General features: G+C 61.9%; 99 protein-coding genes, 5 tRNA genes, 1 pseudogene and 1 riboswitch (2 of these 106 cut by a window edge). Of the genes and pseudogenes, 36 read left to right on the top strand and 69 right to left on the bottom strand.

The genetic code is table 11. The annotated features are described in order from the left end of the window. Positions 1 to 992: the 3' portion of a GmrSD restriction endonuclease domain-containing protein gene (locus ABIE18_RS10395; RefSeq protein ID WP_499722612.1), read on the top strand. It extends 586 nt beyond the left edge of the window; only the last 992 of its 1,578 coding nucleotides appear in the window; the start codon falls outside the window, past its left edge; the stop codon is at positions 990 to 992. Positions 993 to 1,039: 47 nt separating this feature from the next. Here the strand turns inward: ABIE18_RS10395 and ABIE18_RS10390 are convergent. From ABIE18_RS10390 to ABIE18_RS10320, 15 genes and pseudogenes are all read right to left on the bottom strand, one after another. Further along, positions 1,040 to 1,738 (bottom strand): annotated as a pseudogene (locus ABIE18_RS10390) (DNA-processing protein DprA); the annotation flags it as partial. 104 nt (positions 1,739 to 1,842) lie between these two features. After that, positions 1,843 to 3,384: a YifB family Mg chelatase-like AAA ATPase gene (locus tag ABIE18_RS10385; protein WP_477515166.1), complete on the bottom strand. Its 1,542-nt coding sequence runs from the start codon at positions 3,382 to 3,384 to the stop codon at positions 1,843 to 1,845. Continuing rightward, positions 3,384 to 3,749, bottom strand: coding sequence for a YraN family protein (locus ABIE18_RS10380; protein ID WP_477515165.1), 366 nt, complete (start codon positions 3,747 to 3,749; stop codon positions 3,384 to 3,386). The genes ABIE18_RS10385 and ABIE18_RS10380 overlap by 1 nt, the downstream gene beginning before the upstream one ends. Before the next feature lie 116 nt (positions 3,750 to 3,865). Beyond that, the gene (locus tag ABIE18_RS10375) at positions 3,866 to 4,210 is read right to left on the bottom strand and encodes a DUF2469 domain-containing protein (RefSeq protein WP_216923842.1); all 345 of its coding nucleotides are present in this window, start codon (positions 4,208 to 4,210) and stop codon (positions 3,866 to 3,868) included. A 68-nt stretch (positions 4,211 to 4,278) separates the two neighbouring features. Beyond that, complete coding sequence (gene rnhB / locus ABIE18_RS10370) at positions 4,279 to 4,989, bottom strand: ribonuclease HII (protein WP_499722611.1); 711 nt, start codon at positions 4,987 to 4,989, stop codon at positions 4,279 to 4,281. 5 nt (positions 4,990 to 4,994) lie between these two features. After that, on the bottom strand, positions 4,995 to 5,828 hold the full coding sequence (gene lepB, locus ABIE18_RS10365; RefSeq protein WP_499722610.1) for a signal peptidase I: 834 nt from the start codon (positions 5,826 to 5,828) through the stop codon (positions 4,995 to 4,997). Continuing rightward, entirely contained in the window at positions 5,829 to 6,503 is a 675-nt protein-coding gene (gene lepB, locus ABIE18_RS10360; protein ID WP_499722609.1) for a signal peptidase I, read from the bottom strand. 81 nt (positions 6,504 to 6,584) lie between these two features. Continuing rightward, positions 6,585 to 6,938 carry a 50S ribosomal protein L19 gene (rplS, locus tag ABIE18_RS10355; protein WP_014922079.1) on the bottom strand — a complete coding sequence of 118 codons (354 nt, stop codon included), beginning with the start codon at positions 6,936 to 6,938 and terminating at the stop codon, positions 6,585 to 6,587. A gap of 276 nt (positions 6,939 to 7,214) precedes the next feature. After that, positions 7,215 to 8,012 (bottom strand): tRNA (guanosine(37)-N1)-methyltransferase TrmD, encoded by a 798-nt coding sequence (gene trmD / locus ABIE18_RS10350; RefSeq protein WP_499722608.1) that lies wholly within the window; start codon positions 8,010 to 8,012, stop codon positions 7,215 to 7,217. Then, complete coding sequence (rimM, locus tag ABIE18_RS10345; RefSeq protein WP_499722607.1) at positions 8,013 to 8,564, bottom strand: ribosome maturation factor RimM; 552 nt, start codon at positions 8,562 to 8,564, stop codon at positions 8,013 to 8,015. A 131-nt stretch (positions 8,565 to 8,695) separates the two neighbouring features. Beyond that, a complete protein-coding gene (locus ABIE18_RS10340; RefSeq protein WP_144659985.1) occupies positions 8,696 to 8,938 on the bottom strand; it encodes an RNA-binding protein in 243 nt (80 codons plus the stop codon). A gap of 1 nt (position 8,939) precedes the next feature. Beyond that, positions 8,940 to 9,359 carry a 30S ribosomal protein S16 gene (gene rpsP / locus ABIE18_RS10335; protein WP_017199647.1) on the bottom strand — a complete coding sequence of 140 codons (420 nt, stop codon included), beginning with the start codon at positions 9,357 to 9,359 and terminating at the stop codon, positions 8,940 to 8,942. Between the two features lie 188 nt (positions 9,360 to 9,547). Further along, complete coding sequence (locus tag ABIE18_RS10330) at positions 9,548 to 9,985, bottom strand: hypothetical protein (protein ID WP_216924134.1); 438 nt, start codon at positions 9,983 to 9,985, stop codon at positions 9,548 to 9,550. Positions 9,986 to 10,121: 136 nt separating this feature from the next. Next, complete coding sequence (locus ABIE18_RS10325; protein ID WP_499722605.1) at positions 10,122 to 10,994, bottom strand: VOC family protein; 873 nt, start codon at positions 10,992 to 10,994, stop codon at positions 10,122 to 10,124. 77 nt (positions 10,995 to 11,071) lie between these two features. Continuing rightward, positions 11,072 to 12,154: an amidohydrolase family protein gene (locus ABIE18_RS10320; protein WP_499722604.1), complete on the bottom strand. Its 1,083-nt coding sequence runs from the start codon at positions 12,152 to 12,154 to the stop codon at positions 11,072 to 11,074. A gap of 85 nt (positions 12,155 to 12,239) precedes the next feature. Then, positions 12,240 to 12,347, top strand: a riboswitch (TPP riboswitch). Between ABIE18_RS10320 and thiC the strand changes: the two genes are divergently transcribed. Continuing rightward, on the top strand, positions 12,343 to 14,205 hold the full coding sequence (gene thiC / locus ABIE18_RS10315; protein ID WP_499722603.1) for a phosphomethylpyrimidine synthase ThiC: 1,863 nt from the start codon (positions 12,343 to 12,345) through the stop codon (positions 14,203 to 14,205). It overlaps the preceding riboswitch by 5 nt. Here thiC and ABIE18_RS10310 read toward each other — a convergent pair. Both ABIE18_RS10310 and ffh read right to left on the bottom strand, forming a co-directional pair. Beyond that, positions 14,188 to 14,910: an alpha/beta fold hydrolase gene (locus ABIE18_RS10310; protein WP_499722602.1), complete on the bottom strand. Its 723-nt coding sequence runs from the start codon at positions 14,908 to 14,910 to the stop codon at positions 14,188 to 14,190. The two genes, thiC and ABIE18_RS10310, sit on opposite strands and share 18 nt — an antisense overlap. 110 nt (positions 14,911 to 15,020) lie before the next feature. After that, positions 15,021 to 16,589 carry a signal recognition particle protein gene (gene ffh / locus ABIE18_RS10305; protein WP_499722601.1) on the bottom strand — a complete coding sequence of 523 codons (1,569 nt, stop codon included), beginning with the start codon at positions 16,587 to 16,589 and terminating at the stop codon, positions 15,021 to 15,023. A gap of 171 nt (positions 16,590 to 16,760) precedes the next feature. On the opposite strand from ffh, the gene ABIE18_RS10300 reads away from it, so the two are divergent. After that, positions 16,761 to 18,161 carry a glucose-6-phosphate dehydrogenase gene (locus tag ABIE18_RS10300; RefSeq protein WP_499722599.1) on the top strand — a complete coding sequence of 467 codons (1,401 nt, stop codon included), beginning with the start codon at positions 16,761 to 16,763 and terminating at the stop codon, positions 18,159 to 18,161. A 125-nt stretch (positions 18,162 to 18,286) separates the two neighbouring features. On the opposite strand, the gene ABIE18_RS10295 is transcribed toward ABIE18_RS10300, so the two are convergent. Together ABIE18_RS10295 and ABIE18_RS10290 are read right to left on the bottom strand one after the other, a co-directional pair. Next, positions 18,287 to 18,625: a P-II family nitrogen regulator gene (locus ABIE18_RS10295; RefSeq protein WP_017199639.1), complete on the bottom strand. Its 339-nt coding sequence runs from the start codon at positions 18,623 to 18,625 to the stop codon at positions 18,287 to 18,289. Then, a complete protein-coding gene (locus tag ABIE18_RS10290) occupies positions 18,622 to 19,953 on the bottom strand; it encodes an ammonium transporter (RefSeq protein ID WP_431115534.1) in 1,332 nt (443 codons plus the stop codon). The genes ABIE18_RS10295 and ABIE18_RS10290 overlap by 4 nt, the downstream gene beginning before the upstream one ends. A 226-nt stretch (positions 19,954 to 20,179) precedes the next feature. Here ABIE18_RS10290 and ABIE18_RS10285 point away from each other — a divergent pair, with 226 nt between their 5' ends. Then, positions 20,180 to 21,400 carry an MFS transporter gene (locus ABIE18_RS10285; protein WP_499722598.1) on the top strand — a complete coding sequence of 407 codons (1,221 nt, stop codon included), beginning with the start codon at positions 20,180 to 20,182 and terminating at the stop codon, positions 21,398 to 21,400. A gap of 83 nt (positions 21,401 to 21,483) precedes the next feature. Here the strand turns inward: ABIE18_RS10285 and ftsY are convergent, their stop codons facing one another. Both ftsY and smc read right to left on the bottom strand, forming a co-directional pair. Continuing rightward, positions 21,484 to 22,692 (bottom strand): signal recognition particle-docking protein FtsY, encoded by a 1,209-nt coding sequence (gene ftsY, locus ABIE18_RS10280; RefSeq protein WP_499722597.1) that lies wholly within the window; start codon positions 22,690 to 22,692, stop codon positions 21,484 to 21,486. 20 nt (positions 22,693 to 22,712) lie between these two features. Continuing rightward, complete coding sequence (smc, locus tag ABIE18_RS10275; RefSeq protein WP_499722596.1) at positions 22,713 to 26,297, bottom strand: chromosome segregation protein SMC; 3,585 nt, start codon at positions 26,295 to 26,297, stop codon at positions 22,713 to 22,715. A 367-nt stretch (positions 26,298 to 26,664) separates the two neighbouring features. On the opposite strand from smc, the gene ABIE18_RS10270 reads away from it, so the two are divergent. Further along, a complete protein-coding gene (locus tag ABIE18_RS10270; RefSeq protein ID WP_499722595.1) occupies positions 26,665 to 31,560 on the top strand; it encodes a DUF4082 domain-containing protein in 4,896 nt (1,631 codons plus the stop codon). A gap of 102 nt (positions 31,561 to 31,662) precedes the next feature. On the opposite strand, the gene ABIE18_RS10265 is transcribed toward ABIE18_RS10270, so the two are convergent. From ABIE18_RS10265 to coaD, 9 genes are all read right to left on the bottom strand, one after another. Next, positions 31,663 to 32,700: a hypothetical protein gene (locus tag ABIE18_RS10265; RefSeq protein ID WP_499722593.1), complete on the bottom strand. Its 1,038-nt coding sequence runs from the start codon at positions 32,698 to 32,700 to the stop codon at positions 31,663 to 31,665. Beyond that, entirely contained in the window at positions 32,697 to 33,938 is a 1,242-nt protein-coding gene (locus tag ABIE18_RS10260) for an MFS transporter (RefSeq protein ID WP_499722653.1), read from the bottom strand. Before ABIE18_RS10260 ends, ABIE18_RS10265 begins: the two co-directional genes overlap by 4 nt. A gap of 86 nt (positions 33,939 to 34,024) precedes the next feature. Then, the gene (locus tag ABIE18_RS10255) at positions 34,025 to 34,726 is read right to left on the bottom strand and encodes a hypothetical protein (protein ID WP_499722592.1); all 702 of its coding nucleotides are present in this window, start codon (positions 34,724 to 34,726) and stop codon (positions 34,025 to 34,027) included. Further along, positions 34,726 to 35,160: a hypothetical protein gene (locus ABIE18_RS10250; protein ID WP_499722591.1), complete on the bottom strand. Its 435-nt coding sequence runs from the start codon at positions 35,158 to 35,160 to the stop codon at positions 34,726 to 34,728. The genes ABIE18_RS10255 and ABIE18_RS10250 overlap by 1 nt, the downstream gene beginning before the upstream one ends. A 46-nt stretch (positions 35,161 to 35,206) precedes the next feature. Continuing rightward, positions 35,207 to 36,163, bottom strand: coding sequence for a bifunctional DNA-formamidopyrimidine glycosylase/DNA-(apurinic or apyrimidinic site) lyase (gene mutM, locus ABIE18_RS10245; protein ID WP_499722590.1), 957 nt, complete (start codon positions 36,161 to 36,163; stop codon positions 35,207 to 35,209). A gap of 19 nt (positions 36,164 to 36,182) precedes the next feature. Next, complete coding sequence (gene rnc, locus ABIE18_RS10240; RefSeq protein WP_216923862.1) at positions 36,183 to 36,893, bottom strand: ribonuclease III; 711 nt, start codon at positions 36,891 to 36,893, stop codon at positions 36,183 to 36,185. A 23-nt stretch (positions 36,894 to 36,916) separates the two neighbouring features. Then, on the bottom strand, positions 36,917 to 37,120 hold the full coding sequence (rpmF, locus tag ABIE18_RS10235) for a 50S ribosomal protein L32 (protein WP_011775139.1): 204 nt from the start codon (positions 37,118 to 37,120) through the stop codon (positions 36,917 to 36,919). A gap of 33 nt (positions 37,121 to 37,153) precedes the next feature. Beyond that, positions 37,154 to 37,681 carry a YceD family protein gene (locus ABIE18_RS10230; protein ID WP_224090813.1) on the bottom strand — a complete coding sequence of 176 codons (528 nt, stop codon included), beginning with the start codon at positions 37,679 to 37,681 and terminating at the stop codon, positions 37,154 to 37,156. Positions 37,682 to 37,864: 183 nt separating this feature from the next. Beyond that, on the bottom strand, positions 37,865 to 38,347 hold the full coding sequence (gene coaD / locus ABIE18_RS10225; RefSeq protein WP_431115543.1) for a pantetheine-phosphate adenylyltransferase: 483 nt from the start codon (positions 38,345 to 38,347) through the stop codon (positions 37,865 to 37,867). Positions 38,348 to 38,382: 35 nt separating this feature from the next. On the opposite strand from coaD, the gene ABIE18_RS10220 reads away from it, so the two are divergent. Beyond that, a complete protein-coding gene (locus tag ABIE18_RS10220) occupies positions 38,383 to 39,633 on the top strand; it encodes an aminotransferase class I/II-fold pyridoxal phosphate-dependent enzyme (protein WP_499722589.1) in 1,251 nt (416 codons plus the stop codon). Continuing rightward, the gene (locus ABIE18_RS10215; protein WP_499722651.1) at positions 39,630 to 40,439 is read left to right on the top strand and encodes a spermidine synthase; all 810 of its coding nucleotides are present in this window, start codon (positions 39,630 to 39,632) and stop codon (positions 40,437 to 40,439) included. The genes ABIE18_RS10220 and ABIE18_RS10215 overlap by 4 nt, the downstream gene beginning before the upstream one ends. On the opposite strand, the gene rsmD is transcribed toward ABIE18_RS10215, so the two are convergent. The 4 genes from rsmD to thiL are packed head-to-tail and all read right to left on the bottom strand — an operon-like array spanning position 40,436 to position 45,477. After that, positions 40,436 to 41,002: a 16S rRNA (guanine(966)-N(2))-methyltransferase RsmD gene (gene rsmD / locus ABIE18_RS10210; protein WP_499722587.1), complete on the bottom strand. Its 567-nt coding sequence runs from the start codon at positions 41,000 to 41,002 to the stop codon at positions 40,436 to 40,438. The two genes, ABIE18_RS10215 and rsmD, sit on opposite strands and share 4 nt — an antisense overlap. Positions 41,003 to 41,059: 57 nt before the next feature. Further along, a complete protein-coding gene (locus ABIE18_RS10205) occupies positions 41,060 to 43,315 on the bottom strand; it encodes an ATP-dependent DNA helicase RecG (protein ID WP_499722585.1) in 2,256 nt (751 codons plus the stop codon). Further along, entirely contained in the window at positions 43,305 to 44,426 is a 1,122-nt protein-coding gene (locus ABIE18_RS10200) for a DAK2 domain-containing protein (protein WP_499722584.1), read from the bottom strand. Before ABIE18_RS10200 ends, ABIE18_RS10205 begins: the two co-directional genes overlap by 11 nt. A 22-nt stretch (positions 44,427 to 44,448) precedes the next feature. Further along, positions 44,449 to 45,477, bottom strand: a complete 1,029-nt coding sequence (gene thiL / locus ABIE18_RS10195) for a thiamine-phosphate kinase (RefSeq protein ID WP_499722582.1) — start codon at positions 45,475 to 45,477, stop codon at positions 44,449 to 44,451. Between the two features lie 134 nt (positions 45,478 to 45,611). On the opposite strand from thiL, the gene ABIE18_RS10190 reads away from it, so the two are divergent. Then, the gene (locus ABIE18_RS10190) at positions 45,612 to 46,121 is read left to right on the top strand and encodes a DUF3515 domain-containing protein (RefSeq protein WP_499722580.1); all 510 of its coding nucleotides are present in this window, start codon (positions 45,612 to 45,614) and stop codon (positions 46,119 to 46,121) included. Positions 46,122 to 46,196: 75 nt separating this feature from the next. On the opposite strand, the gene ABIE18_RS10185 is transcribed toward ABIE18_RS10190, so the two are convergent. The 6 genes from ABIE18_RS10185 to leuC all read right to left on the bottom strand — a co-directional run bounded on the left by ABIE18_RS10185 (position 46,197) and on the right by leuC (position 52,823). After that, the gene (locus ABIE18_RS10185; RefSeq protein ID WP_477515188.1) at positions 46,197 to 47,336 is read right to left on the bottom strand and encodes a D-alanine--D-alanine ligase family protein; all 1,140 of its coding nucleotides are present in this window, start codon (positions 47,334 to 47,336) and stop codon (positions 46,197 to 46,199) included. Continuing rightward, complete coding sequence (locus tag ABIE18_RS10180) at positions 47,336 to 48,388, bottom strand: NAD(P)H-dependent glycerol-3-phosphate dehydrogenase (RefSeq protein ID WP_499722578.1); 1,053 nt, start codon at positions 48,386 to 48,388, stop codon at positions 47,336 to 47,338. Before ABIE18_RS10180 ends, ABIE18_RS10185 begins: the two co-directional genes overlap by 1 nt. After that, complete coding sequence (locus tag ABIE18_RS10175) at positions 48,385 to 49,218, bottom strand: lysophospholipid acyltransferase family protein (RefSeq protein WP_499722576.1); 834 nt, start codon at positions 49,216 to 49,218, stop codon at positions 48,385 to 48,387. The genes ABIE18_RS10180 and ABIE18_RS10175 overlap by 4 nt, the downstream gene beginning before the upstream one ends. An 11-nt stretch (positions 49,219 to 49,229) precedes the next feature. Continuing rightward, positions 49,230 to 50,555, bottom strand: a complete 1,326-nt coding sequence (gene murA / locus ABIE18_RS10170) for a UDP-N-acetylglucosamine 1-carboxyvinyltransferase (RefSeq protein ID WP_499722574.1) — start codon at positions 50,553 to 50,555, stop codon at positions 49,230 to 49,232. A gap of 207 nt (positions 50,556 to 50,762) precedes the next feature. Continuing rightward, complete coding sequence (gene leuD, locus ABIE18_RS10165) at positions 50,763 to 51,362, bottom strand: 3-isopropylmalate dehydratase small subunit (protein ID WP_499722573.1); 600 nt, start codon at positions 51,360 to 51,362, stop codon at positions 50,763 to 50,765. A 9-nt stretch (positions 51,363 to 51,371) separates the two neighbouring features. Next, positions 51,372 to 52,823 (bottom strand): 3-isopropylmalate dehydratase large subunit, encoded by a 1,452-nt coding sequence (leuC, locus tag ABIE18_RS10160; RefSeq protein ID WP_499722571.1) that lies wholly within the window; start codon positions 52,821 to 52,823, stop codon positions 51,372 to 51,374. A 151-nt stretch (positions 52,824 to 52,974) separates the two neighbouring features. On the opposite strand from leuC, the gene ABIE18_RS10155 reads away from it, so the two are divergent. After that, entirely contained in the window at positions 52,975 to 53,694 is a 720-nt protein-coding gene (locus ABIE18_RS10155) for an IclR family transcriptional regulator (RefSeq protein WP_014922101.1), read from the top strand. Positions 53,695 to 53,719: 25 nt separating this feature from the next. Next, complete coding sequence (locus ABIE18_RS10150; RefSeq protein WP_499722569.1) at positions 53,720 to 54,256, top strand: DUF1697 domain-containing protein; 537 nt, start codon at positions 53,720 to 53,722, stop codon at positions 54,254 to 54,256. Here the strand turns inward: ABIE18_RS10150 and ABIE18_RS10145 are convergent. The 10 genes from ABIE18_RS10145 to ABIE18_RS10100 form a co-directional block, all read right to left on the bottom strand. Beyond that, positions 54,231 to 55,883 (bottom strand): GTPase, encoded by a 1,653-nt coding sequence (locus ABIE18_RS10145; RefSeq protein ID WP_499722567.1) that lies wholly within the window; start codon positions 55,881 to 55,883, stop codon positions 54,231 to 54,233. The genes ABIE18_RS10150 and ABIE18_RS10145 overlap by 26 nt on opposite strands. Continuing rightward, positions 55,880 to 57,718 (bottom strand): dynamin family protein, encoded by a 1,839-nt coding sequence (locus tag ABIE18_RS10140; protein ID WP_499722565.1) that lies wholly within the window; start codon positions 57,716 to 57,718, stop codon positions 55,880 to 55,882. The genes ABIE18_RS10145 and ABIE18_RS10140 overlap by 4 nt, the downstream gene beginning before the upstream one ends. Before the next feature lie 134 nt (positions 57,719 to 57,852). Then, positions 57,853 to 57,925, bottom strand: a tRNA-Glu gene (locus tag ABIE18_RS10135). Between the two features lie 126 nt (positions 57,926 to 58,051). Next, positions 58,052 to 58,123: transfer RNA gene (locus tag ABIE18_RS10130), tRNA-Gln, on the bottom strand. Between the two features lie 137 nt (positions 58,124 to 58,260). Continuing rightward, positions 58,261 to 58,989 carry an HAD family hydrolase gene (locus ABIE18_RS10125; protein ID WP_431115557.1) on the bottom strand — a complete coding sequence of 243 codons (729 nt, stop codon included), beginning with the start codon at positions 58,987 to 58,989 and terminating at the stop codon, positions 58,261 to 58,263. 12 nt (positions 58,990 to 59,001) lie between these two features. Continuing rightward, a complete protein-coding gene (gene gltX, locus ABIE18_RS10120) occupies positions 59,002 to 60,522 on the bottom strand; it encodes a glutamate--tRNA ligase (protein ID WP_499722564.1) in 1,521 nt (506 codons plus the stop codon). Between the two features lie 121 nt (positions 60,523 to 60,643). Next, positions 60,644 to 61,420, bottom strand: a complete 777-nt coding sequence (locus tag ABIE18_RS10115; RefSeq protein WP_431115559.1) for a fumarylacetoacetate hydrolase family protein — start codon at positions 61,418 to 61,420, stop codon at positions 60,644 to 60,646. 39 nt (positions 61,421 to 61,459) lie between these two features. Continuing rightward, a complete protein-coding gene (locus ABIE18_RS10110; RefSeq protein WP_499722563.1) occupies positions 61,460 to 62,260 on the bottom strand; it encodes an MBL fold metallo-hydrolase in 801 nt (266 codons plus the stop codon). Between the two features lie 296 nt (positions 62,261 to 62,556). Beyond that, positions 62,557 to 63,669 carry a branched-chain amino acid aminotransferase gene (locus tag ABIE18_RS10105; RefSeq protein ID WP_499722562.1) on the bottom strand — a complete coding sequence of 371 codons (1,113 nt, stop codon included), beginning with the start codon at positions 63,667 to 63,669 and terminating at the stop codon, positions 62,557 to 62,559. A gap of 117 nt (positions 63,670 to 63,786) precedes the next feature. Beyond that, entirely contained in the window at positions 63,787 to 64,839 is a 1,053-nt protein-coding gene (locus ABIE18_RS10100) for a 3-isopropylmalate dehydrogenase (protein ID WP_499722561.1), read from the bottom strand. A 123-nt stretch (positions 64,840 to 64,962) separates the two neighbouring features. Here ABIE18_RS10100 and ABIE18_RS10095 point away from each other — a divergent pair, with 123 nt between their 5' ends. The 4 genes from ABIE18_RS10095 to ABIE18_RS10080 all read left to right on the top strand — a co-directional run bounded on the left by ABIE18_RS10095 (position 64,963) and on the right by ABIE18_RS10080 (position 70,234). Further along, positions 64,963 to 66,147, top strand: coding sequence for a sensor histidine kinase (locus ABIE18_RS10095; protein ID WP_499722560.1), 1,185 nt, complete (start codon positions 64,963 to 64,965; stop codon positions 66,145 to 66,147). 3 nt (positions 66,148 to 66,150) lie between these two features. Then, positions 66,151 to 66,864, top strand: coding sequence for a response regulator (locus ABIE18_RS10090; protein WP_499722559.1), 714 nt, complete (start codon positions 66,151 to 66,153; stop codon positions 66,862 to 66,864). Between the two features lie 106 nt (positions 66,865 to 66,970). After that, complete coding sequence (locus tag ABIE18_RS10085) at positions 66,971 to 67,765, top strand: ABC transporter ATP-binding protein (RefSeq protein WP_499722558.1); 795 nt, start codon at positions 66,971 to 66,973, stop codon at positions 67,763 to 67,765. 3 nt (positions 67,766 to 67,768) lie between these two features. Continuing rightward, complete coding sequence (locus tag ABIE18_RS10080) at positions 67,769 to 70,234, top strand: ABC transporter permease (RefSeq protein WP_499722557.1); 2,466 nt, start codon at positions 67,769 to 67,771, stop codon at positions 70,232 to 70,234. 118 nt (positions 70,235 to 70,352) lie between these two features. Here ABIE18_RS10080 and metG read toward each other — a convergent pair whose 3' ends face one another. The 8 genes from metG to ilvD form a co-directional block, all read right to left on the bottom strand. Beyond that, positions 70,353 to 71,912: a methionine--tRNA ligase gene (gene metG, locus ABIE18_RS10075; RefSeq protein ID WP_499722555.1), complete on the bottom strand. Its 1,560-nt coding sequence runs from the start codon at positions 71,910 to 71,912 to the stop codon at positions 70,353 to 70,355. Between the two features lie 103 nt (positions 71,913 to 72,015). After that, entirely contained in the window at positions 72,016 to 72,771 is a 756-nt protein-coding gene (locus ABIE18_RS10070) for an ABC transporter ATP-binding protein (RefSeq protein ID WP_499722554.1), read from the bottom strand. Beyond that, entirely contained in the window at positions 72,768 to 75,578 is a 2,811-nt protein-coding gene (locus ABIE18_RS10065) for an FtsX-like permease family protein (protein ID WP_499722553.1), read from the bottom strand. The genes ABIE18_RS10070 and ABIE18_RS10065 overlap by 4 nt, the downstream gene beginning before the upstream one ends. Before the next feature lie 210 nt (positions 75,579 to 75,788). Beyond that, complete coding sequence (gene serA, locus ABIE18_RS10060; protein WP_216923891.1) at positions 75,789 to 77,384, bottom strand: phosphoglycerate dehydrogenase; 1,596 nt, start codon at positions 77,382 to 77,384, stop codon at positions 75,789 to 75,791. Positions 77,385 to 77,654: 270 nt separating this feature from the next. Continuing rightward, complete coding sequence (gene ilvC / locus ABIE18_RS10055) at positions 77,655 to 78,680, bottom strand: ketol-acid reductoisomerase (protein ID WP_263422329.1); 1,026 nt, start codon at positions 78,678 to 78,680, stop codon at positions 77,655 to 77,657. Between the two features lie 100 nt (positions 78,681 to 78,780). After that, entirely contained in the window at positions 78,781 to 79,293 is a 513-nt protein-coding gene (gene ilvN / locus ABIE18_RS10050; protein WP_216923893.1) for an acetolactate synthase small subunit, read from the bottom strand. A gap of 2 nt (positions 79,294 to 79,295) precedes the next feature. Further along, on the bottom strand, positions 79,296 to 81,200 hold the full coding sequence (locus ABIE18_RS10045; RefSeq protein ID WP_499722550.1) for an acetolactate synthase large subunit: 1,905 nt from the start codon (positions 81,198 to 81,200) through the stop codon (positions 79,296 to 79,298). Between the two features lie 290 nt (positions 81,201 to 81,490). Beyond that, a complete protein-coding gene (gene ilvD / locus ABIE18_RS10040) occupies positions 81,491 to 83,212 on the bottom strand; it encodes a dihydroxy-acid dehydratase (protein WP_477520101.1) in 1,722 nt (573 codons plus the stop codon). 230 nt (positions 83,213 to 83,442) lie between these two features. Between ilvD and ABIE18_RS10035 the strand changes: the two genes are divergently transcribed. The 4 genes from ABIE18_RS10035 (at position 83,443) to ABIE18_RS10020 (ending at position 86,080) form a co-directional block, all read left to right on the top strand. Next, positions 83,443 to 84,456 carry a sunset domain-containing protein gene (locus ABIE18_RS10035; RefSeq protein ID WP_499722548.1) on the top strand — a complete coding sequence of 338 codons (1,014 nt, stop codon included), beginning with the start codon at positions 83,443 to 83,445 and terminating at the stop codon, positions 84,454 to 84,456. Between the two features lie 17 nt (positions 84,457 to 84,473). After that, positions 84,474 to 85,619, top strand: coding sequence for a PQQ-dependent sugar dehydrogenase (locus ABIE18_RS10030; protein ID WP_499722546.1), 1,146 nt, complete (start codon positions 84,474 to 84,476; stop codon positions 85,617 to 85,619). Positions 85,620 to 85,737: 118 nt separating this feature from the next. Then, positions 85,738 to 85,813: transfer RNA gene (locus ABIE18_RS10025), tRNA-Lys, on the top strand. A gap of 194 nt (positions 85,814 to 86,007) precedes the next feature. Beyond that, positions 86,008 to 86,080: transfer RNA gene (locus tag ABIE18_RS10020), tRNA-Lys, on the top strand. Between the two features lie 151 nt (positions 86,081 to 86,231). Here the strand turns inward: ABIE18_RS10020 and ABIE18_RS10015 are convergent. Beyond that, positions 86,232 to 86,690 carry a MarR family winged helix-turn-helix transcriptional regulator gene (locus tag ABIE18_RS10015; RefSeq protein ID WP_499722545.1) on the bottom strand — a complete coding sequence of 153 codons (459 nt, stop codon included), beginning with the start codon at positions 86,688 to 86,690 and terminating at the stop codon, positions 86,232 to 86,234. An 85-nt stretch (positions 86,691 to 86,775) separates the two neighbouring features. On the opposite strand from ABIE18_RS10015, the gene bcp reads away from it, so the two are divergent. From bcp to ABIE18_RS09980, 7 genes are all read left to right on the top strand, one after another. Further along, on the top strand, positions 86,776 to 87,249 hold the full coding sequence (gene bcp, locus ABIE18_RS10010) for a thioredoxin-dependent thiol peroxidase (RefSeq protein WP_499722543.1): 474 nt from the start codon (positions 86,776 to 86,778) through the stop codon (positions 87,247 to 87,249). A gap of 63 nt (positions 87,250 to 87,312) precedes the next feature. Beyond that, positions 87,313 to 87,394 (top strand) — tRNA-Leu (locus tag ABIE18_RS10005). Positions 87,395 to 87,639: 245 nt separating this feature from the next. Next, positions 87,640 to 89,307 carry an ABC transporter substrate-binding protein gene (locus ABIE18_RS10000; RefSeq protein ID WP_499722541.1) on the top strand — a complete coding sequence of 556 codons (1,668 nt, stop codon included), beginning with the start codon at positions 87,640 to 87,642 and terminating at the stop codon, positions 89,305 to 89,307. A 79-nt stretch (positions 89,308 to 89,386) separates the two neighbouring features. Continuing rightward, positions 89,387 to 90,892: a malate:quinone oxidoreductase gene (locus ABIE18_RS09995; RefSeq protein WP_499722539.1), complete on the top strand. Its 1,506-nt coding sequence runs from the start codon at positions 89,387 to 89,389 to the stop codon at positions 90,890 to 90,892. Between the two features lie 66 nt (positions 90,893 to 90,958). After that, positions 90,959 to 94,174 carry an efflux RND transporter permease subunit gene (locus ABIE18_RS09990; RefSeq protein ID WP_499722537.1) on the top strand — a complete coding sequence of 1,072 codons (3,216 nt, stop codon included), beginning with the start codon at positions 90,959 to 90,961 and terminating at the stop codon, positions 94,172 to 94,174. Positions 94,175 to 94,311: 137 nt separating this feature from the next. Next, positions 94,312 to 95,436: an LLM class flavin-dependent oxidoreductase gene (locus ABIE18_RS09985; protein ID WP_224164618.1), complete on the top strand. Its 1,125-nt coding sequence runs from the start codon at positions 94,312 to 94,314 to the stop codon at positions 95,434 to 95,436. After that, entirely contained in the window at positions 95,436 to 95,912 is a 477-nt protein-coding gene (locus ABIE18_RS09980) for a MarR family winged helix-turn-helix transcriptional regulator (RefSeq protein ID WP_499722536.1), read from the top strand. The genes ABIE18_RS09985 and ABIE18_RS09980 overlap by 1 nt, the downstream gene beginning before the upstream one ends. Positions 95,913 to 95,944: 32 nt before the next feature. On the opposite strand, the gene ABIE18_RS09975 is transcribed toward ABIE18_RS09980, so the two are convergent. Together ABIE18_RS09975 and ABIE18_RS09970 are read right to left on the bottom strand one after the other, a co-directional pair. Beyond that, positions 95,945 to 96,751 carry a transglutaminase domain-containing protein gene (locus tag ABIE18_RS09975; protein WP_431115580.1) on the bottom strand — a complete coding sequence of 269 codons (807 nt, stop codon included), beginning with the start codon at positions 96,749 to 96,751 and terminating at the stop codon, positions 95,945 to 95,947. Between the two features lie 70 nt (positions 96,752 to 96,821). Beyond that, on the bottom strand, positions 96,822 to 97,688 hold the full coding sequence (locus tag ABIE18_RS09970) for a hypothetical protein (protein WP_499722535.1): 867 nt from the start codon (positions 97,686 to 97,688) through the stop codon (positions 96,822 to 96,824). A gap of 63 nt (positions 97,689 to 97,751) precedes the next feature. Between ABIE18_RS09970 and ABIE18_RS09965 the strand changes: the two genes are divergently transcribed. The 4 genes from ABIE18_RS09965 to ABIE18_RS09950 all read left to right on the top strand — a co-directional run bounded on the left by ABIE18_RS09965 (position 97,752) and on the right by ABIE18_RS09950 (position 100,597). After that, positions 97,752 to 98,426, top strand: coding sequence for a DUF1684 domain-containing protein (locus ABIE18_RS09965; protein ID WP_499722533.1), 675 nt, complete (start codon positions 97,752 to 97,754; stop codon positions 98,424 to 98,426). A 127-nt stretch (positions 98,427 to 98,553) separates the two neighbouring features. Continuing rightward, on the top strand, positions 98,554 to 99,156 hold the full coding sequence (locus ABIE18_RS09960) for a DM13 domain-containing protein (protein WP_499722532.1): 603 nt from the start codon (positions 98,554 to 98,556) through the stop codon (positions 99,154 to 99,156). A gap of 89 nt (positions 99,157 to 99,245) precedes the next feature. Continuing rightward, positions 99,246 to 100,094 carry a fumarylacetoacetate hydrolase family protein gene (locus ABIE18_RS09955; protein WP_499722531.1) on the top strand — a complete coding sequence of 283 codons (849 nt, stop codon included), beginning with the start codon at positions 99,246 to 99,248 and terminating at the stop codon, positions 100,092 to 100,094. 17 nt (positions 100,095 to 100,111) lie between these two features. Beyond that, on the top strand, positions 100,112 to 100,597 hold the full coding sequence (locus tag ABIE18_RS09950; RefSeq protein ID WP_499722529.1) for a GtrA family protein: 486 nt from the start codon (positions 100,112 to 100,114) through the stop codon (positions 100,595 to 100,597). A gap of 18 nt (positions 100,598 to 100,615) precedes the next feature. On the opposite strand, the gene ABIE18_RS09945 is transcribed toward ABIE18_RS09950, so the two are convergent. The 6 genes from ABIE18_RS09945 to ABIE18_RS09920 form a co-directional block, all read right to left on the bottom strand. Further along, positions 100,616 to 101,782, bottom strand: a complete 1,167-nt coding sequence (locus tag ABIE18_RS09945) for a cysteine desulfurase family protein (RefSeq protein ID WP_499722528.1) — start codon at positions 101,780 to 101,782, stop codon at positions 100,616 to 100,618. Positions 101,783 to 101,787: 5 nt separating this feature from the next. After that, on the bottom strand, positions 101,788 to 102,696 hold the full coding sequence (nadC, locus tag ABIE18_RS09940; RefSeq protein WP_499722527.1) for a carboxylating nicotinate-nucleotide diphosphorylase: 909 nt from the start codon (positions 102,694 to 102,696) through the stop codon (positions 101,788 to 101,790). Further along, entirely contained in the window at positions 102,689 to 104,428 is a 1,740-nt protein-coding gene (gene nadB, locus ABIE18_RS09935; protein WP_499722525.1) for an L-aspartate oxidase, read from the bottom strand. Before nadB ends, nadC begins: the two co-directional genes overlap by 8 nt. Before the next feature lie 45 nt (positions 104,429 to 104,473). After that, on the bottom strand, positions 104,474 to 105,781 hold the full coding sequence (nadA, locus tag ABIE18_RS09930) for a quinolinate synthase NadA (RefSeq protein ID WP_499722524.1): 1,308 nt from the start codon (positions 105,779 to 105,781) through the stop codon (positions 104,474 to 104,476). After that, positions 105,778 to 106,497: an NUDIX hydrolase gene (locus tag ABIE18_RS09925; RefSeq protein WP_431115590.1), complete on the bottom strand. Its 720-nt coding sequence runs from the start codon at positions 106,495 to 106,497 to the stop codon at positions 105,778 to 105,780. Before ABIE18_RS09925 ends, nadA begins: the two co-directional genes overlap by 4 nt. Before the next feature lie 112 nt (positions 106,498 to 106,609). Continuing rightward, complete coding sequence (locus tag ABIE18_RS09920; RefSeq protein WP_216923913.1) at positions 106,610 to 107,083, bottom strand: Lrp/AsnC family transcriptional regulator; 474 nt, start codon at positions 107,081 to 107,083, stop codon at positions 106,610 to 106,612. Positions 107,084 to 107,259: 176 nt separating this feature from the next. Here ABIE18_RS09920 and ABIE18_RS09915 point away from each other — a divergent pair, with 176 nt between their 5' ends. From ABIE18_RS09915 to ABIE18_RS09895, 5 genes are all read left to right on the top strand, one after another. Beyond that, positions 107,260 to 108,645, top strand: a complete 1,386-nt coding sequence (locus ABIE18_RS09915) for an amino acid permease (RefSeq protein ID WP_499722522.1) — start codon at positions 107,260 to 107,262, stop codon at positions 108,643 to 108,645. 138 nt (positions 108,646 to 108,783) lie between these two features. Next, a complete protein-coding gene (locus ABIE18_RS09910) occupies positions 108,784 to 109,836 on the top strand; it encodes a thiamine pyrophosphate-dependent enzyme (RefSeq protein WP_499722520.1) in 1,053 nt (350 codons plus the stop codon). Then, on the top strand, positions 109,829 to 110,914 hold the full coding sequence (locus ABIE18_RS09905) for an alpha-ketoacid dehydrogenase subunit beta (RefSeq protein ID WP_499722518.1): 1,086 nt from the start codon (positions 109,829 to 109,831) through the stop codon (positions 110,912 to 110,914). The genes ABIE18_RS09910 and ABIE18_RS09905 overlap by 8 nt, the downstream gene beginning before the upstream one ends. Continuing rightward, positions 110,907 to 111,236 carry a biotin/lipoyl-containing protein gene (locus tag ABIE18_RS09900; RefSeq protein ID WP_442017109.1) on the top strand — a complete coding sequence of 110 codons (330 nt, stop codon included), beginning with the start codon at positions 110,907 to 110,909 and terminating at the stop codon, positions 111,234 to 111,236. Before ABIE18_RS09905 ends, ABIE18_RS09900 begins: the two co-directional genes overlap by 8 nt. Position 111,237: 1 nt before the next feature. Then, the gene (locus ABIE18_RS09895) at positions 111,238 to 112,068 is read left to right on the top strand and encodes an alpha/beta fold hydrolase (RefSeq protein ID WP_499722516.1); all 831 of its coding nucleotides are present in this window, start codon (positions 111,238 to 111,240) and stop codon (positions 112,066 to 112,068) included. A gap of 18 nt (positions 112,069 to 112,086) precedes the next feature. Here the strand turns inward: ABIE18_RS09895 and ABIE18_RS09890 are convergent, their stop codons facing one another. After that, entirely contained in the window at positions 112,087 to 112,500 is a 414-nt protein-coding gene (locus ABIE18_RS09890) for a winged helix DNA-binding protein (protein WP_499722514.1), read from the bottom strand. Positions 112,501 to 112,569: 69 nt separating this feature from the next. Between ABIE18_RS09890 and ABIE18_RS09885 the strand changes: the two genes are divergently transcribed. Further along, the gene (locus ABIE18_RS09885) at positions 112,570 to 113,253 is read left to right on the top strand and encodes a phosphoribosyltransferase (protein WP_499722513.1); all 684 of its coding nucleotides are present in this window, start codon (positions 112,570 to 112,572) and stop codon (positions 113,251 to 113,253) included. A gap of 85 nt (positions 113,254 to 113,338) precedes the next feature. Here the strand turns inward: ABIE18_RS09885 and ABIE18_RS09880 are convergent, their stop codons facing one another. After that, entirely contained in the window at positions 113,339 to 114,673 is a 1,335-nt protein-coding gene (locus tag ABIE18_RS09880; protein ID WP_431115599.1) for an MFS transporter, read from the bottom strand. A gap of 248 nt (positions 114,674 to 114,921) precedes the next feature. On the opposite strand from ABIE18_RS09880, the gene ABIE18_RS09875 reads away from it, so the two are divergent. Next, positions 114,922 to 115,343, top strand: partial view of an IclR family transcriptional regulator gene (locus ABIE18_RS09875; RefSeq protein WP_499722511.1) — the 5' portion only. Its footprint extends 325 nt past the window's final position; the window shows 422 of its 747 coding nt (coding positions 1-422); its start codon is at positions 114,922 to 114,924; the stop codon falls past the right edge of the window.

Here is a 115,343-nt window from a genome sequence, read left to right as displayed (position 1 = left end):
TCGTCTTCGAACGAGTCAACCGCCTGGGCGTCGAACTCAACATGTTCCAGCTGCTAACAGCTTGGACTTGGAGCGAAGATTTTGACTTGCAACAGCAGTTCGATACTTTGTCGGAAACCTTCGACGACTTCGGATTCGGGGAGGTTGGCTCCGATAATGACCTGATGCTGCGATGCTGCTCGGCGATCCTAGTAGGCGATCCTTCGCCGACTGCGCTCATCAATGTCAATGGTGCAACAGTTCGAGCTCAGTTCGCGACCGTGGCCAAAGCCCTCGAACTGTCTGTCGATTTTCTACGGCGAAACCTTTTGGTGCGACACCTGAAGTTCCTGCCGTACCAAGCCCTCTTGATCCCTTTGGCTGCGTACTTTTCGCAGAAACAGTCCAGCCCCATGCCAGATGGGGATCGCCAAGTGATACTACGCTGGTTCTGGCGAACTTCGTTTGCGCACAGGTACAGCGGGAACCCACTGCGCAACGTGCGCTCGGACGTCGAGGAGGCTATTAAACTCCGGAACGGCGACTCGTCCTCACTCGACCAGATCAAGGTCACCGTGGGACCAGAGTTCTTTATGGATCACGCCTTCCGGGCGGCAAATGTGGCTTCGAAATGCCTCATCCTGCTTCTCGCATCGGAACGCCCCAAGACTTTCCTTAGTGGCGAGGAGGTCGACCTTGACAAGGTTCTCTCGGAACCGAATCGCAAGGAGTACCATCACTGCTTCCCGAGGCAGTATCTGATCGACTCGGGGACTACCAACGAGGCTTCACAGATCAACCGGCTTGCCAACTTGGCGTTCATTAGTCGTGTGGATAATCGCACGATATTGGCTAAGGCGCCGTCGGATTACCGCAAATTGATGCCTACTGACGTCAGCGAAATCCAGAAGCACGCCTTGCTTCCAGATTCTCTCTTCACGGACGACTGGGACCAGTTCTGCCAAGACCGCGCTGAACTACTCAGCGCGGCGGCTAGCAAGCGCCTCTCGTAGTCCGAAAAAGGCCCCTGGCTCCTGCTGGGGGCCTTTTGCGTTAATCCCAGCACATATATTTTACAATTCTGCTGCAGGAATCGGTACCTTGTAGGAGCGGATCCGGGTGGAACCTCGGAAATCACGGCTCCTTGGTTGGCCACAGCACGAAGAAGGTCCTCGTTCCCGGAGGGATAGAAGCGGTCCACTCCCCCAGCCATGACTGCAATGGTCGGTACGTTTGCCATCCCACCTCGGAGGGCACCACGATGGGCGTGGGCGTCAATGCCATAGGCTCCCCCGGAAACAACGCAGTACCCACGTTGGGCCAAACCGTAGGCAAGGTCCCCGGTCACAGATGCTCCGTAGCTCGTGCTGTCCCTGGACCCCACCAGCGCGATGGTCTGGCGCGTTGAGGGAAGGGGCTGCTCGTGTCCCCGCCACCACAGGCACAAAGGCTCCTGGAGGCCGAGGTCCGACAACTGCTCAGGCCATAGCTCGTCGCCGGGAACGATCAGGCGGCCACCGAGCCTCTTCATCGTCTCCAGGTCACGGTCCGGCGCGAGGTCCGGAACACGTGGGGCCCAGCGTCGCTTGCTGGCCGTGAGCCCCGGCCAGGAAGCCGGGCCTCCGCTTTCGGTCAGTAAGCTGGAAATCTCCTGTTCCAGGCGTGGGCCGGCAGCGAGTTCTCCCGTCGCGATACCCAGCGCGTCAACGGCTCCAACAGCATGAACCAAGGCGAGCCCCACGGAATCCTGTGGTTCCATCAGACGCGCCAATGCTGCCCGTGCAAGCCTTTCCTTTTCCTGTTTTCCCAACACGGCTGCGCTTGTGCGTTCCGTTGTCACTTCGTCCTTTGTCACGTTGTCCTTCATGCCGTCGCCGTTGCTTGCCGGAGGCCGAGCGCTTGTCCGATGTGATCTGCAGTGGGAATCTTGCTATGGTCCAGGTCTGCCAGTGTCCACGCCAAGCGAAGGACGCGGTCGTAGCCTCGGGCAGTGAGAATGCCTCGTTCCAGGGCCGTGTCCAGGATGCGGGTGGTGTCCGGTGCCAGCCTCAGTTCCCCGCGCAGGGTGCGTCCCGGCACCTGGGAATTGGTCTCAATGCCGAACGCCCCCAGGCGCTCGGCTTGCCTCTGCCTCGCAGCCAGCACCCGTCCTGCGACGGCGACCGTTCCCTCTTCCGTACCGGCTTGTCCAAAATCGGCAAGGGAGACGCGTTCCACCTGGAGTTGTATGTCGACGCGATCCAGGAGAGGACCGGATATTCGGCCGAAGTACCGCCTGCGCATTATTGCGGTGCAGGTACAGTCCATCCCCTTGCCCGAGGCTTTGCCGCATGGGCAAGGATTGGCTGCCAGGACCAGTTGAAACCGAGCGGGGTAAGCTGCTGTCCCTGCCGAACGGTGAATGACCAGTTCGCCGCTCTCCAAGGGTTGCCGGAGGGCATCCAGGACGCGTCGTTCATACTCGGGAGCCTCGTCAAGGAAGAGGACCCCACGGTGTGCCCGGGAGGCAGCACCCGGACGGGGAAGCCCCGAGCCTCCGCCGATGATGGCAGCTGCAGTAGCACTGTGGTGGGGATTCTCGAACGGGGGTCTCCGGAGCAACGTGCCGGTTGATGAACGGACCGCCGCCAGGGAGTGAATGGCAGTAACCTCCATTGCTGCCTTGTCTCCCAGGTCCGGCAAGAGCCCCGGCAAACGCTCTGCGAGCATTGTCTTACCGGCACCCGGTGGACCGGTCAGGAGCATATGGTGGCTGCCTGCAGCTGCGACTTCCAGCGCGCGCCGGGCCTCTGATTGCCCCGAAACATCGGAAAGATCAGGCACGATGCCCGCTGCATCATCGTTTTCATCACCGGGATCAGCGCCGGGTGGATCATAGTCCAGGGCGAGTTCCTTGGGGTCCGCACCGAAGTCGTAGGCGAGCCGGGCGAGAGTCCGGTATCCCCTGACGTGAGCCCCCGGAACCAACGTTGCCTCGGCGACGTTTGCTTCGGCTACGACGATCTCCGGATACCCCGCCTGGACGGCAGCCATCACTGCCGGGAGGATGCCCCTCACCGGCCGAAGCCGGCCGTCCAAACCAAGCTCGGCAATGAAGACTGTTCCATCGATCGAACGAATGTCCTCGGCAGCACGGAGAACAGCCATGGTGATGGCCAGGTCAAAGCCCGAACCACGTTTGGGCAAGGATGCTGGAATGAGATTTGCGGTGATCTTCCTCCGGCTCAGAGGAATTCCCGAGTTTTGTGCCGCGGAGCGTATTCGTTCTTTGGCCTCGTTAAGGGCGGCATCGGGTAGTCCCAGGATCACGAATGCTGGGAGCGTCTGGCCAATGTCGGCTTCTACCTCCACGATGTAACCGTTGAGTCCAACCAGGGCAATGCAGTAGCTGCGCCCGACCCCCATCAGCCAACACCCCTCAGGTGTTCCAGTTGGGGATCCCCGATGCCGTCGTGGATGACCGACACCACATCAATGCGCTTTCGTGGAGCATTCACTTCATGCTCCCGGCACCACGACGAAGCGAGTCGGTGCAGGCGTGCCAGCTTGGCCGGACCTACGGCCTCAAAGGGATGTCCATAATCCAGGCTGCTGCGGGTCTTTACTTCCGCGACCACCAGGGTGTCACCCTCCAGTGCGACGATGTCGATTTCACCATCGGCGCACCGCCAATTGCGATCGACGATCCGCATGCCCTGGTGTTCCAGGAATCCTGCCGCCAACGCCTCGCCATTACGGCCAAGTATGTCTTTTGCTCTCATGAGCATCACCTCCGCTATCCAGCTTTGACGCTGGCAGCGGCTAGTGACAGACAGCCCTGATGCTATGTGGGTAAACCCGTCACATCATTCGCTTGTTGAGGGAGAGTACCCGCAGGCTGCAGGTGCTAGTTACCGAGGTCTCCCAGATCCCCGAGGCCACCATCCTTGGGCAACGCAAGATCTTCATTGCGTGGAAGTTCCTCGACGTTGACGTCCTTGAACGTTATGACCCGGACATTTTTCACGAAGCGGGCTGAACGATAAACATCCCAAACCCAGGCATCCTGCAGGGTCAGATCGAAATAGACTTCGCCGTCTGCGCTGCGGGCTTGTAAATCAACATGGTTGGCCAGGTAGAAACGCCGCTCAGTTTCGACAACGTAGCTGAACAAACCGACAACGTCCCGGTATTCACGGTAGAGCTGAAGCTCCATGTCGGTTTCATAGTTCTCAAGGTCCTCGGCGCTCATAGTTCCATCTTGCACCATCTGCCGCGCACCGGACGCCATCCGCAGGACAGACGCTGCCCAGCAGGCTGTTAGTCCACGTCCGGCCCGGTCAGGTTCCAGCTTGTCCGGTGATAGGCACTGGGACCCTGCAGCCTGATCACCTCGCGATGCGCTGCTGTGGCATAACCCTTGTTTTCGTTCCAGCCGTAGGCCGGTACTTCAGCGTGGAGATCAACCATGATTCGATCGCGGGCTACTTTTGCCAAAACACTCGCAGCCGCAACGCTGAGGCAGCTCATATCTGCTTTTACCTTTGTGTGGACTGGAGCTTCACACCAGGGTCCTGCGGATGCGGTATCGAACAGTGAAGCTTGAACTTCCGGAGAAAGCCAGTTGTGGCTGCCGTCCAACAACACCACGTCAGGTGTGATGCCACCGGCCAGAATCTCAAACCAGGCACGCGTTCCCGCCAGGCGCAGTGCGGCAATGATGCCGACGTCATCGATTTCCCGGGCGGACGCATGTCCAACTGCGGATGCTACAGCCCAGTCACGGACCAAAGGCTCCAACCTGTCGCGGTCCTCGGGCTTGAGCAACTTGCTGTCCCGGACGTCCGCCAGCAGGGCATGATCCTCGAGATTGACCACGGCGATTCCCACACTGACAGGGCCGGCCAGCGCGCCCCTGCCGACCTCGTCCACGCCGGCAAGCAAACGCACCCGGGGAGACAGGAAGGAACGCTCGACGTCCAGGGTCGGAACTTCGGTTGGTGTCTTGGTTTTCAGCCGGGTGCTTGCCATGGCCGTTACTTTCCTGACGTGCCCGCAGGAACGTTCTTGAAGACACCTTGGTAATTGTCCAGCACCGTCCACCGGTTGACGGGCCAGGCTATGACCGTGGCCTTGCCTTCAACGTCCTCGATATTAATGAAACCACCATTGACTTCCTGGTGCGCACGGGAATCAGCCGAGTGGTTGCGGTTGTCTCCCATGACCCAGACCTTGCCCTCTGGAACGATGATGTCGAACGGGTTGGGCTGGGGCACTTCCGCGGGGTTGATGTACGTTTCGTCCACCGGTGTGCCATTGATGCTGACCCGCCCCTGCGTGTCACAACAGGAAATGTGATCACCCGGAAGCCCAATCACGCGCTTGACCAAGTGCTGCTCATTGTCGTCAGCGGCCAACCCCACGAATTCCAAAGTGTCGCCTACCCAATCAAGGGGGCCTGCCGGTTTTTTCAGAACTGCCGGCAGCCAACCTTGCGAATCCTTGAAGACCACCACGTCGCCCCGTTCCAAGGCGAAAGGCTCCGGCACCAGCAGATTGATGAAGATGCGGTCATTCACGTCCAAGGTGCTTTCCATGGATTCAGAAGGAATGTAGAACGCCCGGAAAAGGAACGTCTTGATAAGGAAGGAGAGCACTACGGCAATGGCCACGACCGTGACGATTTCCTTCAGCCATCCAAGGGCAGGATTCCTGCGGGGCTTTTCGGCCTCGTCGGTTTTGTTGCCGGTATCGACAGCAGCGTCAGCGACCGGGCTGGGCTCAGCCACTCCGGCGACGCCACCCGTTCCGTCCGAGAGCCGCGCGTCGTCGTCGTGCCGCTCGGGATTCTCGGGAACTTTGTCCGGCATTTATTGTCCGTTCTTCGATGGTTCGGCCTGCGCGGAGCGAGGCACCTCTGCAAATCTATCAAGGGGCCAGATAATCTGGACGGGTCTGCCGATCACCCGGTCAACCGGGACCATTCCCCCACCGGGTGCTCCCAGCAATCCGCGGGAATCAGCAGAGCGGGATCGGTGGTCGCCCATCAGCCAGAGCCGGCCCTGGGGAACCACGACGTCGAACTTCTGTTTACTGGGTTCGTCCCCGGGGTACACATAGGCTTCCTCAAGTACCTGACCGTTCACTGTGAGGCGCCCTTCGGAGGAGCAGCACTGAACGTGGTCACCCGGAACCCCAATCACCCGCTTCACATATGTGGTGTCGCTTCCCGTGAGCCCGAACCACTGACTCGCTGCAGCAGCCGCGTCAACAAGGGGACCCTTACCACTGCTGAGCGGGGCGAACGATCCGCGCCCATCAAAGACAACGACGTCTCCACGCTGGATGGGCTCGGCGGTGAATGCCGTGCGCGAAACCAGGATCCTGTCCCCGGTGCCCAGCAGCGGCTCCATGGACTCGGAAGGAATGTAGTAGACGTCGATCCACAAGGAGCGGACCAGGCCGCTGATTGCGATGGCAAGGACCAATGCCAGCAAAACAAAACGCCAGCCCTGTTTCCGGGGCTGGCGTTCTGATGTGTCCATGACTCGTATCCCTGTTGCGTTGCGGATTGCTCCGGAACGAACCGGGCACGAATCCTGGACCCGTTGCGTAAGTCGCTGGACTTACTTGGCGAAGTCGCGCTTTTCCTTGATCTTCGCAGCCTTACCGCGCAGTGCGCGCATGTAGTAAAGCTTGGCACGACGGACGTCACCCTTGGTGACGACCTCGATCTTGTCGATGATCGGGGAGTGTACCGGGAAGGTACGCTCTACGCCGACGCCGAAGGAAACCTTACGCACGGTGAAGGTTTCGCGAACGCCGTCACCCTGGCGGCCCAGGACGAAGCCCTGGAATACCTGGACACGGGAGTTCTTGCCTTCGATGATGTTGACGTGAACCTTGAGGGTGTCACCCGCGCGGAACTCGGGAACATCGTTACGCAGCGAGGCTGCATCTACGCTATCGAGGATATGCATTAATCCACTCCTGGTGAACGCCACAGGTCATCCACTTTGGGTTACGGCAGACAAGCCCGCGGCACAAAGCCAACCGGAAATCTCCGCCGAAGTTTCTTGGTGTCCGGTTCCGCCACTGATTGGCGGCACCGGGTTGTCCGGCTGTTGGCTTCACTCCCCCTGTGGCAGGTGCTAGCCCAGCAGACACAAGGGTTAATTCTGCCACATGCCGCAGCATCCGGCCAACTAAGCGGACTCGCAATGCCCGACGGCGGATAGCGGGTACTACAGTCGCGTTTATGAGGTGTTGCTTTCCGTACGGCGGCGCAGGCGACCATCCACGACGTCGTAACCCAGGTCCGCGAGTGCGTTGCGGTCCGCTCGACTCAGCTGACCGGCGTCGAAGTGTTCAAGGAGATCCGGACGGCGCTCGGCAGTGCGCCGGAACTGTTCGTGACGCCGCCACTGCGCGATCTTCCCGTGATTGCCGCTGAGCAGGACCGGAGGCACTTCGTTCTCCCGCCATGAGGATGGCTTGGTATAAACCGGATACTCCAGGAGTCCGTCTGAGTGGGATTCTTCAACGAGCGATTCGGGGTTGCCCACCACGCCTGGAAGCAAACGGCCGATTGCTTCAACCATGGCCAGGACAGCAACTTCGCCGCCATTGAGAACGTAGTCGCCAAGGCTGACCGGCCGTACCGTGAAGTGCTCCTGAGCCCAGTCGATGACGCGCTCGTCAATTCCCTCGTACCGACCGCAGGCAAAGACCAGCTGTTCCTCTTCGGCGAGCTCGTAGGCAAGGGCCTGGGTAAATCTCTCCCCTGCCGGCGAAGGCACGATCAGGACAGGTTTGGTGCCCTCACGAACCCCGGCAACCGATTCCAGCGCCTGTGCCCACGGCTCGGGTTTCATCACCATTCCGGCGCCGCCCCCATAAGGAGTGTCGTCCACGGTCCGGTGCTTGTCAGTGGTGAACGTACGGAGGTCGTGGACGTTAAGTTCCAGGAGCCCATCCTGGCGGGCCTTGCCTATCAGCGAAAGTTCAAGTGGGGCAAGGTACTCAGGGAAGATGCTGACGACATCGATCCTCATTCAGGCATCATCCCCGGCGCCGTCCTTGGACTCCTCGGCCGTGTCATCGTTGATTTCGAAGAGACCAGCAGGCGGTGTGATGAGAATGAACCCGTCCTCGATGTTGACCTCAGGCACGATTTCATCGACGAAGGGAACCAAAATTTCCTTCCCTTCCTCGGTCTTGACCGTCAACAAGTCCTGAACCGGCAGTGTGGTCAGCGCGGCAACTTTGCCCACAACCTGTGAGCCAACCCGCGCCTCCAGCCCAACGAGTTCGTGCTCATACCAGCCTTCGTCGTCTTCGTCATCGAGTTCTTCGGTTTCGACGAAGAGCTTCGCACCACGGATTGCCTCGGCGGCGTTGCGATCTGCAATCTCTTCAAAGCCGAGCAGGAGGATGTCTTTGTTCCATCTGGCGCTGCGGATGGTCAGCGGGCCCGCAGAGGCCGGCTCCACGACGAATTCGGTTCCAGCGACGAAGCGCTCGGAGGGGGCGTCGGTGAGCACTTGCACCGTCACCTCGCCGCGTATGCCATGGGGTTTGCCGATCCGGGCCACCTGGAGCTGCATGGGTTCCTCTGAATTCTCGTTGTGCCCGCGCTGCCGGGCAGCGGCGGAAGTGAAATGATCGATAAAGCAATCCGGCCCCTCCACCATATTCGGTGAAGGGGCCGGATCTAAGACAAGTATTGCTGAGCGCGTTACCGGCGACGATCGGTGTCGACGACGTCGACCCTGACCTGCTCGCCACCTGCCAAGGCTGCAACCACAGTGCGCAATGCGCGTGCGGTACGTCCCTGACGGCCGATCACCCGTCCGAGGTCCTCCTGGTGAACGCGCACCTCAAGGGATTCCCCGCGGCGGTTGTTCCTGGCACTGACCTTGACATCCTCAGGGCTGTCAACGATCCCACGGACCAAGTGCTCGAGCGCTTCTGCCAGCAATTTACTCAGCCTCGGTGGTCTCTGCTTCAGCCTCGGCCGGAGCTTCGGCTTCGTCCTTCTTGGCCTTCTTGGTGATGGCTTCCGGAATGATGACGGAACCCTTCTCCGGGGCTACGAAGGCTTCCTTCGGAGCTTTGGTCTTCAGGGTGCCTTCCTGGCCCGGCAGGCCCTTGAACTTCTGCCAGTCACCGGTGATCTTGAGGATCGCGGCAACCTGCTCGGTCGGCTGGGCGCCAACGGAAAGCCAGTACTGGGCGCGCTCGGAAGCGACCTCGATGTACGACGGCTCTTCGGTGGGGTGGTACTTGCCGATTTCTTCAATGGCACGGCCATCGCGCTTGGCGCGGGCATCCATGACGACAATGCGGTAGTACGGTGCGCGCATCTTACCGAAGCGCTTAAGGCGAATCTTTACGGCCACTTTTGTGGTCACTCCTGTTTCTGAAACGGGGTTGAACCCAACGTTCTGCACCCGTGGGGCGGGCCATACTTGGGGGTTCCATAGGACAAGATTTGGGCACGGAGAGAGGGGCCGCGCCAATCAAGTACCTGACCATTGTGCCAGATGCCGGAAGTAATTACGACTTTCGCCACTCCCGGCCCCAACGGTCAGACAGACCAGACGTAGAGTCCTGACCGCTCCGCCTTTTCCACGTCAGTGGCCAAGGCGGCCAACTGCTGCACGTACTGACGTGATTCGTCCGCACCAAAAGGCATGTCGTCCTGCGCTGCCCACGCCGCGGCGACGTCGTCAAGAACGTTCCCGTCACCTTCGCTTTCATACGTCAGCAGCTCGGCGAGTGCCCTCACCATCGCTTCCGGAACGCCAAGGAGTGCGTCGCTGGTGACGTCCACCAGCGCCAGCTCGTAGTCTGCACCGGCAGCGTGGACGGCTTTGCCGGCAAGGTCCCCCAGTTGCTCGACCTCAAAGTCGGTGATGCCATCAATCCTGACGGCGGGGCCGGTAACGTCGGCGCCCCGATCCAAGGCAGCCGCCCTCTTGAGTGCTTCATCGTGGGTGGCTACAAAAATTTCGGCAAAGCCCATGGAGAGTACTCTCATTCCTTCGTGCTGACGGGGCGGCGGCAAGGGCCCAAGGGGCAAATACCGTCAATGCCCAGCCTAGTGCAGTCCCGACCCCTGCATTCGGAAGCCAGTGCGACGGCGCTTCCCGCCAGGGCGCTTAGCGCACTGCCACGCGCAGCTTGTTGCGCCAGGGGTCTTCGAACTGCAGTTCCAGGCCCGTATGGTGGTTCGCCACGGACGCAACTTTCAGCCGGTCAGCCAGTGCGGCGACGTCATCGGCAGATGGAACCTCGATCAGGACTTCGCCCAGGCCCAGGGTATCCCGGCGAGGCCCGGCCCCGCGGCTGTTCCACACGTTCATCGCCATATGGTGGTGGTAGCCGCCCGCGGAAACAAACAACGCCTGCCCATGCCAGCCCGCTGTCCTCTCAAAACCCAGCGTGTCCACATAAAAATCCTGGGCGGTCTGCACGTCACCTACTTGGAGGTGCACGTGCCCGACGCCGGCAGCGGCTTCCCGCTGGCCAGTCACGGCAGCCTCACTCAAGTGTTGCTGGAGGAAGCGCTGGGGCGGCAAAGCAACGTTGTCCATAACCACATTCTTGCCATCCCACTGCCAGACATCGCGCGGCTTGTCGTAATAGAGCTCAATCCCATTGCCTTCGGGATCAGTGAAATAGAACGCTTCACTCACCAGATGGTCGGCACTGCCCACAAATGCGCGTGGTTCATATTCGGCGGCCGTGGCGATCGTGGCCGCAAGGGACGGCTGGTCCTGGAAAAGGATGGCCGTATGGAAAAGTCCCGCTTCGCCGCGACCCGGAATCTGCAGGCCGGCGGCGGGTGCGAGGTGAACCACCGGCTTCCCCAGCCGCCCCAAGTAAAGTCCGCCGTCCTGCTCGGCAACAACCTCAAGGCCCAGAGCCCTTAGGTAGTAGTCACTCATGAGCTTCATGTCGCCAACCTTGAGCATGACGGTGCCCATGGTGAGTTCGGCAGGAAGGAGGTCCTGGCTTGATGCTGTGGTCATGTGAAGCTCCCGGTTCATAGGTGGCCGCCCTTCGGCACGTTCTACCTATCTAAATTACTTGAAGCTTCAATTTATTCCTAGCGGACTACGTTTCCTCGCAGGACAACATGGTTCAGGCTCCCGACGGTACGGATCCTCTGGCGAGGATCCTCACGGCAGACCACGACGTCGGCACTGGCACCTTCGCTGATTCCTTCGGCTCCCAGCCACTTTCGGGCCCGCCAGCAGGCGGCGTCGAGGACGGCGGCAGGCGGCAGGCCGGCGTCGTGCAGTTCCTGCATCTCATCCGCTATCCGGCCGTGCTTGATCACGCTGCCGGCATCCGTTCCCGCAAAGATCGTCACGCCGGCTTCAAAAGCCTCCAACACCCGCTCACGGCGTCGCTCCCAAAGACGCGTCATATGGTCGGCGTACCCAGGAAACTTCGGGGCAGCCTGGGCGGCGATATCCGGAAAAGTCGCGATGTTTACCAACGTAGGAACAATCGGGACGGACTGCTCAACGAGACGGGGAATGTGCCGCGGCAAGAGGCCGGTGGCGTGTTCAATGCAATCAATTCCGGCGTCGAGCATGTCGTCGATGGTGTCTTCAGCGAAGCAGTGGGCCGTCACCCGGGCCCCTTCGTCATGGGCGGCCGCTATGGCATCCCGGACCACGTCCGCGGGAAAGGAAGCTGCAAGGTCACCGGCGTCGCGGTCGATCCAGTCTCCGACGATCTTGACCCAACCGTCCCCGTCCCGGGCTTCCTTGCGGACCGTCTCCACCAGTTCGTCCGGCTCCACTTCGTGGCCTAAGCCACGCAGGTAACGCCGGCTCCGGGCGATGTGGCGGCCTGCCCTGATGAGTCGGGGCAGGTCTCGGCGCTGCTGCACCCACCGCGTGTCGCTGGGCGACCCAGCATCGCGGATCAGCAACGTACCGGCCTGAAGGTCCGCTTGCGCCTGGGCAAGAGTCGTCTGCTCATCAACCGCCCCGCCAACGCCAAGTCCAATATGGCAATGGGCGTCAACAAAACCGGGAAGGACCCATCCATCCAGCACGGAATCGGGTGGCGTCACGGGACGTTCGAACGTCAGTTTGCCATCGACGGACCACAGCCCGTGCCGTTGGTCGTCTCCTGCCACAAGCACAGGACCAGTGAATTCGATGATGTTGGCCATGGCAAAAGCCTAGTGCGCACCGTGGTTCAGGCTCGACGTGTTCGGATATGACTGGGGCTCAGGCCGCGGGCTGTGGTAGCTTCGTCTACGACCACACGGGGGCCCCTGCAGGGGCTGAGATCGGACTGAGGCAGTCTGCGACCGTTGAACCTGTCCGGGTAATGCCGGCGAAGGAAGTGAGTAATCCTTTGAGCACCACCGAAACACAGCACAGCCCTGCCCAAAGCCAGGCCAATACCAGCGAAAATACGGCGGGAAGCGTCACACAGTCGCTGAAATCCCATTCGCTGGCGTGGCTGGAAGACCCCGCGAACGGCATCCGGGTCCCCGTCACGGAGATCGCTCTTGAACCGTCCCCCAACGGCGAAGCAAACGCTCCACTGCAGGTGTACCGAACCGCGGGGCCGGGCAGCGATCCCGTAGTGGGCCTGGAGCCCTTCCGGGCCGCTTGGATTGAGGGCCGCGGCGACACGGAAGCGTACTCCGGCCGCGAACGGAACCTGCTCGACGACGGCAAGTCGGCCGTCCGCCGCGGAGCAGCGTCAGCAGAGTGGAAGGGCGCGCAGCCGGTGCCCCGCCGCGCCGTCGAGGGCAAGACCGTCACCCAGATGCACTACGCCAGGCAGGGCGTCATCACGCCTGAAATGCAGTTCGTGGCGTTGCGTGAGAACTGCGATGTTGAACTCGTCAGGAGTGAAGTCGCCGCAGGCCGGGCAATCATTCCCAACAACATCAACCACCCGGAATCCGAGCCGATGATCATCGGCAAGGCATTCCTGGTCAAGATCAATGCCAACATCGGCAACTCCGCCGTCACGAGCTCCATTGCCGAAGAAGTAGACAAGCTGCAGTGGGCGACGCAATGGGGTGCCGACACCGTTATGGACCTGTCCACCGGAGATGACATCCACACCACCCGTGAGTGGATCATCCGCAACTCCCCCGTCCCCATCGGAACTGTCCCGATCTACCAGGCCCTTGAAAAGGTCAACGGCGAAGCCAACAAACTCACGTGGGAGATCTTCCGCGACACCGTCATCGAGCAGTGCGAGCAGGGTGTTGACTACATGACCATCCATGCAGGCGTGCTGCTTCGTTACGTGCCGCTGACAGCCAACCGCGTCACCGGCATCGTTTCCCGTGGCGGCTCGATCATGGCTGGTTGGTGCCTGGCGCACCACCAGGAAAACTTCCTCTACACGCACTTCGATGAGCTGTGCGAAATTTTCGCCAAGTACGATGTCGCGTTCTCCCTGGGCGACGGGCTGCGCCCGGGCGCCACGGCAGATGCCAACGACGCTGCCCAGTTCGCCGAGCTGGACACCCTCGCCGAACTGACGCAGCGGGCCTGGGAGTTCGACGTCCAGGTGATGGTCGAAGGACCCGGCCACGTGCCGTTCCACCTGGTCCGGGAGAACGTAGAGCGCCAACAGGAACTCTGCAAGGGCGCACCGTTCTACACACTGGGTCCCCTGGTCACTGATGTTGCCCCCGGCTACGACCACATCACTTCAGCCATCGGCGCCACGGAGATCGCCCGCTACGGCACCGCCATGCTCTGCTACGTGACGCCGAAGGAGCACCTCGGGCTGCCGAACAAAGACGACGTCAAGACCGGCGTCATCACGTACAAGATCGCGGCGCACGCCGCTGACCTCGCCAAGGGCCACCCTGGCGCGAACGAACGCGACGATGCCCTGTCCAAGGCCCGCTTCGAATTCCGTTGGCGCGACCAGTTCGCACTTTCCCTGGACCCTGTCACGGCAGAGGCATTCCACGACGAAACACTTCCAGCGGAACCGGCGAAGACAGCCCACTTCTGCTCGATGTGCGGACCCAAATTCTGTTCCATGCGCATCAGCCAGGACATCCGCGACGAATACGGATCAGCGGAGTCGCAGGCAGCCATTGCGGAAATGTACAGCGGGATGCGGGAGAAGAGCGAAGAGTTCCTGGCATCAGGCGGCAAGGTCTACCTCCCGGAGCTGCAGGTTCCCTCTACCCAGGCGCCCTCCACCCAAGCGGCGGGCGCGTCAGGAAACCTTAACTGACCTCGTCCGGACGACGTCAGCTACAAAAGAGCGAATAATCCGGTCTCCATCCCCCGAGTCCTGAGGCCGGTGCCCTCCCGCTGCTATGCGTCGGAGGGCGCCGGTTTCCTCCAGGTACCTGGCAATTTCTTCATACAATGGCTCCCACCCGCCCGTAAGGACAAGGGTCGGTACGCCAGGGACGATGTGCAAGGGCGCCTCCCAAGGGGGCGCCTGGAGCCGAAGGCGACGTGCGGAACGGCGCGCTTCCGGACTGTCCAGCCCGCCCGCTTCGGCTGAAAACGCGCGCCTGAAGTACTCACGTTCGTAGTCGGCGTCGTTGACTTGGTTCCGCACGTCAAACAGCGGCTCCATCAGCGAACGATGGAATGCCGTAGCGGGCAGCTCGGCCGTCAAGGATAAACAGGCCGGCTCAACGAGTGTCAGGGAGTGCACCAGGTCCGGCCGTTCAACCGCTGCGAGCATTGCAGAGATTGCGCCCTGCTCATGAGCCACGATATGGCCGCCACCTGAATCCGCCAGCGAAGACAGGACGATGCCGATGTCAGCAGCGACATCGGATTCCAAGGGTTCGGCCACGGGATCAAAGCCGTGCCGGCGGAGGAAAAGCGCGTCATAGGACAGGGCCATGCCGTGCTGCTTGGGCCATGCCGATGCGCCAAAGCTCCCCAGTCCGTGGACGAAGACTACGCGCTGCTTGTGCATGGATTCACCCTAGTCCAGAGCCCTGACATCCCCGCCAAAAGAGCAGTTGGCGCCGTTATGGGCTTTCACAACGGCGTCAACTGTCATTTTGGCTGGGATGGAAAATCGGGTTACTTACCCAGGAATTTCTCGAAGCCCTTGGGGAGGTTCAGCGTGGACGGATCGAAGTCCGCAGCGCCCTGGCCGAATGCTGCTCCCGTAGGCGCTGCCGAAGCCGCGTTGGCCCGCTTGGCCTCGGCGTCGCGCAGTTCCTGGGCTGCCTTTGCGGGGTTACCGGAGCGCGCCTTCTTCTTGGGAGCGTTCTTGCCACCCTTGCGGCCGCCGCCGGGACCACCCATTCCAGGCATGCCCGGCATGCCACCCTGGGCCATCTTCTTCATCATTTTCTGGGCCTGGGCGAAGCGCTCCAGAAGGCCGTTGACCTCCGAGACGTGCACACCTGAACCCTTTGCGATGCGGGCACGGCGAGAGCCGTTGATGATTTTGGGAGCAACGCGCTCGTGCGGCGTCATGGACCTGACGATTGCCTCAACACGATCAATTTCGCGTTCGTCGAAGTTCTCCAGTTGCTGGCGGATGTTTTGGGCACCCGGCATCATCATGAGCATCTTCTTCATGGAACCCATGTTGCGGATCTGCTGCATCTGGGCGAGGAAGTCATCCAGGGTGAAGTCTTCCTGGTCGGCGAACTTCTTCGCCATCCGGGCTGCTTCGTCCTTGTCCCAAGCCTTCTCAGCCTGTTCGATCAAGGTGAGGACGTCACCCATGTCCAGGATGCGCGAAGCCATACGGTCCGGGTGGAAGAGCTCGAAGTCGTCCAGTCCTTCACCGGTCGACGCGAACATGACCGGCTTACCCGTGACGGACGCAACCGAAAGTGCGGCACCACCGCGGGCATCGCCGTCGAGCTTGGACAGCACGATGCCGGTGAAGTTCACGCCTTCATCGAAGGCCATGGCCGTGTTAACGGCGTCCTGGCCGATCATGGAGTCAATCACGAAGAGGACTTCGTTCGGGATAATCGCTTGGCGGATCCGGCGTGCCTGGTCCATCATCTCGGCGTCCACGCCGAGGCGTCCGGCGGTGTCAACGATCACGACGTCGTGCAGCTTCTGGCGCGCTTCCGCCACACCGGCGCTGGCGACCGCCACCGGGTCACCGGCCGGGTGCTCCAACTCCGAGGTTGCTCCCGGGTGCGGCGCGAAGACAGGAACGCCTGCCCGCTGGCCTACAACCTGGAGCTGCGTCACGGCGTTGGGCCGCTGGAGGTCGCAAGCTACGAGGATGGGGCTGTGGCCTTGGGCCTTCAGCCACTTGGCGAGCTTGCCGGCAAGGGTGGTCTTACCGGCACCCTGAAGGCCGGCGAGCATGATGATGGTGGGGCCGGTCTTGGCCATGCGGATGCGCCGTGTTTCACCGCCGAGGATCTCCACGAGTTCCTCGTTGACAATCTTGACGATCTGCTGGCTCGGATTCAGCGCACCCGACACCTCAGCACCCAGAGCCCGCTCGCGAATGCGCGACGTGAATTCGCGGACCACCGAAACGGCAACATCCGCGTCCAACAGGGCACGGCGGATCTCCCGGACGGTGGCATCGACATCAGCCTCGGAGAGGCGGCCCTTGCCACGGAGGTTCTTGAAGGTTGCTGTCAACCGGTCAGAGAGTGAATTGAACACGCGCCGTGCACTTCTTTCGATGGTCTGCGATTGGCGGCCAATGCGGCACGCCAGAGTCTTGACTTATTCTTGCCCCAGCAAATTTGTCTCAACCCCAACAAATCTGCGTCAACCAAGGGACTCGACTATCTAGGGTACCAAGTCGCACCTGCAAGATGGCATGCTGGCACAGTGACCAGCAAAACAACTGTGAAAACGTTGCTCATCCTCGGCGCGTCCGGGGACCTTACAGGCAGGCTGCTCCTCCCGGGACTTGCGGGGCTCTTAGCCACGGGCCGGGTACCGGAATTGCGTTTGGCCGGTGCAGGATCTGACCCTTGGACACAGGAACAATGGCGTGAACGGGTCAATGGCACTTTCGCGGCCTCGTCCAAGGCCGCGGACGCCAGAGGTCGGCAGGCTTTGGACGCTGTTGCGGAATCCACCAAATACCACCAAGTGGACGTAACGGCCGACGGGCCGCTGGCAGACCTCCTGGCAGATCTGGAAGGGCCGATCGCCATCTTTTTCGCCCTGCCGCCCCATGTTAGCCAGAAGGCCTGTGAAATCCTTCGACGCGAGCAGTTGCCGCCCGGCACGCGGCTGGTGATGGAGAAACCCTTTGGTTCCAGCCTTGAATCTGCACGTGAGCTTAATGCGACACTGGCCACGCTGGTGCCTGAGGACCACATCCATCGCGTGGACCACTTCCTGGGCAAGGCCACTGTCCTGAATATCCTTGGCTTACGGTTCGCCAATCGGTTCCTTGAGCCTGTGTGGAACCGCGACCACATCGAAAAGGTGGAAATCGTCTTCGACGAGGACCTCGCTCTTGAAGGACGGGCCCGCTATTACGACAGCGCCGGCGCGTTGCGTGACATGATCCAAAGCCATCTCCTGCACATCATGGCTTTCCTGGCCATCGATGCCCCTGCCACGATCGAGGAACGCGACCTCCGCGACGCCGTAGCCACCGTGTTGCGTGCCAGCAGCGTCAAGGCGCCTTACCGGGACACGACGCGGCGCGCCCGCTATACAACAGGAACTCTCGGGGATCGGACCATACAGGACTACACCGCTGAGCAAGGAGTTGACCCGGACCGCAATACCGAGACTCTTGCCGAGGTTCGGGTGGACATTGATAACTGGCGGTGGGAGGGCGTTCCCTTCCTCCTGCGCTCCGGCAAAGCCCTGGGACGCCGGAGGAAGGAAGCCGTGATCACCTTCCGGCCAGTGCCGCACCTGCCCAACGGATTCTCCGGCGTGGACTCCCCCAACCAGCTGCGGATTGGATTCGGGCCGGACGTCCTCCAACTCGACATCGATGTGAACGGGCCGGGCGACATCTTCACCCTTGACCGCGCCAGTCTCATGGCAGAACTCAGCTCGGCCGGCATGCTGCCCTACGGTGAAGTGCTCGAAGGCGTTATAGCCGGCGACCCCCTGCTTTCCGTCCGGGGAGACACGGCTGAGGACTGCTGGCGGATCGTTGAGCCCGTCCTTCGGGCCTGGGAACGGGGTACCGTCCCCTTGGACGAGTACGACGCCGGTAGCGCCGGGCCGGCGGACTGGCCCACCGCCGTCGTGAAATAAGACAGCTGAGTCAAATAAGACGGCTGAACTGACACACCCGCACGCAGAAAGCGGGCCGGGTACCTTTGCTGGTACCCGGCCCGCTTTGCGTCAGGACTGTGATGTCAGGACTGTGCCGTCAGGACTTAGATGGCGGCAGCGCCGCGCTCCCCGGTCCTCACTCGAACTGCTTCGTAGACATCCACGGTCCAGACTTTGCCATCTCCGGCCCGGCCGGTATTCGAGCTTGCGATCAGGACATCAAGGATGTCATCTGCTTGCTCGTCCGTGGCAAGAACCTCAATGCGAATCTTTGGCAGCAGGTCCACGTTGTATTCGGCTCCGCGGTACACCTCGGTGTAGCCACGCTGCCGGCCGTAGCCGCTTGCTGCGCTGACCGTCAAGCCTTGGACGCCGTACGCTTCCAGGCCTTCCCGGACTGCTTCAAGCTTTTCCGGGCGGACAATCGCTGTGATGAGCTTCATGCCTGGACACTCTCCTTGCCTTCTGCGGGCGTCTTGGCTGCTGCGGACTCGGACTTTCCGATCATGGCCTCGTGCAGCGGCTGGAAGCTGCCACCGTGACCGTTGACACCGAACTCGTAGGCCGTCTCAGCGTGCAGGCTGAGGTCAACACCCACGTTCTCCTGCTCAGTGGAGACCCGGAAGCCCATGGTCTTGTGAATGGCGAAGGCGATGATGGCCGTCATGATTGCCGAGAAGGCAATTGCGACTCCTGCAGCTGCGAGCTGGGCCCACATCTGGGTCATGCCGCCACCGTAGAAGAGGCCGCCGGCGGTGACGCCTTCGCTTGGGGTGGCGATGAAGCCCAGTGCCACGGTGCCGATGATGCCCGACACGAGGTGGACGCCGACAACATCCAGGGAGTCATCGAAGCCCCAGCGGAACTTCAGGCCGACTGCCAGGGCTGAAGCGACACCGGCTACAACACCGAGTCCAAGGGCGCCCACTGGGCTGACATTGGCGCAAGCGGGAGTGATGGCAACCAGGCCTGCAACTACACCGGAAGCTGCACCCAATGAAGTCGGGTGCCCATCGCGGATGCGTTCGGTGACGAGCCAGGCGATCATGGCTGCAGCGGGGGCCGCCAGCGTGTTGATCCAGATGAGGCCGGCCTGTTCAGCAGTGGCTGCTGCACCGCCGTTGAAGCCGAACCAACCGAACCAGAGGATGGCTGCACCGAGCATGACGAACGGAATGTTGTGCGGGCGGTGGTTCGGGTCCTTGCCGAAGCCGCGGCGGTTACCAATGATCAGAACGAGGACCAGTGCTGCAACACCTGCGTTGATGTGCACCACGGTGCCGCCTGCGAAGTCAATGGCCGGGCCGAGGGCCTTGCCGATGGCTCCTTCAGGGCCGAACAAGCCGCCACCCCACACCATGTACGCCAGCGGCGCGTAGACCAGGGTGACCCACACTGGAACGAAGAGGCTCCAGGCGCCAAACTTGGCGCGGTCTGCGATGGCACCGCTGATAAGGGCTACCGTGATGATGGCGAAGGTGGCTGCATAGCCGACCTTGATCAAACCATCGGGAGTGCTGATGCCTTCAAGGCCGAAGGTGGCAAACGGATTGCCCACGATCTCCATGAAGCCTTCACCTGAGCTCATCGACGAACCCCACAGCACCCAGACAACACCCACGATACCGATGGAGATGAAGCTCATCATCATCATGTTCAATGCTGCCTTGGCGCGGGTCATGCCGCCGTAGAAGAATGCCAAACCGGGAGTCATGAACAGCACGAGTGCCGCCGCCACCATGACCCATACGTGACCTGCGGTAAGTTCCATGGTGCACGTTCCTCTCTTGCTAGATCTGCGGTTCAACCGCGGTCTGACGCCGTTTTGCGTCCTGCTTAAGATTTTTGTGCCGCCGTGTTTCGCCTGCGCAGGTTTTACATTGCGGGCTCGTTACAACAACCTCCCCAACGTAAATGGTGCATATCACCGTTGTTACGGATATGTTTCATGCGTCACACTTCCCCGCAAATACCCAGAATTGAAGGACCCGCACCGCATGACTGAGTCGCCCAGATCCGTTGAAGACCCAAGGATCCGGCCGCAGAAGGAACCGCTGCCCCGCGACATCAAGGTGATGTTGGCGGCAGCGTTCTTGATTGCGCTGGGCTTCGGGCTTGTAGCGCCGGTGCTCCCCCAGTTCGCCACCACCTTCGACGTCGGCGCCACCGCCGCCGCCGTCATTGTCAGCATCTTCGCTTTCATGCGATTGGTTTTCGCCCCGGCAGGGGGCTCACTCATCGGACGCTTCGGTGAGCGGAACGTGTACGTATCCGGCCTGCTGATCGTTGCCGTTTCCACTGCCGCCTGTGCTTTCGCCCAGAATTATTGGCAGCTGCTGATTTTCCGGGGCCTCGGCGGAGCGGGTTCCGTAATGTTCACAGTCGCCGCCATGGGGCTGCTCATCCGTTTGGCGCCGCCGGAACGCAGAGGACGCGTATCAGGTGCGTACGCATCGGCCTTTCTGATCGGCAGCGTCCTGGGGCCGGTTGTTGGCGGCCTCCTGGCAGGCTTCGGCCTTCGGGTACCGTTCCTTGCCTATGCGGCAGCTTTGCTCCTTGCGGCGCTGGTGGTCCGCACAATGCTCAGCGGCGAGGGTACCCCCGGTCAGGATGCCAGCCCCGCTCCGCCCATGACGTTGAAGGAGGCGCTGGCCGATTCAGCGTACCGGGCCGCTGTGTTTTCCAGCTTCGGTAATGGCTGGGTGACTTTTGGTGTGCGGATGGCCACCATTCCGCTCTTTGCCGTCGCAGCACTTCAGTCGCGGCCGGAGACAGCTGCGTGGGCGTTGGCCGTTTTTGCCGTAGGCAATGCTGTCGCTTTGACATTCTCCGGGCGCCTCGCCGATGCCTGGGGAAGGAAGCCCCTGCTCATTCCGGGTCTTGTCATCACTGGCCTCGCCACCGGTGTCATCGGGTTAACCACGGACCTTCCGGCATTCTTCGCTGCTTCCGCTGTGGCAGGCTTCGGTTCCGGCTTGCTGGGCCCGGCGCAGCAGGCTGCTGTCGCCGATGTCATTGGCCGGGGGCGTTCCGGTGGCAAGGTGCTGGCGGTCTTCCAGATGGCCGCAGACACCGGGGCCATCATCGGCCCCGTCGTGGCTGGAATCCTCGCCGATCGCTTCGGCTACGGGCTTGCATTTGCTGTCACCGGCGGAGTGCTGCTGCTCACCGCCGCCGGCTGGCTGTTGGCGCGCGAACCCCTTAAAACCAAAAACTGACTGGCAATAGTGGTTGATTAGAGTGCTGAAAACAACCACTATTGCCAGTCAGTTGGGCGACTGTGCTAATTAAGGCGACTGCGCTAGTTAAGCAGGGCGTCCACAAAGCCCTCGGCGTCGAACGGTGCGAGGTCGTCCGGACCTTCGCCGAGACCGATGAGCTTGACGGGCACGCCCAGCGACTTCTGGATAGCGACCACAATGCCGCCCTTTGCTGTTCCATCCAATTTGGTCAGCACAATACCTGTGATGTTGACCACCTCGGCAAAGACGCGGGCCTGGTTCAGGCCGTTCTGACCCGTGGTGGCGTCAAGCACCAGCAGGACCTCGTCCACTTCAGCCAGTTTCTCGATGACACGCTTGACCTTTCCGAGTTCGTCCATCAGGCCGGTCTTGTTCTGCAGGCGCCCAGCGGTATCCACCATCACGACGTCGACCTCCTGGTCGATGCCCGCTTTGACGGCTTCGTAGGCAACGGAGGCGGGGTCGGCGCCATCGATGTCGGACTTGACGGTGGGTACGCCGACACGCTGGCCCCATGTGGCCAACTGCTCAGCAGCTGCGGCGCGGAAAGTGTCCGCAGCACCGAGCAGCACGTCCTTGTCCTCGGCCACGAACACGCGCGCCAGTTTACCGACGGTTGTGGTCTTACCCACGCCGTTGACACCGACAACAAGCACGACGGCGGGTCGGTCACCCTTGCGCTCGACGTTGAGGGAACGGTCCATGGTGGGATCCACGAGCTTGATGAGTTCTTCACGGAGCATGGCTTTGACATGCTCGGGGCTTCGGGTGCCCAGCACCTTGACGCGTTCCCGGAGGGCATCGACCAACTGCATGGTGGGCTCGGTGCCGAGATCGGCAAGAAGCAGTGTCTCCTCAACCTCGTCCCACACGTTCTCGTCGATTTTGTCCCCGGACAGCAGAGCCAGCAGACCCTTGCCCAGAATGTTGTTCGATTTCACCAAACGGGCGCGGAGGCGGGTCAGGCGGCCTTCCACAGGCGCCGGCGTCTCTACAGCGATGGTCTCCAACCCGGCGGCATCATCCGGAACATCAGCACCTTCGACTCTTCCGTCGAAGGTTGGGGCAGGAGGTGCAGTTACGGCATCCGGCCGGTCCTCCACAAGGGTTCCGCTGCCTGCAGCCGATGACTGAACGGGGTCATTTGCGTCCCGCGTTCCAGGGTATTTGGCGCCGGACTTCCGGGCCTTCATCAGTACCGGCACCAGCCCGCCGACCACGACGAGCGCAGCGACAATGGACAGAATTATGGGTAGGAAATCGTTCACTCCCCTACCTTCTCACAAAGCTATGCTCCGACACCGAGCCGTTGGCTGATGACGGTGGACACCCCGTCGCCACGCATCGTGACGCCGTAGAGGGCATCGGCCACTTCCATGGTGCGCTTCTGGTGCGTGATGACGATCAACTGGCTGGACTCCCGAAGCTCTTCGAAGATCGTGATGAGCCGGCCCAGGTTGGTGTCGTCCAAGGCCGCTTCCACTTCGTCCATGACGTAAAACGGCGACGGCCTGGCTTTGAAGATCGCCACCAGCAGTGCCACAGCGGTGAGTGACCGTTCGCCGCCGGAGAGCAGGGACAACCTCTTGATCTTCTTACCAGCCGGCCTGGCTTCCACCTCGATGCCAGTGGTCAGCATGTCGTTTGGATCCGTCAGGACCAGCCTGCCCTCGCCTCCTGGGAAGAGCCGTGCGAAGACGCGGTCAAACTGCGCTGAAGTATCGGCGAAGGCTTCGGTGAAGACCTGCTGGACGCGGTTATCCACTTCTTTGATGATGTCCAGCAAGTCCTTCCGGCTGGACTTGAGGTCCTCCAGTTGCGAGCTGAGGAACTGGTGGCGCTCCTCAAGGGCGGCAAACTCTTCCAGGGCCAGCGGGTTGACCTTTCCCAGTGCCGCCAGTTCCCGCTCAGCCTTTTTGAGCCTTTTCTCCTGCTCCGCCCGGTCGAAGGGAATTCCTTCAACGAGCGGTGCACCCGTTTCGTCCACCGGCGCACGGAGTTCCGCCCATTTGTCCGTGGTTGCGCCAGCCGGTTGTGGGACAGGTTGATCGGGGCCGTAATCTGCAACGAGCTGTTCGGCCGATAGTCCGAGTTCCTCGATGGAACGGGCCTCCAACGCCTCGATTCGAAGACGCTGTTGGGTCCTGGCCATCTCGTCCTTGTGCACAGAGTCGGTAAGTTCGGCGAGTTCCTTTGCCAGCGAATCGTTTCCGGAACGCACGCCGGACAGTTCCTTCTCCAGTTGCTCACGCGCATGCTCGGCAAGGTCGCGTTCATGGCCGGCGACATCCACGGAAATATCGATGAAGCGAAGCGCCTGCTCAATGGCAGACACCACTGCACCGGCACGCTGGGCTTGGGCGCGCCGCCTCTGCGCCCGGCGGGCGGCCTCTTCACGGGCCCGCCGCTCCGTAGCTGCTGCGCGTTCAAGGGAGGCCGCCCGGCCAGAGATGGCCCCCAATTGTTCTTCGGCCGTGCGCAGGGCGAGCCGGGCTTCCATTTCGTTCGAACGTGCCAACCTCGCCTGCGCCGCGAGCTCATCCCGATGATCCGTGGATGGTTCCTCGTCCGGAGCTTCCTGGGCGGCGGCGAGCCGCTCGGCCGCGACTTCAAGGTCCAACCGGGCTTCTGCAATGTTCGCTTCCGCACGCGCCAGCGAAGCCTCCAGGCGTTCGCTTTCACCCACCGCACTGCGAAGAAGTGAGTTCAAATGCCCCAAGCGCTCTGCCACGGCAGCAAGGCGGGCATCTGATTCATGCAGTCTTTCCAATGCTGCATCGGCCCGGTCCTGGGCTTCGGCGCGACGAGCTTCGGCGCCAGCCAGGGCGAACCGTCCCCGCTCCAAGCGTGCCGTAACCTCCTGAAGCCCGGCTACGGCGTCGTCCACTGCTGCCTGGATCTCCAACAGTGAAGGGGCCGTGGCTGAACCGCCCTGGGCCGTTAGCGACGTGAAGACGTCGCCTGCGAGGGTGACCACTTTAAGTTTGGGTTGGTCACCAATCAGCGCTGCCGCCGCTGCCGGATCATCGACGACGGCGATCCCGGCCAGGAGGGCCAGGGCACCTTGGGCAGATGGTTCCGTGACCTTGAGGACGTCCACCGCCCATCTGCAGCCAGCCGGGAGCTGTGAGGAGGATGCTACTTCAGTAGCCCCAGGCACAACGTCAGCCAAGAGCAGCGCGGCCCTGCCGGCGTCGTCCTCTTTCAACAGTTTGATCGCGGCGACGGCGACAGCGGAGTCCCCGACCACGAGCGCATCCGATACAGAGCCCAGCGCCGCTGCTATCGCGGCCTCATAACCGGGCTCAATGGCCAGCATCCCGGCGAGCGGCCCCAGAATGCCCTGGACACCGCCGGAGAGCAGGCGTTCCGAGCCGTCCTTGCGGTTCAGCCCCAAAAGGAGTGCATCGCGGCGGGCGATCAGGGCATCCCGTTGGCGAAGTGCTTCCCGTTCTGCGGACTTCAGCTCTTCGATCTCTGCCAGCACGGCGTCCAGGGCCTCAGTGGCATTCTCGTACTCGGCGTCAAGGCTCTCTTCGCCGTCTTCAACCCCTGCAACCTGGGATTCGAGTGCTGCGAATTCGCTCTGGGCGTGCCGCCGTCGCTCGTTGCCCGCGGCCAGTGATTCGCGGAGCCGACCGCGCTCGGCCTCCGCCGCTTCAGCCCGGGAGCGTGCGGCCGCGACCTGACCTGCGAGCCTGGCGAGTCCCTCACGACGGTCAGCAGCGGCCCTTAACATGGCCGTCAGCCGTTTGTCCTCGGCGGCTGCGAGCGCCTCCGCAGAATCCTTCGCAACTGTTGCTTCCAGGAGGGCAGCCTGCTTGGCCAGGATGTCGTGTTCCAGAACGGCTTGTTCTCCGCGGACCTTCGCCGCCTGGCGCTCCAACTGTTCGGGGTCGCGACCGGAGTCCGGCACCGCTTCTGAGGAGCCCAGAAGCCGACGACGCTCGGCTGCCAGGGAACCCAGCGAGCGGAGCCGCTCACGACTTGCCGACAGCTGGTACCAGTTCTCCCGTGCTGCGTTGAGCCGGGGGGTTGCTTCCGCTGCTTGCTGTTCCAATGCGGCTTGGCGTCGCCGGCCGTGGCCCAGTTCTGCCTCGACCACTTGGCGGCGTTCCTTGAGGGCGGCTTCGTCTGCGACGTCCTGTTCAAGGCTCGATATCAGTGCAACGAGGTCGTCGGCGAGGAGCCGGGCGCGGGCATCCCTGACATCGAACTGGACTGTTTGGGCGCGCCGGGCGATTTCTGCCTGCTTGCCCAAGGGTGTTAGTTGGCGCCGGATCTCTGCGGTGAGGTCGCCAAGACGGGCAAGGTTGGCCTGCATGGCTTCGAGCTTACGGACGGTTTTTTCCTTGCGGCGCCGGTGCTTGAGGATACCTGCGGCTTCCTCAATGAAACCGCGGCGGTCTTCAGGTGTCGCGTGCAGTACGCGGTCCAGCTGGCCTTGGCCCACTATCACGTGCATCTCGCGTCCCAGTCCGGAATCGGACAAAAGCTCCTGGATGTCCAGGAGCCGGCAAGGCGCACCGTTGATGGCGTATTCGGAGCCTCCCGTCCGGAACAGTGTCCGGGAAATCGTGACTTCGCTGTACTCAATGGGAAGCGCGTTGTCCGCGTTGTCGATGGTCAGGGAAACGTGGGCGCGTCCCAAAGGAGGCCTGCCGGACGTGCCGGCAAAGATGACATCTTCCATCTTTCCACCGCGCAGCGTCTTGGCGCCTTGCTCCCCCATGACCCACGCCAAGGCATCCACGACGTTGGACTTACCCGAGCCGTTCGGACCGACCACTGCGGTGACGCCGGGCTCGAAGTCGAACGTCGTGGCCGACGCAAACGACTTGAATCCGCGGACAGTCAGACTTTTCAAATGCAAGGCGGTTCGGTTCTCCTGGGTGGCCTGTTGTCAGCCCTTGGGGGCGGCTTTATCTCCCTAAATCTACTGCCGTTTGGCCGAAATCCATGGATCTGCAACGGGAAAGCCTTGCGGCAGGGATGCCGCGCCCCTACACTCCTGCCAAGGGTTACTTGGCGGATTCGCTCCGGTGATCCGGCTTCGACCTGAAGGTCCCTCGGGTAAAGGCTGGATACGGTTCAGATATTCGGAAACGATCATCCAAGTGCAGAACCCGTATTCCATAACTGAAGATCTTGGTTTGACCCTGGCTGGGGAGCGGCAAGCAGGGACCGTGCGCTAGACGCGGACCCATATTCGCAATTGGCGTACCACTCCAGGAGTTCTGATGACCGGTCCTTCAGCTACCCGACCACAGCGGCTGTTCAAGGGCTTCTTCGTGCCCTTGCTCGTCGCGATGGTTGCATCCTTGCTGCCTTTCACGGCACCCGCGGCCACGGCGGCCGATCCCTGCAACCCGGTGGTGAATCCGATAGCTTGCGAAAATTCGAAACCGGGGAGCCCGCCTTCTGAATGGGACATCGTTGGTGCCGGTGACAGCAGCATCCAAGGGTTCGCCACCGCCATCAGCGTCAATGCCGGACAGCCCATCCAGTTCAAGGTCGATACATCAGCCCCCACCTATACGATTGCCATTTACCGCACAGGTTGGTATGGCGGCAACGGCGCCCGGAAGGTCGCCAATGTGACTCCGTCGGCCTTCCGACAAAACCAGCCCGCCTGCCGGACCGACGTCACAACTGAACTGTACGACTGCGGCACCTGGGCCGTATCGGCAACCTGGCAGGTCCCGGCAACCGCTGTATCAGGCGTCTACTTTGCGTTGCTGACGAGGCCGGACACAGACGATCAAAGCCACATTACGTTCATTGTCCGCAACGACGGCAACCACTCGAACGTTGTCTTCCAAACCTCGGATACCACGTGGCAGGCCTACAACAGCTACGGCGGAGCAGACTTCTATGAAGGGGCAGTCAACGGACGGGCCTACAAGATCAGTTACAACCGGCCAATGGCCAGCCGTAGCGGCCCGGACGGCCGGGACTTCTACTTCGCCAACGAGTACCCCATGGTGCGGTTCCTTGAACAGAACGGCTACGACGTCAGCTACATCAGCGGCCTCGATACGGACACCCGGGGCGCAGAGCTACTGAACCATAAAGTGTTCCTGTCTGTTGGCCACGACGAGTATTGGTCCGGCAACCAACGGGCCAACGTGACGGCCGCGCGTGACGCCGGCGTGAACCTGCAATTCCTTTCCGGAAACGAAATGTATTGGCGAACGCGCTTCGAACCATCCAGCGTGGACGGGGCCGCGGGTCGAACCCTGACCAGTTACAAGGAAACGTGGGCCAACGCAAAAATCGATCCGAGCCCCCAATGGACCGGTACGTGGCGTGATCCTCGTTTTGCATCCCAGGCCAACGGTGGAGGACTGCCGGAGAACGGGCTGACCGGCACCCTGTACATGTCTAATTTCACCGACCTGCCAGTGACGGTCTCCGCGCAGGAAGGCAAGACGCGGCTCTGGCGCAATACCTCGCTGGCTTCGCTCCCTGCCGGATCTTCCGCAGCCCTGGCTGCCCACACGGTGGGCTATGAATCGGACGAGGACCTCGACAACGGATTCCGTCCCGCCGGCCTGGTTCAACTTTCCACGACTGTTGGGAGCGTGTCGCAATACCTGCAGGACTTCGGCTCTACAGTAATGCCGGGCACAACAACACACCACGTGACGCTGTACAAGGCGGCCAGCGGAGCGCTGGTCTTTTCGGCCGGCAGCGTCCAATGGACGTGGGGCCTGGACCAGGAACACGACGGCAACGGCGCTCCAGCAGATGTCCGTATGCGGCAAGCACAAGTCAACCTGCTCGCCGACATGGGCGCACAGCCGGCAACGCTCGCAGCGGGTTTGGTGACCACCACAGCCAGCACCGACAAGACCGGCCCCACGGTCACCATTAACGCGCCCGCCAACGGCGCCACCATAGCCCAAGGCGCAAGTGTCACCGTCAACGGAACCGCTGCTGACGCAGGCGGCGTGGTTGCCGGCGTCGAGGTTTCAACCGACGGCGGAGCCACCTGGCACCCGGCCACCGGCAAGGCGACCTGGACCTATACCTACATCCAAAAAGGATTCGCAACGTCAACCATCCAAGTGCGGGCTGTCGACGACAGCGCCAACATCGGCTCCGTTGCCACCCGTAACCTCACCTTGAATGGCCCATACACGGTCTTCGGCCAGACTGTGCCGTCAGTTGTGGATTCGGGTGACGGCGGCGCTTACGAGATGGGACTGCGTTTCACGCCATCCGTGGACGGCTTCATCACCGGCGCAAGGTTCTACAAGAGCACGGCAAACACGGGCACACATACCGGTTCGCTGTGGAATTCTGCAGGTGCCCGCCTGGCCACGGCAACCTTCGCCAACGAGTCGGCCTCGGGATGGCAGACTGTGCTCTTCAGCCAGCCTGTGGCCGTAACTGCCGGGCAGAAATATACCGTCTCCTACTCGACTCCGAAGGGACACTACTCGACGAAGGACTACCAGTGGGCGTATTCCGGGTTCAACGATGCGCCTATGAAGGTGGCTGGCGGCTTCGGGGCTGAACCGGCGGGGGTTTACGCCGCAGTACAGAACTTCCCGACGTCCAGCTTCAATGGCGGCAACTACTTCGTGGACGCCATTTTCAGTACCGTGGACACCTCGCCATTGACGGTATCCGGACAAACACCGGTTCCATCCTCATCCAGTGTTTCCGTCTCCACCAAAGTCAGCGGTGTGTTCTCCAAGCCGGTTACAGCCGCCAGCGTCCAATTGACGCTGCGCTCCTCCTCAGGCCCGGTGGACGGCACCACCACCTACGATGCGGTGGCCAGGAAGGCGACCTTCACGCCAACGTCCCAACTGGCCTTCAGCACGCAGTACACCGCGACTCTCGCCGGAACAGACTCAGTTGGAGGCCAAGTGAGCTCCGGCGGCACCTGGACATTTACCACCGCTGCAACGGTCCCGGTTGCCGGTTCGTGCCCCTGCAGCCTCTACGATGACAGCGTCACTCCGGGGATCGCTGAGATCCAGGACGGTGTGCCGCTGACCCTGGGCGTGCGCTTCACGAGCGTTTCCGCCGGGCAAGTCAGTGGCGTGCGCTTCTACAAGTCTGCCGGCAACACCGGGACTCATACCGGTTCGCTGTACACAGCGGCCGGCCAACTGCTGGCAACGGTGACCTTCGCCAACGAAAGCAGCGCGGGCTGGCAGACGGCGATGTTCAGCCAACCCGTCCAAATGGCTGCGAACACTGAATACATCGCCGCCTACAAGTCAACGACGGGGGCTTACTCGGCTACCAGCAACGGCTTTGGCCCAGGCCTTAGCGTTGGGCCGCTGCGCACAGGTTCTGACGCCGGTGCGTACTCCTACAGCACCGATTTCCCAAGTTCGCGTTCGACAGCCAGCTATCTCGTGGACGTCGTCGTGATGGTCGATGCGCCCCCATTCACAGTGGGCGGCCAATCACCGCTGGCCAACGCCTCCAGTGTTCCCTTGAACACCACGGTGAGCGGTGTGTTGTCTGAAGCCGCTGTGGCTTCGAGCGTGAAGCTGGATGTTAAGACGTCCAGCGGCACGGCCGTAGCTGGAACGAGCACTTACGAGCAAACAACCCGCAAGGTCACGTTCACGCCGACTGCCGCGCTCGCCGCAGGAACCTCGTACACAGCGACGGTGACCGCCACAGCTAATTCCGGGACTCCCCTCACCACGGGAAGCACGTGGACTTTCACCACGGTCCCGGCTCCGCGGACGCCTGGCGTTTGCCCCTGCACGCTGTATCAGGACACGGAGACACCAACCACCGCCGAAGTGAACGACGGCGTATCCCTCGCCATGGGCGTCCGGTTCAGCAGTGATATTGCCGGGCAGGTGACGGGCATCCGTTTCTTCAAGTCCAGCGGCAACACTGGCACCCACACCGGTTCGTTGTACACCCTTAGCGGACAACTACTGGCCTCGGTCACGTTCACCAACGAGTCGAGTATGGGTTGGCAGACAGCAACCTTCAGCCAACCGGTCAGTATCCAGGCGGACACCGAGTACATCGCTGCGTACAAGGCGCCGACCGGCACGTATTCGTACACAGCTGCTGGATTCGGTGACGGGTTTGCCAGCGGTCCTTTGCGGGTGGTTACCGACTCCGGGGCTTACTCATATGGTGGCGACTTCCCCAATACGACATCCACAGCGAGCTACCTTGTAGATCTGGTGTTCACCCAGCCTGCACAGCCGCTGAGCGTGACCAGCCAAACCCCCGCCCCGGGGGCCACCGCGATACCCACTGACGTGAAGCCTTCCATCACTTTCTCGACCGCCATCAACCCAGGAGCGACATTCACCCTGACGGCAAACGGAACCTCGGTGGCTGGGTCGGCTGCATTGTCCGCTGACGCTGCAACCCTCACGTTCACCCCGGCTGCAGCCCTTCCCGCCAGCACCGTCATCACGGCCAACGTTTCCAACGTCTCCAGTCCACAAGGCCAGACCCTGCCGCCGACGTCGTGGCAGTTCACAACGGCGAGTGCAGCGGTTCAGCAGAGCACCATCTTCGGTTCCCTGGTCCCGCAAGTTGCTGCGTCATCGGAGTCGAAGTCGGTGGAACTGGGAACAGCCTTCACGGTTTCCCAATCCGGCACCGTGACGGGTATTCGCTTCTACAAGGGCACCGGCAACACTGGCACACACGTGGGCTCGCTTTGGAATTCTGCGGGCACCAGGCTGGCGCAGGTGACGTTCACCAACGAAACCTCCACCGGGTGGCAGACCGCCACCTTGTCGACACCGGTCACGCTGGGCACCGGCCAGACCTACGTCGTTTCCTACCGGGCGCCCAACGGCCACTACTCCTACACCCAGGGCTTCTTCAACTCGACCTGGACCAGCGGAGTGTTCACGGCCAGCGGACCAAATAACGGCCTTTACAGATATGGAAACGGCGGCGTGATGCCGGCGAACTCGTGGAATGCGACGAACTACTTCGTGGACGTCGTGTACTCCGTCACAACGGCCCAGGCACAGACCCAGACCCAGACGCAAGCCACGGCCTCCCCAACACCAACGCCTACTCCGACGGCTACCTCGACCACAACGGCAAGTCCCTCACCGAGTCCCTCGCCCACGTCCACGCAATCCGGCGGGGTCCTGTGCGGATTGCTGCAGATCTGCTGAGATTCGAGTCTCCTGAACTGCTGACGTCCGGCCCCCTTTGAACTCCTGGGCCGGACGTCAGCATTGTCATGGGTCCGACCGGACGGGGACGCCATGTGATATTCAACGGACCACGCTGGGCGACCACGCATGAGGGATAAACAGGCTTGGCTGTGACGCCGGATCGGTCGCCAGCTTCCAGATATTGCTGTCGCCTGGGATATTTTCGTCGGCCAATCCGTAAAGCACGTTTTGGTTGTCCAACCACTCGATTTGGTCATCCACGCTTCGCTTCTCCGAAAGAACAGTTTCCCGGCCCGTAGCCAAGTCAAGCAGTGCGACTTTCCAGTGCGCAGTCAACGGCCCGGCGTCGTTCTTTTTGTAGGCAATCCGTGTGCCGTCCGGTGAGATGGAAGGGCACTCGACGTTATCGTGGACGGCAGTCAGGGTCTTGGCCGACAAGCTGCCGCGAACAAGCCAGATACGCCCGGCGGAAGCCGCCGTGGCGTAGAAGACGTCGTTTTGCCCGGGCGCAAAGGTGACTCCCCAAATGTTTCTGTCCGTGGCCTGCAAGCGCTCGCCGTTGACTATCAGGGCAAAGTCCTCCAGATTCCCTGAACCACCTGAACCACCCGCAGTGAAGTTGATTTCAGTCGCGGTGGAGAACCCTGCAGTCGCATATGAATGGCCTGTGACGAAGACAGTGGTGGCAATCATGGACCCATCTGCACTGATCCGGGTCCGGCTCGGTATCCCCGGAACCGGCCACGCCCGCTGCTGCTGCCAATCGCGATTCAGGACGGCTGCTTCGAAAGCGGTCACGAGGCCACGATTCGTCTTGAGGCAAATTACCGTGGATTCGGTGCCGTAGACCCTGTCGCAGGCCTGCTCGCTGACGGCACGCGTACCGCTTGGAGAGGATAACGGCACGGTAGCAGCATTACCGTACCCCTGTCCGCCTGCCGTGTTCCGAAAAAGGACGAACGGAACATCCGGCAACGGCTGGCCGGCAGTGACCCCTACGGACGGGGCGGCCGTGCGGCTCTCCTCAAATCGCTGATAGGCGCCAACCGCATAAATACCCGCCGCAGCAAGCACAACTGCCGTTACCGCAAGGAGAATGCCCCACCGAAGCCTCCCGCCAGTGAAGGTAGCGCTCATTCGTTGCCCAGCTTGGGCCTGGCTCCAGGCAGGATGAAGACGACGGCCACCACGGCACATGTCAACAACGCTCCGGCTGCAACCATGGCTGTGGGGGCACCTACTGCGTACCAGAGAACGCCAAAACCGGCCGAGGCCGTCATCCTGCTCAACGCAACCACAGTCTGTGCAGAGGCGATGCCTGTGGCCAGCTTCCCTGGTGGAGTCAACTGGCTGGCCAGTGCCGCCAGCACACCGTCAGTGGCTGCGTAGAACCCGCCAAGCAGGATCAGGCAGCCCACGGTGCTCCATAGGCCACCGAAAGGCGCCGCCGCCAGGAAGTAGCAGGCAAGCAGCGCGATGTGGCCGCCCACGAAGACCGGCACCCTGCCCACCCGGTCGGCCAGCCGCCCCAGCGGAATCGCAAACGCGAGGAACACGATGTTGGTGCCGACGAAAAGCAACGGAAACCACTGCACGGCAAAGGAATCCCTGTCCTGCAGCACGAGGTAGATGAAACCGTCACCAATGGTCAGCAAGCCTAGGAGCCCAGCAGAGATCAGCAATTTGCCCAGGCCTGGCTCCCGCAGATGGCTCCACGAGAACGCGAAGAGTCGGCGTCGTTGCTTCCGGGAGTCGGTGGTTTGTTCGGTGCCGCCGTTGGCTTCCATCCCTTTGAGCCCATCCGCCCGCAGGTCCGGCACCAGCAGCCCTAGAACTGCAACGCCTATGACTGCAAAGGCCAGGGACACCACAAAAACGGTGCTGAAGCCATTGGGGATCATCAGCAGCACGAGGAAGGCAATCATTGGCCCCGCGGCCGCTCCGATGTTGTCCAACATCCTGTGCACGCCAAAGGATCGGGCAAGGTGTTCCGGTTGCGCTGAAACAGTGATGAGTGCATCACGTGGAGCCGTCCGAATACCTTTGCCGATCCTGTCACCGGTCACAATGGCTGCTACCGCCCAGAACCCTCCTGCGAACAGGAAACCTATCCTGGCAAGCATGGACAATCCGTAGCCGGCCAATGCGATGCGTTTCGGGTGTCCGCTGCGGTCCGCGGCCCAGCCGGCGGCGATCCTGACTATTGCACTTGCGCCCTGGTTAATGCCGTCGATGAATCCGAAGGCGATGGTCGACAGGCCCAGGAATCCTGTCACATACAGCGGGAGGATTGCCGTGACGGATTCTGATGACACATCCGTCACCATGCTGACCAGGCCTAGCCACAGGATGACGGGAGACAAACGAAACGGCACCTCGCTGGATGGTGCCGTCGTGGCTCCCCGGGGTTTTTCCCGTTTGCCACCGCTGCGATCCGAAAGTGAGATGTACACAGGTGCCCCTAGTCCACCGTCGCGTGCAGGCTGCCCAAAAGCTGGAAGCGCGAAACGCCGGTTCCGGTCACCGAAACTGACACCGTCACTGTGTCCGTGCCACGCACGAATCTTGCGGCTACAGCTCCGTCCGGCGCGGGCGCGTCCTCGGACCAGAAGCCTTGCGCGACCAGGGACTGGCGGAAGGCGCCCAGAACGTCCCCTTGGGACGTGCCCACGATTCCGTCCGCCGTCAACTGCAGGACGTTGCCTGAAGTGGAGATGCTGGTGGACCCTACCGTGGTCCCGGCTGGCATGGCCACAACGCTGCTGGGCCAGCCCTCCACCAGCGAGCCCTTCGCTGTGCCGGATTTCGGCAATGGACCAGTGATAAGTGGGGCAGGTGCAGACGGCACCGGGAGCCCAGTGGGTGTGGCTGTCACAGGAGGCAGGACCTCCAGCGGCTTGGCGGTTGTTCCGCCGTCGCCTGAACCGTTGCCCGAACCGTCCGGTGGGCTGCTTGTCGAACTGCCCGACGTCGGACTGCCGGAGGGAGGCGCACTGGCGTTGCCGGAAGAGTTGCCGTTCGAAGGCTCCCCGCCAGGACTCGGCGATACCGAACTCTGGGCCGTTGCCGGTCCGGGTTTCGAAGCCATCTGGTCCAGGACGAGAGCTACGGCAGCGATCAGTACGGCGAGGCAGATGCCCGCTATCAGCAGGCGCCGCGCCATCATGGCTTCCCCGGACTTGCCGCGCCACCGAGGAGCTCGTGGGCCTTCGCCTCAAGCCCGTCGTCGACGAAATCGTAAATGAACGATGCCAACCAGATCACCACGGTCGCGGCGATCCAACCTATGATGCCGTTGATGGTGAAACCGTTCGAAAAGCTGCTTGTCACCACAAGGATCGCCAAAGTGGCCAGCAGCCCCGCAGCCATCGTCAGGGATTTGCTAAGGACCCACGTACGCCTGTCTGCCCGCTGCGCGTGACGGCGGTGGAACAGGGCCAGGATCAAGGGCTTGACCAAAAGCGTGGCCGCCGTGAACACCACGACGGCCCAAAGAAACCCGGCTCCCAAACGGACCCCGGGAAGAACTGACGCCACCCACAACGTGATGGCGTTGAAAACCAATGCGATGGCGATCCGAACCGCCAAGCTTTTCATGGGGACAGTCTGCCATTGCGATCCGGATTCCGGAACAGTTTTAGCCCTACCAACGCCCGTTTCGCGGCCGTGGCTGACAAACCGGACACGTATAGGACGAACGGTTCATGAATTGCTCACGTTTGATGATGCTGTGCAAGCCTGCTGCCTCGCAACGGCTGCACAGCTCGCCTGCGCGTCCGTAGGCATTCAGAGAGCGGGCGAAGTATCCCGAATCGCCGTTGACGTTGACATACAAGGAGTCAAAGCTCGTGCCTCCGGCAGCCAACGCCGCATTCATGACCTCTTGTGCGGCCTTCACAAGTCGGGCGGCATCGCCGCGTCGAAATGTGTCAGTGGGCCTTGCGTAATGGAGGCGGGCCCGCCAGAGGGCCTCGTCCGCATAGATGTTGCCGATCCCGGAAATAACCGACTGGTCCAGCAACGCCCGCTTCAGGCCTGTTTTTCGGCTCTTGATCTTGCGGTAGAACGTGTCGAAGGAAAAGCAAGGGTCCAGCGGGTCCCTGGCAATGTGGGAGGCTTCCTCGGCGATCTCGGGCAGGGGCGTTTCCCCCAAACCTCCGGGGCCGCCGTCGGGAGTTGGCACCAGGGACGTCACGAACAGGCCACCGAAAATACGCTGGTCCACAAATCGCAGTTGCTCCGGCATGCCGTCCACCGGGCTAAGGCAGATTCTGACTTTGAGATGCTTCTCGTCAGGGACATGGGGGTCCTGCATCAGCAATTGTCCGCTCATCCCCAGATGAGCCATGAGCGCTACCTTGGGCAGCGTACCCTCAACGGAATCCAGGCTGTCCATGGCGAGCGGCATCCAGAGAAACTTACCGCGGCGGACGACGTCCATCACCGTGGCATGCTCAAGATTCCCGATGAAGTCCTCTGTGCCCAGGCCGTGCCTGCGGATGGAGCGGGAGTCAAGGACGTCAACCCCGGTGATGGTACGGCCACGGACCCAGCGGGCGAGGCCACGGCGGACCACTTCTACTTCGGGAAGTTCAGGCATTGGGTCTGTGGACTCGGCTTCAGGCGGAAGCGGGTCCGGCAGGAGCTTGGTCCAGGGCAGTCAGGGCACGCCAGGCGTCGGCGGCAGCTTCCTGCTCGGCTTCCTTCTTCGAATGGCCAGCGCCGCGACCATAAGGAGTCCCACCAATGTTCAGGACGGCCTCGAACGTACGCGCATGATCCGGGCCCGAGCCTTCCACGGCATAGTGGATTGCTCCGAGCTGGCGGCTGGCGGTCAGTTCCTGGATGCTCGTCTTCCAATCGGTACCGGCTCCAAGGGCGCCGGCGTCCTTCAGGAGCGGGCCCACAAGGCGCATCACCAGCTGGCGTGCCGTTTCGATGTCGTTGGAGAGGTACGTCGCGCCAATGAGCGCTTCCATCGTGTCCGCGAGGATCGAGGCCTTGTTCTTGCCGTCAGTGAGCTTCTCGCCCTGCCCGAGGTAGATGAACTCGCCCACGCCGAGCTCGCGGCCAATGCCAGCGAGGGCACGCGTACTCACGACGGCGGATCGCCGCTTTGCGAGCTCACCTTCAGGCAGCGCGGGGTTCTCGCGGTAGAGCGAATCGGTCACGGAGAACCCCAGGATGGAGTCGCCGAGGAACTCAAGACGTTCGTTGGTGGGAATCCCACCGTTCTCATATGCGTATGAGCGATGTGTCAGAGCAAGACGAAGCGTCTCGGTGTCAATGGAGACACCGAGACGCTTCAGAAGCTCTTCAGTTGAAGACATCCTTTGTCAGCCTATTGGGCAGATTAGGCGTCTGCTACCTTGCGGCCCTTGTATTCAAGGAACAGCGCGGTGCCGGCAGAGTCAGTGACGACCTTTGCCTGGTGCGGCAGGCTGTAAGTAACCTGACCGTTTTCGATGGTCTTGACCAAGTTGGGGGCAGTTGCCTTCCACTGGGCACGGCGGGCGCGTGTGTTTGCGCGAGACATTTTCCGCTTGGGAACAGCCACGGCTATCTCATTTCTCTCTTAGTCCAACACTTACTAATCAGTTTGCCGGTCAGTCTTAGCCAGATCAGCTAGGGCAGCCCAGCGAGGGTCAATGACCTCGTGGTGGTGCCCCGGCTCGTCTTCCAGGCGTGCTCCACATTCGGAGCAAAGGCCCTGGCAGTCTTCCCGGCACACCGGCTGGAACGGCAGCATAGTGACAACTGCGTCCCGCAACACCGGCTCAAGATCGATCAGATCGTGCTCGACTCGACGTTGCTCTTCATCGTCTTCTTCGTCCGAAAGCTCGACGCCTTCATAGAAGAAAAGTTCTTGCACATTGACTTCAAGGTCATACGCAAGGGGATCCAGGCATCGACCGCATTCGCCGGTTACTTCGACGATTACGGATCCTGATACCAGAATTCCTTCGTGTACGGCCTCAAGGCGAAGATCCAACTCGACATCCGAGCCTTCCTTCACGCCAATGAGCGCCACACCAAGGTCACTTGGCGCAGGTACATGTTCGTTGAGTGTCCGCATGGTCCCTGGACTGCGTCCAAGGTCCTTGACTACCAGCGCCAAGGGCGAACTTGCATCTCGCTTAATGAGAACTCCTGTAGAACATATGACCGACGTACCATCTTAGCCTGATCAAGCCTGAGGACTCAAACCGGCGCCGGGCGCGCGAAGAGCGCCACGGTTTCAGCTGGAATCCACCGCAAGAAGCTGCGAGGTACCTATCAAGACTACCCCCTTGCGGGAGGCTTACGTTCCAGACTCGCCAGCGAGGAGCCGCTTCAAAACAGATTTCGGTACGAAATCGGAAATGTCGCCGCCCAATACATTGACCTCTTTGATCAAGGTGGAGGAAAGGTGGAGGTAGTGCGCTTCTGCCGGCAGGAAGACAGTTTCGACGCCGGTAAGCTGACGATTCATGGTGGCCATCGGCAATTCGTAGTCAAAGTCCGAGGACGAGCGGAGGCCTTTGACAATTGCCGAAACACCCCGATGCCGGCAGTACTCGGCCAACAGTCCCTCCCCCATCGGCTCAACGATGATGCCACGCAAGGACGCCAAAGTCTCGCGGGCCATCTCCATCCGGTCTTCGAGGCTGAACCGGTACTTCTTGGCGTAATTGGTGGACACGGCCACGATGACTTCGTCAAACAGGCCAGCCGCCCGCGCGATGACTTCGAGATGTCCGTTGTGGATAGGGTCAAAGGATCCAGGGCATACCGCACGTCTCATGACACGAACCTACCCCATAGCTTCGCCGGGATACCATGGCTGACATGTCACCAGCAGGCAGCACTTTACCGCTCAACACAACGGCTCACGCCCCCGCGCCATGGCAGCGGGCCGCCACTGGCGCCAACCTGCTTTCCCCTGACGGAAACCTCGGAGTGACCATCTTCGAGGAGATGACCACCTTGGCAATCTCCTCCGGCGCCATCAACCTCGGACAGGGCTTCCCCGACGAGGACGGACCCGTGGAGATCAAAGCGGCAGCGCAGGCAGCCATCGCCGCAGGAGCCAACCAATACGCACCTGGCAAGGGCATCACGGAGTTACGCGAAGCCGTCGCGGAGCACCAGCTCCGGTTCTATGGACTCACTCCGGACCCGCAGACGGAAATCATCATCACCACTGGCGCCACGGAAGCCATCGCGGCCTCACTTCTGGCTTTCGTCCAACCCGGTGACGAAGTCCTGACCTTCGAACCGTTCTATGACTCCTACGGAGCCATCATCGGATTGGCAGGGGCACAACATGTCACTGCTCCCCTGACCGCTCCCGATTTCCTTCCGGACCTCTCCAGACTGGAAGAGGCCTTCAGCAGCCGCACCAAAGTGGTGCTCCTGAACAACCCACACAATCCCACCGGCGCCGTTTTTCCCCAAGAAGTCCTGGAAAAGGTGGTTGAGCTGGCCACAAAATACGGCGCCATCATTGTCAGCGACGAAGTCTACGAGCACCTCACCTTCGGTGTAACGCATATTCCGGTCGCTTCTTTGCCTGGGGCGGCGGAACGGACCCTCACAATCTCTTCTGCAGGAAAGACGTTCTCCTTCACTGGTTGGAAGATCGGCTGGCTTAGCGGCCCCCAGGACCTCGTTGCCGCAGTCCGCACCGTCAAACAGTTCCTGACATACAGCTCAGGCACGCCGTTCCAAGGCGCCATCGCCGTGGGACTTGCCCTTCCTGACACCTTCTATACAGGCATAGCCGAAACGCTGCGACACAAACGCGACATCCTCTCCGAGGGCCTTCGCGCTGCAGGATTCAATGTCTTTACGCCACGCGGTACCTACTTCGTCAACGTCGACACGGAACCCTTGGGCATCAAGGACTCCGTGGACCTGGCACGCCGGTTGCCCGCCCTGGTGGGTGTCGCTGCGATACCGGTTCCTGTTTTTTGCCATCCTGAAGGAGCGCAACGGACCCGCAGCCTGTTGCGTTTTGCCTTCTGCAAAAAAACCAGCGTCCTGGAAGAAGCGGCCGAACGACTGGCCGCGCTTAAGGACCTGCTCTGAGCCGCAACGACGCCGGCCGCAACGACGCCGGCCGTCATCACGCCACGCGTTTCCTGCGGACCACTGGGCAGCACGCCACTGTTGATGCCGATACGCTCATTGAAGGCAGTTACATCCTCAGCATCGGTGGCGCTGAACAATCCCACGTGAACGTGGCCAACCCCGCGGAGATCTTCTACGAATATCTTCGCAGGATCGGTCATGTGGTGGATCTGGCCGCAGAGCCCGGTGAGCCACTCTCCGTGCTCCATCTCGGCGCCGGTGCCCTGACATTGGCCCGTTACATCCAGGCCACACGTCCAGGTTCGGACCAATATGCAGTGGAACTCGAACGCGAATTACTGGACTTCGTCCTGCAAAAGCTGCCCATGCCGGAGGGCACGCGGCTGCACACGCACATAGGCGACGCACGCGAGGCGCTGGCCGAACTTCCCGCGGACGTCAGGTTCGACGTCGTCATCCTTGACATCTTCTCCGGGCCAGAAGCACCAGCCCACATCGCGTGCAGGGAGTTCTACGAAGAGGCCGCTGCCCGCTTGGGACCAAACGGCCTACTGATTGTGAACGTCGGCGATGAACCGGCGCTGACGTTGGTGCGAAGCCAGGTAGCAGCCCTCCGGCAGGCAATGGCGGACGTTATCGCATTTGCCGAGACGGGAATGTTCGCGGGGCGCTACCCCGGCAACATCATCCTGGTGGGCACCCGAACGCCATGGCCGGCAGCGTGGACCAGCGCACTGCTGTCCCGGGGCCCACACCCGGCAACAGTCCTCCATGGCGTGGACCTGGACAGAATTTCGGACTAGGAGGGTTCAGCGAACCATAGCTTGGTCTCGCCGTACTTCTTGTCAGCGAAACATTCCATCGCTTCAGGCCAGGCCGGTTCGGGACTCCTGGAGGACCTCTCCACCACCACAACCGCCCCTTCATCCAAGTGGGCCGATAATTTGGCCAGCACGGCACTCAACGCTGGTTCGTCCAGCGGATATGGCGGATCCAGGAACACCAGATCCCACACATCGCGTCCTGTGGCGCGCTCCAGGAAAGACTCCACCTTGGATCGATGGACTGAGACTTTCTTGCCGCCCAGGATTTGGTTGACCAAATCCGCGTTGCGCTGGCAGGCATCGCTGGCCTTGGCGTCGAATTCCACCAGATCCACGCTGCGGGCGCCCCGGCTGGCGCTCTCCACGCCCAGGGCTCCGGAACCGGCATAGAGATCCAGCACCCGGGAATCGTCGATGACAGCCAAAGACTCGAGCCGGGAAAACAGTGCTTCCTTGACACGGTCCGTAGTGGGCCGCGTTGCGGTCCCGGGCACGCTCGTGAGCGGATTGCCACCAGCAACGCCGGCAATAATCCGGCTCACAGCGCCTCTCCGTTGCCGGTGCCCGACCGTTTACCGCTGCGCGTAGCTGGGGATTCTCTAACCGCGTTCAAGGAACGCCTCCTTTTCAGGGTTCAAGTATTCATCAATGGTCGCGGCCAGGACCGGCTGCTGTTCCAGTGCCGGGTCCTGGGCCACCAGGGCCTGTGCGTCCGCGCGGGCTCGGGCAATCAGATCTTCATGCTCCAGGACACGCAGCAGCTTAAGCGTGGACCGCCCACCTGATTGTGAGGCGCCGAGGATATCGCCCTCCCGGCGGAGTTTCAGGTCTTCCTGGGAGAGCTCAAACCCGTCGGTGGTGGACGCAACAGCGTCCAGTCTGCGACGGCTCGGGTGCCCTGGCTCCAAAGTAGTGACGAGCAGGCAAGTCCCCGGCAGACCGCCACGGCCAACCCGGCCGCGTAGCTGGTGGAGTTGGGAAATACCAAAACGATCGGCGTCCAGGATGACCATCAGGGTGGCATTGTGAACATCGACACCCACCTCGATGACCGTGGTGGAGACCAGCACCTTGGTCTGGTTTGCCGCGAACGATGCCATGGTTTCGGTTTTAAGCAGGGGGTCCTGACGACCATGGAGGGGCGCCACGGGCACCCCGGCCAAGGACGGCTCCTGCACCAGGCTTTCGACGACGGCTGTCACCGAAGCGAGCTCGCGGGCCGGACCTTCTTCCGAGAGTTCGGCATCGCTTGGTTCCGCCTCTCCTGGGCTGAAGTCGCCGTCGTCATCGGACCCGATTTTGGGACATACAACGTAAACCTGATGACCGGCGTCGACTTCTTCCCGCGATCGTTTCCAGATTCGATCCGCCCAGCCCGGGTTCTCCGCAAGCCCCACAACATGAGTGGAAATGGGTGCCCGCCCAGCGGGGAGTTCATCGAGGATGGAGGTCTCAAGATCGCCGAACACGGTCATCGCCACTGTGCGGGGAATAGGCGTAGCAGTCATAACCAGCAGATGCGGCGGACGTTGGGCCTTGGAACGCAGGGCGTCACGTTGCTCCACGCCGAAGCGGTGCTGCTCGTCCACCACGATCAAGCCGAGGTCCTGAAAACTGGTTTTGTCGCTCAACAAAGCGTGGGTGCCGATCACGATGCCGGCGTTTCCTGAAGCGGCGTCCAGCATGGCCTGCTTTCGCCCGGCAGTGGGCATGGAACCAGTCAGCAGAGTCACCTGGACGCCAGCCTTGCCGGCATCGGCACCAAGCATGCCGGCACCACCGAACATATGATCGCGGGCCAGCGGACCGAGGGTCCTGCGGATGGAATCGACATGCTGTGCAGCCAAAACCTCAGTAGGCGCGAGGAGTGCCGCCTGTCCCCCCGCGTCAACCACCTGCAGCATCGCCCGCAGTGCCACAATCGTTTTGCCCGAACCGACCTCACCTTGCAGGAGCCGATTCATGGGGGTGTCCTGGCCAAGTTCCTCGGAAAGTGTCTTTCCCACCGCTGTCTGGCCGGCAGTGAGCGTGAAGGGCAGGTTCCGATCAAACTCTTCCAGCAGGCCGCCGCTGACCGGACGCCGTGCAGTGGCTTCCTCTGCAGCAAGCTGGGCTCGTCGTCGCGCCAAAGCCGCCTGCAGCACCAGCGCCTCCTGGTATCGGAACCGTTCCTGTGCCCGCTGCCAGTCCCTTGCCGTCTCCGGCGAATGGATCAGGCGGTACGCGTCAGCCACACTCAGCAGTCCGTCCCTGCGGACAATGAACTCCGGGAGGGGATCCGCCAGGGCATCGAGGTCCAGGGTTTCCAGCAACGCCGTAATCACCTTGTGGATGGACCAGCTTGTCAGCTTTGCCGTGGCGGGATAGACGGGAATCGGCATGGCTGCCAGCTTTTCGGGGTCCATGGAGCCGTCAGCATCCGGATCCTCATCCAGCAAGAGAAAGTCCGGATTAGTCAGGCCCAAAGCTCCCCCGTACCGGGTCACCTTGCCGGAAAACATTGCACGGCGTCCCGGGAGGAGCTCGGCCTTGGCCCGGAACCCATTGAAAAAACTGACTTTCAGGGTGCCGGGAACGTGGCTTCCACCAGCTTCATCGGTCACCACGACGTCCGTGATGGAACCCCGCCGGGCACGCATCTGACGGGTGCTGTTGGACAGGACCCGCGCAATGAGCGTGACTTCCTCATCCAGGGGGAGGTTGCTGATGGGAGTAAGTTCGCCCCGGCTCAAATACCTGCGCGGAAAGTAGTTCAGCAGCGCGCCTGTTGTCTTGAGGCCAAGGTGCTTGTCAATGACGGACGCCGAACGCTTGCCGATCCTGCGTTCCAGGGGCAGTTCCAGCTCAGTATTCATGCCGTGACTGGCCCGGGGTGCTGCTGGGTTCTGCAGTTTGTGTTGCTTCCTGGCCCCGCTGCCCGCCCTCAAAATCGCGGTGCCCGTCTTCAAAATCGCGCTGCCCGCCCTCAAAATCGCGGTGCCCGTCTTCAGAATCGCGGGGAAGGGCAAGCTGGCTGACGGCAATGTCAGTTGGCTCCCCCAGAGACCGGATCAGCGCCACAGCTGGCGCGGGATCACGTACGTGGACATGCACCCGCCAACGATAACTGGCCTCAGCCGTGGATTCGTCGTCGTCCGGATGGTGGCCTGTATTTCCAACCTGGCTCATGATGACGGAATCACCCATCTCATCCAGGCGTTGGCGCAGCACGGCCGCGTCCAAGGGCGAAAGGCTGATGGTACACATGACTTCCACGCCGTCGTCGGCCGGCATCTGCTGGTGGATGTGCGGATCCTGCAGCTGGTAGCCGTGGAGGCCATCAAGGAGCTCATCCTGCAGTTCTTCGCCGAGTACCGCGGAGCGGAGACAATCCAGCACCAGCAACATACCTACACCGCCGGCGTCCACCACATGCGCCGCCTGCAAGGGTGCGAGTTCATCTTCGGTGCGAACGACAGCTTGGAAGGCAGCTTCCACCACTGCGTCCAAAGCAAGGCCCAGTGCGTGGTTGCTGTCATCACCGTTCTGGGAAGAATCCGCCGCTTGGGCGGCATGGGCCGCTGCTTCAAGGACAGACAGCATGGTTCCGGATACCGGTTCGCTCAAGGCCGACCAGGCCCGGATCTGGGCCCTGTTGAGGGCCGTGGCCAGCAGCGGCGCACTCAGACGCGCTTTTCCGGCAAGCGGCTCCGCCGCAGCGCACAGGAAGACAGCAAAAAGGGTGCCGGAGTTGCCCCTTGCCTGTTCCATGGCGGCCTGACCAGCGCGTGACAGCACAGCACCGACGTCGTTACCGGTTTCGATAGCGTCAGGAGCGTTGCCAGCCAACGCGGACACAGCCGCGCGCGCGGTCAGATAAAGGTTGGTTCCAGTATCGCCGTCTGCGACGGGAAAGATGTTGATCGCGTTCAGGCGGTCGCTATGGTTGCCAAGGACCACCTCTGTCTTGCCGAGCCAACGTTTCATGGCGTGCGCATTCGCGGCGATCTTAGTCTGCAAAATGATCCCATCCCACGGTGTCAGCAGCTTGTCCGGCAATCCGGACGCCGCTGCCTTGAGACTGGACAACGGCCTGAACTGAGCCTATCGCAGTGAAGCCCTGCGGCAGCTGAATTCCCGCTGGGAACGTAGCCAGCAGTCCGTGGTCTTCTCCCCCGCCCAGAACCCACGCCATGGAATCCATGCGCAGCAAGGCAGCAGCTGGTTCCAACGGAAGTGCGTGGACCTTCAACGCAACAGCGTCAAAGTCCAGGATGACGTTGCTCGCCGCAGCGAGCCGGCCGCCGTCGCGCAGCAGCCCATCTGAAATGTCCATCATTGCTGTTACACCCGAACGTGCGGCAAGCGGCCCGGCAGCCAACGGCGGCAAGGGCCGGCATTGGCTATCCACCAGGGCACGCTGCTCACTCGAGAGGTCCGTTAAGGTGACTTCGCTTTCCAACAGCGCCAGACCGGCGGCAGCACGCCCCAGCGTGCCTGCCACTGCCACGACATCTCCCGGCTTCGCCCCGGAACGCAGTACGGGCGCCTCTCCAGCCAAAGTACCGACGACGGCGACAGTCACCGCAATCTCGCGCCCACGGCCCAGGTCTCCCCCCGCGACGGAGCAGTCCGGAACCCCCAGCCCGATGATTCCAGCGGTGAGGCCATCCGCAAAGTCCTCAACCCATTGAACTGGTGTGGCCGGCGGCATGGTCAGGCTCACCACCAGTGAGGTGGCCGTTCCGCCCATGGCGTTGATATCGCTAAGGTTCTGGGCCGCGGACTTCCACCCGACGTCGTATCCTGTGGTTCGATAGCCGTTGTTCCACTCCAGCCGGAAGTCCTGGTCCTGGGTCTGGGTATCGATGGAAATCAGTGTGCGGCCGTCCGTGGCGGCAACCAGGGCGGCGTCGTCGCCGGGACCCAGCAGGACGCTGGGGCTGCTGTTCAGGCGGGGGAAGATCAGGGCCAGGAGCTCGGACTCCGAGAGATCTGCGACTGTTGGACATTCTTCGCATGGCTGTTTTGGGGGCACGGCTCTACGCTATCGCGGGACACCGACAAAATATCGCCGGAGCCTGTGCCGGCCGCTCCATCGGCAATGTGACCCTCGCAACGGGTGCACCAACCGCACGCCAAGCGGCCGCGTGCGCGGGATAGGCTGGAGGGATGCACCGAAAGACCCTTCCGCGGACTGCCGTGGCTTTCAGCTTGGCCGCAGCGTCCCTCCTCGCAGTCTCAGCCTGCGCCGCCACTGTGGACGTCACAGCGGCAACCGACGCGGCCAATCCGGCCTGCGCACCCATGATGGTGGCGCTCCCGGACAAGATCGGCGATGCCGCACTCCGCAAGACCAACAGCCAGGCCACTGCTGCGTGGGGCGATCCTTCCCAGATCATCCTGCGTTGCGGTGTCAACGTCCCTGGACCCACCACTGACCGCTGCGTCAGCGTGAATGACATTGACTGGGTGATCAAAGAAGGCGATGGTGTCTACACCCTGACCACCTTCGGACGCGAGCCGGCAACGGAAATCCTCGTGGATCCGGTCAAATTGGAAGCCGCCAACATCAGCTCCGCCACAGTCCTCACCGAACTTGCGGCCGCTGCGGGCAAGATCAGAGCAACGCGCCACTGCGTTGGCCAGGAAGACCTGCAGAACCTGCCGACCAGCAAGTAGCGGGTGCTCAACCGGATAAACAGCAGCTGGTGTCGGTTGATCCTTCCAACCGAGACCAGCTGCTCTTGCTTGGGGCTAGCGCAGGCCCGTTTTGCGGGTCAGGGCAAGGTGGATGAGTTCGTCGATCAGCTCGGGATACGCCAAGCCGGAAGCCGCCCACATCTGCGGGTACATGCTCTTGGGCGTGAAGCCCGGCATGGTGTTGATTTCGTTAATAATCAGCTCACCAGCGGGCGTGTAGAAGAAGTCCACACGGCTCAGGCCTTCCGCACCCACGGCGTCGAAGGCGGCAGCGGCCAATTCCCGGACGCGGGCAATGGCTTCATCCGGCATGTCGGCCGGGCAACTCAGCGCGGCAGCACCATCTTCAACGTACTTGGCAGCAAAGTCATAGAATTGGTGTTCGCCGATAGCCACAGTGATTTCGCCGGGCATGGAGGTGCGCGGCGCATCGGTGCCCCTGCCTTGCAGCACAGCGCACTCGATTTCGCGCCCGACAATGCCGGCTTCGATGACCAGCTTCAAGTCGTGGCGGCGGGCTTCCTCGATGGCCGCGTCCAGGCCCTCCAACGAATCCACCTTGGAAATTCCCATGGAGGAGCCTGCACGGGCAGGTTTGACGAAGACCGGGAAACCGAGCTTGTCCACGCGCTTGCGGACGGCCTCGGCGTCCGTGAGCCATTCGCGGTCCGTGACGGCGATATAAGGCCCCACCGTCAGTCCAGCGGCTTCGAAAACCACCTTCATGAAGTGCTTGTCCATGCCCACTGCCGAGGCGAGCACGCCGGCACCAACATAGCGTGTGTCGGATAGCTCCAGGAGGCCCTGGACCGTTCCATCCTCGCCCCAAGGGCCATGGAGCAAAGGAAAGACGACGTCCACGGAACCGAGTTCCTCGGGGATGGCATTCGGTGCGGTCACGATGAGCTGGTGCTCGCCGCCCACCTCTGCCAAGGTGACAGTCCGGTCCGACGGCGATACCTCAGGAAGCGCCGACGAGCTCAAGGACCACTGGCTGGTGTCCCCCGATGCAAGGACCCACTGTCCGGACTTGGCAATACCGATGGGCACGACGTCGTATTTGCTCTTATCAATGGCACCCATGACGCCTGCTGCCGTCACGCAACTAACAGCGTGTTCGCTGGAACGTCCGCCGAAAAGGACCGCCACACGGGGTCGACGGCCGGTCACGGGGGTGGATTCTTCAGTCACAATCAGTAGTCGCCTTCGGACTTCAGGGCCCGGGCCAGCAATCGCGGCCCCAGGTCATCAACGGACATTTTGCCTTCAAGCACCGCCACAACGGCGGCCGTAATGGGCATTTCGACATTCAGTTTGCCCGCCAATTCATACACGGCAGGGCCGGACTTAATGCCTTCAGCGGTTTGCGTCATCTGTTCAGCCACCTGCTCCAGGCTCAACCCCTCGCCCAAAAGCCTTCCAGCTGTGTGATTTCGGGAAAGGGCAGAGGAGCATGTCGCAACGAGGTCGCCGAGCCCCGCGAGCCCCGCCATCGTATGGGCCTCTCCACCCAGGGCCAGGGCAAGCCGGGACGTCTCGGCGAGGCCTCGCGTGATGACTGACGCTTTGGTGTTGTCACCCATCTGGCGCCCCTCGCAAATACCCACAGCCAAGGCAATGACATTCTTGACGATCCCGCCGATCTCCACGCCCACAACATCGGTGCTGGTGTAGGGACGGAAGTACGGTGCGGTGCAGCAGAGTGCGATTGCGGCGGCGGTATCGGCGTCACTGCAGGCAACTACAGACGCAGTGGGTTGTTCCCTGGCAATCTCCATGGCGAGGTTGGGTCCGGAGACCACCACCACACGTGATTCGGGGATTCCAAGCTCCTGGGCGATGACCTCGCTCATGCGCGCGTCAGTCCCCAGTTCAAGGCCCTTCATCAGCGACACGACAATTGCGTCCGGTGCGAGCAGGCGCTTCCATTCCCCCAACTGGGGCCGCAGCGATTGGGCCGGCACGGCCAGGACCACGAGACCGGCACCCTGCAGGACCTCTGCAACATCCGTGGATGCGGTGACTGCGTGGGGAAGTTCGATGTCCTTCAAGTACTGTTCATTGCGGTGATCCGCGTTGATCTGATCCACGACTCGGGCGCGCCGCCCCCAGATCCGGATCCTCCGCTCCACCCCGGTAGTGGCAGCAGCATCCGCGAGGATCTTGGCGAACGTCGTTCCCCACGAACCTGCGCCAAGTACAGCTACGGTGTCCGGAGCAGGGACAGGGCTTTCCATAACCGTCATTTGCCGCCCTCCGATTCCGGATCCTCAAGAGATGCTTCCTTGCCAGCGGGTTCTGCAGCCTTTTCAGGCGCGGCGCCCCGTGCAGCGTTTGAACCCCGCTCCACGAACCGGCCATGTTTGGCCTGCTTATGAACGGCCGGATCCCAACGTTCGGCGGGCGGCTCCTCACCGCGGAGGGTTGCCAGGAGCGCGGTGACTGCCTCCATGATGACGTCGGTAGCTTCGGACAGCGTGGCCCGGTCCATGGGCCGGTCCGCGAAAGCGCTCAGGTCCACGGGCTCACCTACCAGAACCCTGACGGTCTTTCGAGGAAAGACGTGGAAGCGCTTGGCGTACCGGGGGAAAACCTCATGGGCACCCCAGTGGGCCATCGGAACAACCGGTGCACCTGTCTGCAATGCCAGGCGGGCAGCGCCAGTGTGCCCCTTCATCGGCCACAGGTCCGGATCCCGGGTCAGGGTTCCCTCGGGGTAGATAATGATGGCGCCTCCAGCGTCCACCACCTCTTTGGCGATTTGCAGCGAGCGGTTCGCTCCCGCCGTCGAGCGTTCAACCGGAATCTGGTTCGTCGCCCGCAGCAACGCTCCCAACACAGGTGCTTTGAAGAGTCCTGCCTTCGCGAGGAAGTGCGGAGGACGCTTCTGGTTGTAGAGCATGTGCCCGATCACGACGGGATCAATTTCAGTGCAGTGGTTCGGTGCTGCGATGAAGCCGCCCGCGGGGAGCTTCCCGGTGCCCTCCCACTTCTTGCCCATCAGGAGGTTCATCAACGGACGCGCCATGCCCGCCAGGAGCATGAACGTGGCCCGGCTCTTGGCCGATTCCTTCAAAGGGTCCCCCGCTACTTGGTGGTGATGATGTCGAAATCGGCGCCCAGGCCAGCGAGCTTCTCTGTAAAGCGCTCATATCCGCGGTTGATGATATCGATGCCAGTGACCCTGGACGTGCCGGTCGCGGCCAAAGCTGCGATGAGGTGGCTGAAACCGCCACGAAGATCGGGGATGTCAATCTCGGTCCCCCGCAGCGGCGTAGGACCGGAGATCACGGCAGAATGCAGGAAGTTCCGCTGGCCGAAGCGGCAGGGGACGCTGCCAAGGCACTCACGGTGGACCTGGATGTTTGCACCCATTCGGGCCAGGGCATCGGTGAACCCGAAACGGTTCTCATAGACCGTCTCATGCACAATCGACACGCCCTCCGCCTGGGTCAAAGCGACCACCAGGGGCTGCTGCCAGTCAGTCATGAAGCCGGGGTGCACATCCGTCTCCAGGACCAGCGGGGAAAGCTTGCCTCCGGGGTGGTAAAAACGGATGCCGTCATCACCAATGTCCATGCCGCCCCCCACCTTGCGGTAGGTGTTCAGGAAAGTCATCATGTCCCGCTGTGAAGCACCTTCAACAAAGATGTCGCCACGCGTGACCAACGCGGCCGAAGCCCAGGACGCTGTCTCGTTCCGGTCCGGAAGCGCCCGGTGGTTATAGCCGCCCAGGTCCTTGACACCCTCGATACGGATGGTGCGGTCAGTCTGGACGCTGATGATCGCGCCCATCTTCTGCAGCACGGCGATGAGGTCGATGATCTCAGGTTCCGTCGCAGCGCCGCTGAGTTCCGTGATTCCCTCCGCGCGCGTGGCGCTCAGCAACACTTGCTCGGTCGCGCCGACGGACGGATAAGGAAGGGAGATCTTGGCGCCGTGCAGGCCATTCGGGGCGGAGATGTGGATGCCACCAGGGCGCTTTTCCACGACGGCGCCAAACTGACGCAGGACGTTCAGGTGGTAGTCGATGGGACGATCGCCAATTTTGCAGCCGCCGAGGTCCGGAATGAAAGCCTCTCCGATCGCATGGATCAGGGGGCCGCACAGCAGGATCGGGATGCGTGAATCACCGGCATGCGCGTCAATGGCGGTGCTGGATGCCGTTTTGGCATCCTTCGGATCCAGTGTCAGATCGCCCGTCTCGGGGTCCTTGACCACAGTCACCCCGTGGAGCTTCAGCAGGCTGGTGACAACCTCCACGTCCTTGATTTCCGGCACGTTGCGAAGCACTGATGGTTCGCTGCCCAGCAACGCCGCCACCATGGCCTTGGGCACCAGGTTCTTGGCACCGCGAACGGTCACCCGCCCTGTCAACGGGACGCCACCGCGGATTGTCAGAACACTACTCATCTATACCGGTTTCCTCACGACTACTCGCCCCCCATACTTACAAAGGCTCCAGCTAAGCATAGAAGCTCGGGTTACCTAACCGAAATGGAGCTGCCCCGTGCCGGGCAGATCCTGTATCCATCAATCCTTTCGAAAAAAGGACCGGTGAGCCCACCCTAGGGGGCCCACCGGTCCTGGTTCCGCAGCATTCAGCCGCCGACGAAATCGTCAGCTTTTCGCCGGAAGCGTCTTCGGTTTAAAGGAAGGCCGTGTGGCCTCGTAGGCGGTGATGTCTTCCTCGTGCTGCAACGTCAGTCCGATGTCATCGAGGCCTTCCAGGAGGCGCCAGCGCGTATAGTCGTCGATCTCGAACGGAGCCACAACATTGCCGCATTCCACGGTCTTGGAGACCAGGTCCACCTTGACCTCAGTGCCAGGGCTGTTCTCCAGGACCTTCCAGATGAGCTCGATGTCATCCTGTGCCACCTGGGCTGCCAGCAGTCCCTGCTTTCCTGAGTTACCGCGGAAAATATCGGCGAAACGCGAGGACAATACAGCCTTGAAGCCATAGTCCTTCAATGCCCAGACAGCGTGCTCACGGGAGGAACCCGTGCCAAAGTCGGGGCCGGCCACCAGCACGGAGCCGGCCTTAAACGGGGCCTGGTTCAGGATGAAGGACTCGTCCTTGCGCCATGCAGCGAAGAGGGCGTCTTCGAAGCCTGTGCGCGTGATGCGCTTGAGGTAGACCGCCGGAATGATCTGATCGGTATCCACATTGCTCTGGCGCAGCGGAACACCGATGCCGGTGTGGGTGGTGAATGCTTCCATGGGATCCTCCTAGACTGCGATTCCGGTCAATGTGCCTGCAGAAGCCGGCTCAAGGTCCGACGGCGAGCTCAACGTTCCGCGAACGGCTGTAGCGGCAGCCACCACGGGAGAGACAAGGTGCGTACGGCCACCCTTGCCCTGGCGGCCCTCAAAGTTGCGGTTGGACGTTGATGCGCAACGCTCCCCCGGCTCCAGTTGGTCCGGGTTCATGCCCAGGCACATCGAGCAACCGGCGAAGCGCCACTCGGCACCGAAATCCTTGAAGACTTTATCCAGGCCCTCGGCTTCGGCTTCGAGCCGGACACGGGCGGAGCCAGGCACTACAAGCATGCGGATATCCGGGTCCTTCTCGCGGCCGCGGATGATGTCGGCTGCAGCTCGCAGGTCCTCGATGCGGGAGTTGGTGCAGGAGCCCAGGAAGACGGTATCCACACGGATGTCTTTCATGGGGGTGCCTGCCTCAAGGCCCATGTATTGCAGCGCGCGCTCGGCGGCAGCCTTGGCGTTCTCGTCGCCAAAGTCCTCCGGGGAAGGAACCTTGGCTGAGAGGGAAACGCCCTGGCCGGGGTTGGTGCCCCAGGTGACGAACGGCTCGAGGGTGTTGGCGTCCAGGTCCACTTCGACGTCGAACGTCGCGTCGGCGTCAGTGTGCAGCGTGTTCCAGTACTCGACGGCGGCGTCCCAGTCAGCGCCTTCGGGCGCATGCGGACGGCCCTGCATGTAGTCGTAGGTGATCTGGTCCGGAGCCACCATGCCGGCACGCGCGCCGGCTTCGATGGACATGTTGCAGATGGTCATGCGGGCATCCATCGACAGGGCCCGGATGGCGGATCCGCGGTATTCCAGGACGTAGCCCTGGCCTCCGCCGGTACCGATCTTGGCGATGACGGCCAGGATGATGTCCTTTGCGGTAACTCCTGGGCGCAGTGTCCCCTCAACGTTGATCGCCATGGTCTTGAACGGCTTCAAGGACAGCGTCTGGGTTGCCATGACGTGCTCGACTTCAGAGGTTCCGATGCCCATGGCCAGTGCACCGAAGGCGCCATGCGTGGAGGTGTGCGAGTCGCCACATACCACCGTCATGCCCGGCTGGGTCAGACCCAGCTGCGGACCCACGACGTGCACGATGCCCTGCTCTTTGTCGCCGAGTGAGTGCAGGCGGACGCCGAATTCCTTGCAGTTGGCACGCAGCGTTTCAATCTGCGTGCGGCTGGTGAGGTCCGCGATGGGCTTGTCGATGTCCAGCGTGGGAGTGTTGTGGTCCTCCGTGGCAATGGTGAGGTCAGTGCGGCGTAGCTTGCGGCCAGCCAGGCGCAGACCCTCGAAAGCCTGCGGTGACGTCACCTCGTGGACCAGGTGCAAGTCAATGAAAAGAAGGTCGGGCTGGGCATTGGCTCCTTCGCCTTCACCCTTGCGCACTACGTGCGCGTCCCAGACTTTCTCGGCCAGTGTCTTTCCCACGGCCTTGCTCCCTTCACTGAAGTTGGATGTTCTTCATCCACTGAACTGTTCCTCTAACCACTGAACTCTTCTAACCACTGAACCAGCAGGGCCGCAAAATAGGCCAGTGAAACAACTTGCATCTCAGATATTGAGACGGCAATATCATTACATGGACAATTCTAGTGGAGTCGGGGTCATTGATAAAGCGGCCCAAGTACTCGATGCCCTCGAGGCCGGGCCAACGACACTTGCACAACTTGTAGCGGCCACGGGCCTCGCCCGGCCCACCGTTCACCGGCTCGCGCTGGCCTTGGTCCACCACCGGCTGGTCAGCCGCGACATCCAGGGACGGTTCGTTCTGGGCAGCCGCCTGGTGGAACTCGCATCCGCCGCTGGTGAAGACCGGCTCATCGCTTCTGCCGGGCCGGTACTCATCCAACTGCGGGACGCTACCGGCGAGAGCGCCCAGATTTTCCGCAGGCAGGGCGATTGGCGCGTGTGCGTTGCCTCAGCGGAGCGTCCGATCGGGCTCCGGGATACCATTCCGGTGGGAACCCAGCTGTCCATGAAAGCCGGCTCGGCCGCGCAGGTCCTCCTCGCCTGGGAAGATCACGACCGCCTGCTGGAAGGACTCCAGAACGCCCGCTTTACGCCCACCGTCCTGGCAGGAGTACGACGCCGGGGCTGGGGTCAGAGCCTGGGCGAACGCGAGCCGGGGGTCGCCTCGGTTTCCGCTCCCGTCCGTGGACCCTCCGGAAGGGTCATAGCCGCGGTTTCCATTTCAGGTCCGATTGAGCGCCTCACGCGTCAGCCAGGACGATTGCACGCCGAGGTCGTCTGCAATGCCGCCCGGGTACTGACCGAAGCCTTGCGCAAGAACAACGACTAGACCTGCTCTTTGAAGGGGGACGTCCATGACCACCTACGCAGTATTCCTCAGGGGCATCAACGTCAGCGGGATCAACATCAAAATGGCCGACCTGAAATCAGCGCTTAAGGGCTACCCATTCTCTGACGTCAAGACGCTTCTGGCGAGTGGAAACGTTGTCCTGAAGAGTGATTTGAGCATCAAGGATGTAAAGGCCCAGTTCGAAAAGTGCCTGCGTGAATCCTTCGGCTACGACGCCTGGGTTGTTGTCCTCACTTCTTCGCGGGTGGCCGAACTCGTGGAAGCCTGCCCGTACCCTGCCGATGACAAGGCCACGCACAGCTACATCACGCTCACCTCCGACAAAGCCATGCTGGACGAACTCTTTGAGACCGGAGAGGCCCTTGGTGGCGTGGAGCAAGTGAGGCTTGGACCGGAAGCTTCCGCTTGGCTATCACCCGCTGGAGGCACGTTGGATAGTCCCTTCAGTAAACTCTCCGCCAAACCACGGTACAAGGCCAGCACCACAACGCGGAACCTTCGGACCCTGATCAAGGTCAAGGACGCTGCGGCCGATCTCTAGGTGTATCCCTATCCCCGCGCGCGGTTTTTAATGCCGCGTTGAAAGCACCCAAACGGGTAATCTCCACCTCCACCGGTTCCACAATGCGCTGCGCAGCTACGCCTGCTATTGCGGCTTTCAGTCTTTTGGCCACGCCTTTGGCGCGCAGGCGCGCGGACCAGCCGCCGATGATTCTGCCGAAGATGGCCAGAACAATCCCCAGAACCACTCCGCAGGCCACCATCAACGCAGGCCACGGCCAACCCTCAGTCCTGGGCACCTCCGGAACGGGCATTTGGAAATAGCCGAGCGTGGCCAGGACCCCAAGCCAACCAAGGCCACCGACTGCCAGGAGAAGTGCGATCCATTGAAGTGAGTTGAACAACAACCACCAGAACGGGCGTTTTGATGTTTTGAGATCCGTCCCGGCGATGGCTTGGTCCAGGGCATCCGGCAGTTGCTCGCGGCCTTCCCTGGCCACACTACGGATGGACGCCCGCCACGGGCCAGGAGCGCCTTCCGAAGCCTCATCCACAAAATCACGCACCGCGGCGTCTGTCCTCGCACGTTCGGGGGCGCCTGCTGCCGGCAAGGAAGTCCGGTTGAGCTCGGGCCTGGCGTCCTGCCTGCCCAGGTTCAGCCTCCGCAGGGGATCAGGCCGGAAGCGCAGCAACCAGCGCGTTACGGGCCATCCCGTCCTCCGTGCCGATTCCCGCTTGAAGGATCGCGCTACCGCATCAACCACCACAGGTACGTTGGCCGCCGTCGACAATTCATTGGCGAGTTTAGCCTTGGTGTTTGCCTTGATGCCGCGAGCCTCGCCTGCACCTGAAACCTGGGACAGTTCGGCGGCAGCCTTGGAGACATCGGCAGCCAGGCGTTTTGTGGTGGCCTCCCGCTGGATCACGACGTCCCGGATGGCACCACGGACGGCATCGATGCCTTCGCCAGTCAGTGCCGAGGCGCCCAGGACCAGAACGTCATCCAGACCGTCGCGCTCCAGGATTCCTTTCAGGGAATGAAGCACATCAGCGGTGTCGGCGTCATTGAGCTTGTCTATTTGGTTCAAGACAACAAGCGTGACTGCTCCATGGGAAGCCATCGGGCGCAGGAAGTCGTTGTGCACGGCGGCATCTGCATACTTCTGCGGGTCCAGCACCCAGACCAGGACGTCCACCATCCCGACCATGCGCTGGACTACCTCCCGGTTCTCCACTTTCGTTGAGTCGAAGTCGGGAAGGTCCAGCAGGATCAGGCCGCTCTCCGCAGTAGCCAGGCCCGGGAGCCCAGGCAGGTTGTGCCGCTCCTGCACTCCGAGCCAGTCCAGCAGCGGTCCACTTCCTTCCTCGCCCCAAATTCCTGCCAACGGCGCGGACGTCGTGGGTCGACGGGCTGCCGCGGTTGCGAGATTGCTGCTGGAAACGGCATTGAACAAAGATGACTTGCCACTTCCTGTGGCCCCGAAAAAGCCCACCACCGTGTGTCCTGCCGACAAGGAGCGCCTGGACGTGGCCCGCTCAAGAACCTCATATACGGATTGCAGTTCCTGCTCGGGCAGCACTCCCTCGGCCAGCTCCCGTGCCGTGTTGAGCGCCTCGAGCCGCCGCTGGAGTTGGGACGATTCCCGGATCTGGCTGTGCCGGCTCATGCCGCCCCTGCCAGGCGACGGAGTGCCTTGGCATGGCGGGCGAGGTCCATATCGCTATGGACGGTGCCAGCGTCCAGACCCGTGGCCTCCAGCCGGCCGAGGAACCTGTCCCGTTCTTCCTCAAGAAGGCGTTGGCAGGACGTCTGGAGATCGGCCCTGGCCTGTTGGGCCAGCCGACGGACGGCATCCTCACCGAAGACAGCTTCAAGCAGCTTCTGGCCCACCACAGCCGTTCCACCGGCAATGCCTATCTCCAATCCGGTCAAACCGGCAGTCATGGAGAAAACCACCACCATCAGCGCTGCGCCAAGCCCGTTCACGCCAAAGGAGAGCCAACGGGCCTGCGTGCGTTTTTCCTGACCTTGGGTGCGGATCAGTTCCATGAGTCCCTCCTGCCAGGAGCGGATGGAGGCAGCGGCTTTCGCGTCAAAGCCGGGACTGGTCCCTGAAAGATCTGCGGCACCCAGGAGTTGGCGGCCTGCCGTATCCGAGCGCCAGCGCCTGTCGACGTTTTCTGCGGCATTGGCGGCCTCATCAAGAATCACGGCTTGCAGACCTGTCTCGATCGCGGTCTCGACTTTCACAGCCGGGGCGGGTTCACCTCTGAAGAATGCTCCCATCCGGTCCCGCATACGCCCTATGTTCTGCTCCAGTGCACGGAAGAATTCACCCGTGCCCACAAAATCCTGCCATCGTGCCAGCACCTCCCCGCGGAGCAGTGCACCGTCCTTGGTTGCTTCCAGAATGCGCAGCAGGGCGTCGTCGTATTCGTGAACGCAGACGGAGCGCAGCTCACGGGCCGCAGCATCCTGGGCCGCAGCCGCAGCTGCAATAGCTTCAAACCGGGCGCTCACTGCTTTGATGGCACCGTTGAGCGTACGCCTTGCAACGTCCGCTCGTCCGGCCGCATCAGCGGCAAGGCTGGCAAGCCAAAGCCTCAATCCGCTGACAGCTTCGGGCGGCAGCATTCCCAAATCGTCCAAACCACTTTCCTGCACCACGAAGAGTTCTGCAGCAGCCAGGCCCTGACGATCCAACATCGCCTTGAGGTCCGTCCTGACTTCTTCCTCCGCTGCCGGTGGCACGCGATCCAGTACCACGGCGACCGTGATGTCCCGCGAAGCCGCATCCAGGAGCAGGCGCCAAGGGACGGCGTCGGCGTATCTGTTTGCCGTGGTGACGAACACCCAAAGGTCCGCTGCGGCGAGCAGTTGACCTGCCAGCCTCCGGTTGTTATCGGAAATGGAGTCGACGTCCGGCGCATCCAGAATCGCCAGGCCTTGGGGCACATGGTCGTGCCCCACGAGCATCAGGGACGTTATCGCCTGGGCATCCGGTGCGATCCCGGCTTGATGTGCACGCAACGGGTCCGCTGAGACGCTGGCCCTGATCCGCTCCAGGTTGGGAAGTATGCGCTGGCCCTCAAACCACTCCGCATCCTGCGGATGGTGGAGGAGGATCGGCTGGCGCGTTGTGGGTCTAATAGCCCCGGCACGTGTAACGGGGTAGCCTACCAGCGCATTAACCAGCGTCGACTTACCGGCACCAGTGGAACCTCCGACGACGGCCAGCAGTGGAGCGTCCAGGCTGCGGTATCGCGGAATCACATAGTCGTCGAGCTGCGCAAGGGTCTCCCTGATCAAGCGGCGCCCGAGTTCGGCGTCGGGCAGGGCGAGAGGCAAGGCGATGCCGGCTAGTTCGCTGCGGGCCGTTTCAAGGGTGTTGACAGCATCAGCCTGGGCTTTATTGGTGACAGGACTGATCCCTGCTCTTGGCGGCTCTTCATGTGCGGTCACAGCATCATCATGCCAGCCCAAAGACTGTCGGCGGGTCATCAGGAGCGTGGTTGGAGGGAATGTCGGGGCCCTACCCCCACATTTTGGCCGCTACCCCGGAATGTCGGCTCGTGACCGGAAATGCGCTTAAACCAAGAACTCCCCCGGAACCGAAGTTCCGGGGGAATTGTTTGTGACCCCAGCGGGATTCGAACCCGCGTTACCGCCGTGAGAGGGCGGCGTACTAGGCCGCTATACGATGGGGCCTTGCACTTTTCGTCACCGTTTCCGGCGAACAAGCTGAATGAGTATTTCATACTTTCAGCTCTCTTCCAAATCGTCTAAGCGATGTGGAATTCCGATTTTCCGCTGCAATCGAGCGAAATTTCAGAGCTGGGATACCAGGACTCGAACCTAGAATGACGGTACCAGAAACCGTAGTGTTGCCAATTACACCATATCCCAAAGTGGCTTTCGGACCGGAGTTCGTCGCCGTGGTTTCCCTTGGCTTTTCCCTCCGTGCCCCTCAGCACGAGTAATGACTCTACCGGAGTCTTGCCACCTGCACAAATCGCGAGCCCGTTACCTGCATCACATGGATGTCAGGCTGCGGAGGGTGCCTTAATCAGCAGTCTCGACAACGAATCCACCTGACGCCCGGCGAACTCTTCGACCTCTTCCCCGGTCCTGTTGAGCCACACGCCAATCAGGCCGGCCGCCGTTGCGCCGTCCGCGTCAAGAAGCCGGTTGTCCCCGACGTAGAGAGTTTCGCCGGGTTCTGTCCCCAGCAGTCGCACGCCCTCCAGGTAGATGGCAGGATCCGGCTTCGGCACGCCCACCGTATCCGTTCCTACGAGGATCTTGATCCTGGACAAGCCCGCCCCATCCAACTTGGCCCGTTGGTAGTCATGAACGTTATTGCTGACAGCGCCATACGGAATGTCGGCATCGTCGAGCGCATCGAGCACACCGGCAACGTCGTCGAAAGCGCGCACGTAGGCAGTCTGCCGCTGATGGTACTCAGCAACCCATGACTGCGATTCCTCACCGTCTCCGAGCTCCACGCCAAAGTGGCCCAAGGCTGCCCGGCCCCTCAAAAGGCGCTGCTCATTGAAGGTCAGTTCGCCAGCAAGGTAGCGGTCATAGAAATGCGTTGTTTCGTGGGTGAAGATACGGCCGAACTTCACCCACCCGGCCTGGTCAAGGCCGGGCAGGAGATGTTCGCTGACATCACGCAGAGCCGTTGTCATGGCGTACTCAAGGTCCACCAAGGTGTCGTCGATGTCGAACAGAACACCGCGGATAGTTCCAAAGGAGCTTGCAATGGCCATGACCGTTGCCGCCTAGCCTCGGAACGCGCGAACGCGGGCCAACGAGGAATCCTTACCCAGGATCACCATTGACTCGAACAGCGGCGGAGAAATACGTCGGCCTGAAATGGCGGTGCGCACCGGCCCAAAGGCAGCGCGGGGCTTGATGCCAAGGTCCTCGACCAATGCCTGCTTGAGTGCCGTCTGAATGTTCTCAGCGGTCCAATCCTCTATGGGCTCCAACGCAGCAAGTGCCGCGTCAAGCACTTCCTGCAGGTTCTCCGGGAGACCCTTACGGGCGTCGTCAGCAACATCGATCGCGTCGTCGGCCTTGAACAGGAAGGCCAACATCTCAGGAGCCTCGCCCAACAGGGTGATACGTTCCTGAACCAGCGGAGCCGCCTCCGCGAGGATCTCCTCCTGCCGGGCGGTCAGGATCTCCCCCACGAAGCCTGCGGCACGGAGGTACGGAACGAGCCGCTGCTTGAAATCCTCCGGCTCGAGCAGGCGCACATGGGTCCCGTTGATGGCCTCGGCTTTCTTGAGGTCGAAGCGCGCAGGGTTACCCAGGACATCGTGGATGTCGAAGTTGGCCACAAGCTGCTCCACGGTGAAGATGTCCTCGTCCGCGCTCAGTGACCAGCCCAGCAGGGAAAGGTAGTTGAGCAGGCCTTCAGGGATGAAGCCACGCTCGCGGTGCAGGAAGAGGCTGGATTCCGGATCCCGCTTGGAAAGCTTCTTGTTTCCCTGGCCCATGACGTAGGGCAGGTGACCGAACTCCGGCATGTACTCCGCCACGCCGATGGCGTAGAGCGCCCGATACAGCGCAATCTGCCGGGGGGTGGAGCTCAGGAGGTCTTCCCCGCGAAGCACGTGCGTGATGCCCATGAGGGCATCGTCCACCGGGTTCACCAGCGTGTACAGCGGAGCACCATTGGCACGCACAACCGCGAAGTCAGGCACGGAACCGGCCTTGAACGTGATCTCGCCGCGGACGAGGTCCTTGAAGGTCAGGTCCTCATCCGGCATGCGGAGACGCAGCACGGCTTCGCGGCCTTCGGCCTTGAACTGGGCAAGCTGTTCCTCGGTCAGGTGGCGGTCGAAGCCGTCATAGCCAAGTTTCGGGTCGCGGCCAGCTGCCCGGTGGCGGGCTTCGATCTCGTCCGGAGTGGAGTAGGACTCGTAGACGTGTCCCCCGGCCTTGAGCTTGGCGATGACGTCCTGGTAGATATCTCCGCGCTGTGACTGGCGGTATGGCTCGTGCGGTCCGCCTACCTCGACACCCTCATCCCAGTCGATGCCGAGCCATTTGAGGGCATCCAGCAGCTGGTGGTAGCTCTCCTCGCTGTCGCGGGCAGAGTCCGTGTCCTCAATGCGGAAGATCAGCTTGCCACCGGTATGGCGCGCGTAGGCCCAGTTGAACAGGGCGGTGCGGATCAGGCCAACGTGCGGCGTTCCCGTGGGCGACGGGCAGAAGCGGACGCGGACTGGAGTCTCGGCGTTGACGGCAGGGATGGCGCTGGAGGCAGGGCTGGACGCAGAAGCAGTAGTCATAGTGCTTCAACTTTACCGCTTGATATCCGCCCGGTTCCCCGTCGGAAAGGCTCGACGGCGGCCCGCGCCTTCCGTACGAAAGGCTCGTGCCGCCGTCGGGCCTTATGCTCTGGCCCGGCCGCTAGCGGCGAACCACCGGGTTGGACAAGCGGCCGATGCCTTCGATCTCAACTTCGAAGCGGTCGCCCTCGCTGACCAGGCCGACACCGGCCGGGGTTCCCGTCATGATGACGTCGCCTGGAAGCAGGGTGAACGCGTGCGAAACGATCGAGACGAGCTCGCGTACGCCCCGGATCATCTGGCTGGTGCTGCCGTCCTGACGGAGTTCACCGTTGAGCCGGCCCTGGATGGACAAGTCCTCGTGGTCGAGATCGGTTTCGATCCACGGGCCCAGCGGAGCGGAGGTGTCAAAGCCCTTGGCGCGGGCCCACTGAAGATCGGTTTTCTGGACGTCCCGGGCTGTGAGGTCGTTTCCGCAGGTGTAACCAAAAATGACGTCGTCGGCACGTTCCTCGGGGACGTCCTTGCAGATACGGCCGATGATGACGCAAAGCTCCGCTTCGAAGGAGACTTCATCGGAGAACTCCGGGAGGACGATCGGATCGTTTGGCCCGATGACGGAGGTGTTCGGCTTGAGGAAGAGCAATGGATGCTGCGGAACCTCGTTGCCCAGCTCCGCAGCATGCTCGGCAAAGTTACGCCCAACGCCGATCACCTTACTGCGCGGAATGATCGGGGCAAGGAGCCGCACATCCTCAAGCTTGTGCTTCACGTGGGTACGTTCGACGCCATTGAAGAAGGGATCGCCGTGGATGACAGTGATTTCCTCACTGCCGGGCTCGCCTTCAACAACGCCATAAAGGGGATCAGAATCAACTACAAACCGGGCGATACGCATGGGCTCAAGCCTACCGTCCAGTGCTTGGGCGTTTGCGCGCTAGCTTCGAAGGTAGTCCAACTGCGCCGCAACCGACGTCTCAGCTGCCCACCTGACTGAAGGGTCGACGTCGGGATACACCGCATCAGTGACTGCGGCAATCGGCGCGTCCTGGCCGAGCTGTGCCAGCACAGCCCTGATCTGGTCGAGCCGCTGCTGGCGATGTTCGCGGTACTCCCGGCATTTCGCATCCAGGGCAGCGAGCACCGGGCCATGGGCGGGAAGGAGCGTAGCCGGGCCAACGGATTCGAGCCGGTCCAGACTGGCAAGGTAATCGCCCAAGCGGCCATCGGGGTAGTCCAGTACCGTGGTGCCACGGCCGAGGATCGTGTCACCCGTCAGAACGGAGCCTGTGGGGCCGTCTGCGGGGAGATGGAAGCACAAGGAATCCGACGTGTGGCCAGGGGTTGCCAGGACACGGATCTCCACGCCGCCGGCATGCAGGACCTCGCCGTCCACGAGAGGTTCGCCGCCGTGGCAGTACTCCGCGGCGGCAGCCCTGACGGGAGCGCCTGTCAGTTCATGGAACCTGGCGGACGCTGCTGTGTGGTCAGCGTGCCGGTGCGTAATAAGCACAACATCCACCACGCCGGACGCTGCCAGCTCAGCCAAGTGCCCTTCGTCTTCCGGGCCCGGATCCACGACGGCGACGTGGCCGGAATCGGCGGCGCCGATGACGTACGAGTTGGTGCCGTCCAGGCTCATCGGGCCCGGGTTTGGTGCCAGCCGGAAGCGGGTGAGGCTGCTGCTTCGCTGCAGTGCAGAGGTGTGGTCGCCGGCAGGTGAGTCGTTGGAAGTCACGGTCCATCTTGCACCACTTCCGATCCTCTCTCACATCCGGGGCCTTATCCACCCACGTTCTCTCACATCCCGGGCACTTTCCACCGATCCTCTCTCATTTGAACCGACGGCGGCCCGCGCCTTTGATGTCACCCCCGTCAGGATGTGACAGAACGTTCCCGCCAAACGGTCAGGATGTGACAGAACGTTCCCGCCAAACGGTCAGGATGTGAGAGAAGATCGGGGCATGGCAACGGCGGCCCTTCCGCTTGTCACCAAGCAGAAGGGCCGCCGTCGTTCGCTTCAGTTATGCGGTACTAGACCAGGCGGGTCAGCCAGCCGTGGGTGTCCTCGACGGTACCGGTCTGGATTCCCAGGAGTTGCCGGCGGATGGCCATAGTGGTTTCGCCAGCCTTTGCGTTCTCGGATCCGATGAATTCCGTGGCGTCCTTGAGGACACCGATCGGCGTGATCACCGCTGCCGTACCGCAAGCGAAGACTTCAGCGATTTCGCCTGAAGCAACTCCCTCGCGCCACTCGTCGAGTGTGATCTTTCGCTCGGAAACCTCGCGGCCCATGTCTTTGGCAACCTGGATGACGGAAGAACGGGTCACGCCCTCCAGGATGGTGCCGGTCAGTGCGGGCGTAACGAGCGAGCCGTCCTTCATGACGAAGAAGACGTTCATGCCACCGAGTTCTTCCACAGCGTCATCATTGAAATGGTCCAGGAAAAGTACCTGCTTGCAGCCGTTTGCTTCGGCTTCCTGCTGCGCGATCAGGGAGGCGGCGTAGTTGCCACCGCACTTGGCTGCACCTGTTCCACCGCGGCCCGCGCGTGCATACTCGCGGGAAATCCAGATGGAAACGGGCTTCAGTTCGCCACCGAAGTAGTTACCAGCGGGAGAGGCAATGACGCGGAAGGATACTTCCCGGGCGGCCCGCACACCGAGGAAGGCCTCGGTGGCGATCATGAACGGGCGCAGGTACAGGGCTTCACCGTCGCCGGAAGGAACCCATTCCTTGTCAGCCTGCACGAGCTCGCGGATAGCACCAAGGAAGTATTCCTCGGGCAGCTCCGGGAGAGCCAAGCGGCGGGCCGATTTGTTCAGGCGCGCGGCGTTCGCTTCGGGGCGGAAGGTCCATACGGAACCGTCAGCGTGGCGGTATGCCTTCAGGCCCTCAAAGATCTCCTGGCCATAGTGCAGGACTGCGGCCGAAGGATCCAGGGAGATAGGTCCGTAGGGCTCGATCCGGGCGTTCTGCCAACCGCCATTGCCATCGGCGTCAACTTTGTAGTCAACGACGGCGGTGTGGTCGGTGAAGTAATCGCCAAAGCCTGGGTTCGCCAGGACGGCTGCACGCTCCTCAGCAGACTTCGGGGTTTCCGAAAGCTGCTGGCTGAATTCGACGCCGTGGGCAGTCTGAGTCATGTTTCCTCCACAGTCAGCTACCTGGTAGCGCGAAACGGGTCCCGGAGGAAGCGGTTCAGCGGTGGACCAGGGAAGCAGGTAAATAATTCAAGACAAGCTTACGCCTGAGAAATGGGCCTAAAGTGCCGCCGCAATGGCATCGCCGATCGCCGCAGTAGTGCGCGGCTCGCCGGTGCGGCCTTCGACGTCGGCGACCACTGCCGCCTCGATCTTGCGGGCCGCCGTGGTGTAGCCAAGGTGGTCCAGGAGAAGCACTGCGGAGAGGATGGCCGCGGTGGGATCGGCTTTCTGCTGTCCGGCGATATCCGGTGCTGAGCCGTGGACGGGTTCGAACATGGAGGGTGCTGTGCGGTCCATGTTGATGTTGCCCGACGCCGCCAGGCCGATGCCACCCGTTACGGCAGCTGCGAGGTCGGTCAGGATGTCGCCGAAAAGGTTGTCGGTGACGATGACATCGAAGCGGGAGGGATCGGTAACCATGAAGATGGTCGCAGCATCGATGTGGAGGTAGTCGTGCGTGACCTCGGGGAATTCCTGGGCCACTGCTTCAACGGTGCGCTTCCACAAGTGTCCGGCGAAGACCAGGACGTTGTGCTTGTGGACAAGGGTGACGTGCTTGCGGGGACGTTCGCTGGCGCGGCGGAATGCATCCCGCACCACGCGCTCCACGCCATGGGCAGTATTAAGGGAGACTTCGGTGGCAACCTCGTGCGGGGTTCCGCCGCGCAGGGTGCCGCCATTGCCGACGTAGGGACCCTCGGTGCCTTCGCGGACAACAATGAAATCGATGATGCCGGGGTTTGCCAACGGGCTCCCGACGGCTCCGTACAAGCGGGAAGGACGCAGGTTCACGTAGTGGTCCAGGCTGAAGCGGAGCTTGAGCAGCATCTCGCGCTCGATGATGCCGGAGGGAATCCTGGTGTCGCCCGGGGCGGCTCCTACGGCACCAAAGAGAATGGCATCGCGGGTGCGGAGGTCTGCAAGGACCTCGTCCGGCAGGGTCTCGCCCGTTTCAAGCCAGTGCTGTGCACCGAGCTTGTAGTGGGTCTGCTCAAGGGCCACACCTTCGGCGGCGACAGCCTTTTCGAGGACCTTGACGGCTTCGGCAATGACCTCGGGGCCAATGCCGTCGCCGGGGATGACAGCGAGATTGATGGACGATGCACTCATAGGTCTATCTAGCCAAGCAATCCACATGCTGGTCAAAATCGTCTCACTCTTCGAACAGGCAACAAGGGCGAATCAGACCAGGGCATGACGCCCGGGCCCAAACCCAGCACATAGAGTCGTACCGTGGACAGAAGGCACGCGATATACGAATGGTTCCGGATCAACCGCTTCAAGGTAGATATGGCGGCAACGTGCCTGCTGGTCCTCTTGTTCGGACCTGTCTATCTGGTGGCCGACCGCCCGTTGCTCTTTTTCATCTCCTGCGGCCTGCTGTTGCCGCTCGCCTGGCGACGGACGCGTCCCGTGGTCGCGGCCGCCGTCGTGGTTTTGGTGTGCCTGATCCAGTGGGCGGTGGGCGCAGAACCGGTGGCTGGCCAAATCGCGGTTCCGCTGGTCATCTACGCCACGGCGGCCTATGGACCTGCATGGGCGAGCCGGACGGTCCTGTTGCTTGGTTTGCTGGGCGGCGTCATGCTCACCACGCGCGAATACTCAAGCCCCGCGGAGTCCGGCATCATGGGCCTCACCATCGGGGCCCTCTACACAGTCCTTATCTGGATGCTGGTGCTTGTCAGTTGGACGCTCGGCGACCTTACCCGCGTACGTCGGCTCCAGCTCCAGGCCCTTGAGGACCGGACCCGACGCCTTGAAATCGAACAACAACAGGAGCGCCAGCTGGCCGCCGCTGATGAACGCTCCCACATCGCCCGGGAAATGCACGACATCGTGGCGCATTCCCTGTCCGTCATCATCACCCAGGCCGATGGCGCCCGGTACGCAGCCGCCGCAAAGCCGGAATTGGCCACCGAAGCGCTGGCCACCATCGCCGCGACGGGCCGGGATTCCCTCGGTGAGATGCGAAGGCTGCTCGGGGTGCTGCGCTCGGATGAGGACGCACCGACAAGGCCCCAACCGGGGCTTTCCGATCTCGATGAACTGCTTCTGGGTTTCCGCGCTGCCAGGCTGCAGATCTCCTTCGAACAGCTTGGCATGGCTCGCCGGGCACTTCCGGCCGGGGCCGAACTCACTGCCTACCGGATCATCCAGGAAGCGCTCACCAACGTCATGAAGCACGCGGGACCCCACGCCAGGGCGAGTGTGACGCTAACGTGGCAGAGTCGCGGTGTAGAGCTGAACGTCGTCGACGACGGTCGGGGCGCCGCAGCTGATCCGCCCGCCGCAGGTGGGGGAAACGGGCTCCGGGGCATGGTCGAGCGCATCTCCCTCTACGATGGTTCCTTGACCGCAGGACCCTTGCAGGGCGGCGGTTTCCGTGTGTCCGCTTTCATTCCCTATTCGGAGGCCTGAGCCATGCCCGAACTCGCCGCACCCATCCGGGTGGCGCTCGTCGATGACCAGCAATTGGTCCGCTCCGGGTTTGGCATGCTGATCAATTCCCAAGCCGATCTCCAGGTAGTGGCAGAGGCAGGCAACGGAATCGAGGCAATCCAGGCCCTCAGCGCCACCACGGCAGATGTGGTCCTGATGGATGTGCGCATGCCCGGTATGGACGGCATCGAAGCCACCAGGCGCATTTTGGAACAGGCGGCCACGCAGCCCTCGGGCTCCCAGCGGGCGGAGGTCAAAATCGTGGTCCTCACCACCTTCGACCTCGACGAATATGCTTTGGCTGCAATCCAGGCCGGCGCCAGCGGATTCCTGCTCAAAGACGCTCCGCCAGAGGAACTCCTGGAGGCCATCCGGACCGTCTACCGTGGCGACGCCGTCATTGCCCCATCCACTACGCGGAGATTACTGGACCATGTGGCTCCGCTGCTCAGAAAGCAGACATCGGAACAAAGCGGGCACGCCGCCGCGGTCGAACGCCTCACCGCCCGTGAACGCGAGGTCTTCCAGCTGATCGCCCAGGGCCAGTCGAATCCGGAGATAGCCGCAGGGCTGTTTCTGTCAGAGGCCACGGTCAAGACCCACGTCGGCCACATTCTGGCCAAGCTTGGAGCCCGGGACCGCGTGCAGGTGGTGGTCATCGCCTATGAGACAGGCGTGGTCGCCCCAGGAAGCTAGCGCGTTACGTTAAGCCCCGGTCTCAGACCACGGTATGAGCTGACCTTGCCCGGAATGGGTCCCTGGCCGGATCCAGCGGCGCGTTCCTGGCACATAGCGTGAAATCATGACAACTTTCACGCCTCTCCCCCATCCAACAGGTAACGGCGGACCCGCTGAATCCGATGCAGCCAGGCCACGCACAGCGGTTGAAGCTTTCGCGCTGACAAAGGGCTATGGACGCGGCGATACACGCGTCATGGCCCTGAACGAGGTATCCGTGGGCTTCGACGCCGGCAAATTCACCGCAATCATGGGACCTTCCGGATCGGGCAAATCCACGCTCATGCATTGCCTCGCCGGCCTTGATACGGCGGACTCCGGACGGATCGTCCTGGGCGGCACAGAGCTCACCGGGCTCAACGACCGCCAGCTCACCGCCCTTCGACGCGAGCGCATTGGCTTCGTGTTCCAGGCCTTCAATCTGGTGCCCACACTTACAGCGGAGCAGAACATCACGCTGCCGCTCGCTTTGGCGGGAACAACCGCCGACGCCGGGTGGCTGGATAGCGTAGTGAGCACCCTCGGGTTGAAGGACCGGTTGAAGCACCGACCCCACGAGTTGTCCGGCGGACAACAGCAGCGTGTCGCCGTAGCCCGAGCGCTACTGACGCGTCCCGACGTCGTGTTTGGCGACGAGCCGACCGGCAACCTGGACTCCAGAGCCGGCGGCGAAGTGCTTGCGCTCCTGCGTCGCAGCAGCCAGGAGATGGGCCAGACCATCATCATGGTGACCCATGACCCCGTCGCCGCAAGCTATGCCGACCGCGTGGTGCTGATGAGCGACGGTGGCCTGGTAGGCGAGATCCAGGAGCCCACAGCGGAATCAGTTTTGACGGCTCTCGGAAAGCTCGGGGCTTAAGGCATGCTGCGCGTAGCTCTCTCCCAATTGACGACGCACTTCCGGCGATTCGTCGCAATCGGGCTCGCCGTGATGCTGTCCGTTATGTTCCTCTCCGCCACGCTTATGGTGGGCGCGAGCACGAATGCTTCACTAGGCGCCAGTATCGGCGAGGCCTACCGGAACGCGGATCTTATTGCTGCATCCAAGAACGGTGAGGCCTTCAGCCAGGCCGCGGTGGATGCCGCGACGTCCGCGCCGGCAGTCAAGGAGCAATATGCCGAGCGATCCACCTACGTGACGTTTGTGGCCGGTGGTGGTGAGCAGCAGGGCAGGCTCCGGAATGTGGCGCCGTCATCCCTGGAGGGCGCAGTCTTGTCCTCAGGTTCCATGCCGTCGCAGCCCTTCGAAGCCGTCGTCGACGTCAAGACCGCAGAGCATCTCGGACTCACCGTTGGAAGTTCGCTTGAGCTGCACGGTGCCGGACCCGTCAAGAACGCCAAGGTGAAAGTTATCGGCCTGATTCAGGCCACGAATGATCCCTTCTCGTCCTCGGCGGCCCAGCTTGTCGCTTCAGAGTCTGTCCTGAACGCGGTGCAGGATGCCGGAGCAGGATATTCGGGACTGCAATTCATCCTCCAACCCGGCGAAGACGTCTCCGCAGCGAAGGAGTACATCGCGCACCGCATGGAAGCGGCAGGTGCCGATGCCCCCATCCTGGAAACCGCGCAGGAGAAGGTCACATCCACGGTCGCCATGCTGAGCGCCGGTCAGGACCAACTCACAGTGGTACTGCTCGCCTTTGCCGGCGTCGCTATCCTCGTCTCGACTCTGGTGGTGGCCAATACGTTCTCCGTGCTGGTAGCCCAGCGAACAAGGGAACTGGCGCTTCTTCGGTGCCTCGGCGCGGGACGGTCACAGATCCGCAGATCGGTCATGCTGGAGGCACTGGTGGTTGGATTCATTTCCTCCGTGCTGGGCGTGGTTGCCGCAACCGGCCTCATGTACGGGCTCATCGCCTGGGCGAAGACACAGCCTGAGCAGGCTTTTGCCACCCTGGCCGTACCGCCGTCGGCAATCATCGCCGGCCTTGTGGCCGGAACGCTGCTGACAGTCATTGCAGCCCTGGTCCCCGCCAAAGCTGCTACCGCGGTGGCTCCCCTGGCTGCCCTAAGACCTGCCGATGACGCTGCTGTTGGCAACCGGCGCGGCAAGGTCCGCTTGGTTCTGGGCCTGGTGGCACTCCTCGGGGGCGTGTCACTGCTGATTTTCGGCAGCACCACCGTCTCGCTGCTGATTGCCTTGCTCGGTGGAGCCCTCTCCTTTATTGGGATCCTGCTGTGCTCAACGCTGTTCATTCCCACGGTAGTCGCCTTGGCTGGACGCTTGGCCGCACCTGTGGGTGTTCCGGGGAAGCTGGCTGCAGTCAACGCCACGCGCAATCCCGCCCGTACGTCGGCTACCGCCGCGGCCTTGCTGATTGGCGTCACCCTGGTGTCCCTGATGATGACCGGCGCCGCAACCTCACGGCAAGCTTTCGACGATACCCTCGCAGAGAACTATCCGGTGGACCTTGCAGCGATGACCGCGGCTGGTGCCAGCGGCTCCGGCGATGCCGCTGTCTCCCGTATCAAGGCAATCGACGGCGTGCATGCCGCAGTCCTCCTCCCGGCTGTCGGTACCCTTGCCGAGGCCACGCCTGAGGGTGGAAATACCGTCTATTCACTATCCGCAGCCAATGCCGCATATGTGCTGCGGGACAGCACATTGCAGCCAGGCCCCGGTACCGTCTACCTGCCCGAGGACTCCACAGGCGGAGCCGCGAAGATCTCGACGGCGGCCGGTCCCGTATCGCTGGATGCCAAGGTCCTGCGGACGCGTCACATCCCACCTTTCGTTGAGACCTCCAGCATCCCGTCCAGTGCCTTGCCGGAAATGCCCGGCATGGTGTGGGTGAAACTGGACGACTCGGTATCGGCTGAACGTGTCCAAGCCATTCAAAAGGAAGTGGCCGCAGCCTTGGGCGTGCAGGAACGCACTGTCAGCGGAGCTGCAATCGAGCGCGTGACCTTTAACAGCATCATCGACGTCCTGTTGCTGGTGGTCACAGGCTTGCTGGGCGTGGCAGTGGTGATTGCCCTGATCGGTGTGGCGAACACGTTGTCCCTCTCCGTCCTTGAACGAACGCGGGAGAACTCCTTGCTGAGGGCACTGGGCTTGACGAAGGGTCAACTCCGGGGAATGCTCGCGATCGAGGCCGTGCTCGTAGCCGGTGTGGCCGCAGTCCTCGGTGCAGGCATCGGCATCGCCTATGGTTGGCTCGGCGCCCAAGCCGCTCTTGGTGGTGTGGCTGATGTTGTTCCGGCGGTTCCGTGGCTGCAGCTCGCAACGGTATTCGGCGTGGCTGTGGTGGCGGGTTTGCTGGCCTCCGTGATTCCTGCCCATCGTGCAGCGCGGCTGTCCCCTGTGGAGGGTCTGGCCACGGCCTAATCGCTCTCTCTCATCGTCCTGCCATATGAGAAATGCTCTCTCACTTCCTGCCGCTGAACGGGAGGATGTGAGAGAGCATTTCTGTTTTAGGGCAGTTATGTGCGAGAGCGAATGGTGCCTACGCTTCCGCCGGTTCCTCGTAGCGCGGGAAGATCGGCGCCGGAGCCGGAAGCTCAGTTCCCGGAACGATCGGCGTGGCGATGGCAGCAAACTGCCTGGCATCGCCTTCGGGCTGTCCGAGCACCTCAAGGAGCTTGGCGGACGAGGAAGGCATCACCGGCTGGGCGAGGATCGCCACGATGCGGACAACTTCCAGGGTGACGTACAGCACGGTATTCATCCGCTCGACGTCGGTCTTCCGCAGCACCCACGGGGCCTGATCGGCGAAGTAGGCGTTGGTGTCGCCCAGCACTGTCCAGATAGCCTCCAGGGCGCGGCTGAACTCCTGCTTGTCAAAGGCGCCCCGGGCGGTAGTCAGCAATTCTCCGGCCTTGGCGAGCAAGGCATTGTCCCCGGCCGTGAACTCTCCGGGGACAGGAACCTTGCCTTCACAGTTCTTCGCCACCATGGACAACGAACGCTGGGCAAGATTGCCAAAGTTGTTGGCCAGGTCCGAATTCATGCGGCCCACGATTGCCTCATGGTTGTAGCTGCCATCGGCGCCAAAGGGGACTTCCCGGAGGAAGAAGAACCGGCACTGGTCCAGCCCGTACTGCGCCACGAAGTCCTGTGGGGCGACAACATTGCCCAGGGACTTGGACATCTTCACGCCGTTGTTGGTCAGGAAGCCGTGGATCATGACGCGCTTGGGCAATGCGAGCCCTGCGCTCATGAGGAAGGCCGGCCAGTAGATCGCATGGAAGCGGGAAATGTCCTTGCCGATAACGTGGACATCGGCTGGCCAGAATTTCCTGAAGGACTCGGACTCGACGTCCGGGTATCCGGCACCGGTGAGGTAATTCGTCAAGGCATCCACCCAGACGTACATGACGTGCTTCTCATCGCCCGGAACAGGGACACCCCAGTCGAAAGTAGTACGGCTGATGGAGAGATCCTCAAGTCCGCGCTTCACAAAGCTGATGACCTCGTTGAACCGGGACTGCGGCGCACCAAACTCAGGCTGTGCCTCATAGAGGGCCAGGAGCTTCTCCTGGTAAGCGGACAAGCGGAAGAAGTAGCTCTCCTCAGCTGTCCAGGTGACGAGGGTATCCGTCTCTTTCGAGTAGCGGAGGCCGTCTTCCTTGACGACGGTATCGTCCTCAACGTAATACGCTTCGTCCCGGACCGAGTACCAGCCCTCGTACTTGGACAGGTAGATGTCACCGTTCGCTTCCATCTTCTTCCAGATGGCTTGCGACGCCGTGTAGTGGTCCGGGTCCGTGGTGCGAATGAAACGGTCATGGGAAATTCCCAGATCCTGGCTCATCTGCTTGAACGCCGCCGAGTTGCGATCCGCGAGCTGCTTGGCCGTAATGCCTTCCTTCTCGGCCGACTGCTGCATCTTGAGCCCGTGCTCGTCCGTGCCGGTCATGAAGAACACCTCATGGCCGTCGAGGCGCTTGAAGCGCGCCATGGCATCAGTCGCGATGACCTCGTAGGCGTGTCCGATGTGCGGCACGCCATTGGGGTAGCTGATAGCCGTGGTGATGTAGAACGGGGATTTCTCTGCAGACGTCACTCTAAGAAGTTACCTTTTTTTCGGATGGAATGACTGGACCGGCCGCAAAGGACAGCCGGTCCGGTCTGTGCCGGATATCCCGGCGAAGGAGCAGTCGTGCGGACTAGTTCAGTTCGGTCAGCGTATCGCTGAGCCGGACCAGTTCGTGGTCGTGTGAAGCCACGAGCACAGCGATGCCATCGCTCGTGGTGTCCTTCAGGATGCCGATGATGCGGTTGGCTGCAGCACGGTCCAAGCTGGCAGTAGGCTCATCCACCACCAGGACGCGGGTGCCCAGGATCAGGGCCCTCGCGATTGCCACACGCTGGCGCTCACCGCCGGAAAGCTGGGCGGGACGGTGCCGCATGCGGCGTCCGAGGCCCACCAGGTCCAGGAGGTCCTTGGCCATCTCCGTGCGCTGTTCCACTTCTCCATCCGGCACGGCGGGCAGCAGCACGTTCTCGAGGGCGCTCATGCCGTCGATCAAGGCGCCGCCCTGATCGACGTAGCCAATCAAGGCACGGCGCCGGTCGGCAATCTCGTCGTCGCCCATGGACGCCAAGGACTGGCCTTCCCAAAACACGGTGCCCGACGTCGGCAGGGTCAGCCCGGCGCTGACGGTCAGGATACTGGTCTTGCCCGAGCCGCTTCGGCCGGCGATGCAATGCATCTCGCCCGCGTGCAGGGTTAGGTTGAAGTCATCCACGACGTCGACTTCCTCGGCGCCGCCCTTGTCTCCGCCGTAATGGATGGTGACGCGGCTGAGCTCCAAGGGTGTGGCGTGGTCGGATGCCCGGATGATGGTGTTGGCACGTGTCTGCAGCGACTCGTCCGTGGATTCCGGGGTCGCCGTCAGCTCGGGTTTGAGGTTGTCAGTCATTTGACTACTTTCGTTGCAATCGGAATCCAGCAAATTACGGCCAGCAGCCCGGCCAGTCCGGCCCAGAGTGCTGCGTACGGAGCAAGGAGCAGCCCCAGTCCAAGGGCACCAAGGACGCCCAAGGGAAGCGCCACGGTGCCGACAAGTGCATTTTCAAAGAAGCGGACCTGGCCCAGCATGTCCGGGTTCCAGCCCATGGCACGCAAAGTGCCCAGATACTCGCGCTTGGCGTGAAGCTCGAACCGCCCGGTCACGAGTGTGAGCAGCAGACCCACAACCACGCCAAACACAGCGAGGATCACGCTGGGCAAAGCGATGCTCGCGGCGGCCAGCCCACTCAAGGCACTGGCTCCTGCTGCCCGGGGGATGTCGATCAACAGTGCGATCAAGGCCCCCACTGCGGCACCGAAGACGCCTACGGCCACGGCCAGTGAGACAGAGTTGAAACGGTTGGTAGTGAGCTGCCTGTTGGCGAACGTCAAGGGCGAATCAACAGTGACGAGGCGTTCATCATGCTGGGGTTCCTGGTCTACCTCCACGCGGTGACGCAGCTGCTGGGCAGCCAGCAACGCAGCGCCCACGTAGATGATGAGCATGGTCACTGAGACGATCACAGTGGCAAGGTTCCAACTGAGCAGGCTCAAAATAATCCCTGCCGCGGCCAAGGCGGCCGCGCCCACGGCGAACTCTTCGAGCACCCAGGACCTGACGCGCTTCTGCGTCCAGCCCATTGCCCTCAGGATTCCTGCTTCGCTCCGGCGCTGCCGGATGTAGCTGACCGTCGAGGCACCAGTCAGGAGCGTGGCGCCAAGAAGCGTCAGGAAGAGCAGGGTGATGTTTGTCCCTGTCAGCGAACCCGAAACGGCGTCAGCCGCGTCCTGCCGAACCCAGGACTGCTGGACAGTGCCCAGCGGAGATTCCTTGCCGGCGTCGTCCTTGCTGTACCCGGGGACGAAGATATTGGCGTCTTCGCGGGCGGAACCCGCCACCACGGTCGCTTCAAGGCCCAGTTCGCGGATCTGGGCAGCCAGCTTTTCAACGTCCGGCTGGGCCTGCTTCCACGTTCCAGTGGCGTTGGCGCGGACACGGATGGCGTCGATGACGTCGGCGTTGGTGTCATAGCCACGGGCTGCGGCCAGGCCGTAATAGTCAGTGATGGCGCCGGCCGACTGGCTGACCAGACCTGTGGCGCTCAGTGATGGCTTCAGGACAGTGCCATTGGCGTCCTTGCCCTCGGCGTCCTTGCTCAGTGTCAAGGGAGCCGGGTCATAGCCGCCCAATGGGAGCTTGTTGACGTCACCGGCTGCGGCCTGAACGTCTGCCGGATTAAACGTGCCGTACACCATCGGCATGGGAGTCGCGGGCTTTTTTCCGGTTTCGAGGTCTTCCCGGTAGGAGCGCTCATCCACAGGCTTGCGCTGGGTCTGGTCCACGGCTGCGCCGAAGGACGACTTTTCCGGAAGGCGGTTGACTGTGACCCAGTCCCCCGGCGTTGCAGTCTTCTCCGAAGCACCGTTGGAGGCTTCGTCGCCCTCCTTGTACTTCGGGGCTGCAGCAAACGCAGTGCTCCAGGTCGCCGGGTTGTAAAGCCCTTGGCTGAAGGAGGCAGTACTGCCCAGGAGCTGGCTGTGGTCAGTTGAGCCCGGCCATTCAAGGGCAAATGGGGCCTTGGAAACGAACGGCAGGTAATCCTTGTCCAGGGACCGCGTTACAGTGCCGACATCCTTGACTACTTTGCCGTTGTTGTCGATTTCCTCGATCTTGACCGAGTACTTCAAATCCAGGGACGTTCCCGAGCGAACAATCAGCGGAATGGCCTGGGAATCATCAGTCAGCAGTCCGTCACGCTTTGCCTGCTGGTACTGCGTCATCAAGGGGGCCCAGTACTTCAGCTTCACACCGAGGAAATCGGGTCCTTCTTCAAGCTGGTTCATGCTGAGGCCGCTGGTGAAGAGACTTTCGAAATGCCGGCCAATAGCGCCTGCATTGCGGGCGTCCGCTGGCGGAGCCTTCTCCAAGGGTGCAAGGAAATCACCTGCGGAGCCCAACAGCGCCCTCTCGGAGGCAGGATCGACGGCGACGACAGACTCAGTCACCTCCGGCCCCAGTGGAAGCGCCACCGAAAGATTGAAGAGGTTGTGCTCCGAGCCGAGTGCTGGAGCGGGGAACTTAATCCCGGTCTCGCCGTCGGGACCCGCGATCCGGACATTCGTACCACCGGCAGCCTGTTCCTTGATCAGACGGCCCTTGCCCAGGGTCCCTTCGGCGCTCGTCTTGAAAAGGGTTTGCTGGTTGACGCCATCGGAGCTTGTGGCGGAGGCCGTCAGCCGGTACTTCTTGGGCGTATCGGACAAAACGGATTCAGCTGCGGGCCACTTGCTGGAGTCCATGGCCGAGGGGTCCCCTGCGGTTATGCCACCGGCAAGGCCGGCGTTGTACCCCAGGTAGTCCATGGCATTGAGGCGCGGAGCCTCGAGGTTCTGCGAAACCCGCGAAACGAGGCTGATGGGAGCAGCGACTGCCGTCTGGCCCATGGTGCGGATTTTCTCCAGCTGCTCAAAGCTGATGCCGCCCTGCCCATTGGCGATTTCCGGCTGGATCAGTGCACCGCCGTCCCCGTCCTGTGAGGGGTCCGGCTTTGCCTGGACCAGGATGTCGTAGAGTCCCCGCGAGTTCTCATCCACAGTCCTGTTCAGAGCGGCCTGTGACTGGCTCTGGACTAGGACGGACAAGCACATCGCGACGATCAAAATGGCCGCGGTCAGCAGCAGCACACGGCTTCTGATGAACCTTTGGACGGCGTTCATTGGGCTCCCTGGGACCTTGATTGCGGGCGCGCACACATGCTCCGTGAATCCTTGAAAAACACAAAGGAATTCCGGGCTTTATGTGCAAAAAGTAGTGGCCGGCCTGCTGCCGGGTCCGAATCCCGGACCAAGCCATTGTAAGCAGACCGACCACCGTTGCGTGTCAGTGGTGTGTCCCCGGCACGCGAACTTGGCTGATGAGGAGCAGTCCTAGTCCTCCAGGTCCACCTCGCGGACCATGTCGGCGCCAATGCCCGCCTTGATGGCTTCCAGTACCTGCTGCGGAACAGAACTGTCGATGGTCAGGAGCGCAAGCACCTGGCCCCCCTCGGTCTGGCGTGCAACCTGCATGCCGCCGATATTGATGTTGTTCATGCCCAGGATGTGGCCGATGGTGCCAATGACACCGGGACGGTCCGCGTAAGCCACCACCACCAAGTGCTCACTGATGGGGATTTCCACGTCATAGCCGTTGACGCCAACGAGCTTCTCCACTTGCTTGGGTCCGGTCAAGGTACCGGCAACGGAGATCTGGGAACCGTCGCTGAGCGCACCACGGATCGTGAGGACGTTGCGGTAGTCCTCGGCGTCCGGGGTGGTGATCAGGCGCGTATTAATTCCGCGCTGCTCTGCGATGACAGGGGCGTTGACGTAGGAGACCTGCTCCGTGACGACATCGGCGAAGACGCCCTTCAAGGCAGCGAGCTCAAGCACCTTGACGTCCAGCGCGGCAATCTCGCCGGCAACCTCGACGTCGATCTGGGTCAGCGAGGCATGGGTCAGCGCCGTGAAGATCCGGCCGAGCTTTTCGATCAGCGGGATGCCCGGACGAATGTCCGGAGCGATTACGCCGCCTGCGACGTTCACGGCATCCGGCACGAGCTCGCCGGCAAGGGCAAGGCGTACGGACTTGGCCACCGAGACACCGGCCTTTTCCTGGGCCTCGTCCGTGGATGCGCCCAGGTGCGGGGTGACCACCACGTTGTCCAGTTCGAAGAAAGGCAGATCCGTGCTGGGTTCCTTGACGAAGACATCCACGCCGGCACCGGCAATCTGGCCTTCCTTCAGGGCGATGTAGAGCGCTTCCTCATCTACCAGGCCGCCACGGGCCACGTTGATGACGTAGGCTGTTTCCTTCATCTTGCGGAAGGCGTCGGCGCCAAGCATGCCCACCGTCTCGGGCGTCTTGGGCATGTGGATGGTGATGAAGTCGGAGTTTTCCAGGAGTTCATCCAGGGTGACCAGCTTGACCCCGAGCTGTGCGGCACGAGCGGCCGTGATGTAGGGGTCGTACGCCAGGATCTCGGTTTCGAAACCCTGAAGGCGGGCTGCCACGAGGGCGCCGATACGGCCGAGGCCGATGATGCCGATCTTCTTCTCGAAGAGTTCGATGCCGGTGTACTTGGAACGCTTCCACTCACCGTTCTTCAGCGCGGAGCTCGCCTGGGGAATGTGGCGGGCGAGGCTCAGGATGTGGCCGACCGTCAACTCGGCTGCTGAAACGATGTTGGACGTCGGTGCGTTGACGACCATGACACCGGCCTGCGTTGCGGACTTGATGTCCACGTTGTCCAGTCCCACGCCGGCCCGGGCGATGACCTTAAGGTTCTTCGCAGCGGCAATGGCTTCGGCATCAACCTGGGTAGCCGAGCGAACCAGGATTGCGTCGACGTCGGCGATTGCGGACAGCAGCTGGGAACGGTCGGCGCCGTCGGTTTGGCGGATTTCAAAGTCCGGGCCCAATGCCTCGACGGTGGCGGGTGAAAGTTCCTCAGCGAGGAGGACGACGGGTTTGGTGGCTGACACGGGGTGGCACCTTACTTTGGACAACTTTGGGACAGTACTGGACAAGGAGCGGATGCGCCGGGCCCGGACACGACGCCGGGACCAGCCCAGAATATCGAACCTGGACAGGGATTCCGGTGCCGGTGAACGATGTTACGGCCCGGTTGAGGTTGTTGTGAAGAATTTCACAGGACGCTGTGTTTGGAGGAGCGGCTGCGAAACAGCGACGCCCGCCCGGCTTTGTTCGCCGGACGGGCGTCGGTTTCAGTGCCTAAGGCACTGGGCAAAACGTCAGCGGGCTGCGGAGCCTTCAACGTAGTCCTGGTCCTGCTGCTGCCAGGAGAACAAGGAACGCAGCTCGCGGCCAACCTCTTCGATCGGGTGCTGCTCTGCCTTGGCACGCAGTTCCTTGAACTCGACGGCGCCGTTGTCCTGGTCCTCGATGAAGCGCTTGGCGAAGGCACCACTCTGGATGTCCGCGAGGACAGCCTTCATGTTTTCCTTCACCTCGGGAGTGATGACGCGGGGGCCGGAAACGTAGTCGCCGTACTCTGCGGTATCGGAGACGCTCCAGCGCTGCTTGGCGATGCCACCTTCCCACATGAGGTCAACGATGAGCTTGAGCTCGTGAAGGACCTCGAAGTAGGCAATCTGCGGCTGGTAGCCGGCTTCGGTGAGGGTTTCGAAGCCGTACTGGACCAGCTGGGAAACGCCGCCACAAAGGACGGACTGTTCGCCGAAGAGGTCCGTTTCGGTTTCTTCGGTGAAGGTGGTCTTGATGACACCGGCGCGGGTGCCACCGATGGCCTTGGCGTAGGACTTGGCCAGCTCCCAAGCGGAACCGGATGCGTCCTGCTCAACAGCGATGATGTCCGGGATGCCGCGGCCGGCTTCGAACTCGCGGCGCACGGTGTGGCCAGGAGCCTTCGGAGCGATCAGGATGACGTCGACGCCTGCAGGGGGCTCGATGTAGCCGAAGCGGATGTTGAAGCCGTGGGCGAAAGCGAGTGCCTTGCCTTCGGTCAGCTTGTCCTTGATGGAGTCGTTGTAGATCGAGCGCTGGTGCTGGTCCGGCGCGAGGATCATGATGACGTCGGCCCATTCAGCGGCGTCGGCAACGTTCTTGACCGTGAAGCCGGCGTCCTCTGCCTTGGCGGTCGACTTCGACCCTTCCTTCAGCGCGATAACAACCTCGACGCCGGAATCGCGCAGGTTCAGTGCGTGCGCGTGGCCCTGGGAACCGTAGCCGACGATGGCAACCTTGCGGCCCTGGATGATCGACAGGTCTGCGTCGTCGTCGTAGAACATTTCAGTCACTTGCGTAACTCCTCTTGAGTGGTTTCTGGATATTGATGTGGTGCTGCGGTACTGGACGCAACGCTCGGCATGGCATGCTGACGCGGCCTATGCCTGTTTCCTACGCGGAGCGGAGCGCCCTGTCACTCATGGAGCGGGATCCCCGTCCAACGGCCAGGGTGCCGGACTGCACGATTTCACGGATGCCGAACGGCTCGAGCACTGAGAGCAGTGCAGCGAGCTTCTCGGGGGTACCGGTTGCCTCGATCACCAACGAGTCTGTAGACACGTCGACGACGGCGGCACGGAACAGGTCTGCAGCTTGGGTGACCTGCAGGCGTGTCGCGGCATCCGCACGTACCTTGACCAGGATGTGGTCGCGTTGTACGGAAGATTCGGAAGTCAGCTCAACGATCTTGATCACGTTGATCAACTTGTTGAGCTGCTTGGTGACCTGCTCGATGAGGTCGCCGTCGGCATCGACGACGACCGTCATGCGGGACATGCCGGGAACCTCGGTGGGTCCCACAGCCAGTGAATTGATGTTGAACGCGCGCCGGGCGAAGAGGCTGGCTACGCGGGTCAGCACGCCGGGCTTGTCTTCGACCAGAACGGACAGTGTGTGGCGGCTCATGCCTAGTCCTCCTCTTCCCATTCCGGGGTCATATTGCGGGCAACCTGGATCTGGTCATTGCTGACGCCTGCCGGCACCATCGGCCACACCATCGAGTTGGGGCTGACGACAAAGTCGATCACGACGGGGCGGTCGTTGATTTCGAGTGCCTTCTGGATGGTGGCATCGATGTCTTCGTCCCGCTCACAACGCAGTGCGGCACAACCATAGGCGTCCGCCAGCTTGACGAAGTCCGGAATTCGGACGGTGTCGTGGCCGGTGTTCAGATCCGTGTTCGAGTAACGGCCTTCGTAGAACAGTGTCTGCCATTGGCGGACCATGCCCAGCGAGGAGTTGTTGATAATGGCGACCTTGATCGGGATGTTGTTGATGGCGCAGGTGGCCAGTTCCTGATTGGTCATCTGGAAGCAGCCGTCGCCGTCAATGGCCCAGACCACGCGGTCCGGTTCGCCAACCTTGGCACCCATTGCTGCCGGAACCGAGTATCCCATGGTTCCGGCTCCCCCGGAGTTCAGCCAGGCGTGGGGGCGCTCGTACTTGATGAACTGCGCAGCCCACATCTGGTGCTGGCCAACGCCGGCCACATAGATACCCTCCGGACCTGTGAGCTCGCCGATGCGCTTGATCACGCGCTGCGGTGCCGTCAGTCCGTCCTCGGGCTCAGTCCAACCCAAGGGGTAGGTGTCGCGCAGGTTGCCCAGGAACGCCCACCATGCGTCCAGGTCCGGTGCACCGCTCTGCTCGAACTGCATCTTCACGGCTTCGGTCAGTTCCGGAATGATCTCCTTCACCGAGCCGACAATCGGGACATCGGCCGTCCGGTTCTTGGAGATTTCCGCCGGATCGATGTCCGCGTGGATCACCTTGGCAAAAGGAGCGAAGGTCTTCAACACACCAGTGACGCGGTCATCGAACCTGGCACCGAGGGTGATGAGGAGGTCAGCCTGCTGCAGGGCGGTGACCGCAGATACCGAACCGTGCATTCCCGGCATTCCAACATGGAGGGGATGCGAGTCCGGGAAGGCGCCGCGAGCCATCAGCGTAGTGACTACCGGCGCTCCGGTTGCAAGTGCCAATTCCATGAGTTCCGCAGAAGCGTGTCCCTTGACCACACCGCCGCCCACGTAGAGAACAGGCTTGCGGGAGGCGGCGATCAGCTTGGCAGCTTCGCGGACCTGCTTGCTGTGACCACGAACCACAGGACGATAGCCCGGCAAGTCAACCTTCGGCGGCCACGAGAAGGTCATTTGGCCTACCTGGGCGTCCTTGGCAATGTCAACCAGGACGGGTCCCGGGCGGCCAGTGGAAGCCAGATGGAAGGCTTCGGCCATGACATGCGGGATGTCATTGGGGTCGGTTACCAGGAAGGAGTGCTTGGTGATGGGCATGGTGATGCCCACGATGTCCGCTTCCTGGAACGCGTCCGTACCAATGACGCCACTGGCGACCTGGCCGGTAATGGCCACCATCGGCACGGAGTCCATGTGGGCGTCCATGATGGCGGTAACGAGGTTGGTGGCACCGGGTCCCGAGGTGGCGATGCAAACGCCAACCCGTCCGGTAACCATGGCGTAGCCTTGCGCGGCGTGGCCGGCTCCCTGTTCGTGACGGACCAGGATGTGATTCATGCTGGAGGCCATCAAGGGGTCGTAGGTGGGCAGGATCGCGCCACCGGGCAAACCGAAAATATCGTCCACGCCGAGTTCTTCGAGCGAACGGACAATTGCTTGCGAGCCGGTCATCACCGTTGGGGGTACAACGTTGTTCGGCCCAAGTACAGGAGAGAGAGGTGCAGCAGTGTCGACGACGACGGCCTCAGCCGTACGGTCGACCTTATCCGGAGCCTTTGGGGCTCCAGCGGACTTTGCAGCCATCAGCGAGGGGCTGATCGGCGATCCTTTGCTCATCGGACTCTTCCTTAGTGGATCTTCAATTGATGGGTCTTGCTTCGGGGAATAAAAAAACCCCTCAGCCTTCCGGCTTTTCGAGGGGTTGCGCGTGACAGTTCGTTACCAGTCGGGCTAAGCCACGCGCTTGGTAAGTACGACGACGCCGACGGTAACGAATGAGATCATGCGTTCAGTGTTCCCTCTAAGTGAGATACGTGTCAATTGACCACTATCGTATCTCACCATATGGACAGTGGTGTCCGTCTGCCGGACTCCCCACCCCAAGACCGGGGAGTCCGGGTCAGGCATCAGCCGCAGTAAGCGCCGGTCGAGGCGCTGTGGACCAACTTTGCGTACTTGGCCAAAACACCCTTCGTGAACTTCGCCGGCAAGGGCTCCCAACCAACCTTGCGGGCTTCAAGCTCAGCTTCATCCACCAACAGGTCGAATGAACGTGCCGCGATGTCCACACGAATGCGGTCGCCGTCCTGGACGAAGGCGATGGGACCGCCGTCCACCGCTTCAGGCGCAACGTGTCCAATGCACAAACCGGTGGTACCGCCGGAGAAGCGGCCATCGGTCAGCAGCAGCACATCCTTGCCCAGTCCGGCGCCCTTGATGGCACCGGTGATCGCAAGCATTTCGCGCATACCCGGACCACCCTTGGGTCCTTCATAGCGAATGACCACGACGTCGCCCTTGTGGATCTCACCATTGTCCAGTGCGTTAAGGGCCCCTTGCTCGCGCTCGAAGACGCGGGCCGTGCCCTCAAAGACGTCGGCGTCGAAGCCGGCGCTCTTCACCACAGCCCCTTCCGGAGCCATGGTGCCGTGCAGGATGGTGATGCCACCGGTCTTGTGGATGGGGTTGTCCAGCGCCCGAAGGATTTTGCCGTCAAGGTCCGGCGGGTTGATCGAGGCAAGGTTCTCGGCGAGCGTCTTGCCTGTGACGGTAAGGCAGTCACCGTGCAGCAGCCCGGCGTCGAGAAGCGCTTTCATGATGACCGGCACGCCGCCGATCTTGTCCACATCAGTCATGACGTAGCGACCGAAGGGCTTCAGGTCGCCGAGGTGCGGGATTTTGTCGCCAATGCGGTTGAAGTCATCCAGGGTCAGTTCAACCTCGGCTTCGCGCGCAATGGCGAGCAAGTGCAGGACTGCGTTGGTGGATCCACCGAACGCCATGGTGACCGCGATGGCATTTTCGAATGCCTTCTTGGTCATGATGTCGCGGGCGGTGATTCCGAGGCGAAGCAGGTTCACCACGGCTTCGCCGGACTTGCGGGCAAAGTCATCGCGACGGCGGTCTGCCGAGGGCGGAGCGGCCGAACCCGGGAGGGACATGCCCAGCGCCTCGCCAATGCAGGCCATGGTGTTGGCCGTGTACATACCGCCGCAGGCGCCTTCGCCGGGACAAATGGCTTTTTCGATACGGGTGAGGTCCTCCATGCTCATCTTGCCCGCTGCGCAGGCGCCGACGGCCTCGAAGGCATCAATGAGCGTGACTTCCTTCTCCGAGCCGTCCTCGAGCTTGACCCATCCGGGCATGATCGATCCGGCGTAGAGGAAGACGGACGCAAGGTCCAGCCGGGCAGCAGCCATGAGCATGCCGGGAAGGGACTTGTCGCAACCAGCCAGGAGAACCGAGCCATCGATGCGCTCGGCCTGCATCACGGTTTCGACAGAGTCCGCGATGACCTCGCGGGAAACGAGCGAGAAGTGCATGCCCTCGTGGCCCATGGAAATTCCGTCCGAGACGGAGATGGTGCCGAACTGCATAGGGAATCCGCCACCGGCGTGGACGCCTTCCTTGGCACCCTGCGCAAGACGGTTGAGGGAAAGGTTGCAGGGGGTAATTTCATTCCACGAACTGGCGACACCAATTTGCGGTTTGGCGAAGTCGTCATCCCCCATCCCCACCGCACGGAACATGCCACGCGCGGGCGCGGCGTGAATTCCGTCGGTCACGACCCTGCTGCGGGGCTTGATGTCCGGTTTGGTATCTGTCGCAATTTGGGTGGCGTCGCTCATGATCCAAAGTCTATGTGTCAACGGCAGCGGCCCACGACGTAATCGAGCCGGGTTAAGCACGAAGAGAAGAATATTTCCTCGTCACCGACGGAAAACCCTGCCATTTCCACGAAGTCACCAACTGCATCACAACCGGGGTTGGACGGCCCCTAAACGCTGGACACCCCATTTGCAGCCACGTAACGTCGGAAATACCACTAACTGCACCCTGTGAGCAGAAGGGCCTCACCATGGACTGGTTGATTTGGGTCATTGTTATTGTGCTGATCGTCGCGATTGTTTGGTGGCTACTGAGCCGCAACAACGCCAGGAATTCCTCAACTGCACCATTGGGCACTGCCCCTGGCACCGGGGCTGCCGGAAGGCCGGGCACTGCCGCGCCCGCTGCCATGGAACCCAGCGACAGGATGTCGATGCCCGATACAGCCGCGGCGGTGGCTGGCGTAGCGGGCCTGGCTGGGGTTACGAACATGGGGAAGGCGGCGGCTGAGGGCAGCGGCCCCGTCGAATCCAGTATGGAATCGCGCGTGGAAACCGAAGCTCAGGCTGGACCGCCGGTGGACGAACCTGTCATTGAAACGCCCGAGGTCGACGAACCAGTGGTCGATGAACCAGTGGTGGACACGGATGCGCAGGTCACTGCCGGGAATGTGGATGACTGGGAGGCTGCCGGAACGCCGGTATCTGCACCCACGGCGGCCGAGCCCGCAGTTTCCGAGCCTGCAGTTTCCGAGCCCGCTGTCTCCGAGCCAGCAGTGGCGAAGCCCGTAGTTTCCGAACCAGCAGTTTCTGAATCCGCTGAGGGAGTGACTGCGGATGACGTTACGCGCGCCGATGACCCGCCCAAGGTGGACGAGTCAGCAGCCAACGCCGCAGATAAGGCTGAATGGGAATCCTCGTGGACGGATGCAAGCGGCACTGCCGTCCACCATCACGAATACACGGATCAACACTCGGCCACGCTGGCGGGGGCGGAAACCGCGGCTGCTGAAACGGACGACGACGATTCAACTGCACCAACGGGCCATCTCGCCGCCGAGCATCCATATGGGGTTGGCTCAGCAGGGGCCGCGGCAGACGGCAGTGGTCCCGACGGCTACCCGGTGAAGGCGGACGCTTCGACCATGACCTATCACGATGAAGATACCGCCGGCTACGCCGAAGCCACCGCGGATGTGTGGTTTGAATCGGCCGCGCACGCGGAAGCGGCCGGGTTCCGCCCTCCTCCACGGAACAGGCACTGAACAGAACAGGCTGGTTGATGCCCGCCCGGACCACAGTCCTGCTTCCGGCCGCTTTTTTACTGGCGGCTCTGCTGGCGGCTTGCACGGGTAGTCCGTCGTCGCCAGGTTCGGCCGCCACGCCTGACGGCTCCACCAGTTCCAGCGTCCCCGTGTCGCCGGGGACGGGCACCACCTCCGGATTGGTACCACCTGCCGTTCCACAAAAACCGGAGGTACAGCAAAAGCTCGACGCCGGCCTGCAGCTGCCGTGGTCCGTCGTCTTCCTGCCGGACGGCACAGCCATCGTGTCAGAACGCGATTCGGCCCAGGTCAAAAGCATTCGTGACGGCCAGGCAACGACCATCGGCGAGGTTGCCGGCGTCGAACCTGGAGGTGAAGGCGGGCTTCTGGGCCTTGCCCTGTCTCCTGCCTTCACCAGTGACCGTTGGCTTTACGCCTATTTCACGTCAGCCACCGATAACCGGATCGCCAGAATGCGCTTGTCGGAAGAGTCGGGAGGCACTTTGCGGCTTGGCGGCCCCGAGGTGGTCTTTTCCGGCATCCCAAAGGCTTCAACCCATAACGGCGGCCGGATCCGTTTTGGCCCCGACGGGTTCTTGTATGTGGGCACCGGCGATTCGCAGCGCCGGGAACAGCCGCAGGATACACACGCCTTGGGCGGAAAAATCCTGCGGCTGACTGCCGAAGGACGCCCCGCTCCGGGCAACCCGTTCGGTGAGAACCCTGTCTATAGCTATGGACACCGGAATGTTCAGGGTTTGGCGTGGGACAGCGAAGGAAGGTTGTGGGCCAGCGAGTTTGGTCCGGACGTGGACGACGAACTGAACCTGGTTACCCCTGGAGGCAACTATGGTTGGCCAACAGTGACAGGAGCCCCGGGCCGCAGCGGGTTCATTGATGCCAAGGTTGTTTGGCCTTCAACCTCTGACGCGTCGCCCAGCGGATTGGAAATTGCCGACGGCGTGGCCTACACCGGCGCCCTTCGCGGCCAACGGCTTTGGGCCATCCCGCTCAACGGCGACAAGGCGGGTTCGCCTGTGGCTTACTTCACAGCCGAGTATGGTCGGCTGAGGGACGTCGCAAAGGCTCCCGACGGGACGTTGTGGGTCCTCAGCAACAACAGAAACCCTGATTTTGCGCTGATTTTGAGGCCCTCTTCATGAACCTACAACCCTTGGCGCCGCCGATTTCCCTCATCCGCCGAAGTCGTGTAGAGTTACATGTCGTTGCGGAGATCGCCGAGGGAACAAAAGCCCCCGGGTTTGGTCGAAATCAACACCTGCACCTCTAGCTCAACTGGCAGAGCAATTGACTCTTAATCAATGGGTTCCGGGTTCGAGTCCCGGGGGGTGCACCAAGGAAAGGCCTTGGAGTGATATTCACTCCAAGGCCTTTTTTCGTTGCCTTCTTGCGCTCGAACACCACTCTTCGTGGAATGCATCACGCTGGGATAATTCTGGTTAGCGGCCGTCAAAAAGTGGTGTAGAGTTATCTGTCGTTGCGGACGTCAATGGAGAATATGACTCCTTCGTATTGACCGAAACAATAGCTGCACCTCTAGCTCAACTGGCAGAGCAATTGACTCTTAATCAATGGGTTCCGGGTTCGAGTCCCGGGGGGTGCACAGAATAGGAAAGGCTCCGGATCGTGGCTACGATCCGGAGCCTTTCCTGCTTCCTGAGGCCTTTCCTGCTTTCCCACACCGGGGAAATTCGTCACCGGCGTGGGTCAGGGGATAAGTCAGCTTCACTTCGCCACGTTCGGGCGGGTCGGCCTCAAATCTGCGGGTTGACGTCCCCCGCCGAGCGGTCAAGCGCGGGTATTCCGGCAAGGCCCCGGACGACGATCTTGAGTTCGTCGCGCAGCCGGGCGGTGTCGACCTCAACCAGGGCGAGCACGTCCTGCTCAAGCCGCACTGCTTCGGCCAAAGCTGCAGAGCCGGCGTCCGTGAGCGTCACAACGTGACTGCGGCGATCCGAGTCGCTGCGCTGACGACTGACATGCCCGTGCAGCTCAAGCCTTGAAAGAGTAGTGCCCATGGTCTGCGCCTTGACCCTGGCAACTTCAGCCAAAGCAGCCTGCGTAATGGGCCCTTTCGCAGCAAGGACTTCCATGGCGATCACGCCGGCATGCGTCAGTCCGATGTTCTTCAATTTTTCATTCCATGAGATTTCCACGAGTCGCGCAGCCGTTGAAAGCAATCGCGTGGTGGGCCATCTCTCCATATCTGGCATGCCGACAGTATATGCGCGTGGAAGCTGTTGCCGTTGCTTCTGGCCACTAAGCTGGGGAGTCGCGAACGTTAGCAAGGAGCAAATTATGGCGGAACGTCTTATTCCCGGTGATGTAGCCCCGGACTTCACACTTCAAGACCAAGATGGCAACGACGTCAGTCTTTCGGACTTCCGTGGACGGAAGGCCATTGTCTACTTTTATCCGGCAGCATCTACACCCGGCTGCACCAAGGAGGCCTGTGATTTCCGGGACAACCTCGCGTCCCTCCAGACTTCGGGTTATGAAGTAGTGGGAGTCTCTCCGGATTCCGTGAAAGCCCTGGCCAAGTTCGCGGGGGAAGAACAGCTGACGTTCCGCATACTCTCGGACGCAGAGCATTCGGTGGCCGAGGCCTATGGCGCCTGGGGCGAGAAAAAGAATTATGGCCGCACCTACATGGGCCTCATCCGTTCCACGATCGTGGTGGATCCCGACGGAAAGGTCCACCTCGCCCAGTACAACGTCAGAGCCACAGGGCACGTCGCCAAGCTTCGCCGCGACCTCAAACTCGACAAGTAGCGGGTACACTGGAGGCCGGAAGAAGGCTCCGGTCAGCCCATAGGGCTGTCCAGTGGCCAGCCAGCGCGAGTGGTGAAATTGGCAGACACGCAGGATTTAGGTTCCTGTGCCTTCGGGCGTGGGGGTTCAAGTCCCCCCTTGCGCACAGCAGTTGGAACAACACGTCAGTTGGGAGCAACACGACGGCAACACAGTGGTGAAGAACCACGGCTTCTGAAACACCCCCGGTTCGCTGAGCATTTCATTCGGACCGGGGGTGTTCTTTCCTCAAGCAGACGGGGACCATGCCCCGCAACGCGCCGGAACCGGCACCGAGGGCGTTCAACTAGACTGGAATGCGGTCTGGCCGAAGCCGGCCACAGCACTTCCGACCGGCTTGAGGGGACAAGAGTGGCAAGCAGCAAGATACGGCGGCTGGGAATACTGTTCACGGCAGTCCTCGTGATTTTGGGACTGGCATCATGTACCGGAACGCCGGGGCCCGCAGCGTCATCATCGGCAAGCAGCACGCCAGCTGCGGAGCCGACGGCTACCTTTAATTTCGGTACAGCATCCATGCCGTTGGGCCTTGACCCGGCAATGACAGCAGATTCGGAGTCGTACCGCGTAACCCGCCAGGTCCTTGAGGGGCTTGTAGGCGTCGACGGCACCACCGGGCAGACTACCCCCCTGCTCGCCACGGAATGGAAAGACAGCAACAACGGGCTGAGCTACGACTTCAAGCTCCGTGAAAAAGTAACCTTCCATGATGGAACGCCGTTCGATGCCGCCGCAGTTTGCGCCAACTTCAACCGCTGGTTTACGTTTCCCGCCGACCTGAGGAAACAAGCGCCCGGGATCTCCTTCCAAAGTGTTTTCAAGTCCTATTCGGACGAGCCAGTGTTTTCGATCTTCAAGGACTGCAAGGTTGTTTCCGCCAGCAACGTCCAGATCAACCTCACCCGACCCTTCACAGGTTTCCTGCAGGCCCTGACGCTGCCTGCCTTTGCGATATCCTCCCCCACCGCCCTGGAAGGGCAGAAGGCCAACGTCCTGGACAAGGTGCAAAATGGCCAGGCGGTGTCCGCCTACGCCAGCCATCCGGTGGGGACAGGTCCTTACGCATTCACTGCCTGGGACGAACACAAGATCACGTTGGCCAGCTATAAGGGCTATTGGGGCAACAGGGGCCAAATCGGCGTTATCAACTTCATTCCTTACGACCACGCGGAAACGCGCCAGCAAGCGCTCCTGGACGGCAAGATCGACGCCTACGATCTGGTGACGTCCGGAACCTTTGATCAACTGGTCAAAAAGGGCGTCCAGATCATCCAGCGTGACCCGTTCTCGGTGATGTACCTCGGCATGAACCAAGCGGTTGCACCCTTGGACAAGCTGGAGATCCGCCAGGCCATCGAGATGGCCATTGACAAGGAATCGTTGATCCGCAGGTTCTTCATCGACAACACGGCGCAAGCTTCACAATTTGTGCCCCCGAAGCTCAGTGGTTTCAACAACAATGCCCCTTCCTTGGGATACAACCCGGAGAAGGCGAAGGAGCTTCTGGAGAAGGCCGGCTACAAAGGTGAGGAACTGAAGTTCTACTATCCTCTGAACGCCACCCGGGCCTACATGCCCACGCCAGAGAAGATCTACGCCGAGATCAGCCGCCAGCTGGTCGCCGTAGGCATCAACATCAAGCCGGTTCCCGTGGACTGGGAGGACGGCTATCTGCAAAAGGTACAGTCCCCTGGCGACCACGCCCTGCACCTCCTGGGCTGGAATGGCTCCTATGCGGATGCTGACAACTTCCTGGGCCCGCTTTTCGGCGAGGCCAGGGGAGAGTTCGGATATACGGATTCGGAAGTTTTCCACAAGATCGAGCGGGCCCGCGCCCTGCCTGACGGCGATGACCGCAACACCCAGTACCAGTCCATCAATGCCGAGATAGCGGCGTCGGTACCGGCTGTGCCCATAGCCTTCCCTATCTCTGCGCTGGCCCTGTCCGACAAGGTGGAAAGCTATCCCGCTTCACCTGTCCTCAACGAAGTTTTCACAAACGTCCGCTTAAAGCCTTGACGATTCCCTGTAATTTCAGTATTGCGTCTGCCCGGGGATATTCTGTGACAGCCAGTGCCGCCGCTAACGGAGATTGATCGTGACCTTCATTTCCAAGACTCAACATGCCGACGTCGTCCTTATTGGCGGCGGAATCATGAGTGCCACCCTTGGTGCGTTCATCAAGCAACTCGAACCCACCTGGACCATCTCCCTCTTTGAACGACTCGACGAAGCGGGACTCGAAAGCTCCGGACCATGGAACAACGCCGGCACCGGACATGCTGCGCTGTGTGAGCTTAACTACTCCCCCGCGGCCAAGGACGGCTCCGTGGATCCTTCCAAGGCCATCCACATCAATGAGCAGTTCCAGCTTTCGCGCCAGTTCTGGTCCCACCTGGTGGACAGCAATGTCATTGGCTCCCCCAAGGGCTTCATCAACACTGTTCCGCACATGAGCTTCGTCATCGGCGATGATCACGCGAACTTCCTGAAGACCCGGTACGAGGCCCTCAAGCCCAACACGCTGTTCCGCAGCATGGAATACACCGAGGACCAGGACAAGATCGCCAAGTGGGCACCCCTCATCGTCAAGGGCCGGGACAGCAAGCAGCGCGTTGCCGCCACCCGCGCGGCGGAAGGCACCGACGTCGATTTCGGCGCACTGACCCGTGAACTGACCGGTTACCTGCGGGACACCGGCGCCGAGGTCAACTTTGGTCACGACGTCACCAACATCCATCGTGCATCAGGCGGCGGTTGGGACCTTTCCCTTAAACACCCCAAATCAGGTGAGCACGGCCGCATCCACGCCAAGTTCGTCTTCGTGGGCGCCGGTGGCGGCGCACTCCACCTGCTTCAAGCCTCGGGCATTCCGGAAAGCAAAGGCTATGGCGGATTCCCCGTCTCCGGCCAGTTCTTCCGCTGCACAGACGAGTCCATCACCTCGCAGCACAGCGCCAAGGTCTATGGCCAGGCGTCCGTTGGCGCCCCACCCATGTCCGTCCCCCACTTGGATACCCGGTTTGTTGAGGGCAAGCGTTCCCTCCTCTTTGGGCCGTACGCTGGTTTCTCCACGAACTTCCTGAAGACCTCCAGCTACCTGGACCTCCCGCTGTCCATCCGCCCGGGAAATATCATTCCGATGCTGGCAGTGGCCAAGGACAATATGGACCTCACTGCGTACCTCATCAAAGAGGTGGCCAAACGCCACGAGGCGAAGGTGGAGTCCTTGCGTGAGTACTATCCCGAGGCCGTTGGCAATGATTGGGAGCTGATCACTGCAGGCCAGCGTGTCCAGATCATCAAGAAGCACCCGCAAAAGGGCGGCATCCTGCAGTTCGGCACTGAGGTCATCGCGTCCCGCGATGGTTCCATCGGCGCCCTTTTGGGTGCGTCTCCGGGAGCTTCCACTGCTGTTCCGATCATGATTGAACTGCTGCAGAAGACGTTCCCCAAGAACTTCAAGGGTTGGCAGTCCAAGCTCAAAGACATGATGCCGGGCTATGGCGTGAAGCTTAACGAGAACCCTGAGCTTGCCGCCGAGCTTGAGGCAAGCACTGCACGGTCATTGCAACTGGAAGTGGCCAACGCCCTCCAGGGCTAGGCCGGCCGGGGCTGCGGCCGGGTTCCCGTCAGCCGAATTGTTCCGTAGATCTCAGGAGACTATGTAATGTTCCGCCTGGCCACTTTGTCCCTGGGAAACCGTGCCCTGATCGCGCTGATCACCGTCTTTGCGGCGGTGTTCGGCGTGATCACCATGGGCTCGCTCAAGCAGGAACTTATTCCGTCGATCGAGTTCCCGCAGATCACAGTCATCACGTCCATGCCGGGCGCTTCTCCCGAAGTAGTGGACAAGCAGCTGAGCAGGCCCCTTGAGACGGCCCTGAACAGCGTCGAGGGACTTGAGTCCACCACCTCCACATCCCGCAACGGTGTTTCGCAGATCACCATGGTGTTCACGTACGGCTCCAACCTTGACCGTGCACGGAACCAGATCGACCGCGCGATTTCCAACGCCAAACGCGTGCTTCCGGCCGACGTCGAACCGCAATCCATTGCCGGCAACATCAGCGACTTTCCCATCGTGTTCCTGGCTGTCTCCTCTGACAAACCGCTCAGCGAACTCAATGCCGACCTCCAGCGCTTGAGCGTTCCCCGACTACAAAAGATCGACGGCGTCCGCGGCGCCGATCTGACTGGCGGCTCCAAGCAGCACATCCTGATCCAGCCCCGCCCTGCCGATCTTGCGGCGAAGGGTGCGTCCATCCAGTCAATCAGCAGCGCACTGAAGAACAACGGCACACTGGTTCCTGTGGGCACCATAGAGGACCAGGGCAAAACCCTGTCCCTGCAACTGGGCAGCCCGGTTGATTCCCTTGATGTCATCAAGGGCTTGCCGATATCGGGCGCCAAGGATTCCGCCACCATCGGAACTGTGGCTGATGTCAGCATCGAGGACGACCCCGCCACGTCCATCACGCGCACAAATGGCAAGCCAACGCTGGCGCTGTCAGTCACCAAGAAGCCCGAAGGCGACACTGTGGCGATTTCGCACGCGGTGCGGGATGCACTTGCGCCGATGGAAGCAGAGTTGGGGAACAATGCTGCGTTCACGCCCGTCTTCGACCAGGCTCCCTTCATAGAGAAGTCCATCAAGGACCTCACCACCGAAGGGCTCCTTGGCCTGGGATTTGCCGTCGCTGTCATCCTGGTCTTCCTGATGTCCGTGCGGTCCACGCTGGTTACCGCAGTGTCGATCCCCCTTTCCCTCCTGATCACGTTCATTGGCATTTCCGCCACGGGCTACTCGTTGAACATCCTCACTCTCGGTGCGCTCACCATCGCCATTGGCCGCGTCGTTGATGATTCGATCGTGGTGATTGAAAACATCAAGCGCCACTTGAGTTATGGCGAGCACAAGCTGGCCGCCATCCTGACCTCCATCCGGGAAGTTGCCGGCGCTATCACTGCGTCCACCCTGACCACAGTGGCCGTCTTCCTGCCCATCGCGTTCGTGGGCGATCTGGCAGGTGAGTTGTTCCGGCCCTTTGCGCTGACGGTAACCATCGCCCTGTTGTCATCCTTGCTGGTTTCCCTCACGATCGTTCCCGTCCTGGCTTACTGGTTCCTTCCCTCGCCCCGCCAAGATGCCGAAGCATCAATGACGCCCAACAAGGCTGCAGCGAAGGCCCGGGAGGCCGAACAGCAGAGCAGGCTCCAGCGAGGTTACTTGCCTATCCTCGCGAAGACGCAGAAACACCCCATCCTCACTTTGTCTGCGGCGGCCTTGGTGCTGGTGGCAACGCTCGCGGTATCACCGCTGCTTGCCACAGACCTGCTGGGGAGATCCGGCGAGAACAGCATGACAGTGCGCCAGGTCCTTCCGGCAGGAACCAGTCTGGAGGCCACGAGCGCTGAAGCCACCAAGGTGGAGGACATGCTCCGAGGCGTGGAGGGCATCAAAGACGTCCAGGTGACGTCCGGTAACGCCCAGTCTGGCTTCGCCGCGCTAACGTCAACTGGCTCCTCCAACTCGACCCTCACGATCGTTACGGACGAGAAAGCGAACCAGAAGAAGCTTCAGGATGATGTCCGCTCCAAGCTCCAGGGTGCTGCAGGCAAGATCAGTGTGGGTTCGCAGCAGGGCGGATTTGGCACATCATCCACGGTGGACATCACCATCAAGGCCGCAAATTCGACTGATCTCCAGTCTGCAAGTGACGCCATGGTCAAGGCGATGCAGGACGTTCCCGGCAGCACCGAGGTGTCCACCAACCTCGCCGCGAACCAGTCCGTGGTCCAGGTGCGCGTGGATCGCGCGAAGGCCGTGGCAGCCGGCCTGACGGAGGAACAAGTGGGTGCCTTCCTGGCGTCGACCGTCAGCCCGGTCCCCGCAGGGACGGTACGCATCGAGACCAACGACTACCCCGTCCAGATTGGAAAGGGAACACGCTTCACCAGCATCACCGCGGTCCGTGCACTGCCACTCCCGACGGCGCGTGGTCCTGTGACGCTGGAGAGTATCGCCACCGTTGAACAAGTCGACACGCCTGTGTCCATCACAAGCAGCAACGGTCAGCGGACCGCAAAGGTAACCGTGACGCCGTCGGGGTCCAACTTGGGCAGCGTCAGCACCGAGGTGCAGAAGCGGCTGGCCTCCGTTGAGTTGCCTGCCGGCGTAACGGCCGCCGTTGGTGGTGCCACGACGCAGCAGGCGGAGTCCTTCCGTCAGCTTGGCTTGGCTCTCCTGGCTGCGATCGCGATCGTCTACGTCATTATGGTGGCTGCCTTCAAATCGTTGGTGCAGCCGTTGATCCTCCTGGTTTCTGTTCCCTTCGCCGCGACAGGCGCTGTGGGCTTGCTATTGGCTACGGGCGTTCCCCTGGGTTTGCCATCGCTGATTGGCATGCTGATGCTGGTTGGCATCGTGGTCACCAACGCAATCGTGCTGATCGACCTCATCAACCAGTACCGCAAACCCCACAACGGCACGCCGGGCATGAGCGTGGCCGATGCCATTACCCACGGCGCCCGCCAGCGCCTGCGACCCATCCTGATGACGGCATTGGCCACAGTGTTCGCGCTGACCCCCATGGCCCTGGGCCTCACTGGTGGCGGAGGGTTCATTTCGCAGCCGCTGGCAATCGTCGTGATCGGTGGCCTGGTGTCCTCAACGGCGCTGACACTCATCCTGGTCCCCGTCCTTTACAAGCTGGTGGAAGGACGCCGGGAGAAAAAACAACTCCTGAAGCAGCTGCAGCACCGCCCCGAAGTCACGCCGGATAAGGGAAATGGCGGGAACGGCCACGACGACTTCGTCGACTGGACCACCGGCATGGTGCCCCGGGTGACGGGACGCCGGGCGGCGAACAACCCCGCGGAGTAGACCCGCATAAACAGCCAACAGGGCCGGGAACAATTCCCGGCCCTGCCCGGTTACAGGCATTGATACATGCAAATGCATCTAGTTCGGGATACACTGTTTACAGAGCCCGGGACCACGGGCAGGGAGAAAGGCACATCATGCAGATCGGCGTATTCAGCGTCAGTGACATCACCACTGACCCCACCACGGGCCGCACGCCCACGGAGAACGAACGCATCAAGGCCTCCGTTGCCATTGCCAAAAAGGTCGAAGAAATCGGCATGGATGTCTACGCCATTGGCGAGCACCACAACCGTCCCTTCTTCTCATCCTCCCCCACCACCACCCTGGCGTACATCGCAGCCCAGACCGAGCGCATCACGCTGTCCACGGCCACAACCCTGATCACCACCAATGACCCGGTCAAGATCGCCGAGGACTTTGCGATGCTGCAGCATCTCTCCGATGGAAGGGTTGACCTGGTGCTTGGGCGCGGCAACACAGCGCCTGTATACCCCTGGTTCGGAAAGAACATCCAGGACGGGATCGAGCTCGCGATCGAAAACTACAGCCTGCTCCGCAAGCTGTGGGATGAGGATACGGTCAATTGGTCGGGCAAGTTCCGCACACCCCTGCAGAACTTCACGTCTACACCGCGCCCACTCGACGGCGTTGCGCCCTTCGTCTGGCACGGATCCATCCGCACGCCGCAGATCGCCGAAGTAGCTGCCTACTACGGTGACGGCTTCTTCGCCAACAACATCTTCTGGCCCAAGGAGCACTACCAGCAGTTGATCGGCCTTTACCGCGAGCGCTACGAGCACTATGGGCACGGCACGGCAGACCAGGCGATCGTTGGCTTGGGTGGCCAGTTCTTCATGAGGAAGAACTCCCAGGACGCGGTCAAGGAGTTCCGCCCATACTTTGACAACGCACCGGTGTACGGCCACGGTCCTTCCTTGGAGGACTTCACCTCACAGACACCCCTGACCGTGGGCAGTCCGCAGGAAGTCATCGAGAAGACGCTCACCTTCCGTGAGTTCTTTGGCGACTACCAGCGGCAGTTGTTCCTGATCGATCACGCAGGTTTGCCCCTGAAGACCGTCCTGGAGCAGCTTGACCTCTTCGGCGAGGAAGTCCTTCCCGTGCTCCGCAAGGAATATGCTGCCTTGAAGCCGGCCAATGTGCCGGACGCGCCGACGCACGCTTCACGCGTTGCTGCGGCCATGGAGGCCAGCGTCAACGAGTCCGCTCCAGCTGGAGCCCCGGGTCAGGAGGCCTGATGTCCAGCCCTTCGGCGTCCTCCGCCGTTCGCCTCGCCGCCGAGACCTGGGAGTCGCTGTTCCGCTCCCAGGTGGCGGTGATGCGGAAACTTCAATCAGGTCCGGCGTTCAAGTCCCTGCCCGTCAAGGAGTATGACGTCCTGTTCACGCTCTCGCGATGCCCTTCCGGCCAGCTGCGGTTGAACGAGATCAATGACAAAGTGCTGCTGAGCCAGTCCAGCCTGAGCCGTTTGGTGGACCGTCTGGAGAAGCGCGGTTTGGTGGAACGGACAACAGCGCCCGACGACGGCCGTGGAGTGCTGCTGTCCCTGACCGAATCAGGCAGCGAGTTGCAGAAAACAATTGGTCGGGAACACGTGCGCGATATTGCCCAACTCGTCGGGCCGGCGCTGACTGTCGAGGAGCAGCGGGAGCTGTTGCGGCTGACGGAGAAGCTGCGGGCCTCGGTGGCAGGACACCAGCCAACGCACGGGTAGGGTGTCGGTCTCCGTCATCTCAGCGCAGGTTCTCAGCGCAGGCGGACGAGCTGCCGTGGGTCCTCCCTTGGGAGCTCACCGTTGACTGATGCGCTGACCTTGAGGGTCTTCAGCGACAGGCTTCCACCCACTGTGGACAAGAAGGCTGTATCTGAAGAATCCCGTCCTGCCGTAATGCGAAGCATGGACTCGCGGGGCGCCAGCCCAGTGGGATCGATGATGTGCCATTCATCGTCGATGTAGGCCTCTGCCACAGCGTGGAAGTCCATGGGGCTCAGACCGGGTGCGTACACAGCCGCGAGCCGGGCGGGGACATCCTTGGACCTCAACAGGGCAATGGCCAAATGGGCGAAGTCACGGCACACACCCCGGCGGTGGAGAAGCGTCTCCACCGCCCCGTCGGTTCCTCGCGAGGATCCACTGACGTAGCGCAGCTCTCCATTGACCCAATCGCGGACAGCGTGGAGCAGTTCGGCCCCGCTAAGGCTGCCGAACTCGGCGTAAGAGGTGGGCAGCAACCGATCAGATTCGGCGTAGCGGCTTGGCCGGACGTACCGGATGAGTTCCATGGGAGAGGGTGTGTCGCGCTCTGCGAAGCCATGGACCGTTGCTTGGTAGTCAACCGTCACTTCGCTGGGCTCCGCGAATTCCATGTATTGGAAGCGGCCCCCGTGATCGTCGCAGAGTTCAGCGAAGGGAATCTCGTTCCCATCAAGAGTGATGGAGAGTGTTTCCGTCACTGACTCGTACCCCGGATTGTTGGCCACGGCGATGGCCATGGCCACTTTCGTGTTGGCTACAGTCTTAAAAACGAGCTTGGCAGCAACGTTGCGTTCCATTGATCTCCGGGGTGGGTTGCGGCGGGACAGCCCCCGATGCCGCCGTTGTGTGGATCAGCCAACCGCAGGACTACAGATTGACCTTCAGAGACAGTAGCATCCGTTGGACGTTGGCGAATTCAGAATCATGGGCGACATACTTGGCGGCCAGGTCCAACGTGTCAAAAGTCTTTGCCGGGGCTACTTTTTCATCGGCGGCGAAGGCATGGACCGCTGTGACATCCCCGAAAGAGTAGTCGCCCTTGCCGGAAGGTCCCTGAACGCGGTTCCTCAGTTCGCAGGCCTGGCCGTCGGCGCCGGCCACCATGTTGGTGATGCCATAGGAACCGAAGAATTTGTAGCCTTGGATCACGCGGAAAACGACGCGGGGATCGATGGTGTTCGGACCATCGGAGTGCGGAACATCCAGTGGCACACTGCTGATAACAATGTACGGATGGCTTTGGCCGGCGGGGCAAGCGATAGGCCCTGCAGGAGGCAGTCCTGTTTGCAGGGTCGCGATGTATCGGCCCCCGCCATCTTTGACTTCGACCTTCAGGGCGCCTGGCAGTGAACCAGCATCAGCCGTGGCAGACTGGGCAATCCAATCCCCAGGGAGTTCGAAGCTGACCTTTTTGGCGGGATCCGTGTAGGTCTTCCAGGTCAACGCCGTGGCTGCCGGGCTGGGGTCAGAGCTGGATGCAGCACTTGAGCCGGGTGTCGCGGACGGTGGGCTGGAGACGGCGCCTCCTGACGGCGTCGTACTTTTCGACCCGGAGCCCTGGGACGGCAGGCCTGACTCTGAACTGTTGGGATGGGAGTCGGAAGTCTGGGAAACCTGTGGACCCTTGTTTTCAGTGGAACAGGCCGCGGTAGCCGTAAGCAGGACGGCACCCAGTACCAATGCGCCGAGCCGAAGCTTCGCCGTCATGCCGTTCGGGTGGATAGTGCCGTTCATGCGCACAGCTTATCGGCGGGGAAGGCCCCGACACGGGATTTGACGGCGTACTAGGCTGAAGACATGGCTCCCGATCAGCATGACGCATTCGAGGACAACATGCCCACCATGTCCGCCGTTGACGTTGCGGATTGGCGGCTTCGGACTTTCGCCCTCTATGACCAAGTGCGGCAGCTGGCTGCTACGGATCCGTTCGATGCACACAACTATTGGCGCCAGGAGCGGGACCGGATGTTCGCTACCCATCCCGCATCGGCCCTGACAGCTGAGATGAAAGCATCCTTCTCCGGGTTGCGCACGGCCGACTACGATCCCGCATTCCGGATGTACGTTCCTCTGTCACCGGAGGGGACGGGACAGGAAATGAATGTTGAAACAGGGACCGACGGCGTAGTTCCGTTTGTGAGGATCGGAACCTTTGAGTTGCCCGGACTCGGATCCCTGGCCGTTTGGCGGCTGCGAAGCTACGGCGGCGGCATCTTCGTGCCTTTTCGCGACGCTACCGCAGGCAAAGAGGGTGGAAGCTACGGCGCCGGAAGATACCTTTTGGACACAGTGAAGGGCGCTTACCACGGTGTTCGCCGCATCGATGAACGGCAGGAGTTCATTGTGGACTTAAACTTCGCCTACAACCCGTCTTGCGCCTACAACGAGGCCTGGGCGTGCCCCCTTGCCGGACCGGCCAACCGGCTCGCAGCCGAGGTGCCAGTGGGTGAGCTGTATTTGGGAGAAGGCTAACGCCTCCTGAAGCCAGCCGCCTTGCGCGGCCGACACTGCGTGTTGCTTGAGAGGGCCGGGCGCAGTGTCACGGAACCGTAAGTTCTGGAGCACCCTGAGCCAGACCGTAAAAGCCTAGCCTTGGAACATGAACAGAATCGGGCGGATGATCCGTGCCCACAGGATCCTTGCCCCCACGGTGGGCGTGGTGATCTTGGTCCTGGTTATCGTTGGGGCCGCGCTGTTCCAGCCCTGGCGGCTCTTTACGAGCAGCAGCGTGAACGAGGCCCTGCCGGTGGCTCCTCCCGCATCAACGTCGGCGTCCCCTTCCAATGCGCCGACTTCCGATGCATCAGGGAACGGCTCGTCTGCCCCGAACACGCCTGCCTCAACGCCAGCAGTCAAGACCGATCCTGTGGTGCTGGGCTTCGGCAATTTCCAATCCCAGGAGCATCAGACTTCTGGTACCGCACAGCTCCTGGAACTGCCCGATGGCTCTCGTGTGCTGAGGTTGGAAAACCTGGCCAGCAGCGACGGCCCGGACGTCAAGGTCTGGCTCAGCAGCCTTGAAGCAGGAGGCGATTGGTACAAGTACCGCTCGGGTCGGTATGTGGACCTCGGCGCCATCAAGGCCACGCATGGCAACCAGAACTATGTCATCCCCTCCGGAGTGGACCTCTCCGGCATGTCATCGGTGGTGCTCTGGTGTGACCGTTTCAGCGTCGCCTTCGGATCGGCGCAGCTTGCCTGATTCGTTGCGGGGCCACGCCTGCGCCCCTACATGGGGTCTTAGGGCGTAAAGCGGGCCCCACAACGCATTGCAGGACGTAGGATGTCATCATGACTTCCCGCCTCCCCCGTCGCATCGCCCGCGTCCGCCCCCTGGATTCACAGGATCCCAACGAGCAATTCTTCGTTGCCAACGACGCTCGTGACTTCGAATCTGAGGCGGGGACGCACTGGATGGTTATCGATTCGCCCTTCGGGGCGTCAAGGGCAAACGTGAGTGGCCCCTCGCGGCACGGTTGGGAACCAGGGACCGGGGTGCAGGAGGATTCTTTCACTTTCCTTGCACCTTCAGTGCCGGCCAATGTCTTTGGTATGGCCCACAACACCGGGCAAGCTGGCAGGGACCTTCAACCACAGGCATTTCACAAGGCCGCGTCCAGCGTGATCGGCCCCGGCGAAGCGATCCAGCTGAGTGCGAACGTTGGTCATGTGGACCCTGAAGCCGAGCTGACGGTCGTCGTCGGACGTACAGCGCGACGCCTGACGCTGGAAACGGCGGGTTCGGCAATCCTGGGCTACACCATCGGGAACGATGTCTCTGCACGCGACCTCCAAAAGACCGACGAACTCTGGATCAGCGCGAAAAGCCAGGACACCTTTACGCCTGCAGGTCCGTGGATCGTCACGGACCTGGACGCCGCAGCTCTTTCCATCGGGATCGTCCACAACGGCACCAAGCTCAAAACCGCCAGCTCCGCGGACCTCGGCTGGAAAGTGGACGAGATCATGGTCTACCTGTCCTCGTTCATGACCCTCCACCCCGGCGACCTGATCCTGACTGGTTTCCCCGCCGAGTGCGCGCGCATTCAGCCAGGTGACACCGTGGTGTGCCGGGTGGAAGGAATTGGAGAGCTCTCCAACCCCGTCACCACCGCTGCATGGGAGGACGTGCCCGCATAGTGTGTCAGGCTTAACTGATGGAGACAGCCGCAGACGCCACCGAACTGCGCCCGCCTCCTTTACAAAAGCCTCCCAGGAAGAGGCCTTCCGGCCTCCTCAAATACCCCGTGGTGCGGCAACTGCTTCGCTTCACCGGCGTCGGAATTCTCTGCACAGCGAGTTCGCTCGGCCTCTACGCGCTGCTGCGTCCCTGGATTGACCCGCAGCTTGCCAACGCCGTGGCGTTGATCGTCACGTCGCTCATGAATACAGCCCTGAACCGCAGGCTGACCTTCAAGATCAGCGGCAGCAGGAAACGCGGCCAGGACCACATGCATGGGCTGATTGTCATAGGCATTGCCCTGGTCATCACGGGAGGGAGCTTGGGCATCCTGCATCTCATCCGCCCCGAGGCTACTGTCAGTGAAGAACTCTGGACCACGACGCTCTCGGGCTTCGTCGCCACAGGCGTCCGATTCACCCTGTTGAGGCACTGGATTTTCCGCCGCGCCCGCCACGTGTGACTGCGCGGCGGGGTGTGACTAGTTGGGTTGGGGAGACGCCAGGTTCCGGACACGCCCGACGGCGGTTTCCACGGCTCCGGCAGCTTGCTCGAGTTCGGCTTCGGTGACAGTTGAGGTGAAGCTGAAGCGGACGGCTGTCTGGGCTACCTCCGGGGCAATGCCCAACGCCACCAGCACCGGTGACGGCGCGTCAGATCCGGCAGCACAGGCGGAGCCGCTGGAGCAGACCACGCCGAGGCGTTCCAGCTCAAGCAGGACTGATTCGCCGCTGGTTCCAGGGAAGCAGAACGATGCGATCGATGGCAGCCTCTGGCTTCGATGCCCTGTCAGCACGGCACCCGGGACGGTTTGAAGGATGTGCGAGACGAACCGCTCCCGCAGCTCAGAAACCCGCGAGGCCAGCTCCGGCTGCTCGCCAAGGCTCAAAGTCAGAGCGGTGGACAACGCCACGGCCCCGGCTACATTCTCTGTTCCGGATCTCTTTCCCCGCTCCTGGCCTCCACCATGAACCAACGGCTCAACGCGCATCCGGCCCTTCGTGAACAGGACACCGGATCCCTTGGGCGCGCCCAGCTTGTGGCCGGAAATGCTCAGCGCATCCACGCCCAGGGCTTTGACGTCCAAGCTAAGCCAGCCGGCCGCTTGGACAGCGTCAGTGTGGAAGGGGATGCCAAACCCGTGAGCTACGGCTGCAAGGTCCGCAACGGGCTGGACCGTACCAATCTCGTTGTTCGCATACATGATGCTCACCATGGCTGTGTCCGGCCGAAGGACGGCGCGGAGCGCATCCACCGTGACCAGCCCGTCCCCGTCCACTGGCACCACGTCCACCGTGAAGCCATGCACGCGTTCCAGGTAGCGGGCTGATTCTTCCACCGCGGGATGCTCAAAGGCGCTTATGACTACCCGCTTCAGCGAGGGATCGACTGCCTGCCGGGCCAGTGCGATTCCCTTGACGGCCAGGTTGTCAGCCTCGGTGCCACCCGAGGTAAACGTCACCTCACCCGCGCGGCAATTGAGCACCTTCGCGACGGCGGATCTCGCCCCTGCAAGCGCCGTGGCCGCCGCTTCACCCAGGCTGTGGTGGCTGGATGGGTTGCCAAACTCGCCGCTAAGGTACGGCCACATGGCTTCGAGTACCTCGCGCCGGACCGGCGTGGTGGCTGCAGCGTCCAGGAAGATCATGGAAGTCAGACTGCTTTCAGCTCTGCATCGGTTCGCAGCTCAATATCCAGCCCGAGGTCCAGTGCCGAAACACTGTGCGTCAGCCCGCCGATCGAGATGACGTCCACGCCGGTTGCCGCGATCTCTGCCACGGTGTTGAGGTTGACGTTGCCGCTGGCTTCCACGTTGGCCCGTCCATCTACCTGTTTGACGCCTGCCCGCAGTTCATCGATGGAAAAGTTGTCCAGCATGATGGTGTCCACTCCCGCGGCCAGCACGGGTTCGATCTGATCTGCCCGGTCAACCTCAACTTCAAAGTGCGTTGTGTGTCCCAGCTGGGCTTTGGCGGCCACGAGCAGTTCAGTCAGTTTTGCGGGGTCTCCCCCCGTCATGACAGCCAGGTGGTTGTCCTTAGCCAGGACGGCATCCGAGAGGCTGTAACGGTGGTTCGCTCCCCCGCCGCAGCGGACGGCATAGCGTTCCAGGACACGCAAGCCGGGCGTTGTTTTGCGGGTGTCCGTGATCCGGGCGCGCGTTCCTTCAACCAGCTTGACGAATTCCGCGGTCTTGGTGGCAATGGCGCTCATCCGCTGCACGAGGTTGAGTCCGACACGTTCTGCCAACAGTACCGAGCGCGCACTGCCGGTGACCCGCGCGAGGTGCGAGCCGGCGTCGAACGCTTCACCGTCGGCCAGCAGCAACTGGACGTCCGTGTCCGGGTCGACGAACTTCATGGCGTCACGGAAAACCGTTCCACCGCTGAACACGCCCGGGACGCGGGCGTTCAGGACAGCAGTGGCACGCGCCCCGGCGGGGATGAGCAGCTGTGAGGTGATGTCGCCACTGGGCGCATCCTCCGCGAAGGCCCGTTCCAGGATGTCCCGGACCGGCGCTGCGGGAAGGGTCAGGTTGGTCGTGGAGGTCAGGTCAGTCATTGACGAGGCTCGCTTTCCGGCTCATGGTGTAACGCTTGTCAAAATCGTCGACGGCGGCTGGTTCGCTCACGCCGTCACTGCGGTAGTGGGCCCCAAGTGATTCCCGCCGCTCCCGCGCCGCCCGGACCAACAGATGGGCCGCCAGCAACAAATTAGCGTCCTCATGCTTTCGCACATCAAGGGAATCAGGAACGCTCAAAGGCAGCACATCGCCCTGCCAATGTCCGAGAGCTTCCGATGCCTCCTCCAAGAGCTGTCCTGTACGCAACACGCCAGCCTTCGCGGTCATCAAGCGACGAAGTGCCTGCCGCGAAAATCCGCCTGGAAGTGCTGTCGCTGCGGCGATTTCGTTGAAAGGGCCGCTGCGATCGTCGTCCAGCGGGGTCACGGCAGCGTGCGTAAAAGCGAGGCCGCCCGCGGCCGGGTCAGCACGCAGAGAGACTCCGCTAGGCGACCCACCGCGTTCACCGCCAAGGAACCCTTCAACAGCCCGCCGCCCGAACACGAGCCCTTCAAGCAGTGAGTTGCTCGCCAGCCGATTTGCGCCCTGAACCCCAGTACAAGCCACTTCTCCGGCGGCCAACAACCCAGGAACAGATGTCCGGCCGTAAAGATCGGTCACCACCCCACCCATCCAGTAGTGCGCCGCTGGAGCGACGGGTACAGGCTCGCGGCTCCAGTCAAAGCCTGCTTGGCGGGTGCGTTCGCTGATGGTGGGGAAGCGCTTCTCGAGGAAGCCCTTCCCACGCTGTTCCTCGATCACGGTTGCATCGAGGAAGACGTGACCGTTGGGGTCACCGAGTGCTGCAAGGTGCAGGGCTATGCTCCGGGAGACGACGTCCCTGGGGGCGAGCTCGCCGTCCGGGTGGTACTCGGCCATGAACCGGCGTCCGGTGGCGTCAACGAGGATGGCACCCTCGCCGCGGACTGCTTCGGAGATGAGCAGGGGGTCAGTGTTGCCTTCTGCCTCAAGGGCATCCCCGGCACGGACCATGCACGTGGGATGGAATTGGAAAAATTCGAGGTCCGCCACCTCTGCTCCGGCCCGCCACGCCAAGGCGAGCCCGTCGGCTGTGGCTACGGATGGGTTGGTTGTTTGTGCGAACAGTTGACCGGCTCCACCTGTCGCGAGGAGCACAGCGTCAGCCTGAAGGGTCAGTTCCCGGCCATCGTGGATGTACTCGACACCGGTTACGCGCTCCCCGTCGTAGGACAGTGAAGTCACCTGCGCATGCCCGATTACCTGGATTCGTCCGGCCGCGCGGAAGTCCAGCACGGTCTTGATCAGGGCGGCTGCAACGCGGGCACCTGTCGCATCGCCCCCAGCGTGGAGGATACGCGGGGCAGAGTGGGCGGCTTCGAGTCCCAGGGAGGGATCGCCGTCGTCGTCAAGGTCGAAACGGACGCCGAAGCGTTCAAGTCCGGCAATGTCCATCCGGGCCTCGGTGCACAACACCCGCACGGCTTCCTCGTTGCAGTGGCCCGCGCCGGCATTGAGGGTATCGGCAATGTGGGCAGCAACGGTATCCCCCGGAGCCGGCTCGTCCAGAACAGCCGAGATGCCGCCCTGGGCAAAGTATGTATTGCTGTCCGCGAGCGCGCCTTTGGTGAGCAGCACCACTTCGGCTCCGGCTTCGGCGGCCAGCAGGGCTGAGTACAGCCCCGCAATGCCGCTTCCGACGACGATCAGCCGCTTGGGCTGGTGCCCTCCAGCGAGGCTTCCTGAGGTCATGTGAGGCTCGATTCGGATCGTCCGGAAGACCGGTGTGGGTAGCGGTTAGGCAGGCTTGGCCGCCAGCATGCGCTCCAGCGCAATTTTGGCGTTGTCCTGTACGGCGTCGTCCACGGTGATGCGGTTGACGATGCGTCCTTCGACGAGTTCCTCAAGCACCCAGGCGAGGTAACCCGGGTGGATGCGGTACATGGTGGAGCAGGGGCAGATCACCGGGTCCAGGCAGAAAATCGTGTGCTGTGGGTTTTCCGCAGCCAGCCGGTTCACCATGTTGATTTCCGTACCGATGGCGAAGGTGGTGGGTTCGGTGGCTGCAGCGATCGCCTTCTTGATGAAGTCTGTGGACCCTGCCGAATCGGCAGCATCCACAACTTCCATGGGGCATTCGGGGTGCACGATCACGTTGACGCCGGGGAAGTCGAGCCGGGCTTTTTCAATCTGGCCCACGTTGAAGCGCTTGTGCACCGAGCAGAAGCCGTGCCAGAGGATCACCCGGGAGTCCAGCAACGTTTGTTCGTCGTTGCCGCCCAGTTCCTTGCGGGGGTTCCACATAGGCATCTGCTCCAGGGGGACACCCAGGGCCTTGGCGGTGTTGCGGCCCAGGTGCTGGTCGGGGAAGAACAAGACGCGCTGCCCACGCTCGAAGGCCCATTCCAGGACCACTTTGGCGTTGGAGGAGGTGCAGACAATGCCGCCGTTGCGGCCACAGAAGGCCTTCAGCGCAGCCGAGGAGTTCATGTAGGTGACGGGGATGACCGGAACGCGGCCCTGGGCGTCGGTGTCCGTGCCGAAGATTTCTTCGAGCTGTTCCCAGCATTCCTCTACGGAGTCCTCATCAGCCATGTCCGCCATGGAGCAGCCAGCCGCCAGGTTGGGCAGGATCACTGCCTGTTCGGGCGTGGAGAGGATGTCCGCGGTCTCTGCCATGAAGTGGACGCCGCAGAAGATGATGGCTTCAGCGTCGGGCTTGGTCAGTGCGGCATTTGCGAGCTGGAAGGAGTCACCCACGAAGTCTGCATACTGGATGACTTCGTCACGCTGGTAGAAGTGGCCCAGGATCACGGCGCGGTCCCCCAGCGTCTTTTTGGCAGCCCGGATACGGGCATCCAGTTCGGCATCCGTCGCCCGCTTGTATTCGTCCGGGAGCTTTCCCTGACGCGGAGTCTCCTTGGGAGCGACGTCGCTGCTGGAGGCTCCCGGTCCGTAAGCGGGGGCACCGGCAAGAGCCTCGGCAAGGTCATACTCCCAGGGCCCTTTGGCCAGGGCCGGGCTGCAGGTGGATCCTGCGCGGGAAAGGCCCTTCTCGGCTTCCTCACGCGTGATCAGCTGGACGGCAGTGTTGACGCTGCTCATGGTGTACTCCTGTTATCTGGCCCGAGACCGGGCGTGCCGGTGAAGCGGTAGAGGCGTGGCGGACGGTGTTTTCCGCCCTGCAGGTATTCACCGGTTTCTTCAATGTCCGGTGTGGCTTTGATATGGCGGCGGAAGTTTGCCGGATCCAGCTGGCGGTCCAGCACGGCTTCATAGACTTCACGGACCTGCGCGAGGGTGAAGAACTCTCCCAGCAGGTGGTAGGCGATGGAACCGTAGGCCATCTTGTTGCGCAGACGCCAGAGTGCGTAGTCCACAATCGCGTTGTGGTCGAAGGCGAGTTCGCCGAGCCTGTCCGCCCGGAACCACCGCACATTTTCCGACTCGTCCGCGAGGGCGGCTTCGGTTGGCTGGACGAGTGCCCAGTAGACGATTGATACGACGCGCTGGCTGGGCGAGCGATGCAGACCGCCGAAGGCGTAGAGCTGCTCCAGGTACTGCGGTGCCAGCCCTGTGGTTTCACGAAGGTTGCGCGATGCGGCGTCCTGGAGGGATTCATCGTGCGCCAAGGGCCCGCCGGGAAGTGCCCACAAATCCTTGTAGGGTTCCCGGATCCTTCGCACCAGCGGCAGCCAGAGCGTGGGGCGGCCGGATGTTTCGCTCGGACGGAGGGCGAAAATCACCGTTGAAATTGCCAACGACGGCGGCGCCAAGCGGCGTTCAGCAACGTTCGCCGAGATCGGATTCACGGCGTTCACCTCGCTTCGTCGCCGCCTGGAGGTCTTCCTCCACACACTGGAATTTTAGTTAAAGTCATCTTGACTAGAACTAATGGTACGACTCCGTAGCCTCTTGGCAAAATGCCCTGCGTCACACTGACTTGGCAGCGGCTTCCATCAGAGGCAGTGTCCGTCCCTGGATGTGGCTGTTGAGCACAATGACGGACGAGCAACGGACCACGGATTTGGTGGCGATCATCGCGTCCAGCACCCGCTGCATATCAGGATTTGAGCGCGCTGCGATGCGAACCATCAAATCGGAATTTCCCGTCACGGTGTGCACTTCAATGATCTCCGGGATGGCGCTAAGGCTCTGAATAATGGCGTCGTGACCGATCTCCTGGGTAATGGTGACCGAACAGAACGCCACCACAGGGAAGCCGAAGTTGGCCGGATCCGGCTGGGGAACCCATGACCCGATCACTCCATTTTCGATCATTCTGTCGATCCGCGACTGCACCGTAGCCCTGGCAACCCGCAGCACGCGGGATGCTTCCAGCACAGATGACCTCGGCGAATCAGTGAAAAAACGTACAATTTTTGCATCAAGCGCATCGACCAGCATCAAAGTTCCTGTCCCCGGGGATTCTTACCCATCACATCGCCACAGCAAAAAGTGATGTATCTTACAAACTGCGAGAATTATTCCACGGCTCTTGCTGCGTCGTCGACGCCCAGCTTGCTCAGCCCAAGAGGCAAGCTCGCTACACCGAGTATGAAATCCATAGAAGGTAGACACGTATGACAACGAAGTCCATCGCGGCTCCTGCCCAAACATCCGGCCTTGGCCATTCACTTAAGCCACGCCAACTCACCATGATGGGGCTCGGGAGCGCCATCGGAGCAGGCCTCTTCCTCGGCTCCGGCGCAGGCATCCAGGCCGCCGGCCCGGCGGTCCTGATCTCCTACCTCGTGGCGGGAACCTTGATCATCCTGGTCATGTGGGCCCTGGGCGAGATGGCTGCCGCAAATCCCAACAGCGGAGCATTCTCCGTCTACGCCGAAAAAGCCATGGGCAAGACCGCTGGCGGCACCATTGGCTGGCTGTGGTGGCTTCAGCTGGTGGTGGTCATCGCAGCCGAAGCACTTGGCGCGGCAGGCCTGCTCTTCACCGTGTGGCCGGTGATTCCGGTGTGGGTGCTCGCCCTGGTGTTCATGGTGGCGTTCACCGGCATCAACCTCGTGGGCGTCCGCAATTTTGGCGAGTTCGAATTCTGGTTCGCGATTCTGAAAGTCGCGGCAATCGTCATCTTCCTCCTCATCGGCGCCGCCTTGCTGTTCGGCTGGTTGCCCAACGTTGCCTCGCCGGGCCTGTCAGCCTTCGGGGACTTCGCCCCCAACGGAATCGGCGGCATCGCAGCTGCTTTGTTCGTGGTGATCTTCGCCTTCGGTGGAACGGAAATCGTCAGCGTCGCTGCCGCTGAAACCGAGAACCCCGCACACAGCGTCGGCAAGGCCATCCGGACTGTGGTTTGGCGCATCCTGGTCTTCTACATCGGCTCCGTTTTCGTCATCGCAGCGGCTCTTCCCGTTGGCTCGGAAGGACTGAAGTCCCCCTTCGCGGGCGTACTGGACCTTGCGGGTATCCCTGGTGCCGGCGCTGCCATAACCCTGGTGGCCGTAGTTGCCTTGCTTTCCGCCCTGAACGCCAACCTGTACGGCGCCTCAAGGATGATCTTCTCCCTTTCAGAGCGCGGCGAGGCTCCTGGCTTCCTGTCCAAGCTGAGCGCCTCCAAGGTGCCGGTGGCCGCCGTCGGAATTTCCGTTGCTTTCGGCTTCATCGCAACCGTCTTGGAACTGCTCTTCCCCGAGCACGTACTGCCGGCGCTCCTGAACCTCGTGGGCTCCACATGCCTGGTGGTGTGGGGCACTGCCTTGGTCTCGCAGTTCATCCTGCGCCGGAGGGCCGACCGCGAGGGAACCGAACTGCCGCTGCGCATGAAGGGCTTCCCGGTGCTCACGGTCGTAGGAATCGTCCTGCTGGGCATCATCCTCGTGGTGGGCTTCGCCAACCCTGAGAGCGCCGGCCAGCTGATCGGCACATTCATCCTGATCCTGGTTATTGCCGCCGGCTGCTTCCTCAACGCCAAGTCGAAGGCCGGTAAGCAGCCGATGAACACCAAGTAGCCGCCTGTTCATTGAAACGAAGAGGTCCTGCGCAATTTGTTTTGCACAGGACCTCTTTGCGTATCCAAATTGTACAAAGTGTTTCGTTGAAACTGAGCTGATTGCGCACACGCATTGTTGGTGACTAGGGTCACAGCCATGACTACCAAACCCGTGCTCGCCGCCGTCGATGAGGATGCGGCGCCGCTCACGCACGAACAACTGCGTGAGCTCTATTCCCTGATGGCCTCCGTCCGCCACCTGGACACCGCAGCCGTCGCCTGGCAACGCCAGGGCATCATTCCCGGCTATGCGCCCCAGTTGGGCCAGGAAGCCGCGCAGGTAGGCAGCGGATATGCCGTCGACCGGACGCGCGACTTCGTGTTCCCCACATATCGCGAGATGGGCGTGGCCCGGGCCATGGGGCTGGACATGGTGGGCTACATGTCCACGCACAAAGCCACGTGGCATGGCGGAATGTACAACCCGCTGGAATCCCGCTTCGCTCCCATCCAGGCTGTAGTGGCCGGATCGGTATTGCATGCTGTTGGCTGGGCCCACGGCCAAACGCTCTCCGGAAAGCCCGACGGCGAACGGGGCGTTGCCATGACATACTTCGGCGACGGAGCGTCCTCCCAGGGCGATGTCCACGAGGCCATGAACTTTGCTGCTGTGATGAAGGCGCCAGTGGTCTTCTTCATCCAGAACAACGGCTGGGCAATCTCCGTCCCCACCGAACGCCAGGTGGCCGGCGGCTCAGTCGCTGCCCGTGCGGCCGGCTACGGGATTCCTTCCCTGCAAGTGGACGGCAACGACGTCGTCGCAGTCCATGAGGCCACTCGTTCGGCTTTCGCCCATTGCCGCGCCGGCAACGGTCCTGCCGTCATCGAAGCCATGACCTACCGCCGCGGGCCCCACTCCACGGCGGACGACCCCGGGCGTTACCGCACCCTGGAAGAGGAACGGCTCAGTGCCGGTGAAGATCCCCTTGAGCGCTTCAAGCAGCGCCTCCTCGACGACGGCATTGCGGATAACGCATTCTTCGCCCAGGCACAGCAGCAGGCCCAGGAGGAAGAGGAGGCCATTCGCGCGGGCATCGAAGCCCCTGCGCCCCGTCCCGGGGCCGAGATGTTCAGCCTCGTCTTCCAGGAACCAACGCCCACCCTTCAATCCCAGGCCAATGACTGGCGCAAGGAGTCCGAACATGTCTGAGACAGCCACGGCACTCTCGCTCGCTCCCGGGTCGGTCACGATGGACACCGAACCCGTCCTGCACCTTTCCATGCAGCAGGCACTGAACCGAGCGCTTGACGACATCCTGAGCGACAATCCCAAAACGGTCATCTTCGGCGAGGACTGCGGCCGATTGGGCGGCGTTTTCCGGATTACCGACGGCCTGCAGGCCAAGCACGGCGAAGAACGGGTCTTCGACACCCCACTGGCCGAGTCCGCAATCCTGGGCATGTCGGTGGGACTGGCCATGGCAGGCTTCCACCCCATCCCCGAAGTACAGTTCGACGGCTTCGCCTACCCGGCCATCAACCAGATCGTGTGCCAAATCGCCCGGATGAACTACCGCAGCCGCGGCACGCTCCCGATGCCCATCACGCTCAGGGTTCCCAGCTTCGGCGGAATCCGCGCTCCGGAACACCACGGCGAAAGCCTTGAAGCTCTGTTTGCGCACGTTCCCGGACTGAAGGTGGTTTCGCCTTCCACCCCGCACGACGCCTATCACCTCCTCAAGTACGCAGCCACGCGCCCGGATCCTGTCATCTTCATGGAGCCAAAGTCCCGCTACTGGCAGAAGGGTCCGGTAGACGTCCGCGCTGCGACTCCCGGTCAGGCAACGACCGACGCCGGCATGGACGACGCCGGCAGCCTCACTGGCGCTCGGGTTGCGCGGGAAGGCCGTCACCTGACACTCGTCGCCTGGGGCGCCATGGTGGCACGGTGCCTTCAAGTTGCCGAACTCGCAGCGGAAGACGGCATCGACGTCGAAGTCCTGGACCTGCGTTGGCTGAAGCCAATCGACGCCGAAGCCCTGGCGAGGTCCGTCGGAAAGACGCGCCGCGCCGTCGTCGTCCACGAAGCTCCCTTGACCTCAGGCCTCGGCGCCGAGGTCGCCCAACTGATCACGCAGCATTGCTTCCAAACGCTGAAGGCGCCCGTGGAGCGCGTGACCGGATTCGACGTACCCTATCCCTCCGGTGACCTGGAGGACGAATACATTCCCAACATCGACCGCATCCTCTTTGGGATCCAACGCGTACTGGAGTACCGCCGTGGCTGAAATTTCCTTCCCGCTCCCGGATCTGGGCGAAGGCCTCATCGAAGCGACCGTCCTGGATTGGCTCGTATCGCCGGGCCAGCAGGTGGAGCGCAACCAGCCCATTGTGGAGCTGGAAACCAGCAAGTCCGCGCTCGAATTGCCCAGCCCCCAGGCGGGTAAAGTGGTGCGTATTCACGGGGCGCCGGGCGAGACCATCAACGTCGGCGAACCGTTGATCGTGTTCGAGGTACCGGATGACACCGCCGGAATCGTGGGCACCGTTCCGAAGGACGAAGCACCCAAGCGCCGGGTCCGCCTGAGCGCCGTACTCGATGAGGACTGACATGATGACCGGCAGGCACACCGTGGAACAGCAAAGACACACCGTGGAGGGAACAGACCCTGGTTTGTTCGTGGAAGTCCACGAGCCAGCCACCGACGCCGGCCTCCGCCCGGTCCTGCTGATCCACGGTTTTTCCTCATCCAGCAAACTGAATTGGGCGGACAGCGGCTGGATTACGGCCCTCCAGGATGCCGGACGCCGGGTCATTACCGTGGACCTGCCAGGCCACGGCAGGAGCCACTCCCCCGAGGACCTGGACTCATACACGCCCAGCCGGATCCGAGCCGACCTCCTCCAGATCGCCACGGACGCCGGAGCGCGGCCATTGCGCGACGGCGATCCTTCCACGGGACTGGACATCGTGGGCTACTCCTTGGGGTCCCGGCTGGCCTGGGAGTTCGCCGCGACCCAGCCGGACCTGGTACACCGCATCGTCCTGGGCGGACCCAGCTCAGCGGATCCGTTGGCAGCTTTCGACCTCGCAGCCGCACAGCGGCACTTGGCTGATGGCACACCCATTGAGGACCAGTCCACCGCCGGGCTGCTGAAGATGGCTCAACTATTGCCCAGCAATGACCTCTTCGCGTTGCTTTCGCTCATCGAGGCCATCAAGGGTGAACCGTTCGATCCTGCCGAGGCTGCACCGCACGTGCCTATCCTCCTGGTTGCCGGCGAAAAAGATGATCGCGCGGCCACCATGCCCGAACTCGCGCACCTGGCCGGCAAGCGGGGGGCCTTGGTGGAGACCCTTGTGGTCCCGGGACGCACCCACACGAACGTGATCACAAGCAGGGCTTTCAAAGAAGCTGCCATCGAATTCCTTGGCGTGTAGCGATTGCGCCGGCCGGAGCTAACGGCCCAACCGCTCCGCGTTAAGGCTCATTCGTTCCAGGACGCTCAACGCCATGGCATATTCATCGATTCCTATGCCCATGGACAGGTCCTGGCGGGCGGCTTCCACATAGCGGAGGGCCTCGTGGTATTTTTCGCGGCCGAGCTCGCTGAGCGCCAGGCGGTCATCGATCATAGTGATCATGCCCCTGCCCACCAAGGAGGCCAGCTCCCGCTCCCGCAGGCGCGTGTCATTACCCCAGAACGGGCGCAGGATCTCATCCAGCTCATCAGGACGGACCGTTCCCTCTGCCAAAGTGCCCAGGGTCTGCCACTGCCGCCGGCTCAGCTTGACCCGGGCCAACGTGGCATCGAGTTGGAGTTCCAGCGCGGCGTCGAGCCTCTTGATCCAATATCCAATGGGCTTGTTCACAAGCCCATGCTTCCAGCGGATGCCTCACCCGGCAAGCTTTGAACTGTAGGCTGGAAGCAGCCAAATTACGTGGAAGTGGGGCAAATGGGCATGCGTTTCAAGGACCGTGCGGAAGCCGGCCGGCGCCTGGCCGAAGGACTCCCCCAGTTCAGGGAACGGCCAGACACGATCGTCCTTGGCCTGGCCCGCGGTGGTGTCCCCTTGGCCGTGGCGGCCGCCTCCGCGTTGTACCTGCCCTTCGGTACGATTCTGGTCCGCAAACTGGGGATACCTGGCCGCGAGGAGACTGCCTACGGCGCACTGGCGTGGTGCCAGGGCGACGTCGTCCGCATCGTCAACAAGCCGCTCAAGGAACATGTCCTTGCCCATGGCATCAGCCAAGCAGCGTTGGATGCAGTGGAGGCGCATGAACGCGCCGAACTACTTCGGCGCGCAAGGCAATACCCGGGAATCGAGAACGACCTTCGAGGCAAAACCGTCATTCTGGTGGACGATGGCCTGGCCACCGGCGCCACCATGCGTGCTGCCGTGGAGGCCGTGCGGGCATCAGGTGCCCGCACGGTGGTCGCTGCGGTTCCCGTGGCTTCGCTGGAAGCCGCAACATCCTTGGCACGGGTCTGTGACTTCATGATGGCACTGCACACGCCAGGCAAATTCCATGCTGTTGGAGCGTTTTATGAGCGTTTTGAACAGTTGACGGACGACGACGTCGTGGAGCAACTGGAAGGCGCAGAGGCACCGAGGGCGAAATAGCTGCTTAACGCCGAAGGCGGGCCCGGTTTCACAACCGCGCCCGCCTGGTGAATCAATGTGTTGCTGGACAGGATCTCTTGTTGGCCTAGTGATGAACACTGAAGCCGAGGGGACGGCCCTTGGTTTCCTTGGCAAGAATCACGCCCACCGCTGAGATGATGCACAGGCCCATGATGTACAGGCCGACTGATCCGGACCACTTGGTGGCGTCCAACAAAGCCTGGGCAATCAACGGGGCGAAGGCGCCACCGAGAATGGCACCCAAGGCGTAGCCGATGGAGATTCCCGAGTAGCGGACGTGTGCAGGGAACATCTCGGCGTACATGGCTGACATGGGCCCATACGACAAGCCAAGCCCAATGGTGAGGACGAACAAAGCTGTTCCGTAGAGCACGATGTCCTTGGAATCGATCAAAGCAAACATGGGGATCATCCACGCGAACACCAGGCCGTAACCGAGCAGGAACGTCTTTACGCGGCCAATCTTGTCCGAAAGCCAGCCTCCCACCATGGTGAAGATGAGCCACCCGAAGGAGGCAACGGTGGTGGCGAGGAGGACCTGCGGCGCCGGCATCTTCAGCGCCTTGGTGGCGTAGGAGATAAAGAAGGCGATCAACAGGTAGCCTGCGGCGTTGTTGGCGATGAAGATGAGTGCCGCGAGGATTACCTCCTTCTTGTTATTCCGGAACAGCTCGCTCAGGGGCGCCTTGCTTTCCGCCTTGCGCTGCGCGATTTCCTTAAAGACGGGGCTTTCCCCGACTGCGCGGCGGATGAGGTAGCCCACCACGATCAGGACCACGGAGAGCAGGAACGGCACGCGCCAACCCCAGGCGGCAAAGTCTTCCTTTGACATGCCCGACTGCAGGAAAAACAGGAGGCCGGTTGCCAGGATCATGCCGATGGGCACACCGATCTGCGGGTAGGCACCGAAGAGTCCGCGCTTGGAGATGGGAGCGTGCTCCACAGCCATCAGGGCGGCGCCACCCCACTCGCCACCGGCCGAGAAGCCCTGGACCACGCGCAGGGTGATCAGCAGAATCGGAGCCCAAAGCCCGATTGTCCCGTAGGTAGGCAGCACGCCGATCAGCGCCGTCGCCGCCCCCATCATGACAAGTGTCATGACCAGGACTGCCTTGCGTCCCAGCCTGTCGCCGAGGTGTCCGGCAACGAAGGCCCCGAGTGGCCGGAAGAGAAAGCTGATGCCGATGGTGGCGAAGGACAGAATTTGCGCCACTCCTGGGTTCGACTTTTCCAGCGGAGTCAGGAACAGCGGCGACAACAGCGTTGCCGTGAGCTGGGCAAAGATAAAGAAGTCGTACCACTCGATGGTGGTGCCGACCAAAGTGCCCGCCAGGACCCGGCGCTCTTCGCGCTTACTGCTTGGGCCCGATGCAGAGTCGACAGTGGAAGTTGCGGTCATTGGAACTCCAGGGGTGAGAGTGACTGGTCGGTGCGTGACTGGCATTAACCGACAGAACGGTCAGTTAGGAAAGACTACTACATGCCGTGACCCAGCGCACAGCATTTTGTCTCGGCACAACGAGAAACATGAAGCCCAGGAACAACATTGTTCTATAGTTGAATCACCGATTCGTATATGGAACGATATCCTGATGGGGTGTGCAACACAAGAGTTGTCCGCCGCATGCCGTCACCCGCCAACATAGGATGGTTCGCATGAGTCCCCGCAGCGACGTCAAAAGTCCGCAGGAAGCAGCAAGCCAGGCCCCGCCGTCGCAAACCCTCTCACGGGGAATCCGCGCATTGGAGATCCTCGCCGAAGCCGAACGCCCGCTCAGCATTGCCGAACTCGCCGAGGCCCTGGGGGTGCACCGCTCTGTTGCCTACCGCATCCTCCGGACGCTGGAGGACCACTCGCTGTTGATCAGGGACGATTCAGGCCGCGTCCAGCCGGGTCCCGGACTGGCCGTGCTGGCACGTGGCGTCTCGCGCAACCTGCAAACAGCTGCTTTGCCCGAGCTCACCCAGCTGGCGAACACTCTGCACATGACCGCTTTCCTGGCTGTTTGGGACCACCAGGAATGCGTCACCCTGGTCACCGTGGAACCCCGCCATTCAGGCGCCGCACT

It is taken from the genome of Arthrobacter sp. 2762, assembly GCF_040548745.1.
Taxonomy (GTDB): domain Bacteria; phylum Actinomycetota; class Actinomycetes; order Actinomycetales; family Micrococcaceae; genus Arthrobacter.
This window is presented reverse-complemented; position numbering and strand designations above follow the sequence as displayed.

Excerpts from the sequence above, each read along its gene's own strand:
- ABIE18_RS10385 (WP_477515166.1), bottom strand. The coding sequence starts at position 3,384 with ATGGGGGTCGGGCGCAGCTACTGCATTGCCCTGGTTGGACTCAACGGT.
- ABIE18_RS10375 (WP_216923842.1), bottom strand. The coding sequence starts at position 4,210 with ATGAGCGCCGAGGACCTTGAGAACTATGAAACCGACATGGAGCTTCAG.
- rnhB (WP_499722611.1), bottom strand. The coding sequence starts at position 4,989 with ATGGCAAGCACCCGGCTGAAAACCAAGACACCAACCGAAGTTCCGACC.
- lepB (WP_499722610.1), bottom strand. The coding sequence starts at position 5,828 with ATGCCGGACAAAGTTCCCGAGAATCCCGAGCGGCACGACGACGACGCG.
- lepB (WP_499722609.1), bottom strand. The coding sequence starts at position 6,503 with ATGGACACATCAGAACGCCAGCCCCGGAAACAGGGCTGGCGTTTTGTT.
- rplS (WP_014922079.1), bottom strand. The coding sequence starts at position 6,938 with ATGCATATCCTCGATAGCGTAGATGCAGCCTCGCTGCGTAACGATGTT.
- trmD (WP_499722608.1), bottom strand. The coding sequence starts at position 8,012 with ATGAGGATCGATGTCGTCAGCATCTTCCCTGAGTACCTTGCCCCACTT.
- rimM (WP_499722607.1), bottom strand. The coding sequence starts at position 8,564 with ATGCAGCTCCAGGTGGCCCGGATCGGCAAACCCCATGGCATACGCGGC.
- ABIE18_RS10330 (WP_216924134.1), bottom strand. The coding sequence starts at position 9,985 with ATGGGCTTTGCCGAAATTTTTGTAGCCACCCACGATGAAGCACTCAAG.
- ABIE18_RS10325 (WP_499722605.1), bottom strand. The coding sequence starts at position 10,994 with ATGACCACAGCATCAAGCCAGGACCTCCTTCCTGCCGAACTCACCATG.
- ABIE18_RS10320 (WP_499722604.1), bottom strand. The coding sequence starts at position 12,154 with ATGGCCAACATCATCGAATTCACTGGTCCTGTGCTTGTGGCAGGAGAC.
- ABIE18_RS10310 (WP_499722602.1), bottom strand. The coding sequence starts at position 14,910 with ATGCACAAGCAGCGCGTAGTCTTCGTCCACGGACTGGGGAGCTTTGGC.
- ABIE18_RS10295 (WP_017199639.1), bottom strand. The coding sequence starts at position 18,625 with ATGAAGCTCATCACAGCGATTGTCCGCCCGGAAAAGCTTGAAGCAGTC.
- ABIE18_RS10290 (WP_431115534.1), bottom strand. The coding sequence starts at position 19,953 with ATGGAACTTACCGCAGGTCACGTATGGGTCATGGTGGCGGCGGCACTC.
- ABIE18_RS10285 (WP_499722598.1), top strand. The coding sequence starts at position 20,180 with ATGACTGAGTCGCCCAGATCCGTTGAAGACCCAAGGATCCGGCCGCAG.
- ABIE18_RS10270 (WP_499722595.1), top strand. The coding sequence starts at position 26,665 with ATGACCGGTCCTTCAGCTACCCGACCACAGCGGCTGTTCAAGGGCTTC.
- ABIE18_RS10265 (WP_499722593.1), bottom strand. The coding sequence starts at position 32,700 with ATGAGCGCTACCTTCACTGGCGGGAGGCTTCGGTGGGGCATTCTCCTT.
- ABIE18_RS10255 (WP_499722592.1), bottom strand. The coding sequence starts at position 34,726 with ATGGCGCGGCGCCTGCTGATAGCGGGCATCTGCCTCGCCGTACTGATC.
- ABIE18_RS10250 (WP_499722591.1), bottom strand. The coding sequence starts at position 35,160 with ATGAAAAGCTTGGCGGTTCGGATCGCCATCGCATTGGTTTTCAACGCC.
- mutM (WP_499722590.1), bottom strand. The coding sequence starts at position 36,163 with ATGCCTGAACTTCCCGAAGTAGAAGTGGTCCGCCGTGGCCTCGCCCGC.
- rnc (WP_216923862.1), bottom strand. The coding sequence starts at position 36,893 with ATGTCTTCAACTGAAGAGCTTCTGAAGCGTCTCGGTGTCTCCATTGAC.
- coaD (WP_431115543.1), bottom strand. The coding sequence starts at position 38,347 with ATGAGACGTGCGGTATGCCCTGGATCCTTTGACCCTATCCACAACGGA.
- ABIE18_RS10220 (WP_499722589.1), top strand. The coding sequence starts at position 38,383 with ATGGCTGACATGTCACCAGCAGGCAGCACTTTACCGCTCAACACAACG.
- ABIE18_RS10205 (WP_499722585.1), bottom strand. The coding sequence starts at position 43,315 with ATGAATACTGAGCTGGAACTGCCCCTGGAACGCAGGATCGGCAAGCGT.
- ABIE18_RS10200 (WP_499722584.1), bottom strand. The coding sequence starts at position 44,426 with ATGAAACGTTGGCTCGGCAAGACAGAGGTGGTCCTTGGCAACCATAGC.
- ABIE18_RS10190 (WP_499722580.1), top strand. The coding sequence starts at position 45,612 with ATGCACCGAAAGACCCTTCCGCGGACTGCCGTGGCTTTCAGCTTGGCC.
- ABIE18_RS10180 (WP_499722578.1), bottom strand. The coding sequence starts at position 48,388 with ATGACGGTTATGGAAAGCCCTGTCCCTGCTCCGGACACCGTAGCTGTA.
- murA (WP_499722574.1), bottom strand. The coding sequence starts at position 50,555 with ATGAGTAGTGTTCTGACAATCCGCGGTGGCGTCCCGTTGACAGGGCGG.
- leuD (WP_499722573.1), bottom strand. The coding sequence starts at position 51,362 with ATGGAAGCATTCACCACCCACACCGGCATCGGTGTTCCGCTGCGCCAG.
- ABIE18_RS10155 (WP_014922101.1), top strand. The coding sequence starts at position 52,975 with ATGGACAATTCTAGTGGAGTCGGGGTCATTGATAAAGCGGCCCAAGTA.
- ABIE18_RS10150 (WP_499722569.1), top strand. The coding sequence starts at position 53,720 with ATGACCACCTACGCAGTATTCCTCAGGGGCATCAACGTCAGCGGGATC.
- ABIE18_RS10145 (WP_499722567.1), bottom strand. The coding sequence starts at position 55,883 with ATGAGCCGGCACAGCCAGATCCGGGAATCGTCCCAACTCCAGCGGCGG.
- ABIE18_RS10140 (WP_499722565.1), bottom strand. The coding sequence starts at position 57,718 with ATGACCCGCCGACAGTCTTTGGGCTGGCATGATGATGCTGTGACCGCA.
- ABIE18_RS10125 (WP_431115557.1), bottom strand. The coding sequence starts at position 58,989 with ATGGCCATTGCAAGCTCCTTTGGAACTATCCGCGGTGTTCTGTTCGAC.
- gltX (WP_499722564.1), bottom strand. The coding sequence starts at position 60,522 with ATGACTACTGCTTCTGCGTCCAGCCCTGCCTCCAGCGCCATCCCTGCC.
- ABIE18_RS10115 (WP_431115559.1), bottom strand. The coding sequence starts at position 61,420 with ATGCGTATCGCCCGGTTTGTAGTTGATTCTGATCCCCTTTATGGCGTT.
- ABIE18_RS10105 (WP_499722562.1), bottom strand. The coding sequence starts at position 63,669 with ATGACTCAGACTGCCCACGGCGTCGAATTCAGCCAGCAGCTTTCGGAA.
- ABIE18_RS10100 (WP_499722561.1), bottom strand. The coding sequence starts at position 64,839 with ATGAGTGCATCGTCCATCAATCTCGCTGTCATCCCCGGCGACGGCATT.
- ABIE18_RS10090 (WP_499722559.1), top strand. The coding sequence starts at position 66,151 with ATGCCCGAACTCGCCGCACCCATCCGGGTGGCGCTCGTCGATGACCAG.
- ABIE18_RS10085 (WP_499722558.1), top strand. The coding sequence starts at position 66,971 with ATGACAACTTTCACGCCTCTCCCCCATCCAACAGGTAACGGCGGACCC.
- ABIE18_RS10080 (WP_499722557.1), top strand. The coding sequence starts at position 67,769 with ATGCTGCGCGTAGCTCTCTCCCAATTGACGACGCACTTCCGGCGATTC.
- ABIE18_RS10070 (WP_499722554.1), bottom strand. The coding sequence starts at position 72,771 with ATGACTGACAACCTCAAACCCGAGCTGACGGCGACCCCGGAATCCACG.
- ABIE18_RS10065 (WP_499722553.1), bottom strand. The coding sequence starts at position 75,578 with ATGAACGCCGTCCAAAGGTTCATCAGAAGCCGTGTGCTGCTGCTGACC.
- ilvN (WP_216923893.1), bottom strand. The coding sequence starts at position 79,293 with ATGAGCCGCCACACACTGTCCGTTCTGGTCGAAGACAAGCCCGGCGTG.
- ABIE18_RS10045 (WP_499722550.1), bottom strand. The coding sequence starts at position 81,200 with ATGAGCAAAGGATCGCCGATCAGCCCCTCGCTGATGGCTGCAAAGTCC.
- ilvD (WP_477520101.1), bottom strand. The coding sequence starts at position 83,212 with ATGAGCGACGCCACCCAAATTGCGACAGATACCAAACCGGACATCAAG.
- ABIE18_RS10035 (WP_499722548.1), top strand. The coding sequence starts at position 83,443 with ATGGACTGGTTGATTTGGGTCATTGTTATTGTGCTGATCGTCGCGATT.
- ABIE18_RS10030 (WP_499722546.1), top strand. The coding sequence starts at position 84,474 with ATGCCCGCCCGGACCACAGTCCTGCTTCCGGCCGCTTTTTTACTGGCG.
- ABIE18_RS10015 (WP_499722545.1), bottom strand. The coding sequence starts at position 86,690 with ATGCCAGATATGGAGAGATGGCCCACCACGCGATTGCTTTCAACGGCT.
- bcp (WP_499722543.1), top strand. The coding sequence starts at position 86,776 with ATGGCGGAACGTCTTATTCCCGGTGATGTAGCCCCGGACTTCACACTT.
- ABIE18_RS09990 (WP_499722537.1), top strand. The coding sequence starts at position 90,959 with ATGTTCCGCCTGGCCACTTTGTCCCTGGGAAACCGTGCCCTGATCGCG.
- ABIE18_RS09985 (WP_224164618.1), top strand. The coding sequence starts at position 94,312 with ATGCAGATCGGCGTATTCAGCGTCAGTGACATCACCACTGACCCCACC.
- ABIE18_RS09980 (WP_499722536.1), top strand. The coding sequence starts at position 95,436 with ATGTCCAGCCCTTCGGCGTCCTCCGCCGTTCGCCTCGCCGCCGAGACC.
- ABIE18_RS09975 (WP_431115580.1), bottom strand. The coding sequence starts at position 96,751 with ATGGAACGCAACGTTGCTGCCAAGCTCGTTTTTAAGACTGTAGCCAAC.
- ABIE18_RS09970 (WP_499722535.1), bottom strand. The coding sequence starts at position 97,688 with ATGAACGGCACTATCCACCCGAACGGCATGACGGCGAAGCTTCGGCTC.
- ABIE18_RS09965 (WP_499722533.1), top strand. The coding sequence starts at position 97,752 with ATGGCTCCCGATCAGCATGACGCATTCGAGGACAACATGCCCACCATG.
- ABIE18_RS09960 (WP_499722532.1), top strand. The coding sequence starts at position 98,554 with ATGAACAGAATCGGGCGGATGATCCGTGCCCACAGGATCCTTGCCCCC.
- ABIE18_RS09955 (WP_499722531.1), top strand. The coding sequence starts at position 99,246 with ATGACTTCCCGCCTCCCCCGTCGCATCGCCCGCGTCCGCCCCCTGGAT.
- ABIE18_RS09950 (WP_499722529.1), top strand. The coding sequence starts at position 100,112 with ATGGAGACAGCCGCAGACGCCACCGAACTGCGCCCGCCTCCTTTACAA.
- ABIE18_RS09945 (WP_499722528.1), bottom strand. The coding sequence starts at position 101,782 with ATGATCTTCCTGGACGCTGCAGCCACCACGCCGGTCCGGCGCGAGGTA.
- nadC (WP_499722527.1), bottom strand. The coding sequence starts at position 102,696 with ATGACTGACCTGACCTCCACGACCAACCTGACCCTTCCCGCAGCGCCG.
- nadB (WP_499722525.1), bottom strand. The coding sequence starts at position 104,428 with ATGACCTCAGGAAGCCTCGCTGGAGGGCACCAGCCCAAGCGGCTGATC.
- nadA (WP_499722524.1), bottom strand. The coding sequence starts at position 105,781 with ATGAGCAGCGTCAACACTGCCGTCCAGCTGATCACGCGTGAGGAAGCC.
- ABIE18_RS09920 (WP_216923913.1), bottom strand. The coding sequence starts at position 107,083 with ATGCTGGTCGATGCGCTTGATGCAAAAATTGTACGTTTTTTCACTGAT.
- ABIE18_RS09915 (WP_499722522.1), top strand. The coding sequence starts at position 107,260 with ATGACAACGAAGTCCATCGCGGCTCCTGCCCAAACATCCGGCCTTGGC.
- ABIE18_RS09910 (WP_499722520.1), top strand. The coding sequence starts at position 108,784 with ATGACTACCAAACCCGTGCTCGCCGCCGTCGATGAGGATGCGGCGCCG.
- ABIE18_RS09905 (WP_499722518.1), top strand. The coding sequence starts at position 109,829 with ATGTCTGAGACAGCCACGGCACTCTCGCTCGCTCCCGGGTCGGTCACG.
- ABIE18_RS09895 (WP_499722516.1), top strand. The coding sequence starts at position 111,238 with ATGATGACCGGCAGGCACACCGTGGAACAGCAAAGACACACCGTGGAG.
- ABIE18_RS09880 (WP_431115599.1), bottom strand. The coding sequence starts at position 114,673 with ATGACCGCAACTTCCACTGTCGACTCTGCATCGGGCCCAAGCAGTAAG.